Genomic DNA, 112,708 nt, shown 5'->3' on the forward strand with positions numbered 1-112,708 from the left:
CCTGCCGGGGCCCCGGGGGGGGGTTGTTGTGGGGGTTGGGGGGGGGGGGGGTGTGGGGGGGGGGGGGGGGGGGGGGGGGGGGGGGGGCCCGCCCCCCCCCCCCACCTCCAGGTCTCCGCCGCGCGCGGAAAGGTTGCCGCGCGTTGGCAGGTTCCGCCCATCGCGGGGAACGTGGGAAGGGGGAGGAGGAAGAGGGGGGAGTGGGGGAGGGGGACGCGGACGAGGACGAGGGACAGTACGAGGCTCAGGAGGAAGTGGATGTCCGAGACGAGCACGACCGTGAGCGACGCGGAGCTGGCGGGCCTGCTGGCCCACTGGCGCGCGGCCAATTACCTGGCGGCCGGACAGATCTACCTCCTGGACAACCCGCTCCTGACCGAGCCCCTGCGCCCGGAGCACATCAAGCCCCGGCTGCTCGGCCACTGGGGCACGTCGCCGGGGCTGAACCTCGTCCACACCCATCTCAACCGGGTGATCAAGGCGCGTGACCTGCCCGTTCTATGCGTCTGGGGCCCGGGCCACGGCGGCCCGGCGGTGCTGGCCAACTCCTGGCTGGAGGGCAGCTACTCCGAGACGTACCCGGACATCGGCCGGGACGCGGAGGGCATGGCCCGGCTCTTCCGGCAGTTCTCCTTCCCGGGCGGGGTGCCCAGCCATGTCGCCCCCGAGACGCCGGGCTCCATCCATGAGGGCGGCGAGCTGGGCTACTCCCTCGCGCACGCCTACGGGGCCGCCTTCGACCACCCCGAGCTGCTGGTCGCCTGTGTGATCGGCGACGGGGAGGCGGAGACCGGGCCGCTGGCGGCGTCCTGGCACTCGAACAAGTTCCTCGACCCGGTCCGTGACGGCGCGGTGCTGCCGATCCTCCACCTCAACGGCTACAAGATCGCCAACCCGGCCGTCCTCGCCCGGATCCCCGAGGCGGAGCTGGACGAGCTGCTGCGCGGCTACGGGCACGAGCCGCTGCACGTCGGCGGCGACGACCCGGAGACCGTCCACCGCGCCCTGGCGGAGGTCATGGACACCGCGCTGGACCGCATCGCGCTGATCCAGCACACCGCCCGTGAGGAGGGGGTCACGGAGCGTCCCCGCTGGCCGGTGATCGTGCTGCGGACGCCGAAGGGCTGGACCGGCCCCGCCACCGTCGACGGCCGGCCCGTCGAGGGGACCTGGCGCGCCCACCAGGTGCCGCTGTCCGGCGTACGCGACCACCCCGCGCATCTGCGGCAGCTGGAGCAGTGGCTGCGCTCGTACCGGCCCGAGGACCTCTTCGACCACCGGGGCCGTCCCCGCCCCGAGGTGCTCGCCGGTGTGCCCGGGGGCGACCGCCGCCTCGGCGCCACCCCGTACGCCAACGGCGGCCTCCTCCTGCGCGACCTGCCCCTCCCCCCGCTGGAGCGGTACGCCGTCGCGGTCGACCGGCCCGGGGTGACCCTGCACGAACCGACCCGGGTGCTCGGCGAGTTGCTGGCGGCGGTCATGGAAGCCACCGCCGATCGCCGCGACTTCCGCGTCATGGGCCCGGACGAGACCGCCTCCAACCGGCTCCAGGCCCTCTACCGGGCCACGGGCAAGGCGTGGCAGGCGGAGTCCGGGGCGGTGGACGAGGACCTCGACCGGCACGGCCGGGTGCTGGAGATCCTCTCCGAACACACCTGCCAGGGCTGGCTGGAGGGGTATCTCCTGACCGGCCGGCACGGCCTCTTCTCCTGCTACGAGGCCTTCGTCCACATCGTCGACTCCATGGTCAACCAGCACATCAAATGGCTGAAGGTCTCCCGCGCCCTGCCGTGGCGCCGCCCCATCGCCTCCCTCGACTACCTGCTCACCTCGCATGTGTGGCGCCAGGACCACAACGGCTTCTCCCACCAGGACCCCGGCTTCGTCGACCACGTGCTCAACAAGTCCCCCGAGGTCGTCCGCGTCTACCTGCCACCGGACACCAACACTCTGCTCTGCGTCGCCGAACACGTCCTGCGCAGCCGCGACCACGTCAATGTCGTCGTGGCCGGAAAACAGCCCTGCTACGACTGGCTCACCCTGGACGAGGCGCGCGCCCACTGCGCGCGCGGCGCCGGCGTCTGGGAGTGGGCGGGCACCGAACGCGAGGGCGCCGCGCCCGACGTGGTGCTCGCCTGCGCGGGCGACGTCCCGACCCAGGAGGTCCTGGCGGCGGCCCTGCTGATCCGCCGCCATCTGCCACGGCTCGCCGTCCGGGTCGTCAACGTCGTCGACCTGGCACGGCTGCTGCCGGACTCGGACCATCCGCACGGGCTCTCCGACCGCCAGTACGACGCGCTGTTCACCCCGGACAAACCCGTCGTCTTCGCGTACCACGGCTATCCGTGGCTGATCCACCGCCTCGCCTACCGCCGCACCGGCCACCCCAACCTGCACGTACGCGGCTACAAGGAGTCGGGCACCACCACGACCCCCTTCGACATGGTCGTCCGCAACGACCTCGACCGCTACCGGCTCGTCATGGACGTCATCGACCGCGTCCCGGGACTCGCGGTACGCGCCACGGGCGTACGCCAGACCATGGAGGACGCCCGCCTCAGGCACCACGCCTGGATCCGCGAGCACGGCACCGACCTGCCCGAGGTCGTGGAGTGGAGCTGGCAGCCCGTCCCGCTGCCCCCTGATCCCGACTGAGCCGGGCCTGCTGCCGGGGCCGTCAGCCCGGTACGAGCACGGGGCCAGGCCGGTACGAGTACGCCGTCAGTCCGGTACGAGTACGGCGGCGCCGCGCACCCGGTCGGCCGCGAGATCCGCGAGGGCCCGGTCCGCTTGGTCCAAGGGGTACGGGGTGACCGTCACGCGGATCCCGACGCGCTCGGCCACCGCGAGGAAGTCGCGGCCGTCCTGCCGGGTGTTGGAGGTGACGCTGCGCAGGTTCCGCTCCTGGAAGAGATGGCGCTGATAGTTCAGCACGGGGATGTCGGAGAGGTGGATCCCGGCGACGGCGAGCGTCCCCGACCGGTCCAGCGCCGCCAGCGCCACCGGCACCAGATCGCCCACCGGGGCGAAGAGGACCGCCGCGTCCAGCGGCTCCGGCGGCGGGTCGTCGGCACCGCCCGCGGAGGCGGCGCCCAGCTCCAGAGCGAGTGCGCGCGCCTCCGGAGACCGGGTCAGCACATGGACGGTGGCACCCTCCGCCAGCGCGACCTGGGCCGCCAGGTGCGCGGACGCGCCGAAGCCGTAGAGCCCCAGCCGCCCGCCCGGCGGGAGCGCGCTGCGGCGCAGCGCCCGGTAGCCGATGATCCCCGCGCAGAGCAGCGGCGCGAGCGTGGCGGCGTCGCGCTCCTCCGGCAGCCGGTACGCGAACGCCTCGGGCACGACCGTGAACTCCGCGAAGCCGCCGTCCGCGTCCCACCCGGTGTAGCGGGAGCGGGGGCAGAGGTTCTCCCGCCGGGACCGGCACCACCGGCACACCCCGCAGGTCGAGCGCAGCCACGCCCCGCCGGCCCGCTCCCCGGTACGGAACAGGCCGACCCCCTCGCCCACGGCGACCACCCGGCCGACGATCTCGTGTCCCGGCACGGTGGCCGGGCGGTGCGGGGCCAGATCGCCCTCGGCGAGGTGCAGATCCGTACGGCAGACACCGCACGCCTCCACGCGCAGCAGCAGCTCACCGGGGCCCGGCACCGGGACCGGGCGGCGGACCCGTACCAGCGGGCCGGTACGGACCGGGCCGGGGGTTCCGACGGCCCAGCCGCTCGGCGCCGCCCCGGAACCGGAAACCGGTTCCGGCGCGGGATCGGGAGGAGCCATGACTCCAGCGTGCGACGGGCGCGCGGCACCGGCAAGCGACGCCACCCAGGGTGTGCGCGGAGTGGCCGGAAGCGATCGTCCGGCCGGGTTCTTGGGAACCCCTTTACCTTCCACGGGCGTTCAGCCTGCGGTCGCACTCGCGGCCGCCCGCCGCAGTGGCGGGGCACACCGTACTCCAGGAGGCAGCAGTGGCCCAGATCGACCTCGACAAGGTGTTGGACAAGGCGTGGGCGGACAAGGACCTGCCCGCCGTGCTCGACGCGCCGGTCTCCGCGCTGAAGGGGGTCTCGGACCGCCAGGGCAAGCTTCTTGACGAGGCGTTCGGTGTCAAGACGGTGGCAGATCTGGCCAACCTGAAGTACGCCCGCTGGGCGCAGGCGCTGGCCACGCTCGACACCTCCGCCAAGTAGCACCCCCGCACCACCGGGGAGCACCGAAGAGGCCCGGGACGCGGCGCGGAAAATGCCTCGCGCCGCGTTCCGGGGGCCGGTTATGGTGGTGCGCGTCGGCCGTCGAGCGCGCGGAGCACGAGCTGCTGCGGACGCGCCGGGAGAGATAAAAGGGGTGAGGACATTGATGACTGTCACGGTGCTGGGCGGCGCCCAGGTTCAGAAGTTTCTCACGCTCACCCCTGTGGTCTCCGGCTGACTCTCCTCTCTCTTTCCACGCCCGTGCGGGCGTGCCGGGGCCACCCTTCGAAGGGTTTCCCTTGTCTTTCCCGCTTGCCTCATCCGCCTCTTTCTCCTTCGAGGTCTCCTCCGCCGCTCATCCGCTCGACCCTTACGGCTGGGACGAGGGCTGGGCCGCGGAGTTCGCCCTCCACGCCGAGCGGGGGCTGCTGCCCGGCCGGGTCGTCCGTGTCGACCGCGGCCAGTGCGACGTCGCCACCGCCGAGGGGGTCGTACGGGCCGACACGGCCTTCGTGACCCCGCACGACCCGCTGCGGGTCCTCTGCACCGGGGACTGGGCGGCCGTCGACCCGGTGGGCGGTGACCCCCGGTTCGTCCGGGAGTACCTGCCGCGCCGTACCGCCTTCGTGCGGTCCACCTCCTCCAAGCGGTCCGAGGGACAGATCCTCGCCGCCAACGTCGATCACGCGATCATCGCGATCTCCCTGGCGGTCGAACTCGACCTCGGCCGGGTCGAACGGTTCCTCGCCCTCGGCTGGGAGAGCGGCGCCCTCCCGCTCATCGTGCTCACCAAGGCCGACCTCGTGGCGGACCCCGCCGTACGGGCCCATCTCGTCGAGGACGTCCAGATCACCGCGCCCGGGGTGCAGGTGCTCGCCGTCAGTTCGGAGACGGGGGAGGGGATCGAGGTCCTGTCCGCCGTGCTCTCGGGCGGTACGAGCGTGCTGCTCGGCGTGTCGGGGGCGGGGAAGTCGACCCTCGCCAACACCCTGCTCGGGACCGACGCGATGGAGGTTCGGGCCACGCGCGACGTGGACGGCAAGGGTCGGCACACCACCACGACCCGCAACCTCCTCGTCCTGCCCGGCGGCGGCGTCCTCATCGACACTCCGGGGTTGCGCGGGGTCGGGCTCTGGGACGCGGTGACCGGGGTCGGCCAGGTGTTCTCGGAGATCGAGGGCCTGGCGGCGGAGTGCCGGTTCCAGGACTGCGCCCATACGGCGGAGCCCGGGTGCGCGGTGCTCGCCGCGGTCGAGGACGGCGCGCTGCCCGAACGGCGGCTGGACAGCTACCGCAAGCTGCTGCGGGAGAACCAGCGCATCGTCGCCAAGACCGACGCCCGGCTGCGCGGCGAGATCCGGCGCGAGTGGAAGCGCAAGGGCGCCGAGGGCCGCGCCGCGATGGAGGCCAAGCGCGGCCGCTTCCACTGACCGGGGGCGGGGCAGGGGGCCGACCGGGCGGTGACCGGTGGCGGGGCGGCGGGCGGGGCGGACACGGCGTCCGAAAACCGCGAGTGCGTCCCGCCCCGGGCGGCGCACACTGGACTCGTGATGGACGAAGAGACCAGGTACGAGGCGGTGGCCAGCCGTGACGCCCGGTTCGACGGCGCGTTCTTCTTCGCCGTCGAGACCACCGGCATCTACTGCCGGCCGAGCTGCCCCGCGGTCACCCCCAAACGTAAGAACGTCCGCTTCTACCCGACCGCTGCCGCCGCCCAGGGCAACGGCTTCCGCGCCTGCCGCCGATGCAGGCCGGACGCCGTGCCCGGGTCGGCGGAGTGGAACGTGCGCGCCGATGTCGTCGGCCGCGCCATGCGCATGATCGGCGACGGGATCGTGGACCGGGAGGGCGTGCCGGGGCTGGCCGGGCGGCTCGGCTACAGCACCCGGCAGATCCAGCGCCAGCTCACCGCCGAGCTGGGCGCCGGCCCCGTCGCCCTGGCCCGCGCCCAGCGCGCCCACACGGCCAGGGTCCTGCTCCAGACGACCGGCCTGCCGGTCACGGAGATCGCGTTCGCGGCCGGGTTCGCGAGCGTCCGCCAGTTCAACGACACGATCCGGCAGATCTACGCCCGTACGCCCAGCGCGCTGCGCGCCGAATCCGGTACAGGAACGGCCGCGGGAGCCCGGCGGAGCACCACCCGGGCCGTCGGTGCCGCCACGGCGGCCGGTGCCGCTACGGCGGCCGGTTCTGCCCGGGCCGCTGGTTCCGCCACGGCCGCTGGTTCCGCCACGGCCACCGGTGCCGCCACGGCGGCCGGTGCCGCGGACGGTCCCGTACCGGCCGCCGGTTCCGCCGGTCCGCCCGCTCTTGCCGGGATCCCGCTGCGGCTCGCCCACCGCGGCCCGTACGACGCCTCCGCCGTCTTCGACCTCCTCGCCCAGGAGGCCCTGCCCTCCGTCGAGGAGGTGACGGGCCCGCCCGGCGCCCGTACCTACCGCCGTACGCTGCGGCTGCCCCACGGCCCCGGCGCCGTCGCCGTGGACGAGGCCCGCCCGGCCGCCGGCGCCCCCGCGAGCCGGAGCGCCAACGGCTGGCTGGAGGCGCGGATCCACCTCACCGACCTGCGCGACCTCACCACCGCCGTCCAGCGGCTGCGCCGCCTCTTCGACCTCGACGCCGACCCGTACGCCGTGGACGAACGCCTCGGCGCCGACCCGCGCCTCGCGCCCCTCGTCGCGGCCCGCCCCGGGCTGCGCTCGCCCGGCGCGGCGGAGCCGGCCGAGTACGCGCTGCGCGCCCTGCTCGGGGCGGCGGCGGCCCGGCGGGCCGTGGCGACGTACGGTCAGCCGCTGGAGCAGGCACCCGGCGGGCTCACCCGGCTCTTCCCCGAGCCCGCCGCGCTGCGCGGCCACCCGGTGGCGGGGCCGCTCGCGACCGCGCTCGCCGACGGCACCGTACGGCTCGACGCGGGGGCCGACCGGGACGCGGCCGAACAGGCGCTCCTGGCCGTCCCCGGCGTGACGCCCCGCACCGCCGCGCTGATCCGCACGCGGGCCCTCGGCGACCCCGATGTGGCGCCCGAGGGCGAGCCGGACGAGGAGTCGTGGCGGCCCTGGCGCTCCTACGCAGGCAGCCACCTGCGCGCGGCCCGCGCCCACCGTGCCGGTCAGCCCCGGACCACCACGACCAGCCACGCGCCCACCACCAGCAGACACGCGAAGAGCTCCACCAGCAGCGACGTCCCCGCCGTCCGCATGACCGTACGGGTGGACGCCCAGCCGTCCCGGTGACTGCCCAGCCGCGCCCGTTCCGCACCGTAGATCCCCCCGACGAACCCCAGGATCCCGCCCACCACCGGCACCACGAAGAACCCCGCGATGCCCGCGACCCCGCCGGTCAGCAGCGTGCGGCGCGGCACCCCCGTCCGGCTGGTCCTGCGGGCCGGCAGCAGCGGCCGGAGCGCCTGGTTGAGCAGGAGCAGCGCCGTCGCGCCGATCAGCAGCGCCCAGGCGGCCCGGCCGGTGTCGGACAGCGCCCACCAGAGCACGGCGGCCCAGACGATCGCCTGTCCCGGCACGCCGGGGACGAGCACGCCGAACAGACCGAGCAGCATGACCAGGGCGACCAGCACGAGCTGCCACACTTCCATCCGCCAACTGTGCCGGACGGCGCCCGTTCCCGCAGGACGCGTTCGCGCCCTTGGCGGTGGTGTGTCAGACCCCGGGGCCGCGGGCCACCCAGCCCCGCTCGTACGCGTGCCAGCCGAGTTGCAGCCGGGTCGTCACCCCGCTCAGCTCCATCAGCCCCTTCACTCGGCGCTGAACGGTCCGCAGCCCCACGTCGAGCTGTTTCGCGACGCTCGCGTCGGTCATCCCGGCGAGCAGCAGCGACAGGATCTCCAGGTCGGTGGGGTCGGGGCCGGGCAGGCCGTCCTCCCGTACCGCCCCGTCCGTACCCAGCCGCAGCGGCAGCCCCTCGCGCCACACCGCCTCGAAGAGCCCCATCAGCGACTCCAGCAGCCCGCTGGCGTGCACGACCAGCGCCGCGGGCCCGGCGCCGCGGCCCGTCAGCGGCACCATCGCCAGCGCGCGGTCCGCGACCACCAGCTTCGTCGGCACCCGCTCGGTGACCCGGACCCGCTCCTGCCGGCCGAGCGCGGCGGCCAGTTCGGTGAGCCCGGTGGGCTGGGTCAGCACCTCACGCTCGATCACCACCCGGTAGGCGACGCCGCGGCTCGCCGCCCGGTCCTCGGCCTCGTTCTCCCGCCCCGTCACCGCCACGGGCTGCCCCGTGACCAGCGCGCAGACCTCCTCCGTGGCGCCGAGCTGGAGCTGGAGGAAGCGGTGGGCCACGGCGCTGGCGCCCGTCACCACCTCGATCAGGTCGTGCACGGCCGGTTCGGCCGCCTCCGCGCGGTACTCCTCGGCGAGCAGCACCGCGGCCAGCTCCGCCTGTTCGAGCTGATGGCGGTGCTGGGTCAGCAGCGCGCCCAGCGCGACGGCGGGCGGCGCGGCGACCCACCGGCCCGCCCGGGAGGAGGACTGGGCGGCGAGGCCCTGCCGCTCCAGCCTGCGCAACGCCCGTTCGGTGTCCGGCTCGGGGAGGGCGAGCCGGTGCGCCAGATCCGCCACCTCCGCGGCCCCGATCGACACCAGCGCCCGATACGCCGCCTCGTGTCTCTCGTCAAGGCCTATCGCTCCCAGCACCCTGTCCACCCCTCCCCGCTCACCCCGCGCGACCTCCTCGGACGCGTACGTACCCCGGCCCGCCGTGGCGGATACCGGCCACGGCGTAAACCCGCCGCGCTCATCATCCCCTGTAAGCCCCGGCACTCTGTCATGGTGGCGCCATCACAGCAGCAACAGTCCCGGTCATATGCCTCCGTGGAGGTTCCGGCCGGATTGTGCACGGGTGAACGACGCGTGCGGTCCGGCCGCCCGTGTCCGCGCCCGCGCTGGATCTGTGACCGTTCGCCGGGCGTCCTTCCCGTGGGGGGTGGGGTCGCCCGGCGGACTCATTTTCGGCGACGGCCGTTTTCGCCCCCCTGGAGCGGTCGACAATAAGGGACATGAGCGAGCAGGGGGAGCGACCGCCCGACGACGACTGGTGGAACCGCCTGTACGACGCGTCGGCGCCGGACACGGGGCCCGCGGCGAAGTCCGGGGACACGCTCGACGACCGCTTCGACTCGGCGGCGGACGCGGTGCGTGCGGGCACGCCGCCGGATCCGGGTCGGTTGGCGGAGCCAGGTCCGATGGCGGATCCAGGTCCGGCGGCGGGTCCGGCCGGAGGACCGACCGCGGCCCCCGCGGACCCGCCGCCGGCTCCCGCCGCGGAAGAGGCGGGCGACCGCGCCGGAGACTCGACGGGGCCCGCACGAGCCTGGTGGGAGCAGGCGCCGTCACCGGCCCCGTACGCGCCGAGCGACGCCCGGCCGCTGCCGAGGACGGATGCCCGGGACGCCGTACCTGCCGAGGCGCCGTGGGGGCCGGGCTTCGGCGGGGATGCCGTGCCTGCCGAGGCGCCGCCGGGGCCGGGCTTCGGTAGGGACGCCGCACCCCCCGAGGCGCCGCGCGGTTGGAGCTCCGGCATGGGCGCTGTACCGCCCGAGGCGCCGTCCCCTCCGGCTCCGAAGTCCCCGCCGCCCCCGCCGACGCAGGGCCCGCCTCCGGCTGCCCCGCCGACGCAGGGCCCGCCTTCGCCCGCCCCGCCCCCTCCTCCCGCGAACGCCCCGCCCCCTCCACCGCCGCCCCCGAACGCCCCCGGTGCGCGGGCCGTTCCCGATCCGCGGGCGGCGCCGGGGAGCGCACCCGTCCCCGCCCCGGAGCGCGCGCGGGGCGCCCCGCGCGGTGACCGGGCGCCCGGTCAGGACGCCGGGCCGGGCGCGCTGCCCGCCGCCCACCCCGACCGGCTGGCCGAACTCGTCGCGGACACCGTCCTCGACGGCGCCTCCTACGGGTCGTACACCCTGCGGGCCGTCTCCGTACGGGGCGACGCCGCGCGGTACCGCGGTGAGCCGCGCCGCGACGCGCTGCTCACCGCCCGGTTCGGGACGGGCCCCGGCGCGCTCGTCCTTGTCGCCGTCGCCGGCGGGGCCCGCGGGGCCGAGGACGCCCACCGGGCCGCCGCCGAGGTCTGCCACTGGATCGGCGGCGCCGTCGGACGCGACCACAGCAAGCTCTCCGAGGACATCAGGGCCGGTCGCAGGGGCGAACTGAAATCCGGTCTGCACCGGCTCACCGACCGGGGATTCGGCAGGCTCCGGGCCCGCGCCGCCGAACTGGAGCTGGCGCCCGGGGCGTACACCGCGAGTCTGCGCTGCCTGCTGCTCACCGCCGACCCCGACTGCCGGAACCGGGTGTTCTTCGGGGCCGGCGCCGGAGGTCTCTTCCGGCTCAGGGACGGTGGCTGGGAGGACCTGGAGCCCTCGGCCGGCGCCTCCGCCACGGCCGGCTCCCCGCCCGCCGAGACCCCCGAGGGCGACCGGCTCACCATGGACCTGGCGATCACGAACGACCGTGCCCCCTACATCGAGGGCCCGCCGCCCCCGCCGCCCGAGCCGTTCCTGTTCCGGGCGTCGGTCGCCCGGCCGGGCGACACCCTCCTGCTGTGCAGCGCGGGGCTGGCCGAGCCGCTGCGCGCGGAGCCCGCGCTCGCCGCCGAACTGGCCCGCCGCTGGGACGCGCCGGAACCGCCGGGGCCGGCCGGCTTCCTCACCGACACCACGCTCGGGGTGCGGGGCCACAGCGACGACCGTACGGCGGTCGCCGTCTGGGAGGCCTGACGCCGAACGACGGGCCCAGCAGGCGCGTCCGGGCCCGCCGTGGGTTGATGGGGAGTGCGGGGCGGGCCGGCCGTCCCGACCGTCACCGGAGAGGGCGCGGACCCATGGCCAAGCAGAACGTGGCGGAACAGTTCGTCGACATCCTCGTCAGAGCGGGCGTCCAGCGGCTGTACGGAGTCGTCGGCGACAGCCTCAACCCCGTCGTCGACGCCATCCGCCGCACCCCCGCCATCGACTGGGTCCAGGTCAGGCACGAGGAGACCGCCGCCTTCGCGGCCGGCGCCGAGGCCCAGATCACCGGCAGGCTCGCCGCCTGCGCGGGCTCCTGCGGACCCGGCAACCTGCATCTCATCAACGGCCTGTACGACGCCCACCGCTCCATGGCCCCCGTCCTCGCCCTCGCCTCCCACATCCCCTCCGCCGAGATCGGCCTCGGCTTCTTCCAGGAGACCCACCCGGAGCGGCTGTTCAACGAGTGCAGCCACTACAACGAGATGATCTCCAGCCCCCGGCAGATGCCCCGGCTGCTCCAGACCGCCATTCAGCACGCCATCGGCCTGAGCGGCGTCAGCGTGGTCACCCTGCCCGGCGACATCGCCTCCGCGCCCGCCCCGGAGAAGGCGGTGGAGCACGCCCTCGTCACCGCACGGCCCTCCGTACGCCCCGGTGACACGGAGATCGAGAAGCTCGCCCGCATGATCGACGAGGCGGACCGCGTCACGCTCTTCTGCGGCAGCGGCACCGCCGGCGCGCACGCCGAGGTGATGGAGTTCGCCGAACGGATCAAGTCCCCGGTCGGTCACGCGCTGCGCGGCAAGGAGTGGATCCAGTACGACAACCCGTACGACGTCGGCATGAGCGGACTGCTCGGCTACGGCGCCGCCTACGAGGCCACCCACGAGTGCGATCTGCTGCTCCTCCTCGGCACGGACTTCCCGTACAACGCCTTCCTCCCCGACGACGTCAAGATCGCCCAGGTCGACATCAGACCCGAACGCCTCGGCCGCCGCTCCAAGCTGGACCTCGCCGTGTGGGGCGACGTCCGCGAGACGCTGATCTCCCTGACGCCCCGCGTACGGGCCAAGGCGGACCGCCGCTTCCTCGACAGGATGCTGAAGAAGCACGCCGACGCGCTGGAGGGCGTGGTCAAGGCGTACACCCGCAAGGTCGAGAAGCACATCCCGATCCACCCCGAGTACGTCGCCTCCGTCCTGGACGAACTCGCCGACGGCGACGCCGTGTTCACCGTCGACACCGGGATGTGCAACGTATGGGCGGCCCGCTACCTCACCCCCAACGGGCGGCGCCGCGTCATCGGTTCGTTCAGCCACGGCTCGATGGCCAACGCCCTGCCGCAGGCCATCGGGGCGCAGTTCACCGACCGGAACCGGCAGGTCGTCTCGATGTCCGGCGACGGCGGATTCGCCATGCTGCTCGGCGACTTCCTCACACTCGTCCAGTACGACCTGCCGGTGAAGGTCGTCCTCTTCAACAACTCGGCTCTGGGCATGGTCGAGTTGGAGATGCTGGTGGGCGGGCTGCCCTCGTACGGCACGACCAACCACAACCCCGACTTCGCCGCGCTCGCCCGCGCCGCCGGTGCCTACGGCGTACGCGTGGAGAAGCCCCGGCAGCTCGCCGGCGCCCTCAAGGACGCCTTCAAGCACCGGGGTCCCGCGCTGGTGGACGTGGTCACCGACCCGAACGCGCTCTCCATCCCGCCGAGGATCAGCGCCGAGATGGTGACGGGATTCGCGCTCTCCGCGAGCAAGATCGTCCTGGACGGCGGGGTGGGCCGGATGGTGCAGATGGCCCGCTCCAACCTGCGGAACATGCCCCGGCCCTGACCTCGCCGTCCACCGCCGGACCGCTCCCGTCAGGCCGGCGGCCCGGATGTCGGCTCCCGTCAGGCCGACGGACCGGCGGCCCGTCCCGTCAGGTCGGCGGCCCGGATGCCCGCCCGGCCGGGGTGAGCCGCAGCGTCAGGATCTGGAACGGCCGCAGCCGCAGCCGCAGTCCCTCCTCGCCCGTCTCCGCGGCGTGCAGCGGCCGCTCCAGCAGATCCGTCACCCGCGCGTCGCGCACCGGGAAGCCGACGCGCAGCGTCGCCTCGGCCCGGCCGCCGGCCGACTCGTAGAGCCGTACGATCACATCGCCGCTCCGGTCCTCGGCGAGCTTGACCGCCTCCACGGTCACCGCAGCGTTGTCGATGTCGACCAGCGGCGCCAACTCGGGAGCCGTCGCCACCCGCAGCGGCAGATTGAGCGCCAGCCCCTCCTGCACGCTCTCCTCCACCGTGGCGCCGGGCAGCAGCGCGTAGCGGAACCGGTGCGTGCCCTGATCCGTCTCCGGGTCCGGGCTGTGCGGGGCGCGCAGCAGCGTCAGCCGTACGGTCGTGCCCAGGCCCTCCGCGTGGGGCGTCCGCGTCACGTCGTGCCCGTACGTCGAGTCGTTGAGCACCGCCACGCCGTACCCGGGCTCGGCGACCCGCAGCCAGCGGTGCGCGCAGATCTCGAACCGGGCGGCGTCCCAGCCGGTGTTGTCGTGCGTGGCCCGGTGCACATGGCCGAACTGGATCTCGGCGGTGGACCGTTCGGCGTGCACATCGAGTGGGAACGCCGCCTTGAGGACCTTCTCCGACTCGCGCCAGTCGATGTCGGTGACGACGTCGATCCGGTTGCTGCCCGCCGTGAGCCGGATCTCCTGGGTGATCCGGGACGCCCCGAACACCCGCACCACCCGCACCGACGCCCGCAGCGGACCCGCCTCGGTCAGCTCGACGGACTCGGCGACGGTGAGATCGGTGTGCCGGTGCCGGTAGTGCCGGTCGATGTCCCAGGCGTCCCACTGATTGGGGTGATCGGGGTGGAGCTGGAGCAGATTGCCCCGGCCACCGGGCGCCAGCACCTCGCGGCGCGCCACGAGGTCGCGTACGGAGGTGAGCAGCCCGTCCGCGTCGATCACCACCTCCACCAGCTGGTTCCGCAGCGTGATCGACCTGTCCCCGGCCACACCGGAGACCCCCGACCGGTCCAGGGCGCCGGTGAACGACCCCGTCGCCAGCGACCGGGTGAACGCGGCGGCCAGCACCCGGCCGCCCGCCAGCGGCTGAGCCCGTACGGACGAGGGCACGTCGGCCGCGTCGAACTCGACCGGCTCACGGCGCGCGAACGGCGCCGCGTTCAGCACGGCGGGCCGGCCCCCGCCCAGCACCGCCACCGCGTCCGCGACGATCCCCTCCAGCTCCTCCCGCACCGCCCGGTACGTGGCGCGCGCCTCCCGGTGCACCCAGGCGATCGACGAACCCGGCAGGATGTCGTGGAACTGGTGCAGCAGTACCGTCTTCCAGATCCGGTCCAGCGCCTCGTACGGATACGCGTACGGCCGCGCCCCCGGACCCGGGTGCACGCGCAGCGCCGCCACCGTCGCCCACAACTCCGCCTCCCGCAGCAGGTGTTCGCTGCGCCGGTTGCCCTGCTTGGTCTTGGCCTGGGTGGTGTACGTCGCCCGGTGCAGCTCCAGGTACAGCTCGCCCGACCAGACCGGCGCCCGCTCCCCGTACTCCTCCCGCGCCGCCGCGAAGAACGCCGCCGGGTGCTCGATCTCCACACGGGGCGAGCCCTCCAGGGACGCCAGCCGCCGTGCCTTCTCCAGCATCTCCCGGGTGGGGCCGCCCCCGCCGTCGCCCCAGCCGAACGGCACCAGGGAGCGGGACGAGCGCCCCTTGTCCCTGAAGTTCCGCTCCGCGTGGGCCAGTTCGGAGCCGTGGAACTGCGCGTTGTACGTGTCGACGGGCGGGAAGTGGGTGAAGACGCGGGTGCCGTCGATGCCCTCCCACCAGAAGGTGTGGTGCGGCATCCGGTTCGACTGGTTCCAGGACAGCTTCTGCGTGAGGAACCACTTCACCCCGGCCAACTTCGCCAACTGCGGGAACGCCGCCGTGTATCCGAAGGAGTCCGGCAGCCAGATCTCCTCCGTGTCCACGCCCAGCTCCTCCTGGAAGAAGCGCTTGCCGTGGACGATCTGCCGGGCCAGCGCCTCGCCGCCCGGCATGTTGGCGTCCGACTCCACCCACATCGAGCCCACCGGCGCCCAGGTCCCCTCCTTGACCGCCTGCTTGATGCGCCGCCAGATGTGCGGCTGGTGGTCCCGCACCCACGCGTACTGCTGTGCCTGCGAACAGGCGAAGACCAGCTCCGGGTAGTCGGCGGCGAGCGCCGTGACATTGGCGAACGTCCGCGACGCCTTCCGTACGGTCTCGCGCAGCGGCCACAGCCACGCCGAGTCGATATGGGCGTGGCCCGCCGCCGAGAGGCGGTGCGCGCTCGGCGACGCGGGGCGCGCCAGCGCGTCCGCCAGCTCCCGGCGGGCCCCGGCCGCCGTGCCCGCCACGTCGTGCAGGTCCAGCGCGTCCAGCGCGGACTCCAGGGCGCGCAGGATCTCATGGCGCCGCGACCGGTCGGTGGGCAGTTCGGCCATCAGCTCGGAGAGCACCTCGATGTCCAGGACGAGATGCCACACCTCCTCGTCCAGGACGGCGACCTCGGCCGAGGCGAACCGGTAGAGGGGACGGTCCCCGGCGGTCAGCACGTCCCCGAGGAGGGTGGGCTCGAAGTCGTGGAGCACGGCCGGGTTGGCCGCCGCCTCCAGCAGCAGCTCCACGGACTCGCCGCCCGCCGCCGGGGCGGCCACCGGGACGTGCCGGTTGCGCGGATGGATCCCCTTGACCGGCACCCCCGACGCGTCGTACACCATCCCCTCGGCCTGGAACCCGGGCCCCTCACCGGTGAATCCCGGGTCGATCACCACCTCCACGCGGCGCCCCGCCCAGCCGTCCGGCACGGTGCCCCTCAGCCGGAACCAGCTCGTCGACCACGGTGAACCCCACTCCGTACCGGCCGCGAAGGGCTCGTACGTGCCGCGCAACGCCTGCTCCACCGGCACCGGTTCGCCCGGCGCGTGCCAGACGGCGAGGTTGAGCGGCTGCCGCGCCGCGTACTGCGCGGGGCGGATGAACTGGCGCAGCGCGCGCTCCAGCCGCCCTTCCACCTGAGTGCGGTCGTCGTGCATCGGGGCTCCTCGCTTCTCGGAATCGCTCCCCCCAGAGCTTCCCCGGACCCGCTGCCCGCATCCGTCCGGCGGTGTCGCACGGCGCTCGGACGGGGGCCGGGCGCCGGCCGGACGGCGGCCGCACGGCGCGTCGTGCGGCGTGGAGACGACAGGTGACGCACACCATGAGTGGCCCATTCCGGCAAGGGGAATACACCTCTTGTACGCATGCGCCACGAGCCATTTCCGGCGGGGGACAGAGGTCGGAGGACAGAAGTGACGAGCGGGGGGACGAAAGTGATGAGCGGGTTACGGCGCAGAGTGGGGGGCGCCGATCTGGCGGCGGTCCCCGAAGTGCGGCACGCCTTACGGGAGATGCTCGTCCACTGGCGGGAGCGGGACTCCGCCGCGGTGGCCGAGCTGCTGATGAGTGAGCTGGTGACGAACGCGCTGGTGCACACGGAGACGGGCGCGGTGGTCACGGCGACGTTCGCGGACTCGCGACTGCGCGTGGAGGTACGGGACTTCGTCGCCGGCCTGGCCGCGCCGCCGGAGCCGGCCCGGCCGGTCCCCGACGACGCCACGAACGGCAGGGGCCTCGCGCTGGTCCGGAGTCTCGCGGACGACTGGGGGGTACGGACGAGGCCGCTGGGCAAGGTGGTCTGGTTCGAGCTGAACGGTGAGGCCGCGTAACGGATGGTTCCTGAACGGACGGTGTCACCAGGGGTGGTGCGGGGGAAACGGCAGCGGACCGGCGTGACGGTCGTCCGTCACGCCGGTCCGGAGCGGGGAGCCGCGACAGCTCCGCGCGGTCCCGCCTGTCGTGCTGGTGTCGCTGATTCCGCCGGTCGTGCTGATTCCGCCGGTCGTGCCGGTGGTGGCGGTCGTACTGGTGGTGCAGGTCGTGCTGGGGTTGCCTGCTCGTCGAGCCGCTCGGGCTCAGCCGAACTGCCGCTCCATCTCCTTGAGTTTGCGCTCCAGGGAGTCGAGCCTCGGCAGAGCCTGCGTGTCGTCCTCGGCAGTGAGGTCCACCGTACGGGCCTCAGTACCCTTCACGGCCTGAAGGGAGAGACGGGAACGCTGGGGAAGCTGCGGCTGTTCTCCTATGGCAGGCTCCGCTGCGGCCTCGACGGCCGGAGGCGAGCCCGCCCCCGGACCGGCCGAGGGCAGCGCGACCTGACGGCCGCCGCGGCCACGGCCCCAGGCGCGGTGCTGCCGGTTGAGCGCCTTGATCTGCGCCCGCTCCAGCTTCACCTGCTCGCGCCTGCGGAGACGTCCCTGTTCCTTCTGGCGCCGGTCCTCGCGCACCTCGTCGACGGCCTCGTCCAGGGTGCGCACGTTCTCCAGCAGCATCAGCGACCAGGCGGCGAACGTCTCGCGCGGTGCCCGGAGCCACCGTACGATCCGGATCTGCGGCAGCGGACGGGGGACGAGCCCCTGCTCGCGCAGCGCCGCCCGGCGGGTCTGCTTCAGCGCGCGGTCGAAGAGCACCGCCGCCGAGAGGGACATGCCGGCGAAGAAGTGCGGGGCGCCCTCGTGGCCGATACCCGTGGGCGCGTGCACCCAGTTGAACCAGGCGGCGGCACCGGCGAACGTCCACACGAGCAGGCGCGAGCCGAGGGCCGCGTCACCGTGGCTGGCCTCGCGCACGGCGAGGACCGAGCAGAACATCGCCGCGCCGTCGAGACCGAACGGCACCAGGTACTCCCAGCCGCCCGAGAGGCCCAGGTTCTCCTGGCCGAAGCCGACCAGGCCCTTGAACGAGAGGGCCGCGGCCACGGCGGCGCAGCAGAACAGCAGCGCGTAGGACGCCATCCCGTAGATGGCCTCCTTGCGTCTGCGGCGCTCCTCGCTGCGCTCCCAGGAGTCCTCGACAGCCGGCTTCTCCCTGGCGCGCTTGCCACCGGCGAGTACGGCCACCGTCACCAGGGCTCCGACGACCAGCACGACGATGGGGATCAGCCAGTTCAGCGATATGTCAGTCAGTCGCATGCGGTGTTCCTTGCATCGCAGTAGGGCGTTTGGGACGCCATCTTGACGGAAGTGCGGTGCCCCTCAGGGGGTTTTGGGACAAGAGAACACCAACGGGGCGGTGTGGCACACAAATATGCACGATCGCCTAGAGCTGCCGTTCGGCAGGTGGCTGTCATGTTCGATTAATATCACTACTGACGGTGGCGTGGAATCCACGGGTGACGGACCGTCAGACGCTCGCGGCGAGCTTCCTGACCCGGTCGTCGTCGCAGGTACGCGGGCAGGTGACGCAGGTGTCCTCGGGACGCAACGTGTAGAAAAGGCAGCAACTCGCTCGGTCACGGGTCGGCAAAGATTCGCCGCCGGGACCGGTCAGCTCGCGGAAGCCCGCGGCGCCGACGTACGGCTTGGTCGCCCCCGGCAGCAGCAGCTCCAGCTCCGCCATCGCGCGCCGCTCCTCGCCGAGCAGATGCGCGACGTACCAGAGCCCCTCGACGATCTCGTCGGTCGCCATGCCCCACAGGGCCCGCCTGCCGCGCCGCATCCGCGGGGCGAACCCCTCCAGGACCGGACCGAGGTGTTCGGCGACGGCCGTCCGCACCTCGTCGCGCAGCGCCTCCTCGTCCGGTACGACCCGGGCGCCGGGCAGCGCCGCGGCCGGGTCGTCCGGCAGACAGGCGAACTCGTGGACCCGGACCGTCATCCGGCCCAGCGCCCGCTGGAACGAGACGGACTCGACCGGGACCCGGACCACCCGGCGGTGCAGGAACCACGGCACGGTGATCAGCAGACAGGCCGGCCACGCGTAGCGGTGCAGCGCGAAGCTGGCGATCACATCGGGCCGGGCCCGCCGTCCGTGGTCGCGCAGTACCTGCGCCTCGTCCCAGGCGAGGAACGTGTCCAGGGCCGGGCCGCCCGCCGCCAGCTCCACCGCGCTCACCCAGCCGCCACCGACCGGCGGCTGCTTGCCGTCGGTGAGCTGATGGATGCTCAGCGCGGGAAACGCCTCGGTCAGCCGGGCGTAGGCGCCCGTCACGGGAGAGGCGAGAAGCCCGGGCAGAACACTGGGCACGGTCATGCGGGGACCACCGAATCGGGATCGTTTGCAGGTAAGCCTTACCTTACCCGATGTGATCGAGGTGTGAACTGCGCCCCGGTCGGCCTATCGTGCACGGGGAGGACCCGGACCTCCTGGTGAACGGACCGACCCGACGGCCGAGGAGGACCCGAGTGGAGCAGGGCGGAGCGCGTGAGTCCACCGCGCCGGTGCCGTACCCGTCCCGGGCTGCCGCGCCCGGTACGTCAGGGGGCCCCCGGGCGCCCGGAGCCGGGCCCGGCTCCGGGTCCGGAGGCGCTCGGCTGCCGGAGCAGGCGCGTACGGACGCGCGCGAGCCGGCGCGCGGGGAGCACACGCACAGTGACGGGTCCGTGCCGCCGCCCGCGCGCCGGGCGGAGACAGTGGCGGGGGCGGCAGCGGCGGGGGCGGCAGGCTCGGCGGCCGGCGCCGGGGACCGGTCCGGTGATCCTGGTCACTCCGTACGGCGCCATTCGGTACGCGGCCAGATCCTCGCCGCCCTGCGTGACGCGCTCGTCGGCGGCGAGCTGGTGCCGGGCGAGGTCTACTCGGCGCCCGTGCTCGCCGAGCGCTTCGGGGTCTCCGCCACCCCCGTGCGCGAGGCCATGCAGCAGCTCGCGCTGGAAGGGGCGGTGGAGACGGTCCCGAACCGGGGGTTCCGGGTGACCCGGCGCACCCCTGGGGAGATCGCCGAGCTGGCCGAGGTGCGGTCCCTGCTCGAAGTGCCGGTGATGCTCCGTCTCGCCCGGACCGTCCCGGCCGAGCGCTGGGCGGACATACGTCCGTTGGCGGAGGCGGCCGGTGTGTCCGCCGCCCTCGGTGACCACGCGGCCTACGCGGAGCGCGACCGCGCGTTCCACCGCGCGGTGCTCTCCCTCTCCGGCAACCGGCAGCTGGTCGCGATCGCCGACGACGTACACCGGCGCTCGCAGTGGCCGCCGGCCGGCGCCCCCGCCGTACGCCGCGCCGACCTGGTCGCGCACGCCGCCCAGCACCTGGCGCTGCTGGAGGCGTTGGCGGCGGGCGACCTGCCGCTGGTCCAGTCGCTGGTTCGGGCCCATGTCATGGAGGCCGCCCGCTGACGGGGCGCGGGGCCGTGCGGGACCCGCCCGTGTGTGCGCGGTACGCGGTACGAGGTACGAACGTCCGGCGCGCTCAGCGGGCCGCCCTGGCCGCCTCGGTGGAGGCGACGGCGTACGTCAGCAGCTCCGCGTCGAGCAGCGTGGCGTCGCCGAGCCGGTGGGCGCCGGCGTAGGAGTTCATCATGGCCTTCGCGGTGCGCAGGGCGGAGGGGGAGCGGCGGAGCAGGGGTCTGGTCCAGCGGGCGATCGTGGCGTCCAACTGGTCCTCGGGGACGACCTTGTGGAGGATGGACAGCTCGGCCGCCCTGGCGGCGTCGAAGTTGTCGGCGGTCAGGACCAGTTCGCGCAGGCGCGCGGCGCCCGACTCGTGGAACATGCGCGCCATGATCCCGCCCCAGGCCGGCGGGACGCCGAGCCCCAGCTCCGGCAGCCGGAACCGGCAGTTGTCGGCCCCGGCCCGCAGATCGCAGAGAACCGCGAGCCCCACGCCGGCCCCCACGACGGCGCCGTGCAGCCGCGCGATGGTCACCACCCCGGTGTTGGCCAACAGGTCGCACACCCGGCGGGCCTTGTTGCCGAGCGCCCGCATGGCCGCGTGCCCGTTCTCGTCGGAGAGCAGCGAGGGGAATTCGCGGCGGTCCCCGCCCAGGCAGAAGTCGTCGCCCGTCGCGGAGAGGATCAGCACCCGGATCTCGGGGTGGTCGTCCAGTGCGCCGAGAACGGAAAGGAGTTCGTCGAGAAGAAGTCCGGAAACAGCGTTGCCGGTTTCCGGACTGTCGAACCGAACCGTCAGCAGGGGGCCTTCATGTATGACCTGAAGAGCCTTGAGATCGTCGAACATGGCGTCCTTGTTTTTGTGGGAGCGGAGCGACTCTGGAGGGTCTGGAGGGGAAGAGCGCGCGCGGAGGGGCGGGTGGGAAGTGAGGGGCAGGAAGAAGGGGCGGGAAAGAAGAGACGGGGGAGAGGGGCGGCTGGGGCCGGGGAGGAATTGGCTGAAACGATTCGCCGGAGCGGGTGGTGGGGTGCCGCGCCGTTCTCAGGCGAGGGCCACCTTGAACTCGGTGATCCGCCGGAAGGTCACCTGGCCGGCCCAGGCGGGTGGTGCGGCGAGCCGCAGCCCCGGCAGCCGGTCGAGCAGCGCCGTGAGCAGGGACACGCCCTCCAGCCGCGCCAGCGGCGCGCCGAGGCAGTAGTGGATTCCGCTGCCGAAGCTGAGATGGGACGCGCCGCGTCGGACGTCGAAGACTTCGGGGTCCTTGTACTGCCGCGGGTCGTGGTGCGCGGCACCGACCATGAGCTGCACCATCTCCCCGCGGAGGACCTTCGCGTCGCCCAGCGCGGTGTCCTCGGGCGCCACCCGGCTGATCATGTGGATCGGCGGGTCGTAGCGGAGGGATTCCTCCACCGCGCCGGGTATGAGCTCGGGACGGGCACGGAGCTGGTCGAACCGGCCGGGGCGCCGCAGCAGCATCAGGGCCATGGTGTTGAGCAGGTGGGTCGTGGTCTCCAGCGCGGCCTCCAGGACGAAGAAGGCCAGGGAGTGGACCGCCGCGTCCGCCTGTTCCCGGTCGGGCTCCATGGCGTCCCACGTCCTGATCCAGGAGGAGATGGGATCGTCTCCGGGCGCCTTGCGCCGTTCCCGTATCACTTCGGCGAAGTAGTCCTGGAGCCGCTGCGTCGCGAGATCCGATCGCGTGAGTTTACTGGGGGGCGGAAACAATTCCTGAGTGAGCACTTGTTCATTGACGAGTGACCGGAGCAACGGGTAATCGTCGGCGGGCAGTTCGAGCCATCCGCCTATCGACATCACGGGCAATTGCTCGGCTATCAGTGAATTGAAGTCCGCCTCCCCCGACCTCAGTTCATCCTCAAGTATGTCGAGCAGTCCTGCCACTGCTCTGTCCATCGACATCTTGATCTGTTCCAGGAACCCCCTGTCGAAGAGGGTTCCCGTGGAACGGCGCATTTTCGTGTGCAGCGGCGGATTCAACATCGGGAGTGTTTTCGCCGCTTGCCGAGAGGCGGGTGAATGCCAGCGTGCGTCATTGCCCTGGCTGGTTCGCCACGTGTCGTCGGGGACCTTCCACTCCCTGCTGCGGAGCACCTGATCGCACAGGTTGTACGAGGTCACCAGGTGTCCGCCCCATGGGGCGGGGATGGTGTCGCCCAATTCCCTCAATTCTGCGTAGAGCGGTAGAGGATTTGACTGCCCCTTCGCGGAGCGCAGTCTGGAGAACAGAGAAACGATGGTCCGTCGGTCGACGGCGGCGGAAGTCAGGGAGGGATCCATGGGGACTCCTTGTCAAGAAATCACGCGGGATTCGCCAGCCCTGTCTACCCTTGTTCCGTAACGCTCATGCAGCAGTCAGTCACTCGGTGTTGTCGCCAATCTCACGCTTTCCACCACGTGAGGAAGCCGCTCCAGAAGCCGCCCTTCTGCGCACGCCCCCGATGTTCGGCGGGCTGTGCGGCAGCGCCCGGTGCACGAAGAGTGCCCGGGGCACGGGAAGGCGACGGCGCCTCTTGTTTCCGCACCGGTGTGAATCGCGCGGGGAGCGTATTGAGGGCGCGGTGGATCGGACCGGGCCGCCAGGTCAAGTTGTCGGCGGGAACGCTGAGTTCGACATCCGGCAGGCTGTTGAGCAGCTTCTCGATCGCCAGCACCGAGATGAGCATCCCGAGGTCCTTGGCCGGGCAGGCGTGCGGCCCCGCCCCCCACGCGAGGTGGGCGCGCTTGCTGAGCGTCTGACGGCTCGTCGACAGGCTCGGGTCGGTGTTGGCCGCCGCGAAGCTGATGACCACGGGGTCGCCCGCGTCCAGCTTGCTTCCGGACAGATCCACGTCGTACACCGGGTAGTGCACGGCGTAGTTGGCTATCGGCGGGCTGTTCCACAGCACGTCGTTGATGGCGTCCTCGACGAGGAGACCCGCGCCGTTCTGGTCACCGGCGTACTTCGAGTCGGAGAGCAGGAGGAGCAGGGCATTGCCGATCACGTTCTGCGTCGGCTCGTTGCCGGCGCCCACGAGGGTGATGAGCTGATGGATCATCTCCTCGTCGGTGAGCCGCGCCGGATGCTGCATCAGCCAGGAGGTGATGTCGTCGCCGGGCTGGGCGCGCTTGAGGGCGACCAGCTCCAGCAGAGCCTCCGTCGTCACCTCGTTCGCCTTCTCGACGTCGACGCCGTCCATGAGGCTGGCGATGCCGAAGACCAGCCGGTCGCCGATCTCCGCCGGGCAGCCGAAGAGGTCGTTGAAGACCAGCAGCGGGAGGAGTTGCGCGTAGTCGGTGACCAGGTCGACCCGGCCCCGGCTGGTGAACTGGCTGATGAGGTAGCGCGCGACACGGTCCACGTGCCGGCTGACCCGGTGGGTGTCGACCCGGCCGAGCGACTCCGTCACCGCCTGACGCACCCGCATGTGCTCCGCGCCGTCCGAGAAGAGACAGTTCGGACGGTAGGCCATCATCGGGACGATGGGGCTGTCCTGCGGAATCCGGCCCTCGTTGAGCGCACGCCAGCGGCGTGAGTCACGGACGAAGGTGTCGGGGTTCTGGAGTACGTGGAGCGCTGCGGCGTAGTCCGTGACGAGTGACGCATTCACCCCCGGGGCCAGTTCGACGGGCGCGGCGGGACCGAAGTGCCGCATGTAGGTGTAGAACGCGTCCGGGTCCCTGGCGAACTCCTGCGTGTACAGGGGGATCCCCTGCCCGCTGTTGTGCGCCGGGCAGCCCGGTGGCGGGGAGGGGAAATCCGAAGGGGATTGCATCTGCCGAAGCTCCTAGTTGAGGCGTGACTGAAGGTAACGGACGAGGGAGATGAGGGCGTTCGCCGAGGAACGCTCGTCCCGCGCGTCACAGCTGACGAGGGGTGTCTCGGGGAGCAGGTCGAGCGCTTCCCGTACCTCCTGGTCCGCGTGGTCCGGCCGGTCGTCGAACCGGTTCACGGCGATCGCGTAGGGGATGCCGTAGTGCTCGACGAGGTCCATCACGGGGAAGGACTCCTCCAGCCGTTCCGGATCGACCAGGACCAGGGCCCCGAGGGCGCCCCGGGTCATGTCCTCCCACACCTGGACGAAGCGCTGCTGGCCCGGTGTGCCGAACAGGTAGAGGACCAGTCGGTCGCTGAGGGTGAGGCGGCCGAAGTCCATCGCCACCGTCGTGGTGGTCTTGCCGGGCGTGCCCTTGAGGTCGTCGATGCCCTCGCCCGCCTGCGTCATCACCTCTTCGGTGCGCAGCGGAGGGATCTCGGACATGGTCCCGATGAATGTCGTCTTGCCGACGGCGAAATGCCCGACCACAAGAATCTTCGCGGCAGTCTGTACCGACTCACGCAAGTAGACGCCGTCATCCAAAACGGGCTTGAAGGCCATTCAGCACCTCCTCAAGTATGTGCCGCTCGACCAGCTTCGCGGGAGGTATGGGGGCACGGGTGACGAGGTGCCCCTCCTGCGTGAGATCGGACAGCAGAATTTTCACGACCCCGACCGGAAGCTGGGTGTGTCCGACTATTTCGGCGACGGAGAGATGGCCGCCCGCGCACAACTCCAGAAGATCGCGCTTCTCAGGGTCGAGATGTCCCGCTCTGGGGGTGTCCTGAGCCGTCGTGACCAGCGTGATCAGTGAGAACTCGTGGTCATCGAGCAGACTGCGGCCGTTGGTGATGACATACGGACGTACTAATTGCGGGGCGACTGGTTCCTGATCCGGCTCTTCTGGTGTGGTCATGCTTTCGTGTCAGCAATCTCGCGAGGGGGACTGGTCAAGGCCTTGCCGAGCTGGCCGACGAGCTGCTGCATACGGAAGGTGATCTCGGCCATGTCCACCTCCGGTGTTGCCGATACGCCGAGATAGGCGCCCTCGCCGGCCGAGATGAGGAATGCCCAGCCGTGGTCGAATTCGACCACCGTCTGCCGCCACTGGGCCCGGTTGTTCGGCGGAGTTCCGCAGAACTCGGCCAGGGTGCGGCTCAACGACTGCATTCCGCTCATCGCGGCGGCGACGGTGTCGGCGTGGTCCTTGCCGACTTCCTTGGAACGGGCCATGAGGAGGCCGTCGGCGGAGACGAGAATCGCGTGACGTGCTTCGGGCACTTCCAGAGCACTGTCAAGCATCCATGACAGATCGTAATTCACTGATTCTCATGCCCTTCACTGCTTGTGTTGTTGAAACGGCGGCCGGACTGCGTTCCGCGCTGGAACGCGCCCATCACGGAAGCGGCCTGCTCGTGGTCACGAGCCGGCGCCTCCGTGGTCTCGGCGGCCGGAACGATCGAGATCGCGCCTCGGCGACGGCGTTTGGGGAGCCCCCCGAAGGTGGTCGTGGGCGCCGCCGGAGTCTCTTCGGGCGGCATCGGGGAGGACGCGGCCACGGTGGGGAACTCCTTGGGCTCGGGCCGGTGCGCGGGCTTGAGCTCCGGCCGCTGCGAGGGCTTGGGCTCGGGCTGGGGAGCGGGCTTGGCCTCGGGCTCCGGCATGGCGGTGAGCAGCTCCTCGGGCAGCAGCACGACCGCGCGCACCCCGCCGTAGGGAGAGGTGGAATCCACGGACACGGTGAAGCCGTACCGCGCGGCCAGCACACCGATCACGGTGAAACCGAACTGCGGCGGATTGCCGAGACCCGATACACCGGGCGAACGCTCGCTCGACAGCAGCCCCGCCGCCCTGGCCTTCTCCTCCTCGTTCATGCCCACACCGGCGTCGTCGACAATGATGCAGACGCCCTTGGGCACCGGCCGGATGTTGATCTCGATGATCGTTTCCGGCGCGGAGTAACTGGTGGCGTTGTCGAGGAGTTCGGCGAGCGTGAGCGCGACGGGCTCCACCGCCCGGCTGACGATCGCGAAATTACTCTGGGCCCGGATTTCCACACGCGTGAAGTGGCGGATACGGCCCTTGGCGCTGCGCACCACGTCGTAGAGCGACGCGGCGGCGCGCTGCCGGCCCAGCCATCCGTCGCAGAGAACGGCGATGGACTGGGCGCGCCGCGCGAACTGCGAGTTCATGTGGTCGATGTCGAGGAGGTCCTGGAGAATCTGGAGTTCCCCGTACTTGTCCTGAAGCTTGGTGATCGCGAGCTGCTGCTCGCTCGCCAGACCCTGAAGCGTCCGCATCGCCGACTTCAGCGCGGTCTTGGTGGCTTCTTCCGCCCTGTCCTTGGCCTCTTCGACGGCCTCGGCGTAATGGTCCTCAAGATTCGCGTAATGCGCCTTGAGCTCTTGTTTCTCCTTTCTCAGCTCGGCAATTGACTTCCTACCGCGAATGATCGCGGTCGCGGCGAGAGGAGTACCAGCGATGAGACCCCAAAGCGCTGGATCCTGGAGGTATTGCGTCATAAGGCTCTCTTCGGGCGAGTAGGCCACCGGGTACTGAATGTCTGGAGAATGCGTTGAGAATGGCTCGCGGTCACAGACATACGGGATAGGCCGCGCACGCTCGCCTGCCGGACTGCCTTGAAAGGCCCGGCTAATGGCATAGTTCTCCCCGGGACGGCGGATTTCTGGGCCGATGCGCTGACTTTCCTTCTATGCCATAGCGGGTTTGGCACCACTTGGCAAGCTCGGCGATCTTATCACCACGGCATGTGCCTCCGGCCAGGTCGTTCTGTTCTCTTTCTGGCGTCTGACGTTAATTCAGCGGTGTTTCCCTTTTGGGGGCGTTGATGATCGTTGGGCGCCGGTCAGGGGCCCGTCCGGCCCCGTGTCGTTGCCTGCCCTTGCGGGCAAACCTCCCTTTTGCGCCATGGGCTGTCACATGCCGGAGGCACGCCCGTGATGAGGTGATGGGGAGGTCGTGGGGAGGTCGTGGTGATGTGTGGGGACGTGCGCGACCGTGAGCGATCGTGTGGAGAGGTGTGGAGGTCTGTGGGTCCCCCGAGACCGGTCCGTGCGCGGTCCGTGCCGCCGTCAATTCGGAGGAGCCCCGGCGGCGGTGTCGTTAGGGTGCGGGAATGGGTGACACATACAAGGATCCCGGCACGCCGGACCGGCGGAGCGCCGCGCGCTACCTGTGGTGGCTGGTGACCAGTCAGCGGGGACGGGTGGCGGCCGGCGCGCTGTGGGGCAGTGTCTGGATGGCCGGCCTCACGCTCCCGCCGTACCTGCTGTCCCGGGCGATCGACGACGGCCTCGCACCGGGCGACGGACCGGCCCTGTGGGGCTGGAGCGGCGCGCTGCTCGCGGTCGGTGTGGCCAACGCGCTGGTGGGCCTGGCGCGGCACCGCACCATGACCCGGGTCCGGATGGACGCCACCTTCCGTACCGTACGTGTCGTGGTCCGCCAGGCGACCACGCTCGGCGCCACACTGCCGCACCGGATCACGGCCGGAGAAGTCGTCACCATCGGCATATCCGACGTCATCGCGATGAGCCAGGCCCTGACCGTCACCGGCCCCGGCGTCGGCGCGGCCCTCGCCTATGTCGTGGTCGCCGGGCTCCTGATGTCCGTGTCACCGGTCCTCGCCGCCGTCGTGCTGCTCGGCGTACCGCTGCTCGCGGTCGTACTCGGCCCGCTGCTGGGGCGGTTGCAGGGCAGGGAGGCGGCGTACCGCGAGCGGCAGGGCGCCCTCGCCGCGCGCTTCGTCGACATCGTCGGCGGGCTGCGCGTGCTCGGCGGACTCGGCGGCAAGGACGTGTACGCGGCGCGCTACCGGCGCGACTCGGGGCGCCTCAGGGACGAGGGGTACCGGGTCGGGGCCGTGACCAGCTGGATCGCCGCGTTCGGCGTCGGCCTGCCCGCGCTCTTCCTGGCCGTCGTGACCTGGCTGGCGGCGCGGCTGGCCGCCCGGGGAGAGATCTCCCTCGGTGAACTCGTCGCGGTGTACGGCTACACGGCCGTTCTCGTCGTCCCCGTCTGGTTCTTCATCGAGGGCGGCTACGACGTGAGCCGCGGCCTGGTCTGCGCGCGGCGGGTCGTACGGTTCCTGGCGCTGGAGCCCGAACACGCCGACGCGGACGCGCCTTCCGGAGCCGACGCGGACGCGCGTTCCGGAGCCGGCGCGGATCCGGCCGACGGGGACAACGGCGGTGCGCCGGGGCGGGCACCCGCGTCCCCGGCCCCCTTGCGCGATCCCGCCTCCGGCGTCGAGGTGGTGCCCGGGAGCCTCACGGCGCTCGTCGGCGCCCGCCCCTCGGACGCCGTGGAAGTGGCCGACCGGCTGGGCCGGTTCACCGCCTCGGGCGCCACCTGGGGCGGGGCCCGGCTCGACACGATCCCCCTCCGCGACATCCGCGACCGCGTCCTCGTCGCCGACAACGAGGCCGACCTCTTCGCCGGCACCCTCCGCGATGCCGTCGAGGGCCGCCGACGCCGCGAGGACGAGGCCGTCGAAGCGGCGATCGCCGCCGCCGCGGCCCAGGACATCGTCCTCGGCCTGCCGGACGGCCTCGACTCCGACCTCCTCGGCCAGGGCCGTAACCTCTCCGGCGGTCAGCGCCAACGGGTGCGGCTGGCACGGGCGCTGCTCGCCGACCCCGAGATCCTGATCGCCGTCGAACCCACCTCGGCCGTCGACGCCCACACGGAAGCCGCGCTCGCCGCCGGGCTGCGCACCGCCGGGCGGGCCGCACCACCCTCGTCACCACCACCTCCCCGCTGATGCTGGAGCACGCGGACACGGTCCACTACCTGGTCGACGGACGTACGGAGGCGGTCGGCACCCACCGGGAACTGCTCGCGGAACAGGCGGGCTACCGCGCCCTCGTGGCACGCGGTACGGAGGACGACGAGCCGGACCGGTACGAGGAGGCCGTGCGATGACCGTGGCCGAGAAGAACGAGAAGAACGAGAAGAACGAGAAGAACGACAAGAGCGAGAAGAACTCGGCGAACACGTCGAGCACGTCGAACACGGAGAGCGCCCTGAGGACGTCGGCCGGACTGCCCGTGGCCGATCCCTCGCGGGTACGCCGTGCCGCGCTCGCGCTGGTGCGCCAGGACGGACGCGCCTTCGCCGCCGCGATCGGCCTCAACGCCCTCGCGGCGATGGCCGGTCTCGCCGGCCCCTGGCTGCTCGGCCGCATCGTCAACACCGTCCGGGACGGTGGCGGCGTGGCCGCCGTCGACCGGTACGCGCTGATCATCCTGGTGTGCGCGCTCGTCCAGCTCCTGCTGACCCGGTACGCCCGCTACGTCGGACACCGCTTCGGCGAACGGACCTCGGCCCGGATCCGCGAACAGTTCGTCGACCGGGCGCTCGGGCTGCCCGCCCCGGTGGTGGAGCGGGCCGGCGCCGGCGATCTGACGGCGCGCGGCACCACCGATGTCACCGCCGTCGGCACCACACTGCGCGACGCGGGCCCGGACGTCTTCATCGCCGGGATCCAGGTGCTGTTCATCCTGGGCGCGGTCGTCGTCCTCGCCCCGCCGCTCGGCGCCTGCGGGCTGATCGGCCTGGTCGGCATCTGGTTCGCGACGCGCTGGTACCTGCGCCGGGCGCACACCGCGTATGTGGCGGAGGGTGCGGCCAACTCGGCGCTGGCGGAGATCCTTTCGTCGACGGCGGCGGGCGCGCGCACCGTCGAGGCGTTCGGGCTCCAGCAGCGCCGCCTCGACGCCTGCGAGGAGGCGGTGAAGCGGTGCGAACGCACCCGTACCAGGACCCTGTTCCTGCGCAGCGTCCTCTTCCCCGCGGTCGACGCCTCGTACATCGTCCCGGTCGTGGCCGTCCTGCTGGCCGGAGGCGCGCTGCACGACCAGGGCCTGGTGAGTCTCGGGGCCGTCGTCGCCTGCGCGCTGTACATGCGCCAGCTCGACCAGCCGCTCGACGAGATCCTGCGGTGGGTGGAGCAGGTGCAGAGCAGCGGGGCGTCGTTCGCCAGGGTCGAAGGGCTGGGGGAGACGCAGGGCGGCCACCGGCCGGGGAGCCCGGATCGGCGGCGCCTCGTTCCGGACGGCGACCGGATCGAGGTCACGGGGGTGCGGTACGCGTACGACGGCGGGCGCGACGTGCTGCGCGGTGTCGACCTGACCGTACGGCCCGGCGAACGGCTCGCCGTCGTCGGACCGTCCGGCGCCGGGAAGTCCACGCTCGGCCGGCTGCTGGCGGGCATCGAGAAGCCGGGGGAGGGCTCGGTCACGGTGGGACGGGTGCCGATCGCCGCGCTCGACCCCGAGGACCTGCGCCGCCAGGTGGTCCTGGTCACCCAGGAACACCATGTCTTCCTCGACAGCGTCCGGGACAACCTCCTGATCGCCGCGCCCGGCGCCACGGACCCGGAGCTGCGCGCGGCCCTCGCCACCGTCGGCGCGGACTGGGCCGACGAGCTGCCGGACGGCCTCGACACCGTGCTGGGCGCGGGCGCGGGCGGGGTCGAACTGGACGGCGCCCGCTCGCAGCAACTGGCCCTGGCCCGCGTGGTGCTGGCCGACCCGCACACGCTGATCCTCGACGAGGCGACCGCCCTGCTCGACCCGGCGACCGCGCGCCACGCGGAACGGGCACTGGCGGCGGTCCTCGACGGCCGTACGGTCATCGCCATCGCCCACCGCCTCCAGACGGCGCGCGACGCGGACCGGGTGGCCGTGATGGACGACGGCCGGCTCACCGAACTGGGCACGCACGACGCGCTGGTGGCCGAGGGCGGCGCGTACGCGAAGCTGTGGGGCTCATGGCACGGGGACGCGTCGCGGTAGCCGGCCCCCGGCTACGTCAGCCCCCGGCTACGCCAGCCCCCCCGGCTACGCCAGTCCCCCGGCCCCCGTCAGGCCACCGGCGCCGGGGGCGACGGCGTGAGCTGCTCCGCGAGCCAGGTGGGGACGCCGCCCAGGAGGCGGAAGAGCCGGGCCGCCTCGGCGCGCAGCCGGGAGGCCTCCGGTTCGGGTTCCGCGTCCGCCAGCGCCGCCAGCGCCGGGGCCGTACCGACCAGGTACCCCAACTCCTCCCGGATCCGCAGGGATTCGCCGAAACCGTGTCGCGCCTCGGCCAACTCCCCTTCTCTCAGGGCCAGTCCGGCGAGATGGCGCCAGGTGAAGGAGAGCAGCAGTGTCTGGCCGTGCGCCGTCGCCGCGGCGTGCGCCCTGCGGTACGCGGCGCGGGCCGACTGAGGGGAGTCCGAAAGGTGTTCGGCGACCAGCCCGCGCCGGAAGTCGAGCAGGGCGCGGCCCGGCGCGGTCGGGTCCAGCAGCGCCGCGGCCCGTCCCAGGGCCGAGCGCGCCTCGTCCGCGCGGTCCCGGACGCCGAGGACGGTCGAGGCGTAGGCGAGATGCCCCCGTTCGCACGCCGCGGCGCCCCGCTCGCGGTCCTCGCGGGCCGCGGCCTCCGCCGAGCGCAGCGCGTCCTCGGCCTCCGGCCAGCCGTCGCCGGTGAACAGGCAGCGCTCCACGAGCAGCGAGGCCCGCTGGAGCGCCGGGTCGGGGGAGTTGGCGTGCGGCGCCAGCAACGCGGCCGCGTCGGTCCAGCAACCGCGTGAGCGCAGCCGCCATACCGCGGTCTGGAGCGGGTCGTCACCAGCGGTGGTTCCGGAACCGGACATGGCGGTATACGCCACATTGCCCTCCCCAAGCGCGCCATTGTGCTGTTGAGTGTGGACGCATCTCAGCATGGATCAGCACGCCGGGCCAATAGGTCAGGTGAAAAAATTCACAATCACTTGGGCGCCGGGGGTGGTATTGGGGGCGCGCGGCCCGGGTGCCCACCGTGGTTCCGATCCCGCCGTACGGGGCAGGGCCGACGGCCGTCACCTCTGCCACCTGGGGTGATCGCCCCGCCCCGGGACGAGGTCGGGCGGCCGCCGCCGGTCACCGCCCGCCCGCGGCCCGGCGTGGCTCCCGCGGGACCGTGCCGCCGAACTCCCCGTGGCCGGTTCGGGTGACGGCGGTCAACGGGACGCGACAGCGCGCGCGGCGGTCCGCGGGGTGGGTCCGTGAGGCAGTCCGTGGGACGGTTCGAGTGGCGCGGACGTGGCCGTCCGAACGGCAGACCTAGCTCATGCGCAGTGCCAGGAAGAAGTCCAACTTGTCCTCCAGGCGCGACAGGTCGCGCCCCGTCAGCTGTTCGATCCGGCCCACCCGGTACCGCAGCGTGTTCACATGCAGATGCAGTCGCGCCGCGCAGCGGGTCCAGGAGCCGTCGCAGTCGAGGAACGCCTCCAGCGTGGCCATCAGTTCGGCCCGGTGGCGGCGGTCGTAGTCGCGCAGCGGGTCCAGCAGCCGCGCCGTGAACGCCCGGCGTACGTCGTCGGGGACGAACGGCAGCAGCAGGACGTGCGAGGCCAGTTCGTGGTGGCCCGCCGCGCAGACACGGCCCGGTCGGGCCGCCGCCACACGGCGGGCGTGCCGGGCCTCCTCCAGGGCGCCCCTGAGCCCCTCGGCGGAGTGCACCGCGGCGCTCACGCCGAGCGTCAGCCGGCCGTCGTCCCCGAGTCCCGCGGCGAGCGGCGCCCGTACGGCGGCCAGCAGCGCGTCCGCGTGCAGCCGGGGATCCGCCGGCCCCGTACCGCCCGCCGCCTCCGCCGCCCGCGCCGAAGCCGCCCCGGATTCCCGCGCCGAGGCCGCCCCCGACAGCGTGGCCGGAGCCGCCCCCGCCCCCGGCGCCGAAGTGGCCGGAACCGCCCCCGGCGCCGTCGGCCGGACGGGATCCGGCGCCGGTGTCCCCGGGCTCTCCTCCGCCGCCGTCAGCGGTACCAGCGCGATCGCCTCATCACCCATGTGGGCTACCGCGATCCGGTCCCCCGAGTCGGCCCCCGCCGATCCCGCCGGTCCCGCCGCCCCCACCAGGATCTCCTCCAGCAGCGCCCGCACCACCGGGGCGCCGTCGCCGCCCCCTCCGGCGGGATCCGGCTCCGCCGCCCACTCGATCCGCGCCACGACGACCTGCCAGTGCGGCACGGCGCCGCCGAGCCCCGGCAGCAGGACCGGGGCCGCCACCCGCAGCCGGGCGGCCGTCTCCGCGGGGGCCGCGCCCGCCTGGACCAGCTCCAGGACCTCCTGGGCGAGCCGGCGCCGTACCGTACGGGCCGCGTCCCGCCGGTCCCGCTCCACCGCGATGAGCTGGGTGACGCCCTGGAGCAGGTCGAGCCGCTCCTCCGGCCAGTCGCCCGCGTCCGCCTCGACCGCCAGCAGCCAGCCGGCCAGCGCCGCCCCGCGCTCCCCGGCCGCGTCACCGCCCTGCGCACGGACCGGGAAGAGGGAGTACACCGTGCCGTCGACGGCCGTACGGTACGGGCTCCGCAGGCCCGCGCGCGCGGCAGAGAGATGGTCGCCCGCGAGCGCGGCGGCCCGCGCCGCGGGCAGCGGCGCGCCGGACCCCGCGATCTGCCGCCCGGTGGGGGAGAGCACCCAGGCCCGCAGGTCGAGATCGGAGTCGAGGAGGTCGAGTATCCCCTCGGGACCACCGCCCGCCGGACCCGAGGTCATCAGCCGGCGGTGCCGGTCGACCACGGCCGCCAGATCCCCGGCGCGCACCCCGGAGACCTGGCGGACCACGTGCTCGGTGATCGTGGCGAACGCGACCTTCTCGTGCACCGCGAAGAGCGGCAGCCGGTGGCGGGCGCACGCCGCGACCAGGTCGGCGGGGATGTCGCCCAGCTCCGCCTCGCCCGCCGCGAGCCCGGCGACCCCGGCATCCGCGAGGATCCGTACGAACGGTTCCGAGTCCTCGGCCCCCCGGCGCCAGGCGAGGCCGCTGAGGACCAGCTCGCCGCCCGAGAGATAGCGGCTCGGGTCCCGCAGGTCGGTGGTCATCACCCCGCGCACGGTCCGGTCCAGCTCGTCCTCGCCGCCGAGCAGCCGCAGCCCCAGCGCGTCGGTCTCCAGCAGTGCGCGCAGCCGCATCGTGTCGCCGCCGATCTCTTTCATCGTCCGTCGTCCGGGGGGCCGCTCGCGCGGAGCTGCCACCCCACCGGAAGTGCCTTACGTTGCGATGGGAAGACCTCTCGGTTTCCGCAACCCCATCATTCGTTCGAATCTACAAGACTGAGTGGCGGACCAGCCAACTCCTTCATGGTTTCGGTGACTGCACCGGGCGCGTCGGCGGCTTGTGTACTGGTGGGCAGCCGCGCCGCGGCCGACCGCCGTCCACGCGCCGCTCCAGCCGTTCGGGAAGCGCGCCGCTCCAGCCGTTCGAGAAGAGAGCCACTCATGGACTTCCTTCGTCCCGGAAGCTGGGAGGAGGCGCTCGCCGCCAAGGCCGAGCACCCCACCGCCGTGCCCCTCGCGGGCGGCACGGACATCATGGTCGAGATCAACTTCGACCACCGGCGGCCGGACCGGCTCCTGGACCTGAGCCGCATCCGCGAACTGGGCGACTGGGAGGTCGGCGAGGCGGAGGTAGCGCTGGGCGCGTCCGTCCCGTACACCCGCATCATGGAGCACCTGCGCGCCGAACTGCCCGGTCTCGCCCTCGCCTCGCACACCGTCGCCTCCCCGCAGATCCGCAACCGCGGCGGCGTCGGCGGCAACCTCGGCACCGCCTCCCCGGCGGGCGACGCGCACCCGGCGCTGCTCGCCGCGGGCGCCGAGGTGGAGGTCGCGTCCGTACGCGGCTCCCGGCGGATCCCGATCGACGCGTTCTACACCGGTGTGAAGCGCAACGCGCTCGCGCCCGACGAACTCATCAGGGCCGTCCACATCAGGAAGGCGGACGGGCCGCAGCAGTACTCCAAGGTCGGCACGCGCAACGCGATGGTCATCGCCGTCTGCGCCTTCGGGTTCGCGCTGCACCCCCGTACCCGTACGGTCGGCACGGGCATCGGCTCCGCCGCCCCCACCCCCGTCAGGGCGCGCGACGCCGAGCTGTTCCTGAACGCGGCGCTCGACGAGGGCGGCTTCTGGGACAGCGGAAAGGTCATCACACCGTCGATCGTGAAGCAGTTCGCGGACCTCGCCGCGGCCGCCTGCAACCCCATCGACGACGTCCGCGGCACCGCCTCGTACCGGCGGCGCGCGGTCGGCATCATGGCCCGCCGCCAGCTCGGCTGGGCCTGGGAGCGGTACCGGGCCTCCGGCCACGGGCCCGGCGGACTCGAAGGAGCTGCGTAACCATGCGTGTCCATTTCACGGTCAACGGGCGCGAGCAGGAGGCCGACGACGTCTGGGAGGGCGAGAGCCTGCTCTACGTGCTGCGCGAGCGGCTGGGTCTGCCGGGCGCCAAGAACGCCTGTGAACAGGGCGAATGCGGTTCTTGTACGGTACGGCTCGACGGCGTCCCGGTGTGCGCCTGCCTGGTCGCGGCCGGGCAGGCCGAGGGGCGGGACATCCTCACCGTCGAGGGCCTGGCCGACCACGCCAGAAGGCGCGCCGCCGCCGCAGACGGGATCGCGGGGCGCGACGGGACCACCACCCTCGACGGGACCACCGCCGCCCACGGGAGGGCCGCCGAAGAGGCCGCCGACGGCGACGAACTCGCCCCGATCCAGCGGGCGTTCGTCGACGCCGGCGCCGTCCAGTGCGGCTTCTGCACCCCCGGGCTGCTGGTCGCCGCCGACGAGATGCTGGAGCGCCACCCCTCCCCGAGCGACGGCGACATCCGCGAGGCCCTCTCCGGCAACCTCTGCCGCTGCACGGGCTACGAGAAGATCCTGGACGCGGTCCGCCTCGCGGCCGCCCGGCAGGCCGCCGGCCAGGAAAGGGCGGTGTGACCGCCATGGCCACCACCGGCATCCCCACCAGTCTCACCCAGGGCTCCGGCACCCGCGGCGGCATAGGCGAGTCGACCCTCCGCCCCGACGGCACCCTCAAGGTCACCGGCGAGTTCGCGTACGCCTCCGACCTGTGGCACGAGGACATGCTCTGGGGCCACACCCTGCGCTCCACCGTGGCCCACGCCGAGATCCGCTCCATCGACACCGCCGAGGCACTGGCCACCCCCGGCGTATATGCCGTGCTGACGTACGAGGACCTCCCCGCCGCTGTCACCCACTACGGCCTGGAGATCAAGGACACCCCCGTCCTCGCCCACGGCAAGGTCCGGCACCACGGCGAGCCGGTCGCCCTCGTCGCCGCCGACCACCCGGAGACCGCCCGCCGCGCCGCCGCGAAGATCCGGATCGACTACGCGGACCTGCCGGTCGTCACCGACGAGGCGTCCGCGACCGCCCCCGGCGCCCCGCTGGTCCACGAACACCGCACCGACCACTACGCGGGCCATGTCCCGCACCCCAATGTGCTGCACCGCCAGCCGGTGATCCGCGGCGACGCCGCCCGGGCCGCCGAGCGCGCCGATGTGATCATCACCGGCGACTACGTCTTCGGCATGCAGGACCAGGCGTTCCTCGGACCCGAGTCCGGCCTCGCCGTGCCCGCCGAGGACGGCGGCGTCGACCTCTACGTCGCCACCCAGTGGCTGCACGCCGACCTCGCCCAGATGGCGCCCGTCCTCGGCCTCCCCGAGGAGAAGGTCCGGATGACGCTCTCCGGCGTCGGCGGGGCCTTCGGCGGCCGCGAGGACATCTCCATGCAGATCCACGCCTGTCTGCTCGCGCTGCGCACCGGCAGGCCGGTCAAAATCGTCTACAACCGCTTCGAGTCCTTCTTCGGCCATGTCCACCGCCATCCGGCCAGGCTCCACTACGAGCACGGCGCGACGCGCGACGGCAAGCTCACCCACATGAAGTGCCGGATCGTCCTCGACGGCGGCGCCTACGCCTCGTCCTCCCCGGCCGTCGTCGGCAACGCGGCCTCCCTCTCGGCGGGACCGTACGCCGTGGAGGACGTCGACATCGAGGCCCTCGCCCTCTACACCAACAACCCGCCCTGCGGCGCGATGCGCGGCTTCGGCGCCGTCCAGGCGTGCTTCGCGTACGAGGCCCAGATGGACAAGGTGGCCGCCGCGCTCGGCATGGACCCGGTGGAGTTCCGCCGGATCAACGCCATGGAGCAGGGCACCCTGCTGCCGACCGGCCAGCGCGTCGACTCCCCGGCGCCCGTCGCCGAACTGCTGCGCCGCGTCAAGGCCCGGCCCCTCCCGCCCGAGCGGCAGTGGCTGGTGGCGGGCGAGGAGGCGGACGTACGGGCGCTGCCCGGCGGCCTCTCCAACACCACGCACGGCGAGGGCGTGGTCCGCGGCGTCGGCTACGCGGTCGGCATCAAGAACGTCGGTTTCTCCGAGGGCTTCGACGACTACTCCACGGCACGGGTACGGCTCGAAGTGGTGGGCGGGGTGGCCGTCGCCGTCGTGCACACCGCGATGGCCGAGGTCGGCCAGGGCGGGGTCACCGTCCACGCGCAGATCGCCCGTACCGAACTCGGCGTCACCCAGGTCACCATCGTCCCGGCGGACACCCGGGTCGGTTCGGCGGGCTCCACCTCCGCCTCCCGGCAGACCTATGTCACCGGCGGCGCCGTCAAGAACTCCTGCGAGCACGTCAGGGAGCGGGTCCTGGAGATCGGCCGGCGCAAGTTCGGCACGTACCACCCGGCCTGGGCCACGGCCGAACTGCTGCTGGAGGACGGCAAGGTCGTCACCGACGGCGGCGAGGTGCTGGCCGCTCTGGTGGACGTCCTGGAGGACGAGGCGGTCGAGGTGGAACGGGAGTGGCGGCACCGCCCGACCGAGGCGTTCGACCTCCGTACCGGACAGGGGAACGGCCATGTCCAGTACTCGTTCGCCGCGCACCGCGCGGTCGTGGAGGTCGACACGGAGCTGGGGCTGGTCAAGGTGGTCGAACTGGCCGTCGCGCAGGACGTCGGCAAGGCGCTCAACCCGCTCTCCGTCCTCGGCCAGATCCACGGCGGCTCCACGCAGGGGCTGGGTGTCGCGGTGATGGAGGAGATCATCGTGGACCCCGTCACGGCGAAGGTGCGCAATCCGTCCTTCACCGACTATCTGATCCCGACGATCCTCGACACGCCGACCATGCCCGTCGACATCCTGGAACTGGCCGACGACCACGCGCCGTACGGGCTGCGCGGCGTCGGCGAGGCGCCGACCCTCTCGTCCACCCCGGCGGTCCTCGCGGCGATCCGCGCGGCGACGGGCCTGGAGCTGAACCGGACGCCCGTACGCCCGGAACACCTCACCGGCACCTGACAACCGGCACCCGTCCCGCCCCGAGGAGACCGACCGACATGCTGGACATCGCCGAAGAGCTGCACCGCTGGGCCGGGGAGGGCCGCGACATCGCCATCGCCACCGTCGTGGCCGTCAGCGGCAGCGCGCCCCGGCAGCCGGGCGCCGCCCTCGCCGTCGACGGCGAGGGCGCGGTGATCGGCTCGGTCTCCGGCGGCTGTGTGGAGGCCGCCGTGTACGAGCTGTGCCGGCAGGCGCTCCGCGACGGGAACACGGCCCTGGAGCGCTTCGGATACAGCGACGACGACGCGTTCGCCGCCGGACTCACCTGCGGCGGTGTCATCGACGTCCTCATCACCCCGCTCCGGCCCCGCACCCCCGCCGGGGCGGTGCTCGTGGCGGCCCTCGGCGCCGCCGCGCGCGGGGAGCCCGCGGCGCTCGCGCGGATCACCGAAGGACCGGCCGGACTCCTCGGCCGCGCCCTGCTCGTACGCCCCGACGGCTCGTACGAGGGCGGCCTCGGCGGCAGTCCGGAACTGGACCGTACGGCGGCGGACGAGGCACGCGCCCTGCTGGACACCGGCGCCACGGGCCAGGTCCTGATCGGCGAGCGGGGCGCGCGCTGCGGGCGGCCCCTGACACTGCTGGTCGAGACGAGCACCCGCCCCCCGCGCATGATCGTCTTCGGCGCGGTCGACTTCGCCGCCGCGCTGGCCGGAGCGGGGAAGTTCCTCGGCTACCACGTGACGGTCTGCGACGCGCGGCCCGTCTTCGCCACACGCGACCGGTTCCCAGCCGCCGACGAGGTCGTGGTGGACTGGCCGCACCGCTACCTCGCCCGGACCGCCGTCGACGCCCGTACGGTGCTCTGCGTGCTCACGCACGACGCGAAGTTCGATGTGCCGCTGCTGGAGCTGGCGTTGAGACTGCCCGTCGCCTTCGTCGGCGCGATGGGGTCACGGCGGACCCACGCCGACCGCGACCGGCGCCTGCGCGAGGCCGGCCTCACCCCCGCCGAACTCGCCGCGCTGCACTCGCCGATCGGCCTGGACCTCGGCGCCCGTACCCCCGAGGAGACCGCCCTCTCCATCGCGGCGGAAATCGTCGCCACCCGCCGAGGCGGCACAGGCACCCCCCTGACGGGCGTCCGTACGCCGATCCACCACGACGGTGCGCGTACGGGGCGGCGCCGGCTCGGGTCCGCCGCCTGACCGGCCGGTCCGCCGGGCACCGGTACCTGACGGGGAGCGGGAGGGAAACGGCGCAAGGCGTCCTCTCCGAATGTCGGATTCAGATTCACTCCGAAGTGGATCGACTGGCGATAGTGGACAGCCTTTTCCCTTAGACTGTGCTGCGTCTCAGGAACCCCGAGAATGGATTAATCGCATGGCTCAGATCGCTCAAAAGGGTGCGAGGAAGGCGAGAGTCAAGAACCCCGCAGCGCCCAAGCTTTCGGCGAATCCACGATTGGCGGAGATGCCCCGTGACAAATTCGAACACGATGCAGTCATCAGGGGGGTGAGGTACGACGGGACCAGCTTCGTCGGTCTCTCGGTCGAAGCCCTCGAAGCCGAGGGATGCAGCTTCGAAAACGTGCGCTTCACTGGCACTGACCTGCGGCAAACCCAGTTCAGCGACTCGCGGTTCGAGACCTGCGACTTTGCTCAACTGGTCACGCAGGACGTCTCGCTCATCCGCTGTCACGTCACCGGCAGCCGCATCACCGGGGCATCATGGAAGTCTGGAACATTCCGTGACGTGCGCATCGAAGGGTGTCAAATCAGCCCTGCAATGTACCGGCATATGAAGCTCTACAGCGTCGTATTTAGCGATTGCAAAATGATCGGAGCTGACTTTCAGGCAGCCGAAATGCACAACGTGCGCTTCGAAAACTGCGACCTCACCGGAGCGCAGTTCGCAAACGCAAAAATGGGCGTCGTCCGCTTCGAGAATTGCACCCTCATCGACGTAGGCGGCGGCGCCAGTCTCAAGGGGGCGACGGTGCAAGGCCCAGGGGCGATGGAGCTGGCTCTGAGCCTTGCCCGCGAAGCGGGAATCCTGTTCGAGCCGTAGACCGTCAGGCAGTGATCGGCAGGTAGCCCGCGTACTCCGGACTGGAGATCGCGCGGGCTACCACCTCGAAGTCGATGCTCTCGCCGAAGGCGCACAGCTCGTCGAGCAACATCCGCCCGTACGCGGTGAAGTGCTCGCGCTGCCGATTCAGGTCCACGCACGCGTCCCGGAGCGAGGCCGTGTAGAGGTCAACGAGGGTCGTCCTGCCCTGGTGATGTTCCATGAACATCAGGGGCACGGTCACGATGGCGGCGTGGAACGCCTTGTCGAGTGGCCGACGCCGGCCGATCTTCACCGCCGACAGGGCGCGGTACTGGTCCGCATCGAGTTCACGCGAGGACAGGGTGAAGGTCCCGTAGACCATGTCGCCCACGAAGAGGTTCAGGTGCATCGCCTCGTGGACGAGACACATGGCGTAGTCGAGGACACCCCACTTCTCGCCAGGGCTCATGATCACGACGCCTGGGAGCCGTGAGGCAGAGCCGCCACCGTCCGCCCCGCTGTTGAGGATGACGAGGTCCGTGACGAGGAGGTCGACCATCAGGTGGAGACCGGGGTCGATCTCCTGGATCAGCGCGAGGGCTTCGGCGACGTTGTCGTCCCACGCTTCACGGGCCGGCCCGTCTGTGGGGCCGGCCCCCTTGAAGATGTGCTCGAAGATGCGGTTGGCGGTGCAGAACTCCGCCCAGGCCCCGCCCTCGTACGTGATGTCGAGACCTGCGGGGGCGGCTGCCATGGGACGCATGGTCGGGTTGGAGATGGCTGCGCGATAGGCCCCGGACATGCCCTCGGTGGTGGGGTACTCGCCCGTGTGCGCGTGGACGAGCCGAGCCATGCTCTCGTAGATGTGGCCGATGTTCATGAAGTGCACGAGGATCGCTCCTTCTTTGCATCCAGGCGTGGGCCCGGAACCGGACTGCTCCGGGCCCACTGAGGGGAAACCGTGTCAGCGCTTGAGCGCTTGAGGAGTGGTCAGGAGGTCCAGCCGCCCATCATGCAGCTGTTCTCGTCCTCGTGGGCGCGCTGGACGTTCGCGGCCACGGTGGCGACGACGGTCGGCGAGTCCTGGGCGACCGCCGAGACCAATTCCTTGAGTACGCTCAGGATGGCGATCTGGTCATCCGACTTGATCATGGTGTTCCTCCATCTCATGGGTGGGTGGTGCACTTGCTGACCCGTCCGGCTGCCGACCGTGCCAGGCTGGGCAGGCGGACGGGGACTGAGGGGCGCAGCATCCTCCGTGTCGAAGGCGATAGCCGACTGAGGAGCGCCGTGTGCTTCCGAGAGGCCGCTGATCGTGGCGGCGGGGACACCGATCCCCAGGAATGCCAGGGCTGTGATGGGCCGCCGAACATCCAGGCGGATCGGGGTGTCGCGAGGCTTTGCGCGGGCGCCGCTCGTCTGACGTTCCCGGCCTCGGGCAAGTTGGCACCCCTTACACCGCCTCGATCTCGTCGGGGTGCGTGGTCCACGCCACCCCACCGCCGAGGGGAGCAAGCCACGCCACCGGGTCCCCCTTCGGGACGAAAGGAACGAGGGTTGCCTTGTCCACGGCCGGCGCGAAGGCCCGCAGGACGCCAATCACGTCGTCGTGGCCGTGGTCAACGACCTGGTGGCCGAGCAGCGGGTGATCGAAGTGCGCCAGCCCTAGGCTCTTCGAGCCCTTGGTGTCCATGCTGCCGTCAGCCATCGGTGGCTCCTCGCCAGTTCTCGCCGTCTCACGTGGATGCGAAGACGAACGTAGAACTGTGCTTCCCCACCCTCCAAGGAGATTGCGCCAGTTTGCAGGAAGGCGATTGACCTCAGCTGGACAGGAGGTCGACCATCGATGCGTCGGGCAAACCTAAGCAAGGCAGCGGACGGGAGAACGACCATGAAGTTAAGGTTCCTTGGTAAGAACTCCACTCCCGGAGACAGCCCCACTCTGTACGCCAGCGACCAGGGCAGCTATGTCGTCCAGGGGTGGAAGGTTCTGGCGAACGATCTGCTCATGCAGCTCAATGTCCCCGTCGGCCACACGGTCGTCGAGGTTCCGATCGAGCTCTTCGAGCACCTGACCAAAGACGGCTTGCCGTCCGGCGAGATCAAGAGGTTCGAGGCTCCGATCATGCTCGTCACGGAACAGGGTACGTGCATCGTGCAGGGTCCGGAGATGCGTGACGCCGAGGCCCTGAGCCAGATGCGCTTGCCCGACTATGAGGACTGCATCGAGGTACCAATGTCCTCGATCACGGCCCTACTGGAGGAGAACAGTGGACCTGATCACCAGCGCCCAGCGTGACGAGCTGTTCAACAGCTTCGAGCGCAGTGCCTTCCATCTTGAGCTGAGGGACGACTACGGGTCGCCTGTCGAGGACACGCCGTACGCCCGGTGGCAGAGGGGCGAGCCTGACGATTACGCGTGGCTCGACCCGTGGATGACGCTCATGAAGCGGGTGACCGGCGAGGGCAAGACGGTGCGGCGGGTCCGCGTGGTCACTGAGCCGCACTCTCAGTACGTGGGGTGGGAGAACTCGCTCACTCACCTCAACCTGGCGGCCGGCGAGGACATCAGGTGGTTCCCGCGACAGCAGCTCCCGGGCGGGATCACCTTTCCCGTATCCGGCAACGACTGGTGGCTCTTCGATGACTGCCTCCTGGCCGTGGGCCACTTCGACGAGGTAGGGCGCGTCCTCGGGTCGGAGCTGATCGAAGATCCCAAGATCGTGGCCGAGTGCATCCGAGTCCGGGACCTGCTCTGGGCCTCCGCCATCCAGCACACCGAGTACAAGCCCTGACCCACCAGTGAGCAACCAAGCACAGGAAGCCCGGGCAGCGTTGGGTGCCCGGTTGAGGGGATTCCGCAAGAATGCGGGGTTCTCCAGCGGCCGGGCATTCGCTGCTGCCACCGGGTGGCAGGAGTCGAAGGTCTCCCGAATCGAGAACGGCAAGCAGGCTGCCAGCGAAGCTGACATACGCACCTGGTGTGAGAGGACGAACGCACAGGAGCAGGTTGCCGACCTGATTGCCACGGTCCGTCACATCGACGAACTGTGGCTGGAGTGGCGCCGACAGTTCCAGGACGGTGCTGAGAAGCGCCAGGCCAAGGCTCTGCCGGTCTACTCCAAGACCAAGGTCTTCCGGATCTGGCACCCCACCCTCATCTGGGGGACTCTCCAGACCGCGGAGTACGCCGCGGAGACGTTCAAGCAGGTCATCGAGTTCTTCGAGATCCCCGACGATGCCGAAGTGGCCACGGCCAAGCGGCTCGAACGACAGAGGTACCTGACCCAGGGCAACCGCATTTTCAACGTCCTGCTCGCCGAGCAGGCCCTGTACTCCAACTTCGGCGGTCCGGAGGTGATGAGAGGACAGCTGGACCGCCTGCTAGCGGTCATAGGGCTACCACGGCTCAGCCTGGGCTTCATCCCTCGGTCCGCTCCACTGAGCATCTGGCCCGGCAACTCCTTTTCCATGTTCGACGACAAGCTTGTCCTCGTCGAGACCTACTCTGCCGAGTTCTCCGTGACTCAACCTCGGGAGATCGAGCTATACGGGAAGGCTTTCGCCACCCTGAAGCGATCAGCGGTGTACGGAAAGGCCGCGAGAGACCTGATCGTGAACGCCAGCCACCACTTTGAGCAGATGAAATCCGTTTAGAGAGGGAAATTCATGGCGGAAATTCCGAACTGGCGCACGAGCACGTACACGAAGAGTGATTCTTGCGTGGAAATCGCGGATAACGACCCTACCGTGGTCAAGGTCCGGGACACGAAGGGCCGGAACCTGGGAACGCTCTATGTTCCGCCCACTGCCTGGGCAGAGTTCGTGGAATTCAGCAAGGCCGTCAAGCTCTAACTATTCCTCCGTCGGATCCTCTCTCGGGACGGAGCGGCATGGGTGCGCTCCGGGCCACACCACGTATTGGCATCGATTTTTTCCCAAGTGCAGAGTCGTGCGGAGCCGGACCGATCGGATTGGCACGCAGCCGGTCGGTGCAGTGTCGGATCAGGATATTTTCTGTCCCGGAGCGCAGTGCGACGGGCGTGTTTCCCGGACTGTCGGCGGACCTCTTCGCCTACCTTCGGTCGGGCGGTGCATGGGAAAGGGAATTTTCCTCCTGGGAAGAAGTCTGGCGTCGCGTATGCGGCGCCAGAAAGCTGGCGGTGCGGAACCAGCCGAGTGAGCCGTGTCCCGTGTGTGCGGGACCAGCACGCAGCCGAGCGGCCTGACACATCTCGGCCCAGGTCGAGGGCGGTTGGCGAGTTCACGACTCCCTACGGTGATTGTCCCGTCACGCGGATAGCGTGACGGGGCGGACGCACGTACCTGTACGAGGTGTACGGGGCGGGTGCGCCGTTGTACGGGTCGCGGGGCGTGACCCGGCCCGGTGTCCCACGTTGGGAACGTGAACACCATTCGCACATCGATACGTTGGGGTGTGAGGGCGCATGAGGAGCAACGGCAGCCGCCAGAAGAAGCAACGACCGCAGGCCGACGACCGGCCCGGCATCCGGGTCGGCTACGGCAAGTTGGTCAAGCTCTTCCGCGGGCGGGCGGGGCTGACACAGCAGGAACTCGCGGACGCGGTCGGGTACTCGTACGAGCAGGTGGCGTCGATCGAGCAGGGGCGGCGGCCTGCGAAGTCGGCGTTCACCGGCGCTGCGGACGAGGAACTGAACACCGGTGGCGCGCTGACCGTGTTGCAGGACGAGGTCGATCTGGCGCGACTGCCCGCGTTCTTCCAGAACTTTGCGTTGATCGAGTTGGAGGCCGTCAGCCTCTTCTGGTACGGCGGATACGTCATGCCTGAGCGGCGGGACGGGGCACGTTCGTCGGGTTCGCGAGCGGTCGGGAAGGCATAGGCGCCTGACATCGCCGCGGGCGTACCGAGGCGCGCCCTCCCGGTACGGCTCGCGCCGGCCCGTCGGGCGCCGTTCCGTTCCGCGTCCCCCACGGATGCGGGACGGAACGGCGCCGGGCCCCGCCTGGTGGGCAGGGACGCGCCCCCGCGCCGGGTTACGGCAGTCCGAGCGGGGCGGCGATGGAAGGAACCGCCTCTTCCAGTTTGGGAGCGCTCCCATGAGCCTTGTCGAGGCGTCGGCCGTTGTCAAGACCGTTGCTGGGACGCGGGGTTGGGTCCTGGCCGCTGCCGGCCGGTGCGCGGGGCGGCGGATTGCCGGGGTGCCGCCGCCCGGCGGGTCACCCCGAGGTCCGCCGCACCAGTTCGGTGCGGAGCACCACGTGCTGCCAGGCGGCCGAGGAGTCGTTGATCATCTCCAGCAGCACCCGGGCCATCGTGCGGCCCATCTCCTCCACCGGCTGCCGTACGGAGGTCAGTTGGGGGTCGGTGTGGCGGGCGATGGGGGAGTCGTCGAACCCCACCACGGCCACGTCCTCGGGGACTCTGCGGCCCACCGCGCGCAGCGCGTGCAGGGCGCCCACCGCCATCACGTCGGAGGCCGCGAAGACCGCGTCGATGCCGGGGTTCCTGGCCAGCAGCTCGGTCATCGCGCGGCGTCCGCTCTCCTCCGTGAAGTCGCCGTGCGCGATCCACGTGGGACCGGGGCCGCCGCCCGACGTGTCCCGTACGGCCTCCTCGTACCCCCGGAGCCGGCACTGTGCCACGTACATGTCCAACGGCCCGGTGATCGTGCCGATCGCGCGCCGTCCGGACTCCCAGAGGTGGCGCACGGCGGCGCGGGCGCCGCCCACGTTGTCCGAGTCGACGTACGACACGGACTCCTCGCCGGAGCGCCGGCCGCTCAGGACCGTCGGCATCTCCATCTCCGCGAGGAGGTCGGGCAGCGGGTCGTCGCCGTGCACGGAGACCAGCAGGACGCCGTCGATCCGGCGGGCCCGCGCGTACTGGAGGAAGCGCTGCCGCTCGCTCTCGGTGCGGACGAGCGTGAGCAGCAGCTGGAGATCGGTGTCGGCCAGTCCGTCGCCCACGCCGTGCACGATGTCGGAGAAGTACGGCTCGGCGAAGAACCGCTTCTCCGTCTCCGGTATGACCAGCGCGACCGCGTCCGTACGGCTGCCCGCGAGCGCGCGGGCGGCGCGGTTGGGTATGTAGCCCAGCTGGGCGATCGCCTGCTCGACGAGGTGCCGGGTGGTGTCCTTCACGCGGGGTGAGTTGTTGATGACGCGGGAGACCGTGCCCCGGCCGACGCCGGCGAGCGCGGCGACCTCCTCCAGGGTGGGCTGGCCCGTGCGTGCCTTCGTCACCATCGTGCGACCTCCAGTCAGCCTGAACCCGGCCTGATCGGTGCGCAGGGCACGGGCTTCGGCCATCCAATCACTGGGAGCGCTCCCATGCACGAAATCACCCTGAGGGGTATACCCCGTGGCCCGAGAGACACCGGTCCGTCATCTCCCGGAAAACGGCTGACGGTCCGTCAGTTTCCGTTTGTCCCCCCGGGTGCACTATCACTATCATCCGGCGATGATCATAAGTAAACGGTCGGCAGCCGCCGTGTGCGGTCTGGTGGCCACCCTGGCCGTAGGACTCTTTCCTCCCGCCGCTGCCGCCGCCGATGAACCCACCGGCCAGCCGGCGCCGAAGGTCGATCTCGTCCTCGACGTCAGCGGCTCGATGCGGACCCGTGACATCGACGGCCAGTCCCGGATGGCGGCTGCGAAACAAGCGTTCAACGAGGTGCTCGACGCCGTTCCGCAGGAGGTGGAGCTGGGCATCCGGACGCTCGGCGCCAACTACCCCGGGAAGGACACCAAGGTCGGCTGCAAGGACACCGAGCAGCTCTACCCCGTGGGGCCGCTGGACCGTACGGAGGCGAAGACCGCGGTCGCCACCCTCGCCCCCACCGGCTGGACGCCCATCGGCCCGGCCCTCCTCGGCGCCGCCCAGGACCTCGAAGGGGACGACGAGGCCACCCGCCGTATCGTTCTGATCACCGACGGCGAGGACACCTGCGCGCCGCTCGACCCCTGCGAGGTCGCGCGCGAGATCGCCGCAAAGGGCATCCACCTCACCATCGACACCCTGGGGCTGGTCCCCGACGACAAGACCCGCCGCCAGCTCACCTGCATCGCCGAGGCCACCGGCGGCACCTTCACTTCCGTCCAGCACACCGACGAACTCTCGCGCCGCGTCACGCAGTTGGTCGACCGCGCCGCCGACCCGGTCGTCACACCCGTCGAGACCGAGGGCGCCGCGCGCTGCGCCGACGCCCCGACGATCAAGCCCGGCCTCTACAGCGACCGCGAGACGTTCTCCGAGCACCGCTGGTACCGGGTGGACGTCCTCCCCGGCCAGGAGCTGCGCGCCTCGGTGAGCATCGCCGCCGACCGCGCCGTCAACCAGGACTACGGCGTGCTGCTGCGCGCGGTCACCGTCCACGGCCGGGAGATCGTCCGCGGCTCGGAAGCGGGCGACGGACGTACGGACGTGATCTCGGCCGGGCTGCGCTACCCGAAGCCTGAGACCGACGACGACGCCGACGACGAGAAGCCGGCCGCCGAGGCGGTCTGCCTCCAGGTCAGCAACGCGTTCTCCGCGCCCGCCTCCGTCAAGACCACCCCGGGCCTGCCCGTCGAGCTGACCGTCGACCTCGTCGACGCGCCCGACGCCGCGTCCGACGTCGCCTCCTTCGGCCTCGGCCACGGCTGGTGGCTGCTCGGAGTCCTGGCGCTCACCGGTCTGCTCGCCGGACTGCTCTGGGGCTGGATCTCGCGCCTTCGTATCGTCTGGAGCAACTGATGCGTATCGCCGGTCTGTTCACACACGCCAAGGCCGTACGGTCCGTGGTCGCCGGGTCCGTGCTCGCGGGCACGCTGCTCCTCGGCACGGCGGGCGCCGCCGTCGCCGAGGACAGCCCCACGCCCTCCGCCGAGGCCACCGACTCCGACGACTCCGAGGGCGGGCAGGCACCCACCGAGGCCGGTACGTCGTTCCGTACGGCCACCGCCTTCCGCCCGGGACAGACGGCGACGGCGGACGGCTCCTCGGGTGACTACCTCTACTGGGTCTTCCCCGTGGACACCGGCCAGCGCGCCACCGTCACCGCCAAGGTCACGCTCCCCGAGTCCGCCGCCGCGCGGAAGGGCGCGGCCACCTGGCAGGTGGACGTCTACGACGGTCTGCGCCGCCGCCAGCCGTGCATGTACGGCGCCCAGACGAAGGCGCTCGCGGCCGCCGCGGACACGGTCGAGCTGCGCTGCGTGCTCCGTACCGTACGGGCGTGGGCCGAGCCGTGGTCCAACGATCCGCTGCCCGGCAGCTACTACGTACGGCTCACCGTCCGGAACGCCGACGAGAAGGACCTCGGGCTGCCGGTACGGGCCGAGATCAAGGCCGAGACCCCCGACCAGGGCGGCGCCCACGCGGTCGACGGCAAGCTCGCCGTACCGTTGACGCCCGGCCGCACCACCGTCTCGCAGGCGGGCGGCGGCGCCTCGGCCGAGGGCGCGCAGCTCGCCGCCTCGGGCGTCGAGCCGGAGGACGGCTGGTCCTCCGGCCGGTGGTCGAACCGCTGGCTGTGGACGGTCGCCGGAGGCGTGCTCGGCGCGCTCGCGGGCATCGCCGGCTACACCCTGGCGCGCCCCGCGCGCCGTCCGGCCGCGTAGCGCGCGCGGCGCCGGACGAGTACCGGGCGGGCAGACTCCGGCGACATCGGAGTCTGCCCGCGCACGTCGTCCCCGCCGCCCCTCGGTCGGCTCAGACGGTGCCCCCGCCGTCGACCGTGAGTACCGTGCCGGTGATGAAGTCCGCCTCCGGGCCCGCCAGGAAGGCGACGGCGGCGGCGATGTCCTCGGGGGTGCCGATCCTGCCCAGGGGCCGGTCGGCGGCCTCCGCGAGGAAGTCCGCCTCGGATTGGCCGAGTTGCTGTGCCTCGCGGGCGAGCATGGGGGTGCGGGTGTCTCCGGGGGCGACGCAGTTGACCCGGATCCCCGCGGGGCTGTGGTCCAGGGCCATGGCCTGGGTCAGCATGACGACACCGGCCTTGGCCGTGCAGTACGCGGCGGCCTTCTCGCCCGCGCGCAGGCCCCAGCCGGAGGCGACGGTGACGATACGGCCGCGCCCGGCCTGTTCCATACGGGGAATGACGGCGCGGCAGACCAGGAACACGGAGTCCACGTTGTCCGCCAGCGTGCCGCGCCAGGAGTCGAGGGACAGGTCGGTGACGGTGCCGCGCCGAATGCTGCCGGCGACGCAGCACACATCGGTGATGTCGCCCAGGGTGCCCGTGACCTCCTTCACCATGTCCGTGACGGCGCTCTCGTCCGAGAGGTCGCACAGGAACGGGGCGGCGTGCCCGCCCGTCGCGCGGATCCCCGCGGACACCGCCTCGGCCGTGGCGTCCCGGTCGACGACGGCCACGGCCGCGCCTTCCTCCGCCAGCCGCCGGGCGACGGCCGAGCCGATTCCGCCGCCGCCCCCGGTGACCAGGGCCACGCGCCCGGCCGTCCGCCCGGCGGTCATCGCCGGTCTCCCGTGAGCGTGCCGTCGAACAACTGGGTGAGCAGGGCCTTCTGCGTGTGCAGCCGGTTCTCGGCCTGCTGGAAGATCCTGGACCTCGGACCGTCCTTGACCTCGGCGTCCACCTCCTCGCCCCGCGTGGTGGGCATGCAGTCGAGGAACACCGCCTCGCGCCCCGCCCGTTCCATCAGCGGGGCGGTGACGCGCCACCGGTCGGCGAGGCGGGTCCTGGCCCGGAGTTCGTCCTGGCCGGTGAGGGTCGGTGACTTCCAGCTCAGCGTGTAGACGGCCGCCGCGCCCCGGACGGCCTCTTCGAGGTCCTCGGTCAGCGTGATGTCGGCGCCGGTACGGGCGGCGATGGCGCGGGCGGACCGGGTCACCCGCTCGGCGGGCGCGAAGCCGGGTGGGTGCGCGACGGTCACGCGGTGTCCCAGCAGCGCCGCGGCCATCAGGGAGGAGTGCAGGACCCCCGGCGTCTTCTGCCGGGGGGAGTAGGACCAGACGTACACGACCCGCCGGGCCGGTGCCTCCGCTCCGAACAGCTCCCGCAGGGTCAGCAGGTCGGCGAGGACCTGGCAGGGGTGTTCCTCGTCGTCCAGGGCGTTGATGACGGGAATCGTCGCGAGGCCGGCCATCGTGCGCAGGCGCTCGTGTCCCGCGCCGGGCTCGTTCATGTCGTACCAGCGCACCACGAGCGCGTCGAGGTAGCGGTTCAGTACGCCGATGGTGTCCTCGACGGACTCCCGGTTGGCCAGGCGCAGTTCCTCCACCCCGTACGGAAAACTGTCGGCGCCGAGCTGGGCGGCGGCGACCTGGAAGGAGACCCTCGTCCGGGTCGAAGGCACGTTGAAGAGGAGTCCGACGCAGCGTCCGGCCAGCGGGGCGCCCGTGTCCTCCCCTCGCTTCATCGCCTCGGCGAGGTCGAGGAGCGAGCGCATCTCCCCGGCGGAGAGATCCTGCATACGTAGGAGATGTCGCGCGACGGTCATGTGCGTGTCCCTCTCTCTGCGGATGGGCCGGACGGCGTGCGCATCAGGCTTTCGACGGCGAGCGCGACGAGCAGCATCGCCAGGGCGACGGCGAGGCTGAACCCGAAGAACGGCAACATGGCGAGGGTGGCCACGATGAGGGTCACGTTCAGCCGGGCGACACCGCCGCGTGGCAGCAGCCGCGTCGCGGCGAAGAAGGCCATGAGGAAGATGAGCAGATACGTCGCCGACGACGCCTTGATCAGGGTCGCCTCGCCGGCGTCGGCGAGCAGCAGGAGCACCACCGGCACGGCGTAGCCGGGTACCAGCGCGAGGACGGCGCGCGCCGGGACGCCCTGGTGGGCGGAGAGCCGGCTGAGGCCGGCCGGCAGGAGGCCGTCCCGGGCGAGCGCGAAGACGACCCGTGAGGTGCCGAGACACCAGGCGTTCATCGTCAGGAACAGCAGCACTCCGGCGATGAGGCATCCGACGTGGCGCAGGCCGGGGCCGGCGCCGGTGGCGGCTTGGAGGAGCTGCACGAACGCCATCAGGTCCGAGCGGTCGCCGCCGGTGTCGGGAAGGGCCACGGCGACGGTGAGCGCCATGGCGAAATAGAGGAGACCGACGCAGCTGACGGCGACGAGGATGCCGCGCGGGAAGCTGCGCGCCGGGTCGATGACCTCCTCTGCCACGGGGGCGGCGTTCTCCCATCCGATGAACCCGAAGAAGCAGATGAGCAGAGCGGTGCCGAGCGAGCCCCAGCCGTGCGGCGCGAACGGCGCGAGGCGGGTGAACTCACCCTGGGGGAGGGCCAGGCATATCACCACGACGAGCAGCAGGGTCACGGCACCCAGCACCACCAGTTGGAGCCGCGTGCTCACCCTGATGCCCAGCAGGTTGACCGCGACGCAGCAGGCGATGACCGCGGCGCCCGCGAGCAGGGCCATCCGGTTGGACGCGGCGGGGTCCACCGCCGCCAGCAGGTACCGGCCGGCCGCGAGGCCCAGTACGGGGTTGCCGGCGAGCAGAGTGATGAGGAGGAAGACGGCGGCGACGCGGCCCGCGCGGGGACCGAAGGCCGCCTCCACGAACTGGGCGACGCCTTTGCTGGTGGGGTGGCGTACGGAGAGCTTCGCGAAGATCAGCGCGAAGGGGTAGCTGTAGAGGATCAGAAAGCCCCAGGCGACGAGGGACAGCGGGCCCGCGGCGCTCCAGGCGAGAGCGGGGATGAGTAGCACGCCGGCGCCCATCACCGAGGTGACGTAGTGGACGACGAGCCCTGAGGTGCCGATCCGGCGCCGTAGTCGAGGCGGCCGGGACGCGTCCGGCCGGGCCCCCTTGACTGCCGTCACGCGGTCTGTCCTTCGGGCGCCTTCCAGAGGCTGTCCATGGTCTCGTGGCTGATCGTCCGGCACAGATCGGCCCGGGACGCGTACCCCATGTTGATGATCAGCCGTCGGCCCTGGGTCAGCGGGTAGACGCGGTGCAGTGTGGTGTCGGTGCGCAACACGTACAGGTCTCCGGGGCGCAGTGCGAAGGAGTGGATGGGCTGCTCGATGAACTGCCGGTGGAGTTGCGGGTCGTCCTTGTTCCAGTGGGTGCGGGGCACGCACTGGACGAATCCGCCGTGCTCCACGGGCGGACAGGCCACGACCCAGACGACCGCGAAGCTGTAGTCGTCCCAGTGCCACCCGTGGGTGTCACCGGACTGCCGCAGTTCGGTGATGACGTACTGCTCGGGTTCGTACGGGCACTCGAACACCGGCTCGCCCGCGATTCTGCTCAACGCCTCCCGGAAATCGGTGGATCGGTACACCGCCGGGATGACGGATCCGTGCTCGCTTATTTCCCGATGGCGGACATTGCGCATCAGCCGGGGCGTGCCCCCGGTCTCCTTGAAGCTCATTTCGCGCCGCACGCCGTGAGTGGCGATGAGCGTCTCGATTTCTCCGGCGATCGCGTTCTTCGTGTCTTCGGGTGCGAGGAAAGGAACCTTGGCGAATCCGTGCGTGAGGAAATCGCGACGCGACCGCGCCCACTGCTCTTCCTCGATACCGTTGATCAGATGTTCCGACAGGGACCGGATGAGGCCCCGGGCCCGCTCGTCCGGTCCCATGGCGGCTCCCCGTAAAGGTCGTTGGCGGGAGAATGGCTGACCTTGTTGCTTGAAGCGGCTCGAAGTAGCTCGAATACAAGAGCTTACAAGGGGCGGGCTCGGTGGCCAAGACGGTTCTTTGTGTGACGGGGTGAATCAAGCCAGCCGACGGTGCGCGTCGAATGCATTTTAATCGAACAATCTTTTCTCATTCGGAATTCTGTTTAGGAGAGGTGGTATGCCTGGGAAATTGGCCTGGGGGAGCCGCCCGTGCGGGAGAGGGGGCACAGGTCACCTTCGGTCATGTCACAACCTGCGAGGGCCGTCCCGTCCACGTAGGCGTAACCGCCTGACAACTCCGAAGGAGTGCACCGTGGAAGCCTGGGAACGTCGTGGCCGCCCGAACCGCGGGCCGTGTGGTCGAGCCCCGCACGAGAGGGGGCGGCGGTGATCGAGACGGTGTTCCGGACCGAGGGCGTGCCTGCGGGGGAACGGTTCGGGTACTGGCGTGAGTGCATGACCCGGCTGCTGTGCCCCATGGACATGGACACGGACGCGGACGCGGACAGCGACGACGTCATGCCGTTCCACGCGGAGACGCGCCTCCTCCAGCTCGGCTCCCTCTCGATCTGGCCGGGAGCCATGCGGCAGCCGATGCGCTGCCGGCGGACTCCCTGGCTGATCCGGCAGTCCGATCCGGAGAACTACCACCTCTCCCTGCCGATGAACGGTTCGATGGCCGTCTCACAAGCCGGGCGCGAGGCCGTGCACGGCGCCAACGAGATGTATGTCGTCGACACCTCACAACCCTATGAATGCCGTGTGTTCGACGGACCCCTTCGCGGCGTGGGGCTCGAAGTGCCCAAGTCGCTCGTGCCGCTGCCCGCGGGCGCCGTCGGCCGACTGCTGACCCGGCGGCTGTCGGCCCAGGACGGGATGGGTGCGCTGCTCGGCGGATTCCTGACCCGACTGGCCGAGGACAGTGACGCGTACAAGGCCGCCGATGAACAGCGGCTGGAGACGATCCTGATCGATCTGTTCACCGCCACGCTGGCGTCTCACCTCGACGCGGACGACGACCTGCCGCCCGAGACCCACCACCGGAGCCTGCCACTGCGCATCCGGACCTTCATCCAGCACCATCTGCACGACCCGGATCTCACCCCCGGCGCGATCGCCGCCGCGCACCACATCTCGACCAGCCACCTGCACGCCCTCTTCCGCGACCAGGACCTCACCGTCTCGGCCTGGATCCGCCACCAGCGACTGGAACACGCCCGCCGCGACCTGGCCGACCGCGTCCAGTACGCGGCCCCGGTCCACCGCATCGCCGCCCGCTGGGGCTTCACCCACCACGCGGCCTTCACCCGCGCCTTCACCGCCGCATACGGCCTCTCACCCCGCGACTACCGTCACCAGGCCCACGGGACACGCTCCTCGGCGACGGGCCCGGCGGAGCTGCGACTGCTCGGGACCGCGATATAGACGCATCGTCAAGCAGTGTGGTCCCTACGCCAAAGACGCTCCGGCGACACCCCGGCACGATCGATCCCGTCACCATCACACGCCTCCGGGGAAACGCCCGGAGCACACAAGGGGGAAGCATGAAGATGAAACGAGCGCTGGTCGCTCTGGCGATGACCGTGGGAGCCGTGGGAGTGCCCATGGCGACGGCCACCTTGGCACACGCCACGCAGAGCCAGTGCACGAACTACCTCACGAGCAAGGGCTACTTGGTCGGACCCAAGCTTCGGCAGGCATGCGGCTACGGCACGGTGCTCGGTGGTCCCAGCCCCAGCTGTATCGCGATTCTGCTGAACACCAGGGTAGTGGCCCCTTCCCATGCTCAGGCCGCCTGCAGCCGCGCGTAAGGGGTTTCGTCCCAGGCGCGCTGTCGCGGACAACGCTCACGGCTGGTCGCTCCGCCGTCAGGTCACGCAGGTCGCGCAACGAGCCCCCGGGGACACACCCCCCGGGGGCTCGTCCCGGCGGACGCGGTCCCGCGGCCCCGCCGCCGCTACGGCAGCAGCCCCGCCCGGCGCGCCGCCACCACCGCCTCCAGCCGGGTGTGTGTGCCCAGCTTGCGCATCGCCGAGCGCAGATAGCCCTTCACCGTCTCCGGGCGCAGGCCCAGCAGTTCGGCCGCCTTCGCGTTCGTCGAGCCCGCCGCGACACACGCCAGCACGTCCACCTCGCGCGGCGCCAGCGCCGGCGGTTGCCCGGACCGCGTGTCGGCCGGGCCGGCCGCGCCCGCCAGGCGGCCGCAGACGGTGAGTAGTTCCTCGCGCAGCTCCGTGTCGACTATCCGGGGCGCCAGCGCGCGCAGCTCGCTGTGGGCCGCGCGGACCTCCTCCCACGCGTCCGGGCCCGCCGCCGGCTCCCGGGTCACCGCGAGCAGCCGCCGCACCTCGTCCCGTACGACCAGCGCCTGTTCGACGTCGCGGGCGGCGGCCACCGCCGCGTCGAAGGTGCGCTCGCCGATCGGCAGGGCGCTGCGCAGGGCGCCGTACAGGACACCGCGCACCTTCCGGCGTACGACCACGGGTACCGCGAGCACCGAGCGCAGGCCCTCCGCCGCCACCGCCGCGTCGTACTCGTGGCTGATGTGCCGGGCCACCGCGTAGTCCGTCACCGCGCACGGCCGCGACAGCGCGATCGACTTGCCGCCCAGGCCGTTGCCCGAGGAGATCGCCAGGGTGCGCAGCGCGCCCGTCGCCGCGCCGTTCAGCTCGGCGATCCGCAGATGTCCCGACTCGGGCAGGAGCCCGCCGAAGGCGATGGGCAGCCCGGTCGTCCTGCGCAGCCACCCCAGGGCGGCCCGCATCTCCACCGCCTCGGTCACCTCGGGCGTGCCCTCTTCGGCCATGCCTTTTCCTTCCGCCCGCGCCACCACCCCCGTCCGGGGGTGGTGAGACCTGCGTCACTGATTACACGATGTTAGTGAACGGTCCCGCAATGAGGAGGACACATGACGGCACGGACACCGACCAGTCCGAACGGTCCGGGCGGTCCGGCCGGGCACGAGGGCGCCACCGGCGACGAGGCCACCACCGGGCGCGGTGACCCGTCGGCCACCACCGGGACCGAGCGGTTCCGGGCCGCCCGGGACTTCCTCCTCGCCCACCGCGAGGACTACACGGCGGCGTACGAGGGGTTCACCTGGCCGCGCCTCGAACGCTTCAACTGGGCGCTCGACTGGTTCGACCGGATCGCCGAGGGCCCCGACGGGCAGGGCAACGACCGGCTCGCCCTGCACATCGTCGAGGAGGACGGGCGCCGCACCCGCGTGACGTACGCCGAGATGGCGGCCCGTTCCAGCCGCGCCGCGAACTGGCTGCGTGAGCGCGGGGTACGGGCCGGCGACCGTATCGTCGTGATGCTCGGGAACCAGGCCGAGCTGTGGGAGACCGCCCTCGCCGCGATGAAGCTGCGGGCCGTCGTCATCCCCGCCACGCCCCTCCTGGGCACCGTCGACCTGCGGGACCGGATCGAGCGCGGCCGGGCCGCCCATGTGATCGCCCGCACGGAGGACACCGGAAAGTTCGCCGGCATCCCGGGCGACTTCACCCGTATCGCCGTGGGCGGCGCCCCGGCCGGCTGGCACGCGTACGAGGACGCCCGCGACCGGTCCGCCGACTTCGAGCCGGACGGTGTCACCCGTGCGGATGACCCGCTGATGCTCTACTTCACCTCGGGGACCACCGCCCGCCCCAAGCTGGTCGAGCACACCCATGTCTCGTACCCGGTCGGCCATCTCGCGACGATGTACTGGATCGGGCTGCGGCCGGGCGACGTCCACCTCAACATCGCCTCACCGGGCTGGGCGAAGCACGCCTGGTCGAACCTCTTCGCGCCGTGGAACGCCGAGGCGACCGTCTTCGTCCACCACTACACCCGCTTCGACCCGGCGCGGCTGATGGCGGAGATGGACGAGGCGGGCGTGACCAGTTTCTGCGCTCCGCCCACCGTCTGGCGGATGCTGATCCAGGCCGATCTCTCCCTGCTGCGCACCGCGCCGCGCGAGGCCGTCGCGGCGGGCGAACCGCTCAACCCCGAGGTGATCGAGACCGTACGCCGCGAGTGGGGCGTGACGATCAGGGACGGCTTCGGCCAGACCGAGACGGCCGTCCAGGTCGCCAACTCGCCCGGCCAACTGCTCAAGGCGGGCTCCATGGGGCGGCCGACCCCCGGCTTCAAGGTCGAGCTGCTGGACCCGGTCACCGGCGAACCGGGCGTCACCGAGGGCGAGATCTGCCTCGACCTCGCCGCCCGCCCGGTCGGCCTGATGACCGGGTACCACGGCGATCCCGGCCGTACGGCCGAGGCGATGGCGGGCGGCTACTACCGGACCGGCGACATCGGCGCCCGCGACGCCGACGGGTACATCACCTACGTCGGCCGTTCCGACGACGTCTTCAAGTCGTCCGACTACAAGATCTCGCCCTTCGAGCTGGAGAGCGTGCTCCTGGAGCACGAAGCGGTCGCGGAGGCCGCCGTCGTCCCCGCGCCCGACCCGCTGCGGCTGGCCGTGCCCAAGGCGTACGTCGTCCTCGCCGAGGGGTGGCAGCCGGGTCCCGACACGGCCAAGGTGCTCTTCGCCCACTCGCGGGGGCTCCTCGCGCCGTACAAGCGGATCCGCAGGCTGGAGTTCGCAGAGCTGCCCAAGACCGTGTCGGGGAAGATCCGCCGCATCGAGCTGCGCGAGCGGACGGCCGAGGGCTCCGGGGCCGAGTACGACGAGGGGGACCTGAGGTGACCGCGACAACGGGGAGACCGGCGACGACGGAGCCGGTAGCGCTGTCGTACGCGCACGGTACGGGCACGACGGAGCTGCTGGGCGACACCGTCGGCGCCAACCTGGACCGGGCGGTCGCCGCCTTCCCCGACCGCGAGGCGCTGGTCGACGTGGCGTCGGGGCGGCGCTGGACGTACCGGGAGTTCGGCGCCGCGGTCGGAACGCTGGCCAGGGCGCTGCTCGCGCGCGGGGTGGCCAAGGGCGACCGGGTCGGGATCTGGGCCGTCAACTGCCCCGAGTGGGTGTTCGTGCAGTACGCCACGGCGCGGATCGGCGCGATCATGGTCAACATCAACCCGGCCTACCGCGCGCACGAGGTGGAGTTCGTCCTCGGCCAGTCGGGGATCTCGGTGCTGTTCGCGTCCCTCGCCCACCGGGGCAGCGACTACCGCGCCCTGGTCGAGCGGGTACGCGGACGCTGCCCCGGACTGCGTTCCGTGCACTACATCGGGGATCCGACCTGGGACGAACTCCTGCTCCATGCAGGTGAGGTGACGGCGCAGCAACTTGCGGAGCGGGAGGCCGGGCTCTCCTGCGACGACCCGATCAACATCCAGTACACCTCGGGCACCACCGGCTTCCCGAAGGGAGCCACGCTCTCCCACCACAACATCCTCAACAACGGCTATTTCGTGGGGGAGGCGATCGGCTGCACCGAGCGCGACCGGATCTGTCTGCCCGTGCCGTTCTACCACTGCTTCGGCATGGTGATGGGCAATCTCGCCGCCACCTCGCACGGCGCGTGCGTCGTCATCCCCGCGCCGTCGTTCGAGGCCACCGCCACCCTGGACGCGGTCACGCGGGAGCGCTGCACCGCGCTCTACGGCGTGCCCACGATGTTCATAGCCGAGCTGGACCTGCCCGGCTTCGCCGCGTACGACCTCTCCTCCCTGCGCACCGGGATCATGGCGGGGTCGCCCTGCCCGGTCGAGGTGATGAAGCGGGTCGTCGCCGAGATGAACATGCGGGAGGTGGCCATCTGTTACGGCATGACCGAGACCTCACCGGTCTCCCTGGCGACCCGGCGCGACGACGACCTGGAGCGCCGTACGGGCACGGTCGGGCGGGCCCTGCCGCACATCGAGGTGAAGGTGGTCGACCCGGCGACCGGGGTGACACTGCCGCGCGGCGAGCCGGGCGAGCTGTGCACCCGCGGATACAGCGTGATGCTCGGCTACTGGAACGAGCCGGAGCGCACGGCCGAGGTGATCGACGCCGGGCGCTGGATGCACACCGGCGATCTCGCGGTGATCAGGGAGGACGGTTACGCGCAGATCGTCGGCCGGATCAAGGACCTGATCATCAGGGGCGGCGAGAACGTCTACCCCCGCGAGATCGAGGAGTTCCTGTACGGCCACCCCAAGGTCAGCGACATACAGGTGGTCGGGGTCCCCGACGAGAAGTACGGCGAGGAGATCGTGGCCTGCGTGATCCCGCGCGACCCGGCGGACCCGCCGACGCCGGACGAGATCACGGCGTACTGCCGGGAACGGCTCGCGCACTACAAGATCCCGCGCCGGGTGGAGATCGTGGACAGCTTCCCCATGACGGTCAGCGGCAAGGTCAGGAAGGTCGAGCTGCGGGAACGCTTCTCGCCCGGAGCAGGGCGAACCGGGAGGAACCGGGACGACGTGGGGTGAACCGATACGGGCCGGCCGGGTTTCCCCGGTCACGCCCCGGAGGAGACCAGCTCGTCCGCCGGGCCGTTGACCGGTTTCGGGGAGCCCGAGAGGTCCATGACGAAGAGCGGCAGCCCGAGGTCGTCGGCGCGGGCCCGGGCGTCGTCCGCGTACCCCGCCAGGGAGAAGTAGACGCTCACCGCGGACGCGTTGAGTCCGTTGAGCCAGAGGCATTCGACGGAGCGCACGGACGCCGGGCTCATGGTCGGGTCGACCTGGGCGATCACATCGGGGCCGCGCAGATCGATGCCGGAGGCGGACCGCTCGTCCGTCTGGACGACGCTCTTGAACCCCAGCCAGCGCAGGTAGAGCCCGGCCGCGGTCACCGCGTCGTGCGAGGTACGGATCGTCAGCGGGCGGAACGCGGGGCGGGGCGAGGCGGCGGTCCTGGGCAGCGGGATGTGCGCGGGCCGCTCAGGATGTTCGAACCGCTCGGGCCGCCGGGGGAGTTCGGGGCGTTCGGACCGTTCGGGGAGTTCGGGGCGTTCGACCGGAGCGGTCGGCTCGCTCTGTTCACTCCGCTCGGCCGACGGCTCGTCGGCGTACTCGAACCGTACGGGGATCCGCAGCACCGCCCCGCACGCACAGCCCAGTTCGGGCCGTGGCTGGTCGCACGCGCTACCGCACTCCGCGCAGCGGACCGTCACCCACTCGTCCTCCCACGTGCGGCGCGTGACGGGCTCCACCGGTGCGCCCGCGGCGAGCGGCGGGGCCACCGGGGCCCCGCACACGCAGGGGTAGACCGGCGCCGTGAAGGTGTGACCGCCGCCGCAGGACGGACAGCTCACCGGAACGCTCTCACCCATCACGGCCCCCTCTGTTCGATTGCTCTCAGTGTTCCATCGTCCACCAAGAGCGAGGCGACGGGGAGTGGTTCGGCCATCGGATGACGGTTGCCCGGGAGGGTGTCCGGGGTCCGTCGGAGGTGTGCACCGGGCGGCGGCGGTGCCGGGGCGCGACCGTACAGGTGTCGGCGCCGCCGCCGCCCGGCGTTCGAGGGGCCCTTCCGCGGGGCCCTGGGTCAGGCCTGCCGGCCCGCGAGGCGCTCCACTCCGCGCAGCAGCGCGGAGTGGTCGAGCCCCCCGTCGCCCTGCGCGCGCAGCGACGCGACGAGCTGGGCGACGGCGGCCCCCACGGGCAGCGGCGCGCCGACGGCCCGGGCGGCGTCCGTGACGATGCCCATGTCCTTGTGGTGCAGATCGATCCGGAAGCCGGGGGTGAAGTCGCGGTTCAGGAACGCGTTCCGCTTACGGGCCAGCACGGTCGAGCCGGCCAGTCCGCCGCCGAGGACGTCCAGCGCCGCCGGGAGGTCCACGCCGGACTTCTCCAGGAAGACCACCGCCTCGGCGCACGCCTGGATGTTGACCGCCACGATGAGCTGGTTGGCGGCCTTCACCGTCTGGCCCGCGCCGTGCGGCCCGCACAGCACGACGGTCTTTCCCAGTGTCTCCAACAGCGGCCTCGCCTCGTCGAAGACGGCCTGCTCGCCGCCGACCATGATGGACAGGACGGCCTCGACCGCCCCGGCCTCACCGCCGGAGACCGGCGCGTCCAGCACCCGGACGCCCTTGGCCGCCGCGTTCCGCGCCAGCTCCACGGAGGTCCCGGGGGTGATCGAGGACATGTCGATCAGCAGGGCCCCGGGCGCCGCGTGGGCGAGGATGCCGTCGTAACCGTACGCGACCGCCTCGACCTGCGGCGAGGCGGGCACCATCGTGATGATCACGTCGGCGCCCGTCACCGCCTCGGCGACCGATCCGGCCGCGGTGCCGCCGGCCGCGGCCAGCCGGTCCAGCTTCTCCGGCTCCAGGGTGTAGCCGGTCACGGCGTAACCGGCCTTGATCAGATGCTCGGACATGGGGGAGCCCATGATGCCGAGTCCTATCCAGGCGACACGGGGAAGTCCGCTCATGAGGATGCTCCTCTGCTCAGGGGGCTGCTCAAGGGGCTGCTCAAGGGGCTGCTCAGGGGGTGCGCCAGCCGAAGGACTCGGCGCTGGGACGGTCGCCCGGCTTGTACTCCAGGCCGATCCAGCCGGCGTAACCGGCCTTGCGGAGCCGGTCGACCAGCTCCTCCAGCGGCAGCTCCCCGGTGCCCGGCGCGCCGCGCCCGGGGTTGTCCGCGATCTGTACGTGGCCGGTCCGGCCCGCGTACCGGTCGATCGCCGCGGCGAGGTCCTCGCCGTTCATCGACAGGTGGTAGAGGTCCAGCAGGAACGCGGCGTTGCCGAGCCCCGTGGCCTCGTTGACCCGGTCCGCGACCTCCACGGCGGAGGCGGCGCTGACCAGCGGATAGTCCGGGGACTCCGGCCGGTTGAGCGCCTCGATCAGAAGGAGCGCCCCGATGTCGTCGGCGGCGCGGGCGGCCAGGGAGAGGTTCTCCAGGGCCAGGGCGTCCTGGCGGGCCGGGTCCACGCCGGGGACGCGGTTCCCGTACAGCGCGTTGAGCGCCGTGCAGCCGGTGGCGGCGGCGAATTCGGCCGCGACCGCAATATTGGCGCGGAACCGGTCGGACTCCTCGCCGGGTACGGAGAGCGCGCCCCGGTCGGGGCCCGGCAGCAGGCCCGCGTAGAAGTTCAGCCCGACCAGCCGGGTGCCCGCGTCGTCCAGGGCCGTGCGCAGGTCGTCGAGGGCGGCGCGCGGCGGGGTCGGGGTGTCGGTCCACGGCCACCACAGCTCCACCGCGGTGAAACCCGCGGCCGCGGCGGCCGCGGGGCGCTCCAGCAGGGGCAGTTCGGTGAAGAGGATGGACAGATTCACATCGAAGCGCTGCTCTGTGCCGCGCCAGGACGGGGAGACATAGGCCATGGGGAGTCCGACTCTCCTTCCGTATGGTGAAAGTATTTTTCTGCTTGATGGAATGCTGCCCGCTGGGCTTCCGCGCTGTCAAGGAAACCCGCACAGCGAGGGAACCGGTACGGCAAGGACGGAGATCTGGGTGACCTATCAGCAGCCGGTCCTGGACGACCTCGACCGGCAGATCCTCGCCGCGCTCGTCGCCAACGCGCGCACCAGTTTCACGGAGATCGGCCAGTCGGTCGGGCTCTCGGCGCCGGCGGTGAAGCGGCGGGTCGACCGGATGCGCGAGACCGAGGTGATCACCGGCTTCACCACGATCGTGCGCCCGGCCGCCCTCGGCTGGCGCACGGAGGCGTACGTCGAGGTGTTCTGCGACGCCGCGGGCCCGCCCCGGCGCCTCGCCGAGGTCGCGCGCACCTACCCCGAGGTGGTGGCCGCGGTGACCGTGACCGGCGGGGCGGACGCCCTGCTGCACATCAGAGCCGCCGACATCGACCACTTCGAGGAGGTGCTGGAGAGGATCAGGGCCGAGCCGTTCGTCACCCGCACCAACAGCTTCATAGCCCTCACCCATCTGCTCCCCAACAGCCCGGAGGCCGGCAGCCCCGCCACACCGCCCGACGAGACGAACAGCCGCTGAGGACGCCTCATACCCAGCCGGCGCCACCCGCATGGGCGCGGAGCGCGCACGCCACGGGGCCCGGGCGTTCGGCGGGCGCGAGATGTGAGGCACCCGGCAGTTCGAGAAGGGTGGCGCCGGGCACCGCGTCCGTGATCTCCCGGGAGTGCGCGGGCGGGGCCGCCGGGTCCTCGCGGCCCGCGACGACCAGGGTCGGCGCCGTGATGGTGGGCAGGAGGTCGCGGATGTCGTACGCGGCCAGCGCGTCGCAGCAGGCCGCGTACCCGGCGGGGTCGGCCTTCCGCACGTCGTCGACCAGGGCCGGAACGGTGAACCCCGGGGTGAACCAGCGTCCGGGCGCGCTCTCCGCGATCCCGGCCAGCCCCTCCCTGCGCACCAGGGCCGCGCGCTCCCGCCACGCCTCCGGGCCGCCGAAGTGCGCGGAGGAGCAGACCACGGCCAGGCTCGCCAGCCGCTCCGGGGCGTGCGTCGCGAGGTGCAGCCCGACGGCGCCGCCGAGGGAGACCCCGGCGTACGCGAAGCGGTCGAGGCGGAGCGAGTCGGCGAGCGCCAGCACCAGCTCCGCGAGATCGGCGACCGTCGCCCCCGGGCCGATCAGAGACGCCGCGGAACCGCCGTGTCCCGGCAGGTCCCACCGTACGACCCGGTGCGCGACGGTGAGTTCGGGCACGACCGCGTCCCAGAGTGCCAGCGAGGTGCCGAGGGAGGGGCCGAGCAGCAGCGGGGGAGCCGAGGCGGGCCCCTCGGCGCGATGGTGCAGTCCTCCGGCGGCCGCCGCGCCGGTTCCGGTGGTCTCCGAGGTGGTCAACGTCGCTCCAGTGCACGGTCGGTGAGGGCACCGGCGCCGCCGGTGTAACGGGTGGGATCGGTGAGTTCGGTGAGTACGGCCGGATCGAGTCCCCCGAGGGCCGGCTCGTCGGCGAGAACGGTGGCGAGGACCTCGGCGAGGGTGGTGCCCTCGGTATGGGTCCGCCGCGCGGCATCGGTGAGCAGCGCCTTCGCGCGGGACCGGCCCACGAGCGGGGCGAGTTCGGCCGACAGCCGCTCCGAGACGATCAACCCGTGCGTGAGATACAGGTGTTCACGCATCGTTCCGGCGTGGACCCGCAGCCCTTCCGCGAGTTCCGCCGCGTCCCGGGCCGCGCCGCCGGCCAGCCGGAGCAGATCGCGCAGCGGCTCCCACTCGGCGTGCCAGGCGCCGGCGGGCCGTTCGTCCTCGGCGGTCATCGAGCCGAGGAGCGTGGCGGCGAGGGCGGGGGCGCGCCGGGCGGCGGCGGCGATCAGCGTGGCGCGTACGGGGTTCGCCTTGTGCGGCATGGCGGAGGAACCGCCGCCCGCCCCCTCGGACAGCTCACCGATCTCGGTACGGGAGAGCGTGAGCACATCGGCCGCGGGTTTGCCGAGCGCGCCCGCCGTGAAGGCGAGGGCGGCGGCCAGATCCGCGACGGGGGTACGGAGGGTGTGCCAGGGCAACGCCGGTTCCGCCAGGCCGAGTTCACCGGCGAAGACGGCGGGCAACCGCAACGCGGCCTCGGCGGCCCCGGCCGTCCCGGCTCCGGCGGTCCCGGCGGTCCCGGCTCCGGCGGTCCCGGCCCCTGTGGTCCCGATCCCGGCCTCGGCTCCGGCCTCCGTGGCCTCGTCCGCGGCCGGGCCGTACGCCTCGAAGGCGGCCAGCGTGCCCGCCGCGCCGCCGAGTTGGGCGGGGAGCGTGGCGCGCACCGAGCGCAGCCGGTCGCGGGCGTCCAGCACCAGGCTCCGCCAGCCCGCCGCCTTCAGCCCGAAGGTCGTCGGGACCGCGTGCTGGGTCAGCGTGCGGCCCGGCATCACGGTGTCGCGGTGCGTGGCCGCCAGCCGCGCCAGCGCCCGTTCCGTACGGTCCAGATCGGCCAGGACCGGTTCCAGGGTCCGCGCGGCCACCAGCATCGCCGCCGTGTCCAGGATGTCCTGGCTGGTCGCGCCCCGGTGGACGTACGGCGCGAGCGTGGCCGGCAGCGCGGCGGTGAGCCGCGCCACCAGCGGGATCACCGGATTGCCGCCGTCCCGGGCGCGCAGCGCGAGTTCCCGGGCGTCGAAGCGGGCCGCGTCGCACGCCGCGCCGATCGCCCGCGCCGCCTCGGCCGGGGCCAGGCCCAGCGCCGCCTGGGCCCGGGTGAGCGCGGCCTCCGCGTCCAGCATCGCCTGGAGGAACGCGGTGTCACCGGTGGTGGACTCGGCGCGGCAGCCGGCCCGCCCCGGCGCGAGCAGCCCGGCGTCGAGCGGAACGCATTCGGGCGGGCCGGATCCGGGCGGGCCGACGCCGGGCGGGTCGGCGGGGGATGTGTCGTGCTCGCTCACCGGAACTCCAGAAAGACCGTTTCCCCTTCGCCCTGAAGGCGGATGTCGAAACGGTACGCGCGCGGCCCGCCCGGCTCGGGAACGGCGATCAGCGTGGCGCGCCGTCCGCCGTCCAGGGAGCTGAGCAGGGCGTCGCCGGTGTCCGCCAGATAGGCGCGGGTGTACAGGTGGTGGAGCAGTCCCCGGGCGAAGACGGCGACGCTGATGTACGGGACGCCGCCCGGCGGCAGCGTACGGACCGACCAGTGCCCGTCGGCGTCCGTCGGGACGCGTCCGAAGCCGGTGAAGTCGACCCCGTTGCGGCCGATGACCCGGCCGGTGACCGGGTCCCGGCGCAGCGATCCCGGCCGGCCGGCGCGTGAGCCGTCGGGCGCGGGCTGCCAGGTCTCGACGATCGCGTCGGGGACCGGGTGACCGGCGCCGTCGTACACGTATCCGTGCAGGGTGAGCGTGTCGGGATGACCGGCGGGGGCGATGTCGCCGCCGCCCTCGAAGGGCAGGGCGTACCCGTAGAACGGGCCGACGGTCTGCGAGGGCGTCGGCCCGAAGGCCGCGCCCTCGCCCCCGTCCTCCGGTGCGGGTGTGTACGCGGACGTCATCAGTGGTCGCCGTCTTCCTCGAAGAGTGTGGCGGACGGCCCGTCGAGGACGATGTCCCAGCGGTAGCCGAGGGACCACTCGGGAACGGACAGATCATGGTCGTAGGCCGCCACCAGCCGCGCCCGCGCCGATGCGTCGGTCACCGACTGGAGGACCGGGTCGTACGGGAAGACCGGATCGCCCGGGAAGTACATCTGTGTGACGAGGCGCTGGCTGAACGCCGTGCCGAAGAGGGAGAAGTGGAGGTGCGCGGGGCGCCAGGCGTTGACGTGGTTGCGCCACGGATAGGCGCCGGGCTTGATCGTCGTGAACGCGTAATGGCCCTGATCGTCCGTCAGGCAGCGCCCGAAACCGGTGAAGTTGGGGTCGAGGGGCGCCGGGTGCTGGTCGAGCTGGTGCGCGTACCGGCCGGAGGCGTTGGCCTGCCACAGCTCCACGAGCTGACCGCGCACGGGCCGCCCCGCCCGGTCGAGCAGCCGTCCGGAGACGGTGATCCGCTCGCCGAGCGGCTCGCCCTGGTGCTGCCGGGTGAGATCGCGGTCGAGCGCGGTGACATCGGTGACACCGAACGCCGGTCCCGTCAGCTCCACGGCCTCGGGGTCCCGCAGCGGGATCAGCGGCTGCTTCGGGTGCCGGAAATGGCTGCTGCGGTACGGCGGGTAGTCGCGCGGCGGATGGCTCCCCGCGGCGGACACCGCGCGCGCCGCGGCGACCTCGGCGTCGATCTCGTGCTGGCTCAGCCCGTCGGGCAGCGGAGACGTGGTCACAGGGCGGCTCCCTGGGTACGGGGTGCGGCGGCCGGCGGTGCGCCGGGGTCCGGCACGGCGGTACGGAGCTGCGCGGCGGTCTTCCCGGCGATCTCGGCGGCGGTCACGCCCGGCGCGCACTCCACCAGCGCCAGTCCGTCCGCCGTGACGTCGAGCACCCCGAGGTCGGTGATGATCCGGTTCACACATCCCCGGCCGGTCAGCGGCAGGGTGCACTCCTCCAGGATCTTCGGGGAGCCGTCCTTGGCGGTGTGGGTCATCACGACGATGACCGTGCGCGCGCCGTGGACCAGGTCCATCGCCCCGCCGATGCCGGTGATCAGCTTGCCGGGGACGGCCCAGTTGGCGAGGTCGCCCCGGGCGGAGACCTGCATCGCGCCCAGCACGGCGACGTCGATGTGGCCGCCGCGGATCATGCCGAAGGAGAGCGCGGAGTCGAAGTACGAGGCGCCGGGCAGGACGGTGACGGTCTCCTTGCCCGCGTTGATCAGATCCGGGTCGACGGCGTCCTCCGTGGGGTACGGGCCGACACCGAGAATGCCGTTCTCCGACTCCAGGACCACCTCCACGCCGTCCGGGAGATGGTTGGGGATCAGCGTCGGCAGCCCGATGCCGAGGTTGACGTACGCGCCGTCCGGAAGCTCGCGCGCCGCCCGCGCGGCCATCTGCTCCCTCGTCCAGGCCATCAGCGACGCACCGTCCTCTTCTCGATTCCCTTGTCGGCGGCCTGTTCCGGGGTGAGCGCCACGACCCGCTGGACGAAGATCCCCGGCAGGTGCACCGCGTCCGGCGGGATCTCGCCGGGCTCGACCAGCTCCTCCACCTCGGCGATCGTCACCCGGCCCGCCATGGCCGCGAGCGGGTTGAAGTTGCGGCTCGACTTGCCGAAGACCAGGTTCCCGTGCCGGTCGCCCCGCGCGGCGCGGACCAGCGCGAAGTCGGTCCGGATGCCGCGCTCCAGCACGTACTCCGTACCGTCGAAGTCGCGCACCTCCTTGGCCGGTGAGGCCAGCGCCACCCCGCCCTCGCCGTCGTACCGCCAGGGCAGTCCGCCCTCGGCGACCTGGGTGCCGACACCGGCGGGGGTGTAGAAGGCGGGGATGCCGCAGCCGCCGGCCCGCAGCCGTTCGGCGAGGGTGCCCTGCGGGATCATCTCGACCTCGATCTCACCGGCGAGATACTGCCGGGCGAACTCCTGGTTCGCCCCGATGTACGAACCGGTCACCCGGGAGATACGGCCAGCGGCCAGCAGGACCGCGAGTCCCGAGTCGAGCGCGCCGCAGTTGTTGGAGACCACGGCGAGATCGCGGGCGCCGAGCGCGTACACCGCCTTGATCAGCTCGTTCGGGACACCGCTCAGGCCGAAGCCGCCCACGGCGAGCGACACCCCGTCCCGGGTGTCGGCCACGGCCTCCGCGGCGGTGGCGACCACCTTGTCCATACGTGAAGTCCCCCTCTCTTCCTTCCTCTTCCGGCGCCCCGCGCCCCGCGTACTCAGGCGCACACACCCCGCTCGAATACTCAGGGCACTGACTATCCCTCCGGTTGTTTCCCGGAGGGTTCACACAAGCTGCCACCCGGCTCCATGTACGTCAAGGGTGGTGAGCGGGACCTGAGGGGGCGCGTATCGTTCAGTGCACCAACGAAATGAAGGCCGGGGAGTACCCGGCTCCCGGCGTCGCGGAGTCCGAGGAGCGCACATGGCCGCGGTGGATCTGACCACACACCCCGGGCATCTCGCCCGCCGTCTCCAGCAGGCGCACTACCTGCTGTGGACCACGATGGTCTCCGAGGAGATCACCTCGCCCCAGTTCGCCGTGCTCAACGCCCTCGTCGCCGAACCGGGGCTCGACCAGCGCACCGCCGGTGAGCGGGTGGGGCTGGACCGCTCCACCACCGCCGAGGTGGTCACCCGGCTGAGCCGCCGGGGCCTGGTCGACAAGGTGCGCGACCCGCAGGACGGCCGCCGCTTCATGCTGCGCCCCACCGACGACGGGGCGCGGACCCACCGCAAGCTCGCGCTCCGCGCGGCCCGGATGAACCAGGTCTTCCTGGGCCCGCTCACCGCCGCCGAGCAGGCGGTCTTCCTCGATCTGCTCCAGCGCGTCTCCGAGGCCGCGGAGAGCCTGCGCAATCCGGCGGAACCGGTGGCGCACTGAGCGCGCGCCGCTCACGCTCCGCCGCGCGGCGGAGCCCCTCGGGCCGCGGGGGAACGCTCCTGACAGAATGTCCCTCATGACTACCGCGAACGTATTCTTCGACATCACGATCAACGGCGAGCCGGCCGGCCGGATCACCTTCCGCCTCTTCGACGACGTCGTCCCCAAGACCGCCCAGAACTTCCGCGAGCTGGCCACCGGCGAGCAGGGCTTCGGCTACGCCGGGTCGAGCTTCCACCGGGTCATCCCGGACTTCATGCTCCAGGGCGGCGACTTCACCGCCGGCAACGGCACCGGCGGCAAGAGCATCTACGGCAACAAGTTCGACGACGAGAACTTCAAGCTCAAGCACGACCGTCCGTTCCTGCTCTCCATGGCGAACGCGGGCCCGAACTCCAACGGCTCGCAGTTCTTCATCACCACCGTGGTGACGTCGTGGCTGGACGGCAAGCACGTCGTCTTCGGCGAGGTCGTCGAGGGCCAGGACCTGGTCAGGAAGATCGAGTCCCTGGGCTCCCGCTCCGGCTCGACCTCCGCGAAGATCACCATTTCCGCTTCCGGTGCCGTGCAGGGCGCGTAACGACTAAGGTCGTGTCCCACGTGCCTGGGGCACCCGAACGGCCGCAGTGACCCTCCAGGCTTTCGGCGGTGGAGGCACAGTGCGCTTGAGAGCGGAGTTCACGACCGAGCCCTTCGACCTCGACGAGGCGCCCGCCCACGCGGTGGTGGCCCGCGAGGTCGTCCAGGGGGCACAGCTCGACGCGGTCGACGTCGGGCCGTTCGGCAACACCGTGGAGGGCGGCGCCGACGCCGTACTGGCGGCGCTGGAGACCGTCCTGCGCGAGTCCCTGGCCGCCGGTGCGACCCGGGTCTCGCTCCAGGTCAACGTGATCGGGAGCGGACCCGGGACGGCCGGTACCGGCAGCACGGGACCCGGCCCGGAAACCGGCCCCGCCGGGGAGGGCGACCGGTGAGCGAGCCGCTCGACCATCCCTTCGCCGCGGCGGTCAGACCGCTGGTCGACGCCATGGGCGGACAGCTGCTGACGCCCGAGGAGGCCCGGCCCGACGATGTCGTCCTGGCCTGGGAGGGCACGGACGTGCTGGCCGTACGGCTGCCCCAGCTCTCGGACTCCCTCGACCACATCCTGGCCTCACTGGAGCGCGGCCACGGCAGGCCGCTCGCGGAGCTGGACCGCAAGGCCAAGCAGTCCGTCGTACGGACCCTGGAGGCGCGCGGCGCCTTTGTCGTACGGCACGGGGTGGAGAAGGTGGCGACCGCGCTCGGGGTCAGCCGCTTCACCGTCTACAACTACCTCAACTACGCCGACGAGCAGCGCGCCAGGGCGCGGGAGCAGGACGGCTGACGCGCGGCCGGCCGGGCCGGGCCCCTCAGTGGCCGACGCGGAAGGTCGCGTCCTGCCGCTCGGTGGTGGTCGAGACCGGGTCGATGCGCAGGACGTAGTCCGCGTGACGGATGTAGCGGGTGGGGTTGTTGTACGACCGGAAGGACGACCAGCCGGCGTCCGCGAGGCCCGCCGTACGGTGGAAGGTCGCGTCCCCGGCGAAGGTCGACGTGCCGTCGTCGGCGTCCAGTCGGAGCTGGTAGTTGTAGTGCCGCAGGTAGCGGGTCGGGTAGTTGACCGACTGGAAGGAGACCGCGGAGCCGTCGGCGAGACCCGGGACCAGCTTCCACTGGGAGTCGGCGTACGGGTCGAAGGGGTAGGGGTCGATCCGGCCCACGTTGTTGGCGTGGCGGATGTAACGGGCCGGAAAGTTGTAGGACTTGAGCCGGTTCCAGGCCGGGGCGCCCCACCGGGAGAGCAGGTTGGCGTACTCGGTCGCCGTGATCGTCGCGATGCCGCAGTGCTTGGAGTTGAGCGGCTGTGTGTAGCTCCTCTGGTCGAGCGGGGTCCAGGTGCCGGCCGACAGACTGGACGACTGCCAGGCGTAGAAGACGCCGTTGGGGGTGTACGTGTCCCCCCAGAGGTACCAGGTGTTCGACGTCAGGGACTTGACGAGGGTCGGCGCCTCGGTGCCGCCCTGGGCGACGCCGGTGCTGAACTCGGTGAAGCTGCCCGGGGCGAGGGACGTGGAGCGGGCCCCGACCAGCGTCTGGTTCTTCTTGAAGTAGAGGTAGTTGACGCCGCCCACGCCGACGGCCATGTTTCCGTCGATCACGTCGTACCCCGGGTCGAAGAAGACCTGCGGGGCGGAGGCCGTCAGGAAGTCGGTGGTGTAGTTCACCATGATCACGTTGTGGCCGCTGCCGTTGACGGCGGAGTAGATGAGCGCGTACTGGCCGCGCCCCGCGTCCCAGAACGCCTCCGGCGCCCAGGAGTGGGTGTTCATGTCATGCAGCTTGAGGCGGTGGTAGCCGGTGAAGGTGCGCAGGTCGGTGGAGTTCCACACGTGGACGTACTGGCTGACGTAGCTCCAGTCGGTGCCCTTGAGGTCGGTGGCGAGGACGACGAAGGTGCCGTCCTGCTTGCGGAGGATGAACGGGTCGCGCAGGCCGAGCGCGCCCGCCGTCGGTGTGACCAGGGGATTGTTCTGGTTGAGCGGCGTCCAGTCGAGCGAGTCCGGGCTGACGGCGAGGTGGAGCCCGTAGTCGGTGCCGTTGCCGCTCGGCGACTCGGTGAAGTAGCACATCACGTACGCCGAGTCGGCCGCGTGGGCCGTCCCGGCGCCGAGGGTCAGCGCGCCCGTCACGGCCAGCGGGGTGGCGGCGGCCATGCCGAGGAAGAGGCGGCGGGACGGCTGGGGGCTTGCACTCATCGTGGTCTCCAAGTGGCGTGCGGGAGCGAAGGGGTGGCCGCGGTGCGTGGGGCGCCGGGGGCGTGACGGGTGCGCGGCCGGGCGCCTGGCCGGTCGGTATATCGAACGTGGTTCGGAAAATCGATCAGAAGGTAGAGCGTGGCCGTGTTCACGTCAATCGTTCCGGGCGACGGGACGCGCCACGCGCCGTATTTCAACAAACTGTTGACGTTCGGTGGATGAGGGCGTTAGCTGGGCGCAGCCCGCCCCCGCCCCGCCCTGCCACGGAGGCTTCCCGTGACATCGACACCGCCCCCCGCGCCGGGCCTCACCCGGTTCAACACCTCGCCGGACGGCGTGGCCCTGGCCGCGCTGCGCGAGGTGTGCGCCGGCCCCGCGTGGGGGAGGGCGCTGCTCGCCCGGCGCCCGTACGCCACCGAGGAGGAACTGCTCGCCGCCGGGGACGCGGCGACGGCGGAGCTGACCGACGCGGAGCTGGCCGAGGCCATGGACGGGCATCCGCCGATCGGCCGGCCGGAGCCGGGGGACCCCGCCTCCGCCCGGGAGCAGCGCGGCATGGCCGGTGCCTCCGGAGCGCTTCGGGACGAGATGGCCGAGCTGAACCTGGCCTACCAGGAGCGGTTCGGCCATGTCTTCCTGATCTGCGCCACCGGCGCCACCGCTGAGGAGATGCGGGACGCGCTGCGGACCAGGCTCGGCCACACGCCGGAACGGGAGCGGGAGATCGCGCGCCGCGAACTGGGCAGGATCAACCGCGTCCGGCTCTCCCGGCTGGTCACCGAGGGGTTCGACGCGGCCCCGGTGACCGGCCCCGGCCCGGCCCCTGCATCCGTCCCGGCCGCTGCCCCCGCCTCCGTCTCCACGCACATCCTGGACACCAGCGCCGGGCGCCCCGCCGCAGGCGTCGCCGTCGGCCTGGCGGCGCGTACGGAGCACGGGGCCGGTCCCGACGGCGTCTGGGCGGCGCTCGGCACCGCGGTGACCGGCCCCGACGGCCGCTGCGAGGACCTTCCGGCGCCGCCGCCGGGCACCACCCACGTACGGCTCACCTTCGAGACCGGGCCGTACCTCGACCGTGCCGAACCGTTCTTCCCGGAGGTGACCGTCGCCTTCGCCGTCACCCCGGGCGAGCACTATCACGTCCCCCTGCTGCTCAACCCGTTCGGCTACTCCGTCTACCGAGGAAGCTAGGGCTGCCATGACCGACCTTTCCCGTCCGGAGAGCCAGGCCTCTCCGGAGAGTCAGGCCCCTCCGGAGAGCCGGGCGCGACCGGTGATGCTCGGCCAGAACCAGTACGGCAAGGCGGAGAACCGCGTCGTCCGGATCACCCGGGACGGCGCCACCCACCACATCAAGGACCTGAACGTCTCCGTCGCGCTCGAAGGCGACATGGACGACGTCCACCACTCGGGCGACAACACGCATGTCCTGCCGACCGACACCACCAAGAACACGGTGTACGCGTTCGCCAAGGAGTACGGCATCGACTCGGCCGAGCAGTTCGGCATCCACCTCGCCCGGCACTTCGTGACCAGCCAGGAGCCGATCCACCGGGCGCGCATCCGCGTCGAGGAGTACGCCTGGGAGCGCATCGGGACCGCGTCCCCCGAACTCCGGCACTCGTTCGTCCGCAGGGGCCAGGAGACGCGCGTCGCCCAGATCACCTTCGACGGCGAGAGCTGGCAGGTCGTCTCCGGCCTCAAGGACCTGACCGTACTGAACTCGACCAACTCCGAGTTCTGGGGTTACGCCAAGGATCGGTACACCACGCTCAAGGAGGCGTACGACCGCATCCTCGCCACCGATGTCTCCGCGCGGTGGCGCTACGGCTGGACGGGCGGCGAGGACTCCATGCCGGAGTGGGACACCTCGTACGCGCGGACGAAGGAACACATCCTGCGGGCCTTCGCCGAGACGTACTCCCTCTCCCTCCAGCAGACCCTGTACCAGATGGGCTCGCGGGTCATCGACCACCGTGCCGAGATCGACGAGATCCGCTTCTCCCTGCCGAACAAGCACCACTTCCCGGCCGATCTGACACCCTTCGGGCTGACGAACGAAACCGCCGACGGGGCGGTCTACTTCGCGGCCGACCGCCCGTACGGCCTGATCGAGGCCACCGTCCTGCGGGACGGGGCGGAGCAGCGCATACCGGCAGACCTGACCAACCTGTGAGCCCGTGAGCCTGCGAGCCAGTGAGCCCGTGAGAGGAATCGCCGTGGCGACGTCACGCATCGTCATCGAGAACTGCGCCATCGCGACCGTGGACGCGCACGACACCGAGTACGCCTCGGGCCATGTCGTCGTCGCGGACCACCGCGTCGAGTCCGTCGGCGCGGGCCCCGCGCCCGCGGGGCTGGAGGGAGTGGTCCGCCGGGTCGACGGCGCCGGCCATCTCCTCACCCCCGGTCTGGTCAACACCCACCACCACTTCTACCAGTGGATCACCCGGGGCCTCGCCACCGACCACAACCTCTTCGACTGGCTGGTCGCCCTCTACCCGACCTGGGCGCGCATCGACGAGCCGATGGTCCGCGCGGCGGCGGGCGGCTCCCTCGCGATGATGGCGCGCGGCGGCGTCACCACCGCGATGGACCACCACTACGTCTTCCCGCGCGGCTCCGGCGATCTGTCCGGCGCGATCATCGGCGCGGCGGCACGCACGGGCGTACGGTTCACCCTCGCCCGGGGCTCCATGGACCGCGGGGCGTCGGACGGCGGGCTGCCCCCGGACTTCGCGGTCGAGTCGCTGGACGAGGCGCTCGCCGCGACCGAGGAGACCATCGACGCCCACCACGACGCGTCCTTCGGCGCGATGACCCAGATCGCTGTCGCGCCGTGCTCACCGTTCTCCGTCTCCACCGAACTGCTCCGTCAGGGGGCGGAGTTGGCCCGCCGGAAGGGGGTGCGGCTGCACACCCACGGCAGTGAGACGGTCGAGGAGGAGAAGTTCTGCAAGGAACTGTTCGGGATGGGGCCGACCGACTACTTCGAGTCGACCGGCTGGCTCGGCCCCGACGTGTGGATGGCCCACTGCGTCCACATGAACGACTCCGACGTCGCCGCCTTCGCCCGGACGGGCACCGGCGTCGCCCACTGCCCGTCCTCCAACGCCCGTCTGGGGGCCGGGATCGCGCGCGTCCCCGATCTGCTCGCCGCCGGAGTCCCGGTCGGCCTCGGGGTCGACGGCACCGCCTCCAACGAGGCGGGCGAGCTGCACACCGAGCTGCGCAACACCCTGCTCGTCAACCGCCTCGGCGCACACGGCGAACGGGCCATGACGGCCCGTCAGGCGCTGCGCCTCGGCACGTACGGCGGCGCCCAGGTGCTGGGCCGCGCCGAGGAGATCGGCTCGATCGAGCCCGGCAAGCTCGCCGACCTCGTGCTCTGGCGGATGGACACCCTCGCCCACGCCTCCATCGCCGACCCGGTGACCGCGCTGGTCCTCGGGGCCGCGGCGCCCGTCACGCTCTCCCTGGTCAACGGCCGGGCCGTGGTCGAGGACAACCGCCTGATCACCGTGGACGAGGACGAACTCGCCCGCTCCACCCGGGACGAGGCCCGCCGCCTCGCCAGGATCGCCGCGGACGGCTGATCCCGACACGGGTGCGGCGGCTATCCGTCGATGCGGTACGCGTCGCCGTACACCTTCCAGGCGAGCGGGGTGCGCAGACCGAGGTTGCCGTCGTCCAGGAAGACGCGCTGCGCCGTGTCGATCCGGCTGGTGTTGCCGTGGCCCCGCTCGCTGCGCATCGCGGTGACCCGCGCGTCCAGGAACGCGTCGAGATACGCGCGCTCGTCGCCGCCGCGGGCCGGGCTGTCGGCCTCGGCGAGCGCGTTCGCGCGGATCGTACGGAACCCGACGGTGCCCTTCGCGTCGGCGTAACCGTGCATCACATAGGCGTCGTAGTAGATGAACTGGCCCAGTGCGCCCAGCCCGTCGGCCTTGGCCCGCCGCACGGCCGGGTCGAAGTAGATCCGGTCGCGCTCCTCGTCCTGGGCCGTCCGCATCCGGGGATCGCCGGCCGCCTCCCGCCACGCGGTGGTGAACGCGGTGCCGAGCCCGTCGTGGGAGTCGCTGCCCTTCACCTCGCGGAGCGCGGGCAGGAACGGAGCCAGCGGATTGTCCGGCCGCGCCCGGGTGTAGCGCTCGACGACCCGCAGCAGATCGCCGCAGCCGGTGCAGAACCCGACGAGGCCGGCGGTGTAGCCCCGGCCGTCGTCGATGTCCTCGATGTAGCCGTACTGGTCCTTCCACTTCAGCGAGGAGTTCTCCGCGCTGGAGACCAGCCGCATGGCGATCTCCTTCTTCGCGGGATCGTCCAGCCCCGCCGGGGCCCCTTCGGCGGGGGTGCACGCGACACAGACGGCGAGGACCGGCGGCAGCAGGGCGAGCAGCATGCGGCGGAACGCGTGGATCACGTAAACGGACCTTTCCCCCTGGTGTGCCCTGCGCGCACCGGCCTGCCTCCGAGATTACGTGAGGGTCCCGGATGTTCCGGTATGGGTGGTGGTCGGCGTACGCACCGTGCTGTACGGGATGCCGTACGGGGAGGTCAGCTTCCCGGCAGCCAGTCGGGACGCCGCCCGCTGAGGCCGATCACCCGGTCCAGCAGCGGGGCGTCCGCGGCCGTCGCCACCGGCGGGCCGAACACGTCGGACGCCCCGGGCCCGGCCGCCGACAGCATCCCGTACGACGCCCGGAGCCCCGCCTCGGCCGGGGCGTACGGCTGTCCGGTGGAGCGCGCCAGGTCCCAGCCGTGGATCAGCACCTCGTTGAGCGCCACCAGCCCGGTCACCGCGCCCGGCAGGTCGACCCCGCCGACCCGGGTGTTCCCCTCCCACGCCCCGGGCGAGCGCCACGCGGCGGCCAGCGCGTCGAGCCGCCGGGGCAGCTCCTCCCGCCAGCCCTCCGCCAGTACGGGCGGGGCGTCACCGGGGGCGGTGTCGGTCGTCGGCCCCAGCTCCTTCCGCGCGGCGTCCCGGAACGCCACCGTCAGCCCCATGAGATGCGCGAGTACCTCCCGTACCGCGTACGCGGGGCACGGCGTGGGCCCCGGCAACTGCTGCTCCGTGACACCGTCCACGACCCGGGCGGTCTCCCGGCAGACGGGGCCGAGGTCGAGCGGTTCCTGTTCTCTTTCTCTGTCCATACCGTATGAGACCGCGAGAGTCGCCCGAACTCATCGCGGGAAACGCCGTGCGTACGCGGCTGCGTGCGTACGCAGGGCGTTTCCCGGGTCAGCCCCGGAGCTGTTCGTAGGCCGGGAGGGTGAGGAAGTCCGCGTAGTCGTCGTCGAGCGCGACCGTCAGCAGCAGGTCATGGGCCTGCTGCCAGCGGCCGGCCGCGAAGGCCTCCTCGCCGATCTCGCCACGGATCGCCGCCAGCTCGTCCGCGGCGAGATCGCGGGCCAGGTCCGCGGTGGCGCGGAGCGTCTCGCCCTCGTGGTCGAACTCCACGCCCGCGTTGATCCACTGCCAGATCTGCGAGCGGGAGATCTCGGCCGTGGCCGCGTCCTCCATCAGGTTGAAGATCGCGACCGCCCCCATGCCGCGCAGCCACGCCTCGATGTAGCGGATGCCGACCTGGACCGCGTTGCGCAGGCCCTCGTACGTGGGGCGGGCGTCCAGCGAGTCGACGGCGATCAGGTCCCCGGCGGCGACGGAGACGTCCTCGCGCAGGCGGTCCTTCTGGTTCGGGCGGTCGCCCAGGACCGCGTCGAAGGAGGCCATGGCGATCGGCACCAGGTCCGGGTGGGCGACCCACGAACCGTCGAAGCCGTCGGCCGCCTCGCGGTCCTTGTCGGCCCTGACCTTCTCGAAGGCGACCTTGTTGACCTCGGCGTCGTGCCGGGACGGGATGAAGGCGGCCATGCCGCCGATGGCGTGCGCGCCCCGCTTGTGGCAGGTGCGGACGAGGAGTTCGGTGTAGGCGCGCATGAACGGCGCCGTCATCGTGACCGCGTTGCGGTCCGGCAGGACGAACTTCGCGCCGCCGTCCCGGAAGTTCTTGACGATCGAGAAGAGGTAGTCCCAGCGGCCCGCGTTGAGCCCGGAGGCGTGGTCGCGCAGCTCGTAGAGGATCTCCTCCATCTCGTACGCCGCGGTGATCGTCTCGATCAGCACCGTCGCCCGGACGGTGCCCTGCGGAACGCCCACGTACTCCTGGGCGAAGACGAAGACGTCGTTCCAGAGGCGCGCCTCCAGGTGCGACTCCGTCTTCGGGAGGTAGAAGTACGGGCCCTTGCCCAGCTCGATCAGGCGGGCGGCGTTGTGGAAGAAGTACAGCCCGAAGTCGACCAGCGCGCCCGGCACCGGCTCGCCGTCCAGCACGAGATGGCGCTCCGCGAGATGCCAGCCGCGCGGGCGCATCACGACCGTGGCGAGCTCCGCCGCGTCCTTGAGGGCGTACGACTTGCCCGTGCGCGGGTCGGTGAAGTCGATGCTCCGCCGGTAGGCGTCGATCAGGTTGAGCTGGCCGAGGACGACGTTCTCCCAGGTGGGCGCGGAGGCGTCCTCGAAGTCCGCGAGCCAGACCTTCGCGCCGGAGTTCAGCGCGTTGATCGTCATCTTGCGGTCGGTCGGGCCGGTGATCTCCACCCGGCGGTCGTTCAGTGCCTCGGGCGCCGGCGCGACCCGCCAGCTCTCGTCCTCGCGCACGGACGCCGTCCCGGGCAGGAAGTCCAGGCTGGAGGTACGGGCGATCTCGGAGCGGCGCTCGGCGCGGCGGGCGAGCAGCTCGTCACGGCGGGGCGTGAACCGCCGGTGCAGCTCCGCCACGAACGCGAGGGCCGCATCGGTGAGTACCTCGTCCTGACGGGGCAGGGGGTCGGCGTCGACGATGGCCAGCGGGGAAGGCGCTGGTGCGGACATGAGCTGTCACTCCTTCACGAGCGGCGCCGGCGGAGCGGGGGCGCCGTGGCGGCCGGCGTACGAGCGCACCGTTCGAAGTTCCGGGCGCTTCTGACCTGTGGATACTAGTTTCCTCATAGTGGAAGTTCAATGCTCTGTCGAGGTTGCCCACCAGGTTGCCCGCCGAGGTTGCCCGCCCAGGTTCCCTGTCCGGGCCGGGGCTCCTATGCGAGGTGCGAGAGATCCTCCTCCGTGTCGATGTCGTAGGGGCGCGCGACATCCCCGCACTCCACCAGGACGATCTCGGGTTCGTGCGCCTTCAGATAGGCGCGCGCCCCGCGGTCGCCCGTCGCGTCCGCCGCGATCTCCGCCCAGCGGTCCGCGCCGAGGAGCACGGGGTGGCCGCGCCGCCCGCCGTACGCCGCGGACACCAGCGACCCGGGACCCCGGTACGCCGCGACGATCCGGGCCACCGCCGCGGCGCCGATCCCCGGCTGGTCCACCAGCAGCACCAGCGCCGCCCGCGCCCCCGCGCCCGCCAGCGAGGCCAGCCCCGCGCGCAGCGAGGACCCCATGCCGTCGGCCCACCCGGGGTTGTCGACCAGGACGGCATCCGGGAGCACGGCCCGCTCCCGTACCTCCGGTGCGGCCGCCCCCAGCACCACGTGCACCGGCGTGCACCCCCCGTCGCGCAGGGCCCGCGCCGCGTGCTCCACCAGCGGGCGGCCGTGGTGTGTCAGCAGCGCCTTCGGCCGCCCGCCGAGCCGCCGCCCGCCGCCCGCGGCGAGCAGCAGACCGGCGACCGGCGGATCCGGGTCCGGGGCCCGGTGCGGAGCCTTGTCCTGGGCGGTGTCCGGGGCCGCGGTGTCGTGTGTTTCGCGCATGGGGTCTGCTTACCGCACCGCGCGCCCGGGCGCCCCCTCGCACCCCTCCGCGCGGTGAATATTTCGCGTGCGCCGGCGATCACCGGGAATTCCTTCCGTATTCCGGCCCTCTTCCCGCCGTATTCGGTCCGTGGAGTGGCGCCTACCCTGCGCGATGGCGTTAACTTGCGGACGAACCCAGGCGATTGACCACCGTCAGGGGGGAATCGTCCTGTCGGTACGGAGTCGCGCCCGGCATGCGGGAGCACCGTGGGACGCGGGGGCGTAAGAGCGAGGGGGAGCTTTGTTGCGGAGCGTGGGGAAGTCGCCGGTGGCGGAGCAGGGCGAGGACCCGAGGGTCGCGGAGCTGGGTACCGCCGTGGCCCGGCTGCGGCGCGAACTGGCCGTCTATCGCTCGGAGTTCCGGGACCGCGCCATCGCCGAGGACGAACTGGCGGCGCTCGCCGCGATGGTGGCGAGCGGCAGCCCCGAGACCGCGCGGATGCGCCGCTCCCTGCTGCTGATCGTCGGCTCGATCGGCTCGGTCAGTGCGCTGCGGCCGGCGCTGATGGGCGTACGGAGCGCCGTCGACCTCTTCGGCGACGTCCCGCGCCGGCCCCTCTGAGGCCTCCGGACCTCTCCCGGCCCCGGGATCAGCCCTGGGCCTGCTGCGCCGCCGTGTTCGCCAGTGCCGCCGAGAGATCGCGCGCGACCTCCTGGAGGACGGGCACGATCCGCTCCGTGGCCTCCTCCGTCACCCGGCCCGCCGGGCCGGAGATGGAGATCGCCGCGGCGGTGGGGGAGTCGGGCACCGGGACCGCCAGACAGCGCACCCCGATCTCCTGCTCGTTGTCGTCGATCGCGTACCCCGCGCCGCGCACCGTCTCCAGGGCCGCGAGGAAGGCGTCCGGCGTGGTGATCGTCTTCTCGGTGGTGGCAGGCATGCCCGTACGGGCCAGCAGGGCGCGGACCTCCGCGGGCGGGATGTCGGCGAGCAGCGCCTTGCCCACGCCGGTGGAGTGCGGCAGCACCCGGCGGCCCACCTCGGTGAACATCCGCATCGAGTGCTTCGACGGCACCTGGGCGACGTACACGATCTCGTCGCCGTCGAGCAGCGCCATGTTCGCGGTCTCGCCGGTCTCCTCGACCAGCCGCGCCAGATAGGGCCTGGCCCAGGTGCCGAGCAGCCGCGACGCCGACTCGCCGAGCCGGATCAGCCGCGGCCCCAGCGCGTACCGCCGGTTCGTCTGCTGGCGTACGTAGCCGCACGCCACCAGGGTGCGCATCAGCCGGTGGATGGTGGGCAGCGGCAGGCCGCTGGCCGCGGAGAGCTCGCTGAGCCCGACCTCGCCGCCCGCGTCCGCCATCCGTTCGAGCAGGTCGAAGGCGCGCTCAAGGGACTGGACGCCACCGCTGCCGGGGGCGGATCTGGCGGCGTCGGTGCTGCGGACGCTGGACGACGGCACAACGGTCCTTTCGGGACGGGTGGACAAGCAAGCAGCCTATACCGGTCCCGGCCGTCCGGCGGGTGGCCGGGGATGGGCTGTCTCTGCCGGTCAGGGGGTGTTTGTCCGGGGTGTGCAGGGGCGCGTCGAGTGGGTAAGGTGTTCTGGCAGACGAAATTTGAATTTCACATCACGGAAATATTTGCCTCTGAGGGACCTTGACGGAGGAGCGATCCGAAGGGAAGACTTCTTCAACAGTTCGTTGAATCACGCCTGATGAGGCCGGTGAGGAGTACGGGTGCCCGAGGTGAATCTGCTGCTGCGCTCGACACGCGTCATCACGCCCGAGGGGACACGGCCCGCCACCGTCGCCGTCGCCGACGGCCGGATCTCGGCGGTGCTGCCGTACGACGCGGTCCCCCCGCACCCGACCGCGTACGGGGACCCGCGCGGCGACCGGGACGGTACGGCGGTGGTCGAGGACGTCGGGGACGATGTGGTGCTCCCCGGCCTCGTCGACACCCACGTCCATGTGAACGACCCGGGCCGCACCGCGTGGGAAGGGTTCTGGACCGCGACCCGCGCCGCCGCGGCGGGCGGCGTCACCACGCTGCTCGACATGCCGCTCAACTCCCTGCCGCCCACCACGACCGCCGCGCACCTGCGCGTCAAGCGCGACGTGGCCCGCCCCAAGGCCCATGTCGACGTGGGCTTCTGGGGCGGCGCCGTACCGGACAACGTCAAGGACCTGCGCCCGCTCCACGACGCAGGGGTCTTCGGCTTCAAGTGCTTCCTGTCGCCCTCCGGCGTCGAGGAGTTCCCCGAGCTGGACCGGGAGCGCCTGGGGCACGCCCTCACCGAGATCGCGGGCTTCGGCGGGCTGCTGATCGTGCACGCCGAGGACCCCCACGAGCTGGCCGCGGCGCCCGCGCGCGGCGGCCCCGCCTACGCCGACTTCCTCGCCTCCCGCCCGCGCGCCGCCGAGAACGCCGCCATCACCGGCCTGATCGCCGAGGCGAAGCGGCTCGACGCCCGGGTGCACGTACTGCACCTCTCGTCCTCCGACGCCCTGCCGCTGATCGCCGCCGCCAAACGCGAGGGCGTCCGGATCACCGTCGAGTCCTGCCCGCACTTCCTCACCCTCACCGCGGAGGAGGTCCCCGACGGCGCCACCGAGTTCAAGTGCTGCCCGCCGATCCGCGAGGCCGCCAACCAGGACGCGCTCTGGCAGGGGCTCGCCGACGGCACGATCGACTGCGTCGTCTCCGACCACTCACCCTGCACCACCGACCTCAAGACCCCCGACTTCGCCTCCGCGTGGGGCGGCATCTCCTCGCTCCAGCTCGGCCTCCCGGCGATCTGGACCGAGGCCCGCCGGCGCGGCCACACCCTGGAGGACGTCGCGCGCTGGATGTCGACGGCCCCCGCCGCGCTCGCCGGACTGGCCGGCAAGGGCGCCATCGAGGCGGGCCGCGACGCCGACTTCACCGTCCTCGCGCCGGACCGGACCTTCACCGTCGACCCGGCCGGGCTGCACCACCGCAACCAGGTCACGGCGTACGCGGGCCGGACCCTGTACGGCGTCGTCACCTCGACCTGGCTGCGCGGCACCCGGATCCTCCGGGACGGCGTCCTCGCCGAACCCTCAGGCCGACTGCTCGAAAGGAACAACTGACCGTGTCCGACGCTCCGCTCCCCACCCTGCCGCAAGCCCGCTTCACCGGTGACGCCCGCCCGTACGGCGGCGGCGACCCGTACGCCGACCACCGCACCGAGGTCCTCCCCTTCACCCACCTCACCGACCTCGCCGACCGGCGGCTCGGCGCCGGGGTGCTCGCCGCCAACGACGAGTTCTTCGCCGAGCGCGAGAACATGCTGAAGCCGGGGCCCGCCGAGTTCGACCCGGAGCACTTCGGCCACAAGGGCAAGATCATGGACGGCTGGGAGACCCGGCGCCGCCGCGGCACCGACGCCGGCCGGCCGCATCCCGCCCCCGAGGACCACGACTGGGCGCTGGTCCGGCTCGGCGCGCCCGGGGTGATCCGGGGGATCGTCGTCGACACGGCGCACTTCCGGGGCAACTACCCGCAGTCCGTCTCCGTCGAGGCGGTCTCGCTGCCCGGCTCCCCGTCCCCCGAGGAACTGCTCGACCCCGGGGTGAAGTGGACGGTGCTCGTGCCCCGTACCGCCGTCGGCGGCCACGCCGCCAACGGCTTCGCGGTCGACGCGGAGCGGCGCTTCACCCACCTGCGCGTCAACCAGCACCCCGACGGCGGGATCGCCCGGCTGCGGGTGTACGGAGAGGTCGCACCCGATCCGGCGTGGCTCGCGGCGCTCGGCACGTTCGACCTGCTCGCGCTGGAGAACGGCGGCACCGTCGAGGACGCCTCCGACCGCTTCTACTCGTCCCCGGCCAACACCGTCGCGCCGGGCCGCTCCCGGAAGATGGACGACGGCTGGGAGACCCGGCGCCGCCGCGACCTGGGCAACGACTGGATCCGCTACCGGCTCGCCGGGCAGGGCGAGATCCGCGCCGTCGAGATCGACACGGCGTACCTCAAGGGCAACGCGGCGGGATGGGCCGCCCTCTCCGTACGCGACGCCGGTACGGACGTGGACGGTGCCACCGGTTCCGGCAGCGGAGGGGACGGCGCCACGGACACCGGCGGCTGGACGGAGATCCTGCCCAGGACCCGGCTCCAGCCCGACACCAACCACCGCTTCGTGCTCCCGGACCCCGCCGTCGCGACCGACGTACGGATCGACATCTACCCCGACGGCGGGATCTCCCGGCTCCGGCTGTTCGGCTCCCTCACCGAACGCGGCGCGGCCCGGCTCGCCGCCCGCCACCGCGAACTCGGCGGCTGACCGCCCGTCCCGGTGAGAGCCGGATCGGCGAAAGTCGAACCCGCGGCAGTCCTCGGCGCGACCAAAGCCGGGAGTCGCGCGACTTTGGTAGCCGCCGCCGCACAGCGGCGGCGGCACCGCCGTCCACCTGCGTAACTTGTTGGTCATGACACGTACGGACTACCCCTGGCTGCTTCCCTCGGAGATGATCGACCCCCGAGGCCCCGAGCTGCCCGGCGACCGCGGCCGGGCCCGGCCGCGCCGTACCGTGCGCGACTGGATCATCGACACGCTGATGTTCGTCATCGCCTCGGGCGTCGGTCTGCTCGCCGTCGAGACGCTTCAGAAGGCCGACAACTCCGAACTGGTCGACGCCTTCGACCTGACCGCGGGCATCGTGGCCTGCTGCGCCCTCTGGCTGCGGCGGCGCCGGCCGGTGGAAGTCGCCATCGCGCTCGCGGTCCTGTGCATGGTGGCCCCGCTCGCCGGGGGCGCCTCGCTCGTCGCGCTGTTCTGCGTCGCCGTGCACCGGACCTTCCGCCCCGTGCTGATCGTCAGCCTGGTGTCCCTGGTGACCGGATTCGCCGCGGCGTGCCTCCGCCCGGACCCGACCATCTCCTTCACCACCGCGCTCCTCGCCACCGTGGTCCTGCTCCTGCTGGTGGTGGGCTGGGGCATGCTCGTACGGGCCCGGCGCCAGCTCGTCGTCACGCTGCGCGAGCGGGCGTTCCGCGCCGAGGCCGAGGCGGAACTCCGCGCCGAGCAGGCACAGCGGCTCGCCCGCGAGGCCATCGCCCGCGAGATGCACGACGTGCTCGCGCACCGGCTGACGCTGCTCAGCGTCCACGCGGGCGCCCTGGAGTTCCGGCCGGACGCCCCGCCGCCCGAGATCGCCCGCGCGGCCGGGGTGATCAGGGACAGCTCCCACGAGGCCCTCCAGGACCTGCGCATGATCATCGGTGTACTGCGGACCCCGGACGGCGAGGAGGGCGAGCGCCCCCAGCCCACCCTGGTCACCCTCGACGAGCTGGTCGCCGAGTCCCGCAGGGCCGGTATGGAGGTCGACCTCGACAACCGGGTCGCCGATCCCGCCACCGTGCCCGCCGCCGTGGGCCGTACCGCGTACCGCATCGCGCAGGAGGCGCTCACCAACGCCCGTAAACACGCGCCCGGCACCGGCTCCACCGTCGAGGTCAGCGGCGCCCCGGGCGACGGACTCACCCTCGAAGTGCGCAACGCCGCGCCCACCGGCGAGGTGCCGAAGGTCCCGGGCTCGGGGCAGGGGCTGATCGGGCTGACGGAGCGGGCCGCGCTGGCGGGCGGCCGGTTCGAGCACGGACCGACGGGGGACGGCGGATTCGCCGTCCGCGCTTGGCTACCGTGGGCCGCATGACCATCAGGCTGATCATCGTCGACGACGACCCTCTGGTCCGCGCCGGACTGACCTTCATGCTCGGCGGCGCCGAGGACATCGAGATCGTGGGGGAGGGGGCCGACGGCACCGAGGTCGCCGCGCTGGTCGAACGGACCGCGCCCGACGTCGTGCTCATGGACATCCGGATGCCGGTCATGGACGGGCTGACCGCCACGGAGGCCCTGCGGCGGATCCCGGGCGCCCCCGAGGTCCTGGTCCTGACCACCTTCCACGCCGACGAACAGGTGCTGCGCGCGCTGCGCGCCGGGGCCGCCGGTTTCGTCCTCAAGGACACCCCGCCCACCGAGATCATCACCGCCGTACGGCGGGTGGCCGCCGGTGACCCGGTGCTCTCGCCCGCCGTCACCCGCCAGCTGATGACCCATGTGGCGGGCCCCGGCGGGGGCGCGGGGCCGGGGGCGGAGCACTCCGCCAAGGGCCGCCGGGCGAGCGCGGCGGAGCGGCTGGCCGCCCTCGGGGAACGGGAGCGGGAGGTCGCGCTCGCCATCGGCCAGGGCCGGTCCAACGCGGAGATCGCCGCCGGTCTCTACATGAGCGTCCCCACCGTCAAGGCCCATGTCTCGCGCATCCTGGCCAAGCTCGACCTCAACAACCGGGTCCAGATCGCCCTCCTGGTGCACGACGCGGATCCGGACGGGTGAGCGCGCCGCCCCGGCCACCGTGGCAGCACGGTCACACGGTGGCGGCCCGGTCGCCGTGTCAGCGCGGCTTTGTCCTGACAACCGGACCTCTCTACTTCCCGTCAACAGAGCATGCGACTACGCTCGCCCCGTGCCCCGTCAGCCGAGAACAGTCCGAGCCGGACAGGAGCCGACCGCCCGCGCCGGCCCCGCCGGCCCGGAGCCGGACCAGGCCCCGCCGCTCCGCCTCGCCGTGGACCGCACCAGCCCCGTCCCCCTCTACTTCCAGCTCGCACAGCAGCTGGAAGGGGCCATCGAGCGCGGCAGGCTGGCCCCCGGCAGCCTGCTCGGCAACGAGATCGAACTCGCGGGCCGGCTCGGACTCTCCCGCCCGACCGTCCGCCAGGCCATCCAGTCCCTCGTCGACAAGGGGCTGCTGGTGCGCCGCCGGGGCGTCGGCACCCAGGTCGTGCACAGCCAGGTCAAGCGCCCGCTGGAGCTGAGCAGCCTCTACGACGACCTGGAGGCGGCCGGCCAGCGCCCCGCCACCCGCGTCCTGCGCAACACCCTGCGCCCCGCCACGGCCGAGGTCGCCGCCGCCCTCGGGGTCCCGGAGGGCGCGGAGGTGCGGCTCGTGGAGCGGCTGCGGTACGCGCACGACGAGCCGATGGCGTATCTGCGCAACCATCTGCCCGCCGCCCTCCTCGACTGCGACACCCCCCGCCTCGAAGCCACCGGCCTCTACCGGATGCTGCGCGCCACCGGGATCACCCTGCACAGCGCGCGCCAGACGGTCGGGGCGCGGGCCGCCACCGCCGAGGAGGCGGAGCTGCTGACCGAGCCGGCCGGGGCGCCGCTGCTCACCATGGAGCGGACCGCCTTCGACGACACGGGGCGGGCGGTGGAGTTCGGCTCGCACATCTACCGGGCCTCGCGGTACGCCTTCGAGTTCCAGCTCCTCGTCCGTACGTGACGCCGGCGGCCGGTGGCGCCGTCCCGTGACGCCGACCGCCGCACGCCCCCGTACGGGCCGCGGGGCACCCGCCGATCACCCCCCGACCGGCCATGACCGATACTTGGGCGGCCGGGTTCCGTACGGACGAGCCCCGGCCGCACCGAGGAGCACAGCGAGAAGGGCACGGGGTCGTGGCAAGGGTTCGGACAGGGGTACGCGCGCTGAGCGCCGTACTGGCGGCGGTGCTCGGGGCCTCGGCCCTCGCCGGATGCAGCAGTACGGGCGGCAAGCGCGCCGAGGAACGGGCCCGGCAGGCCGCCGCCCAGGGCCGGGCCGCGGTGGACACACCCCGGTGGACCGTGGCCATGGTCACCCACTCGGGCAGCGGTGACACCTTCTGGGACATCGTGCAGAACGGCGCCAAGCAGGCCGCCGCCAAGGACAACATCAAGTTCCTCTACGCCAACAGCGACGAGGGCCAGCAGCAGGCGCAGCTCGTCCAGTCCTACATCGACAAGAAGGTCGACGGGCTGATCGTCACGCTCGCCAAGCCCGACGCGATGAAGGCCGTCGTCGCCCAGGCCGTCAAGGCCGGCATCCCGGTGATCACGGTGAACTCCGGCGCCGCCGAGTCCAAGAAGTTCGGCGCGCTCACCCACATCGGCCAGGACGAGACGATCGCCGGCGAGGCCGTCGGCGAGGAGCTGGACCGGCGCGGCAGGAAGAAGGCCCTCTGCGTCATCCACGAACAGGGCAACGTCGGCCACGAGCAGCGCTGCGCCGGGGCGAAGAAGACCTTCGACGGGGAGATGCAGAACCTGTACGTGGACGGCACGAACATGCCCGACGTACAGGCGTCCGTCGAGGCCAAGCTCCAGACCGACCGGTCCATCGACGCCGTCGTCACCCTGGGTGCGCCGTTCGCGGACGCCGCCGTCAAGGCCAAGGAGACCGCGGGCAGCAAGGCCGAGATCGACACCTTCGACCTCAACGCCAAGGTCGCCACCTCGCTCAGCTCCGGCACCCTCGGCTTCGCCGTCGACCAGCAGCCGTACCTCCAGGGGTACGAGGCGGTCGACCTGCTCTGGCTCCACCGCTACAACGCCGATGTCCTCGGCGGCGGACGCCCGGTGCTCACCGGACCGCAGATCATCACGGAGAAGGACGCGGGCGCGCTGGAGGAGTACACGAAGCGGGGGACCCGGTGAGCGCCTCCGCACCTCCCGCCGACAGCCGTCCCGGCGGCAACAGTGCCGATAAGGGACCTGGCGGTCCCGGCGGTTTTGGCGGCGGCGCGGACGAACGCCTGCTGCACACCTCCGTGCTCCGCAAGCTCCTCGGCCGGCCCGAACTGGGCTCGGTCGTCGGCGCGGCGGCCGTCTTCCTCTTCTTCGCGTTCGTCGCGGACTCGTTCCTCCAGCTCTCCAGCTTCGGCACGGTCCTGTACGCGGCGTCCACGATCGGCATCATGGCCGTCCCGGTGGCGCTGCTGATGATCGGCGGCGAGTTCGACCTCTCCGCCGGAGTCATGGTGACCAGCTCCGCCCTGGTCTCCTCGATGTTCAGTTACCAGATGACGGCGAACGTCTGGGTCGGCGTTCTGGTGTCGCTGCTGGTCACGCTGGCCTTCGGGGTCTTCAACGGGGTCATGCTGACCCGTACGAAACTCCCCAGCTTCATCATCACGCTCGGTACGTTCCTGATGCTCACCGGTCTCAACCTCGGTGTGACGAAGCTGGTCAGCGGCACCGTCTCGACCAAGACGATCAGCGACATGGAGGGCTTCCCCTCCGCCCGCAAGCTCTTCGCCTCCCAGCTCACCGTCGGCGGCGTCGACCTGAAGGTCACCATCCTGTGGTGGGCCGGGCTCGTCGCGCTCGCCACCTGGATCCTGCTGCGTACCCGCTTCGGGAACTGGATCTTCGCGGTGGGCGGCAACGCGGACGCCGCCCGCGCCGTCGGCGTACCCGTGCAGCGGACCAGGATCCTGCTCTACATGGGCGTGGCGTTCTGCGCCTGGATCTCGGGGCAGCACCTGCTCTTCTCGTTCGACGTCGTCCAGTCCGGCGAGGGCGTCGGCAACGAGCTGATCTACATCATCGCGGCCGTCATCGGCGGCTGCCTGATCACCGGCGGCTACGGCTCGGCGATCGGCTCGGCCGTCGGCGCGTTCATCTTCGGCATGACGAGCAAGGGCATCGTGTACGCCGAGTGGAACCCGGACTGGTTCAAGTTCTTCCTCGGAGCGATGCTCCTTCTGGCCACCCTGCTCAACGCGTGGGTGCGCAAGCGCGCGGAGGCGTCACGATGACCGCACTCGTCGAACTGGACGACGTCAGCAAGTACTACGGCAACATCCGCGCCCTGGAGGGCGTCTCGCTGGAGGTCCACGCGGGGGAGATCACCTGTGTGCTGGGCGACAACGGGGCCGGCAAGTCCACCCTCATCAAGATCATCGCCGGGCTCCACGGCCATGACGCGGGCGACTTCCTGATCGACGGCGCGCCGGCGGACCTCTCCTCCCCGCGCGACGCGCTGGACCGGGGCATCGCCACCGTCTACCAGGACCTCGCCGTCGTCCCCCTGATGCCGGTCTGGCGGAACTTCTTCCTCGGCTCCGAGCCGCGGAAGGGGTACGGGCCCTTCAAACGGCTCGACGTGGCGCGGATGCGCGAGACCACCCGCGCCGAGCTGCTGCGGATGGGCATCGACCTGCGCGACGTCGACCAGCCGATCGGCACCCTCTCCGGCGGCGAGCGCCAGTGTGTGGCCATCGCCCGCGCCGTCCACTTCGGTGCCAAGGTCCTCGTCCTGGACGAGCCGACGGCGGCCCTCGGGGTCAAGCAGTCCGGCGTGGTCCTCAAGTACGTGGCCGCCGCGCGGGACGCGGGGCTCGGCGTGGTCCTCATCACGCACAACCCGCACCACGCGTATCTGGTCGGTGACCGTTTCGTCCTGCTCAAGCGCGGCACCATGGCGGGCAGCCACACCCGGGACTCGATCACGCTGGACGAGCTGACCCGGCAGATGGCGGGCGGCTCCGAGCTGGCCGAACTGAGCCATGAACTGGAGCGGGCCCCCGCTCCGGAGCGCCCGGGCTCCCCGGCGGAGGAAACGGACTGACCCGGTGACGCGCCGGGGACCGCGTCGTCCCCGCGCCGGGCACCGGCCCGCATACGCGCCGGGCACCGGCCCGCATACGAGCCGTGCGACGGCCCACGTACGCACCGGGCGCCGGGGGCGCGGACGGCGCGCGGCGGCGCCGTCCGGGCCGCACGGCGACCCCACGCGCCCCGGATGGCACAATCTGGCAGGGCGGACACCCGTCCGCCGCCGCTGCCCGCCCGGGCCTGGCGGTCCCCGACCCCGCAGGGACGACACGACTCGTGCGAGCACCCAGCCGCCGCCCCACTCGGTACGGCACGACCGATCCGACGGACGACACACGAGGAGCGGGCCGATGAGTACGTACCGTGACTTCACCCACCGCGGCACCGCCCGCGCCACCGTCCTGCGGACCGTCGGCACCCGGGAGCGCCGCTCCCTGCTGACCGCGCCCCGCGTCCCGACCGTCGGCATCGACATCGGCGGTACGAAGGTGATGGCCGGGGTCGTCGACCCGGACGGCAACATCCTGGAGAAGATCAGGACCGAGACGCCGGACAAGTCCAAGAGCCCCCGCGTCGTCGAGGACACCATCGTCGAGCTGGTCCTCGACCTCTCCGACCGCCACGACGTGCACGCCGTCGGCATCGGCGCGGCCGGCTGGGTCGACGCCGACCGCTCCAAGGTGCTCTTCGCCCCCCACCTCGCCTGGCGCGACGAGCCCCTCAGGGACGCGCTCTCCTCCCGGCTCGCCGTCCCGGTCATGGTCGACAACGACGCCAACACCGCCGCCTGGGCCGAGTGGCGCTTCGGCGCCGGCCGCGGCGAGGACCACCTCGTCATGATCACCCTGGGCACCGGCATCGGCGGCGCCATCCTGGAGGACGGCCGGGTCAAGCGCGGCAAGTTCGGGGTCGCGGGCGAGTTCGGCCACATGCAGGTCGTGCCCGGCGGCCACCGCTGCGCCTGCGGCAACCGCGGCTGCTGGGAGCAGTACAGCTCCGGCAACGCCCTCGTACGGGAGGCCAGGGAGCTGGCCGCCGCCGACTCACCGGTCGCGTACGACATCATCGAACGCGTCAAGGGCAACGTCCAGGAGATCACCGGACCGCTCATCACCGAACTGGCCCGCGAGGGCGACGCCATGTGCGTCGAACTGTTCCAGGACATAGGGCAGTGGCTCGGCGTCGGCATCGCCAACCTCGCCGCGGCCCTCGACCCGTCCTGCTTCGTCATCGGCGGCGGGGTCAGCGCCGCCGACGACCTGCTCATCAACCCGGCGCGGGACGCCTTCCGCCGTCACCTCACCGGCCGCGGCTACCGCCCCGAGGCCCGGATCGCCAAGGCGGAGCTCGGACCCGAGGCGGGCATGGTCGGCGCCGCCGATCTCTCCCGCTTGGTCGCCCGGCGCTTCCGCCGCGCCAACCGCCGCCGCGTGGAGCGCCATGAGCGGTACGAACGGTACGCGCAGGTGATCCGCACCGCCCGGCCCGGTCAGGAGCCGCCGTCATGAGCGCGGACCTGCCGGGCACGGCCGCCGCGACGGCCCCCGCGCCGGCCCCCCAGGAGCCGGCGGAGGCGCCGGGACCGAAGCCGCCCGAGGACCGCCGCCACCGCAACCGCCGGCGCTGGCTGACGGCGATCGTCATCGTGCTGCTCATCGGGATCCCGGCCGGATACCTCGCGATCTCGGCCGGGCAGAGCCGGGACAGCGGCCGGAACAAGGAGATCGAGTCCGCCGCCACCGGCCTCCAGGACCTGCGCCCCTCCAAGATGAAGCGGCGCGTCTTCGAGGTGCCGATCCCGTCGGGCGCCTCCCGCGTGCGCTACTTCGAGACGAGCAACTGGAAGACGAGCAGGTTCTACGTCCAGTTCGACGTGACCTCCGGACGGCTCGACACCTTCCTCACCGAGATGGGGACGAGCCGCTCGGCGCTCCGGGACGGTGTCGTCACGATCACCCCCCGGGACCGGCGCACCGTCGGCTGGAACTTCGACCTCCCCGGCCACCACCTGGCGGGCACCCACCACCGGCAGCAGAGCCCGCGCCCCAGCCAGGACGTGGTGGTGGACCTCACCGACCCCGGATTCCCCCGGGTGTACGTGGTGTCCACCACCACCCCGTGAGGGCCGGGCTCACCCCAGGCTCACCCAGGCCCCCCGCTCGGCCGACCGGGCCATCGCGTCCAGCGCGACGGCGCTCGCCACCGCGTCGTCCAGGGTCGCCCCGCGCGGGGTGCCGTCGGCGATGGAACGGAGGAAGGCGTGGGCCTCGATGACCTTGAGGTCGTCGTAGCCCATGCTCGATGCCGCACCGGGCTGGAAGGCCTCGTACGCGCCGTGGCCGGGGCCCACGTACACGGTGCTGACGGGCTGGTCCTGGTACGAGTCGCCCCGGCTGACGCCGAGTTCGCCCATCCGGCGGAAGTCCCAGCTGACCGCGCCCCTGGTCCCGTGCACCTCGAAGCCGTAGTTGTTCTGCTCGCCGACCGAGACCCGGCAGGCTTCCAGGACACCGCGGGCGCCGGAGGCGAAGCGCAGCAGGCAGCTGACGTGGTCCTCGTTCTCCACCGGGCCCAACTCGCCCCCGGCCGCCCGGACATGACCGGCCGTGGCGCCGGTGGGGCGGGCCCGTTCCGGGATGAAGACCGCGGTGTCGGCGACCAGGGAGTCGATGTCGCCCAGCAGATGGCGCGCGAGGTCCACACCGTGCGAGGCCAGGTCGCCCAGCACCCCGCTGCCGCCCCGCTCGCGCTCGTACCGCCAGGTCAGGGCGGAGTCCGGATGGGCGGCGTAGTCGCTGAAGAGCCGGACGCGCGCATGGGTGACCGTACCGATCGCGCCCGAGGCGATCAGCTCACGGGCGTACGCGACGGCCGGGGCGTTGCGGTAGTTGAAGCCGACGGTGCCCTGCACCCCGGAGCCGGCCACGGCGTCGGCCACCGCGCGGGCGTCGTCGGCGGTCAGGCCCACCGGCTTCTCGATCCAGATGTGCTTGCCCGCCCCGGCCATCGCGACGCCGATCTCGCGGTGCAGGAAGTTCGGGGCGGTGATGCTGACGGCGTGTACGCGCGGGTCGGCGGCCACCTCGCGCCAGTCCCGGGCCGTCGAGGCGAACCCGTACCGCGCGGCGGCCTCCTCGGCCCGGCCCGGCACCTCCTCGGCGACGGTCACCAGCTCGGGACGGAGCGGCAGCTCCGGAAAGTGGTGGAGGACCCGTGTGTACGCCCGGGTGTGCACCCGTCCCATCCAGCCGAATCCGACGACGGCGACACCGAGCGTACGCACCATTGGACTGCCCCTCTTTGGACCGTTCCAGAACCCTGGCAGCCCACGATGGAGTCCCTTCATACTGGTGTCAAGGTCTTCACGGAGGAGGTACGGGTGTGGAACGGTCCAGACGATGAGGACGCCGACCATCCGTGACGTCGCCGTGCGGGCGGGCGTGTCGAAGTCCCTGGTCTCCCTGGTACTGCGCGGGGCGGACGGCGTACGGCCGGACAAGCGGCGGGCGGTCCTCGACGCGGCCGAGGAGCTCGGCTACCGGCCCAACGCGGCGGCCCGGAGCCTGAGCGAGCGCCGCACCCGCACGGTGGGCGTGCTCCTGAACGACGTGCGCAACCCCTGGTTCGTGGAACTGCTCGACGGGGTGAACGCACGGCTGGACGACAGCGGTCTGCGCATGCTGCTGGCCGACGGCCACCTCAACCGGCGGCTGGGGGAGGACCTCACCCGTACCTTCACCGAACTGCGGGTGGACGGCCTGATCGCCGTCGGCACCCTGCCCGACCCCGGGGTGCTGCTCACCGCGGCGGACCGGGTGCCCACCGTCGTCGCGGGCGCGCGGGAGCCGGTGCTGCCCGCCGTGGACATCGTCGCCAACGACGACGTACACGGTGCCCGGCTGGCCACGGAACACCTCATCGGCCTCGGACACCGGGACATCGCCCACATCGCCGGGCGGGGCGCGGTGGGCGAGCTGCGCCGTCGCGGCTTCGAGACCACCATGCGGGAGCACGGCCTGGCCAGCTCGGCCGTGGTGGAACAGGGCGACCTCACCGAGGAGGGCGGCTACCGGGCCGCCGTGCGGCTCCTGAGCCGTCCCCGCCGGCCGACCGCGGTCTTCGCGGCCAACGACATGACCTGCGTGGGAGCCCTTTCGGCCGCGGAGGAGAGCGGGCTGCGCGTCCCCCGGGACCTGTCCCTGGTGGGGTACGACAACACGTACCTCTCCCAACTGCGCCATCTCTGGCTCACCACCGTGGACCACGCGGGCCGTGACGTGGGCCGCCGCGCCGCCGCACGGCTGCTCGACCGCATCGCGGAGCCGGGCCGCCCCGCCCGGGTCGACCTGGCGGCCCCCGCCCTCGAAGTGCGAGGCACGACGGCGCCCCCGCCTGCGGGAATCCACCCCAGGTCTGCCGTACGGACGTAACGGCCTCGTCCCGTGCGTTCAGCTCGGAGGCGGGACCGAGACGGCCATCACCATCGTCGTCACGGCGTCGCCGGTATTGCCGTACGTGTGGGGGGTGCCGGCCTCGAAGCAGGCGCTGGAGCCGGCCGGGACGCGGTACTCGGTGCCGTCGACCGTGAGCGTCAGCTCCCCGGCCGTGACATGGACGAGTTCGGTGGTGCCCTTGGGATGCGGGTCGGAGGCGCTGCTCTCGCCGGGCTCCAGGCGCCAGTCCCACATCTCCAGCGGACCCGGCGCCTCGGTGCCCGCGAGGAGACGGTTGTAGCTGCCCGCGGGGGTGTGCCACAGCCGTACGGCCTGCTCGGCGGGGACGACGCGGACGGCGGGCCCGGCCTGCTCGTGGTCGAGCAGGGTGGTGACACTGACCCCGAGGGCGTCACCGACCTTGACGACGGTGCCGATGCTGGGGTTGGTGCGGGCCTGCTCGATCTGGATGAGCATGCCGCGGCTGACACCGGCCCGGGCGGCGAGCGCGTCCAGGGTCAGGCCGCGTTCGGTGCGCCAGCGGCGGACGTTGCGCGCCAGGCACTGGGTCAGCAGTTCGAGGTCCGCCACGTTCCACCCACCGGATAGTTCACTGCCGCAAGGGAAAAGCACAAGGTAATGGACTCACCTGCGCTGCACTTTGTTGTTCATTGAAGTGTACTGCGACCGGGAAGTGCTCCCGGGGACCGATCCGCGGAGGGGTGTCTCCAGGCCGGCGTCCGCAAGCTGGCAGAGCGTCCGCCCGGGTGTGGTGAGAGGGTCGGGCTATGCGGGTGTTCCATGGCTCGGCATCCGGAACGAGCCGGATCAGTTCCAGCAGGACCCTCTTCGCTCTCGCGCGGGCCCTGCCCTTCGCGGTGCTCGTGTCGGTGCTCGGCATCGAACTCTCCCCCGCGCACTTCCTCTACACGGGCCCCCTGCTGTCGCCGGCCCCGGCGCTGGCCGCCATCACGATGGGCCCCGTGGGAACCGGTTCGGTGATCCTCATGGCGGGGGTGGTGAGCGCCATCACCGCGACGTACAACCATGCCTGGGGCACCCAGTTGGTCTACGCCAATCTGCTGGCGCTGCTCGTGGTCTCCGTGGCCAGTCTCGCGACCAGTACCGCGCGCGTACACAGGGAACGGGAACTGGCGACGGTCCGCCGGATCGCCCAGGTCTCCCAGGACGTGGTGCTGCGCCCCGTCCCCGCCCGCCTGGACGGCGTGCGGGCCGCGGGCGTGTACCTGGCCGCCGAGGCGGGCGCCCGTATCGGCGGCGACCTCTACGAGGTGCTGGCCACCCCCTTCGGGATCCGGATCATCGTGGGAGACGTACGGGGCAAAGGACTGCCCGCGGTCCGCGCGGCCGCCGCGGTACTGGGCGCGTTCCGCGAGGCGGCCTACTACGAGCCAGGGCTGCCCGACGTGATACGGCGCTGCGAGGCCGCACTGCGACGGGAGCTGTCCCGCGCGAGCCCCGCGCGGACGGGCGGGCCGGAGGACCCCGACGCCCCTGAGGGGGACCCGGCGGAACAGTTCGTCACCGCGGTCCTCGCCCAGGTACCGGACGCCCCCGTCGTCGAACTGGTCAGCCGCGGCCATCCCGCGCCGCTGCTGCTCCACAGGGGTGAGGTCGGCGCCCTGGAGATCGCGTGCCCGCTGCCGCCGCTCGGTCTGGAGGAATTCCTCGGCACGCCTCCCATGCCGGTCGAGAAGTACGTGTTCGAACAGGGCGATCAGCTGCTGCTGTACACCGACGGAGTACTGGAGGCCCGCGACACCGGCGGGAACTTCTTCGATCTGCCCGCGCACCTGGCGCGGCTGCGCGGCCGTCCCCCGCAAGAGCTGCTGGACCGTCTCCGCCTCTTCCTGGTCGACCACACCAAGGGACACCTGGCGGACGACGCGGCAATGATCATCATCGAGCGGACCGCGTGCCGCGGGTCCGCGCGGGTCACATCGTGACGTGATGACCTTCAAGCTGCCGTTCAGATCCCCATGACGACCATGACGAGCAGGACGATCACCAGCAGGGCGAGGTAGGCGACGGAGTGCACGCGGTCCGGGACGCGGGCCGCGGCGCGGCGGGCCAGGGCGATGGTGGGCAGCGAGCCGCCGAGCAGCGCGGCGCAGGCGAGCAGGTCGATGTAGCCGATCCGTCCGGCCTGGGGGTGCAGGGCGGGGGCGGCGAGGGCGTAGACGGCGGTGCCGACCACGGCGACGGGCACGCTGAGCGGGTTGGCCATCGCCGTTGCCTCGGCCATCGGCAGGCCTCGGCGGCGCAGCAGCGGCACGGTCATGACGCTGCCGCCCACGCCCAGACAGGCGGCGATCGAGCCGATCCCGGCCCCGCCCAGAGTCCGGGCCGACCGGCTCAGCGGGCGCGGCTTCCGGGCCCGCGGGACGGACAGGAAGCCCTTGCGCAGCACGCTGTCGGCGATCGTCGCCAGCAGATACGCGACGAACAGCACCCGCAGTGCGGTGTCGCCGATCCGTGTCGCCGCGAACGACCCGGCCACCGCGCCGACCAGGACGAATGCGGCCATCGGCCAGATGTACTCCCGGCGCAGCCGACCCTGGCGCCACTGCGCCAGGGTGGCGAAGACCGAGTTGACGACCATGACCGCCGTCGACGTCGCCACCGCCACGTGCATCGCGTCGGCGCCGGAGTGCGCCGTGACGCTCCAGAGGCCGTAGACGACGGGGACGGTGACGAAGCCGCCGCCGAACCCGAAGAGCACCGTGGTGATCCCGGTCAGGCAGCCGAACAGGAGAAGCGTGAGGTAGGAGGTCAGCACTGCCACGACGCTACGGACCTGCCCGTATGGCGGGCAATCGAATGAACGCCAAGTACCTTTGCCGATCCGACAGCGGAGCGGGGTCCTGGTCCCTTGAAACCCTGCTCGGCAACGCGACCTGAGAGCACAGATCCGGGCAGACGGCGCCGTTTCGGCCGCTGGTGACGGAGACCGAGGCGAAGTGGACCAGCCCTTCCGCCCCGGCGGCATCAGGAACGACTCGTCTAGTCTGGCGGTGTGCGCAACGTCCGCATCGACGAGGTCGACGCCTTCGACCGTGCCGTCCTGGCCATCGGTACCGACTACCCACCCGGCCACCTGCTGCCGTACCACGAGCACCGCCGGGCCCAGCTGCTGTACGCCGCGACCGGCGTCATGGAGCTGGCGACGGCGGAGGGCAGGTGGACCGTGCCCTCCGATCGCGCGGTGCTGATCCCGGCCGGGACCCGGCACCAGGTCTCCATGCCCGGGGTCAGCACCCGCAGCCTCTACATCGAGCCCGCCGCCGTGCCGTGGTTCCCCACCCGCTGCCGGGTCGTCGAGGTCTCCGCACTGCTGCGCGAACTCCTCCTGGCAGCCGTCGACATGAAGCCGCGCTACCCGGAACACGGCCGCGACGCGGCCTTGGTCGGCCTGCTCCTGCACGAACTGGCAGGCCTGGCGCCGCTGCCCCTGGACATCCCGTTGCCCGCCGACCCGGCACTGCGGCACCTGTGCGACGCGTTCCTGCGCCACCCCGACGTCCACGACCCACCCGCCCGCTGGGCCGCCGCCCTGGGCATCAGCGAACGCACCCTGGGCCGGCGGTTCCACGGCGCCACCGGGCTCAACTTCGCGCAGTGGCGGCAACGGGCCTGCGTCGTGCACTCCCTGCGCCACCTGGCCGCCGGCGTGCCGGTCACCCGGATCGCGGCCGACCTCGGCTACGACAGCCCGGCGGCGTTCACCACCGCATTCCGCAGCCTGCTGGGCCGCCCGCCGAGCGCCTACCGGGCCGTCGGACAGGCCTCGGGTACTCGGCGGGTCGACAGCGCATGAGACTGGCGGGTGATGCGACCCTAGACCCTGGTCTAAGGCGGTTTCGCCCGCCAGGCCGATGCACAGGCTGCGCCGCACCCACAGACTTGCCCAGGTGCCGAGCCGATGGGACGCAAGCAGGACGAGCAGGGCGTGGGTGTGCGGCAGCCCCTCGTCGCGCTTCTTGAGCTGGTAATCCCGCGACGGAGCCGACCGTCTCCACCCTGTCGTACGCGCTTGTGCGGCGCGAAATGGTGCGCAGGTTTTTCCGGCATATTTCGGTGTCGGGATCGAAATCGTTTAATCTGAGAGGGTGTGGAAATATTTCCTGAGCGCCGGTGTTGAGCGGCGTGCCCATGGAGAGAAAAAGTAAGGGGGCTGCGATGAGGTTCGGTGTTCTGGGACCGTTGGAAGTGGTTTCGGACGGCGGAGTTCCTGTGAAACTCGGCGGTTCTCGACAGCGCGTCGTGCTGGCCACGCTTCTGATGAATGCGAATCATCTGGTGGCGGTGTCCCGCTTATTGGAAGCTGTGTGGTCCGAAGAGCCTCCGCCCTCGGCGTCTGCCAATGTCCGAGGATATATCAGTGCGTTACGCCGATTCCTCCGGGCCGGCGACGACGACAGGGGCCGTGCACAGCATGGTGAGCGACTGACCACACTCACCGGCGGATATCTGCTGCGCGCTGGGACGTCCGAGCTGGATCTCTCTTTGTTCATGGGCCGATTACGGCAGAGCGAGCGGGAGATGGCGACGGGGCAGACCGAACAGGCCGCCCGGAACCTCCAGTCCGCCTTGGGACTCTGGCGCGGGAATCCGCTCGACGGGCTCCCCATGACGCTGTCCCTCCGCGCAGAGGTGGAACGCATGAAGGAACTGAGGCTGCTCGCCGTGGAACGCGCCGCTCAGGCGCGGCTCGACCTGGGGCAGGCGGACGCTCTCGTGCCGGAGCTGGCCACTCTCACCACCCAGCACCCATTCCGTGAACGGCTGTGGGAGCTGCGGATCATCGCTCTGCACCGGACGGGACGCCAGGCGGACGCCCTCGCCGCGTACGCACGGGTGCGGCGGATGCTCGTCAAGGAGCTGGGGATCTACCCGAGCGACCGGCTGAAACGGCTGGAGCAGCAGATACTGCGCGGCGACCGCAGACTGGACGCCCTCACGACGTGACCGGACCGCCAGGCGCGTCCGGACCGTACCGGCGCGATGCCCGCCACCGTACGGTCCGCCGCGTCGAGGTGGTGTCCGGTCCCCCGGCTGCCCGACTGCGGGGCGATTCCCCGCGGTTCGCGCCGGTCCTGGAGACGAACCGGGTGCTCAACGAGCCGGTCCACAGCTCCTTCCGGAGCAGCAGGGTGGTTACGTCCTGTGGGCGCGCGGAGTTGGTGCCACCGTTGCCGGACCGGCGGCCCGGCCGTATCACACCTCGCCGTCACCGGGCCCGTCCCCGACGCGCCCCAGGTGCCGCCGCCGGTGGAGCGCTCGCACCGGGTCGACCAGTTCCGGCGCGGGGCCCTCGGCCACGGCACCGGGCACGACGTCGGTGATGGGGAGCGTGGCGACCGGGGCCGGGGTGGCGCCCCAATCGGCGAGCCAGCCGGACAACTGGGCCGAGGACGCGGCGTAGACGATGCGGCCGAGGCCGACCCAGCCGTGCGCGGCGGCGCACATGGGGCAGTGCTCGCCGGACGTGTAGACGGTGGACCGGGCGCGCTCGTCAGAAGAGAGGTGGTCGGCCGCCCAGCGAGCGAGGGCGAACTCGGGGTGCCGGGTGTGGTCGCCGGAGGAGATCCGGTTCCGCTCCTCCTTGAGCACCGTGCCCTCGGGCCCGACGAGCAGCGAGCCGAAGGGGTCGTCCCGCGCGTCGAGGGCTTCGGCCGCCAGTTCCACACAGCGACGCAGGTGCCGCAGATCCGTCTCTGTCGTCATCGCGGCAGCCTATCTGTCGCCCCGAGCGCCCCGGTTCGCCCATCGCGCGACGCCGTTGCACCGGGTCCGTGCGCTCCGGCGGCCTTGTCCTCCCGTCCTTCCCGTCCTCCCCGCCGTCTCACGCGACATCCTCCTGCTGTGCCGACAGCACCATCGACAGCAGGTCGGCCACCCCCTCCTGCTCGTTGCTGGGGAGGATCAGGTCGGCGTACCGGCGTACGGACGGGTGGGCGTTGGCGACCGCGGCGGCGAGGCCGGCCGCGCGCAGCATCGGCAGATCGTTGAGCATGTCGCCGACGGCGGCGACGGCGGTGACCCGTATCGCGTGGTGGTCGGCCAGCCAGCGTAGGGCCGCCCCCTTGTCGACGCCGGTCGGCGCGATTTCCAGGAAGTACGGCGTGGAGCAGGTCGCGAGGACGCCGTCGCCGGGGCGGACCAGCGGACGCGCGAGCGAGGGTCCCGGCCGGTCGGGGTGCACGGCCAGGATCTTGACCACGCCGTCGCCCAGGATCAGTACCTCGGCGGCGTCCGGGACACAGGTGTGCTGCCAGCAGTCCGGGACCAGTTCCTCGAACCCGGGTTCGAGGAACAGTCCGCGTAGGGTGTCCACGCCGAGGACCACCCCGGGCAGCCGGGCGCGCAGCCGGGCGAGGACCGTGCGGGCCTGGTGACGGGAGAAGCCCTGGCGCCGGAGCGGCTTGCCGGTCGCGACCTCCGCCACGACGGCCCCGTTGCTGCACACCACCAGTCCTTCCGTGCCGATGTCGCGGCAGACGGACAGCGCGTCGTGCAGCGGACGGCCGGTCACGCATACCACCGGGACGTTGCCGCGGGCCGCTTCGGTGAGCGCGCCATGAGTCAGCGGTCCGATGGCGCCGCGCTCGTTGAGCAGGGTGCCGTCGAGATCGGTGCAGACCAGACGGATGCGGTCCGGCGCGCTCACGGCGTGGACCGCCTGGCCCGGGTGGGCGCCCCGGCGACCGGCGCCCGCACCTTGAGGCGCACCGGCCGGTCCTGGTCCAGCCATACCTCGACCCAGCCCTCGCGGACGAGACGTTGGTGCTCGGGCGCTGCGATCAGCGCGATCCACAGCCAGTTGCTGTCCGTGTCGAGGAGCCAGGGGATGGTGCCCGGCGGTGCGGCGGACGCGCTCTCCTCGCCGCGCCGGGCCGACGGGATGATGCCCACCAGCACCGGGGGGACGTCGAAGACGTCAAGGGCCACCGGGCGTCCGCTGGTGTCCAGGGAGATCCACAGGCGGGAGGCGAAGCGGATCTGTACTCCGCCGCCCGCCGGGAACGGCGTTTCGGGCAGGTCGCCCACGACGGAGACGAGCCCCACTCCCAGGTCCCAGCTCACGTTGACGGTGCCCGCCGCGCTGACCGTTTCCAACTGTTCCGACTGCCCGGTCATGCCTCTCCTTCGCCACCTCGGTGTGCGGACGTCCCAGGACGGACGACAAGGCCGTGCGCCGTGCAGCCGTGCGCCTGGTCCGTGGTGCGCCTGGTACGTGGTGCGATGCGGTGCGGCGTCGCACGATGTGCCGTGCCGTGTGACGGGGTGCCGTGCGCCGTCACACGGCCTGGAGCCGGTCCAGACCTGATACCGGCGGGTGGGCGGGGAGGCGGGCGGGGCGGAGTTCGAGCTCGCCGACGGTGGTGTCGTCCGGAGCCTCCAGCGCCCAGCGCACGGCCTGCGCCACCGACGAGGTGGCCATCTTCGTCGGCGAGTTGTCACCGGGCAGATTGGCAATGGCCCCAGGGCTGAGCAGAGTGGTGCAGACCCCGTGCCCCCGTTCCTCCAGCAGCAGCACCTCGGCGAGCGCCTTCAGCGCCGCCTTCGTCATGCAGTAGGCGGCCCCGCCCTCGAAGAAGCGGCTGCCCGCATGGCTGCCCATCAGGACGATTCGGCCCCCGCCGCGGCGCAGGTGCGGCAAAGCCGACTGCACCAGTGCCAGAACCGAGGTGAGATTGACGTCGACCGCCTCCCGCCAGTCGTCGAGGGGGAGCGAGGCGACGTCCCCGAGGGCGCGTACGACTCCGCCGGTCACCACCGCGTCCAGGCCGCCGGCGGCCGTGGCGACCCGGTCGACGGCGGGGCCGACCTGCTCGGGGTGACGCAGGTCGCAGGCGACCTCGTGCAGCCAGGGCAGTCGCGTGGGTGTCCGGGAGAGGGCGTGGACCCGCCAGCCGGCGGCATGCAATCCCTCGGCCACCGCCCGGCCGGTACCGCGGTTGGCCCCGGTCAGCAGCACGACGGGACCGTCGGTGCGGAGCGCGTGGGCGCCCTTCCCCGTCGCGCGGGTGTCGTCCGCGGCCGAGCTCATCCCCGCATCCTGCGTACGAGGTCCGTCCAGGCCCGCACCACGGTGGCCTCGTCGGCGCCCTGCCGGAACAGGTCCTTGTCCAGCGGATTGCCGGCCTCGTCGCGCAGCCGCATGCAGTCCGGCGACACCTCGGAATTGACGACGGGCTCACCGTCCGCGCCGACCCCCACCACCAGACAGAAGTCCCACAGGTCCAGCGGCGCCAACCAGGACCGCAGCGCGTCGTTGCACCGGAGCGCGCAGTCGCGGAAGGACGTGACGTCCACGCCCGCCGCGCGGAGGTAGTCCTCGCCGATCGGCTGGTCCTCGGGATCGATCCGGTAGTCGAACTTCACCACCGGGGGCCGGAATCGGTGGCCCTCGGGGAAGAGCTGCGGGTACTTGCGCACGGTGGACCCGGTGGCGACGTTCTTCACGATGACCTCGAACGGCGGCGCCGGCACGTAGTCCGCCCGGTAGGAGATGGCGTCGAGCCGTTCCCTGAAGACCGTACGTACTCCCTTGCCGGCGAGGCGTTCGGCCGCCGCCTCGTAGAAGTCGAGGCGAAGCGCCGCGGTCCGTGGCATCAGGGCGTCCCGGTCGTACGTGAAGCTGCGCAGGCTCGGTATCAGTTCGATATCGCAGGTACCGTCGTCGTTCATCCAGAGTTTCTTGCTCCTGCCCTCGATATCGGGCTGCCGGGTGAGCCTCGTCATCTCCGTGTCTCCTCTTCCGGGGTCTGCCGACGTCGGATTGCTCGGTTGGAGTATCGCCCGGAGCTACCTACCCGGAAACCCCGCTTCCCATAGTCCCCGCGTAAATATACGCAGCCTGTACGGGGTTTATGCATGGGTGGGGCAACCTGTCGGCAGCACATCGGAATGCCGTCTTCCCCGGGGAGGGAAAACCCGAATGGCGCACGACCGGAGCACGCAGCACGGCAACACGGAAATACCTGATGAGCTACGAGGTAAGACGCCCGGCCGGCATTATGGAACGGCCGGGACGAAGCTTCTGTTCGAGGACGAGAGTACCCGGGTGTGGCTGCTGGAACTGCAACCGGGCGACGCCAGCGAATGGCACGAGCATCCCTGGGACTATGTATTCGTGGTCGACCATCCCGGTCAGGTGCGACTGGAGTACGAGGACGGCGAAATAGAGGACCAGGACGACTTCATCGGCGATGTGGTGCACCGTCGGCGTGGAAAGCCGCACCGACTCGTGAACCGCAGCGACCATTTCTACCGGAACGTGGTCATCGAATTCCTCGGCCAGGCTCCGCCGAAGAAGTGGCCGCCCGTCGACCCGAGGTGACCGCGCCGCCGGCCGGCGCGCGTCCCATGAACCGCCCGAACCAGCCTGAGAAACCGACAGCCGAGTCGATCCCCAGCAGGAGGCCAGCATGACCACCAGCATCGCCCAGTGGCTCGAAGAGAACGTGACGACCGACAAGCGAGCCCTGGACTGGTACCAGGAGGAGGAGTGCGAGCCCCGCATCGTCCGCGCCTACCGTGAGTTGCTCAGCGGCTACGACATCGACACGTCGAAGATCCTCAAGACGACCGTCGAAATAGATGGCGAACACGCCGGTGTGGTCCGCGTGCACGACATCAACTACTTCTCCATCTGCGCCCACCACTTCCTGCCGTTCTTCGGGAAGATCGCCATCTCGTACGTCCCCGGCGACCGCATTCTCGGCCTCGGAAAATTCCCGAGGCTGGTGCAGGCGTACAGCAAGCGGTTCCAGATCCAGGAGTACCTGGTGAAGGACATCGCCGAGGAGATCATGAGCTCCGGGGGAGCCCGCGCCGCGAGGGTCGTCTCCAACGGGCGGCACATGTGCATGTGCAGCCGCGGCCCGTCCGACCAGACCGCGATCACCGACACCTCCTACGTCACCGGTGAGAAGGAACTGTTCACCCGCTTCGGCCTGGACATCTGACCACCTCTTCCCGCCATGGGCGCCGCGCGGTGGACACGCCATGGGGCTGTCCGCCGCGCGGCCGGTGGTGGCGTCCGTCCCCGCCGGCATCCGCGTGAGGAGAAACGATGCGGCTCGACTTCCTGCCCCCGCGGGCACTGACCGACGGTGCCGTGCACCATTACTGCCTTCGGTGCCACGAGGACGGGGTGAAGTGGCGCACCGAAGACGGCCGGCGGCACTGTGTGTGCGGTGCGTGCGGAGCGGTGCGTGACCGGGCGTTGGTGCTCGACCCGGCGGTTAACTGGTGGACGGACGAGAACGGCGAGTACTGGCACGAGACGGCGGGCGTCTTCGCGCGGGACGCGCGCGGACGCTTCCTCTTCTTCGACCGGACGGCGTTCCCTTTCGGACTGACGATCCCGGCCGGACACGTGGAACGGGACGAGGAGCCGCACCTGGCCGCGGCGCGTGAGCTGGAGGAGGAAACCGGACTGGCCGCGCGCGGGCTGGCGTTCCTCGGCCGGACCCCCGTCCCGGGTGATGGGTGCCGCCGGGGCGCCGACGCCCATGTGTGGCAGGTCTACCACTGCGAGGCGGGCGACGGTGGCGAGGCCGCGGTGCGCCTCGGCCCGGAGGGTGTCACCGCCGTCTGGCTCACCCCGGAGGAAGCACTGAAGCGCCCGCTCACCCTCGCTGTGCGTACGGTTCTCGGCACCTACCGACAGGCACTCGCCACGTTCTGAAGGGGGGGCGGGTGTCCAACCCCGCGACCGGCCACTTCCGTGGCCGGGAGCGATGGCGACCGGTGGCCGGTTCCTCAGGTTTTGTGCCGTCGGCGGGCCAACACACCTACAATCGCCGGGATTTCGATCAAGCTGCGAGGCTGCCGGGCTGAGAGACTTCGAGGCGGCCGAGTGAGCGAGGAAGGGCTTGTTCTGTGCGTACCGACGAACCAGCGCGAGCGGGGCGACGGGAATGGATGGGGCTGGCCGTCCTGGCGCTGCCGACCATCCTGATCGGTCTCGACATGACCGTGCTGCACCTGGCCGCCCCCGAACTCGGCGAGAGTCTGGGGCCGAGCGGTGCGCAGTTGCTCTGGATCGTCGACATCTACGGGTTTCTGGTCGCTTCGTTCCTCGCCACCATGGGGACCCTCGGGGACCGGATCGGCCGGCGGAAACTGCTGCTCATCGGCGCCGCGGCGTTCGCCGTCGCGTCGCTGCTCGCCGCGTACGCGACCGGGGTGGCGATGCTCATCGCGGCGCGCGCCCTCCTGGGCATCGCCGGCGCGACCCTCATGCCGTCCACCCTGTCGCTGATCAGCAATATGTTTCGTGACCCGGGCCAGCGACGATTCGCCATCGCGGTGTGGATGACCAACTTCAGCGTGGGCGGAATGATCGGCCCGTTGGTCGGCGGCGTGCTGCTGGAGCACTTCTGGTGGGGTTCGGTGTTCCTGGTCGGTGTGCCGGTGGGAGTGGTCCTGCTGCTCGTCGGCCCGGTGCTGCTCCCCGAGTACCGCGACCCGCGGCCGGGCCGGCTCGACCCGCTCAGCGTCGTCCTGTCCATCGTGACGGTGATGCCGGTGGTCTACGGCTTCAAGCAGGTGGCGCAGGACGGCGTCCGCACTACCTCGTTGCTGGCCGTCGTCCTCGGACTCGGCTTCGCGGTCGCCTTCGTACGCCGCCAGTTGAGGATCACCAGCCCCATGCTCGACCTGAGGCTCTTCAGCCGTCCCGGGTTCTCGGTGGCGCTGGGCGGCCAGACGATGGGCCTCTTCGTCGTGACCGGGACGCAGTTCCTGGTCCTCCAGTACTTCCAACTCGTCCTGGGGCTCACTCCGCTCACCGCCGGTCTGTGGGCGCTGCCCGCGATGGTGGCGGGGGTGGTGGGCACACTGCTCGCACCGGCGGCCGCCGCCAGACTGCATCCCGGTCGCGTCATGGCGGGCGGCTTCGCGCTCGCCGTGCCGGGGCTCGTGCTGATCAGTCTGGCGGACGCCACCTCCGGCCTCGCGCTCACCGCCACCGGCTTCGCCGTCCTGTCTTTCGGGGTCCAGGCGGCGCTCGCCCTCACCAACGACGTGATCATCAGCAGCGCTCCGCCGGAGCGCGCGGGCAACGCCGCGGGAGTCGGGGAGACGGGCGCCGAACTGGGCAACGCACTGGGTGTGGCGGCGTTCGGCTCGGTGGCGACCGCGTTCTACGGGGCGCGGATGGCCGGCGACGCCCTGCCCGATGGCGTCCGGCCGGAGCTGGCCGATCTCGCCCGGTCCACACTGACGGGCGCCATCGGGGCAGCAGACCGGTTGCCGGGAGCGGTCGGCGACGAGCTGCTCGCGACCGCCCGGTCCGCCTTCACCACCGGCATGCACGCAGCGGCGCTGTGCGGCGTCGGCATCCTGGTGCTGCTGACGGTGGCCAGCCTGAACCTGGCGCGCCGGTCCACCGCGGGCGCTGCGGGAACGGCGGAGGACTTCGCGGCGACGGAGCCGGACGGGACGGCGGAGCGTGACGAGGTGAAGGGGGACCCGACGAGGGAGTCCGGGAGCGCCGGACGGGCCCCGTCCGGCCGCCGGTCCCCGTACTGACCGCCCGAGCCCGGCACACTCATCCACCACGCCGACCACGGGCCGTGTTCAGGTGTCGGTTTCGTGGGTGGGGGTCGGCCAGGGGAGTTGTGCGGTGAGGGTGTATCCGTTGTCGGGTGTGGGGTGGTGGTCGAGTGTGCCGCCGGCGAGTTCGACGCGTTCGGCGAGGCCGAGCAGTCCGTATCCGGATGATGGTGGTGGGTGGGTCTTCGCCGGGTTGTCGGTGTGGGCGGGGGTGTTGGTGACGGTGACGTGGAGTTGGTCGCCGGGTGTTCCTTCGAGGGTGATGTGGATGTGTGCGCCGGGGGCGTGTTTGGTGGCGTTGGTCAGTCCTTCCTGCACGATGCGGTAGGCGGTCCGTCCGAGGGTGTCGGGTGGTGTTCCGGTCACGGTGGTGGTGAGGGTGGCGTGGAGTCCTGAGGTGCGGGCGTCGGCGACCAGGTCGGGGATCCTGTGCAGGGAGGGCTGGGCGGGTTCGGAGTGGGGTGGGCCGGAGCGGAGGACGCCGAGGACGTCGCGTAGTTCTTCGAGGGCCTGGTGGGAGCCGTCGGCGATGCCGTGGATGAGTGTCCGGTTCTCGTGGGCGGGGAGGTTGGTGCGGTGGTTGAGTGCTCCGGCCTGCATGGCGATCAGGGAGATGCGGTGGGCGAGGACGTCGTGCATCTCGCGGGCGATGCGGTTGCGTTCCTGGGCTCGGGCCTGGGCCGCGCGTGCCTTCTGTTCCCGTTCTGTGCTCCGTGCCCGCTCCCGCAGGGTCCGTACCTCGACGCGTCGCGTACCGACGGCCACACCCGCGGCCACCACGATGCCGGCGATCAGGGTCGGGACAGCGAGCCGGAGCCCTGTCTCACCGGTCGAACCGGGGACCGGGTAGACCACGATGGATATCTGTGACGCGGTCAGGTAGGCGAGCGTGACGGCCCCGATCTCCATCGGGCGCCGGCGGGTGGAGACCGAGGCCAGCGCCAGCAGTCCGGCGCCGGCGGCCAGCGAGGAGGCGGCCGAGGCGATCACGACGGTCAGAGCGACAGCCAGCGGGTACCGCCTGCGCCACACCAAGGCCGTCAGGCAACCGAGAGCCACCAATGGATCACCGACAACGAACCAGGACAACGACCCGGTCGCCTCTCCCGGGGGCAGCAGGACACCGGTGACCAGCCAGGCCGGTACACCCAGTGCTCCTGCTGCCCCCAGGCGCCGTATCTGCTGCCACCCCCCGAGCTGTGGCGTGGCCTTCATATACGCATGGCCGATTATCCGGCGCTCGGACACGGAGAGGTCGGACCGGCGGCGTGACCGGCGTCGGCTGGTCCGGCATGCCGGGGTTGGACGAGAGGCCGGAGCAGGTCGGCGAGGTGGGTGCTCAGCGCGGAGGGTTCCATCGAGGCAAGGGCGCCTTCGCGGACGATGTACCGGCTGAACGTCACGCCCAGGAGTACCGCCGCGAGCAGGTCGACGCGCGCGTCCACGTCGGGGCCGTCCAGCACGGCGCGGTAGGCCGCGGTGCTGTACTCCTGCATCGCGGAGTACAGCCGGTTGGCGGTCGGGTCGTTGGCCGCGGCGCTACGGATCAGGGCTACGAAGGGATCATCGGAGTCTGCGGCTTCCATGCGTTCCACATAGGCCTGGGCGATCCGTTCGGCCAGCGTGGCGGAGTCACCGGCGAGAGCCGTGTCGAGTTGCTGCGGCCCCGGGATGGCGGCCAGGAACAGCCTTTCCTTCGTACCGAAATGACGCATCACCAGGCCGTGTGTCACCCCGGCTCGGGCTGCGACGCTCCTGATGGTCATGCGGCCGTAACCGTGCTCGTTCAACTCCGCGCGCGCTGCGTTGAGGATCGCCTCTCGGCTTGCCTGCGGGTCGCGTCGGCGGCGCTTGCCGGTGTGCCCTTCGCTGTGCTCGGGTTCTGCGTCCACGAGCTCAGTATACATCTGGTCATTATCGAGGAGCGGTGCTAGCGTCCCTAATGACCAATCGGTTACTTAGGTGCGAGTACACCAGGAGGAAGGGCAGACTCATGGCTCAGTTGCAGGCTTCGGAAATGCGGCGCCTGAAGGGAATGACGCGCCACGGCGTCACCGTTGACGGGCATCGCGTCAACGTTTTCGAAGCGGGTACGGGTCCGGAGGCCATCATGCTGGTACCCGGTATTCCGGACTCGTCCGCCGTGTACCGCGGTCAGATCCCCGGCCTTCTCCGGGCGGGTATCCGGGTGATCGCACCGGATCTGCTCGGACAAGGCGACTCGGACATGCCCGACGGGGTGGAGAACTACACCGTGGCGAAGGACGAGGAACGGCTCTGGGCTGTCGCCGACGCACTCGGAGCTGACACCTTCCATCTCGTCGGGCACGACCGCGGAGCGGCCTCGACCTGGTCGATGGCCGCCCGTCGACCGGACCGGGTGAAGTCCTACGTGGCGTTGTCCGTCGGCCATCCCAGCGCCCGAAAGGCAGCGGGCTACGAGCAGAAGCAGCTCTCGTGGTACATGCTTCGCCTGCTCTTTCCCGACGCCGAGGACTGGCTTCGCAGTGAGGCCGAGGGCGAGGGTGGGGAATGGTCCACCTTCCGTTGGTGGGTGGGCAACCATCCGGAGAGCGACGCCTGGATCCGCGATCTGGAACGCCCCGGCGCGGTCAAGGCCATGCTGAACTTCTACCACGCGAACGTGCACCCGGTGCACGGCCGGATGGCCCCTGTCCCACGTGTATCGGTTCCCGTTCTCGGAATCTGGCCGACGGGTGACATCTACAGCAGTCTGGAGCAGATGGCGCGCTCGGGGGAATGGATCGACGGACCGTGGCGCTTCGAGCGCCTTCAGGGAGCCGGACATTTCCTTCAACTCGATCGGCCGGACGAAGTCACTCGTCTCATCCTGGAACACATCGGAACGTACCGATAGGCAAAGCGTCGAGGCTGTCGTCCCGGGTCCAGGCCGTGCAGGACCTGCCGTAGCGAGGTGAACATACCGCCTTGACGGGCCGGCCGAGGCCCCTGTACTGGTCGTCGGCCCCTCACTGGGCACCACCTGGCACAGGTGGTAAAGACTGTCCAGGGGTGTCCAATGATTGCCTGGGTGAACACTGTCGACCTCTCCGTCAACTTGTTCGGTGATACTCCCGGCCTGCCTCATCGTCGCGCTGCGACCTGGACCCATGCCTCCTCTCTCGGGATCGTGGATGCGATCAAGTCGCGTGGAGATCTGCGGCAGGGCCGGCATGGGAAGCGACGCGAAAGCCAAGCAGGGGAACTTCAGCGTCGGGCAGACCGACGCTGAATCGAGACCGGAAGCTGGAGGAGACGGGGATGCTTGCAGCAAGCTTGAGGGCCTGATCGGGTTCCCTGGAAGCGGGTAATGCTAGCTATGCCGGAATCTGGTGAAGTAAGTAAAAGCAGGTGCTCGTCCAAATAGACGCGCAGGTCGGCGACTGGTGGTCCCCGCGCCCGCGGGGTTGGTCCCCTCTCGCGCAGGATGGATCGTGCCCCTTGTCGTGGTGTAGCCGATCAAGGTTCGGGAGTGCGCGGGCGTCTGCCCGGGGCGCACACCTGATGCAGGTGGCCGCTCCCTGACCAAAGGCGGGCCACCGCGCAACTCTCCTTGCTGGAACGCCAGTTCAAGCCATGGGAGTGCGCGATGGCCCTGTCTCAGTCTGACCTGGTACGGCTGCTGGAGTCACTACGCTCGTCGGACGGAATCGAGCTCGTCCGCAGCGTGGCCGAGAGGATGCTGCAAGAGCTGATCGAGGCCGAGGCAACCGCGCACATCGGCGCCGAGTGGAACGAGCACACCGCCTCACGGACGGCCCTGCGCAACGGGCACCGCGACAAGGTGCTGACCACCCTGGCCGGCGACCTGGACCTGGCGATCCCCAAGGTCCGCACCGGCAGTTTCTTCCCGTCCCTGCTCGAACGCCGTCGCCGCATCGACCAGGCTCTCTACGCCGTCATCATGGACGCGTACGAACCGCTGACCGCCTTCCGCGCTTGCCCCCTGGACCACACCCGCTTCCCCTACGTCTACCTGGACGCGACCTACTGCAAGGTGCGGGTGAACCACCAGATCGTCTTCCAGGCCGTGGTCATCGCCACCGGCATCACCGAGGACGGCGGACGCGAGGCCCTCGGGCTGATGGTCGGCGACAACGAGACCGCAGCGTTCTGGAGGGAGTTCCTGCGCTCCCTGCGCGAACGCGGCCTGACCGGCGTCCGCCTCGTCATCACCGACAACCACTCCGGCCTGGTCGCCGCGGTCCGCAAGGTGATGCTCGGGGCCGCCTGGCAAAGGTACAGGGTTCATTTCCCGCGCAACGTCTTCGGCGTGATCGACAAGGAGTCCGGCGAGATGGTCGCCGCGACGATCCGCACGGTCTTCGGCCAGCCCACCGCCGACCTTGTGCGCACCCAGCCGGACACCGTCGCCGACATGCTCGGCGGCCAGTTCCCCAAGGTCAGGGCCATGCTCCTGGACGCGAAAGAGGACCTGACCGCCTTCGCGGACTTCCCACCACGGCACTGGAAGAAGATCCAGTCCACCAACCCTCTGGAACGGATCAACCGGGAGATCAAGCGTCGCACCGGCGTCGTCCAGGTCTTCCCCAACCCGCCCGCCCTGGAACGGCTGACGACTGCCGTGCTCTGCGAGATGCACGACGAATGGATCGCCTTCCCCCGCCGCTATCTCCCCGAAGGGAGCATGGACAAGCTCTATCCCGAGCTCCCCGAAAGCGCCCCCGCGCTCCCCAACACGCGCTCCCCAACACCACGGACAAGCACGCCAGTTGATCGCCCACACCACGACAAGGGCACGATCGGACAACCTGTCCAAGCCCGTCCCGCGCATGCCGCCCTACCGCTACACTCCCCACCGCCAGGACGTTGACCAGGAGAAATGCAGAAGTCCGGCTGGAGTGCTACCCCTTCGTCTTGAAGATCTCATGGGCCCGAGCAACGACCAGCGGGCCTGCCTTCTCGACCGAGCCCGCGTCGAACGGCGGCTGCGGGTCGTACTCCATGATCAGCTGCATGGCCTCCGCCGTCTCCCGATCGGTGAGCAGCTCGGCCAGGCGGAGCGCCATGTCGATTCCGGATGAGACCCCGGCGGCAGTGATGATCCGCTCGTCGAGATGCTCGATCACCCGTTCCGACGTCGGAACGGCGCCGAGCTCGGTCAGCTTGTCCATGAAGGCCCAGTAGGTGGTGGCCTCAAGGCCAGGGAGCATGCCTGCCGCCGCCAGGATCAGGGACCCTGAGCAGACCGATGTGGTGAAGCGGCTGGTGGTGTGGACCTCGCGCAGCCACTCCAGCAGCACTTCGTCTTCCAGGAAGGAGAGAGCGCCAACCCCTCCAGGCACGATGACCACATCGGGAGTGAGGACCTCGTCGAAGGACCTGTCGGCGGTCATGCCGAGATATCCGTTCTCGGTGCGGACCTCTCCTCGACGGTGCCCCACGAACGTCACGTCAGTGTCGGGAAGCCTCTGCAGCGTCTCGTACGGGCCCACCGCGTCGAGGGCGGTGAAGCGGTCGAAGAGCGCGATGGCAATGTTCATGGGCATTCCTCACATTCGGTTGGGTCGACACTCCGGCAACTCCGGCCATTCCCTCTAAAACCGAGCAGACCTGGATCGGCCGTGGTGACGCACACCATGCTGTACGAAGCACTTCGTAGTACGACGCACCTCGTAGTACGACGCACACCGTACCACTTGGGCGGTGGTTAGGCTTACAGGCATGCGTAGGTTGCCGCACCCCGGGACGGAAGCCGTCCACATCGACACGGTCCTCACCGCGTTGGCCGACCCCCTGCGGCGTCGGATCGTTCGCCAGCTTGCCGCCGGGGACGAAGCGCAGGCATGCGGCGCATTCGACCTACCGGTCACCAAGTCGACCTCGACGCATCACTTCCGCGTACTCCGCGAGGCGGGCATCATCACTCAGCGCTATCACGGCAACAAGATCCTCAATCGGTTGCGCGCTGACGACCTGGAGGACCGCTTTCCCGGCCTGCTGAGGGCCATCTTGCTGGCCGACGGCACGAACCGGCAGGATCCTCCCCAGCTTTGAAGTGAAGCCGAGTGGTGCGGGGCATCACCTCGGTACCGTGAGCGGCGCGAGGTCGGCAGTGCCAGTCGTGGCCGACTGACGCCCCGGCCCGGCCCGGAGGGGCGCTATGCGCCGTTGGGTGCTGCGGTAACCAACCCGGCGATCAGAAGGTCCAGCGCGCGCTCGAAGTCCTCCGCCGGGTCGCTGTCGCCGAGCGCCGTCAGCCGGGCGAAGTGCGGCAGCCAGGCCGGATCCACCACGGGACGGAAGGCTTCCAGCCCGTTGGCGGCGGGTCTTGGCGGGGTGGTGTATTCGGAGGTGGCCAGAGCCAGGGTGCCGAACACCAGACCGTGGACCGCGATGAGTGCCTGCCGAGCCGCCTTGCCGTCGAAGCCGGCCTCGAACAGC

At 71.5% G+C, this 112,708-nt stretch carries 103 protein-coding genes and 3 pseudogenes (1 of these 106 only partly in view); 55 read left to right on the forward strand and 51 right to left on the reverse strand.

From position 1 onward, the window contains the following. Window positions 1-258: 258 nt before the first annotated feature. Window positions 259-2,655 (forward strand): phosphoketolase, encoded by a 2,397-nt coding sequence (locus ACFTZC_RS00675; RefSeq protein ID WP_382885460.1) that lies wholly within the window; start codon window positions 259-261, stop codon window positions 2,653-2,655. A 66-nt stretch (window positions 2,656-2,721) separates the two neighbouring features. Here ACFTZC_RS00675 and ACFTZC_RS00680 read toward each other — a convergent pair whose 3' ends face one another. Continuing rightward, window positions 2,722-3,774 (reverse strand): zinc-dependent alcohol dehydrogenase family protein, encoded by a 1,053-nt coding sequence (locus tag ACFTZC_RS00680; RefSeq protein WP_382885462.1) that lies wholly within the window; start codon window positions 3,772-3,774, stop codon window positions 2,722-2,724. Window positions 3,775-3,962: 188 nt separating this feature from the next. Here ACFTZC_RS00680 and ACFTZC_RS00685 point away from each other — a divergent pair, with 188 nt between their 5' ends. The 3 genes from ACFTZC_RS00685 to ACFTZC_RS00695 all read left to right on the forward strand — a co-directional run bounded on the left by ACFTZC_RS00685 (window position 3,963) and on the right by ACFTZC_RS00695 (window position 7,417). Beyond that, window positions 3,963-4,184 carry a hypothetical protein gene (locus tag ACFTZC_RS00685; RefSeq protein WP_382885464.1) on the forward strand — a complete coding sequence of 74 codons (222 nt, stop codon included), beginning with the start codon at window positions 3,963-3,965 and terminating at the stop codon, window positions 4,182-4,184. A 299-nt stretch (window positions 4,185-4,483) separates the two neighbouring features. Next, the gene (gene rsgA, locus ACFTZC_RS00690) at window positions 4,484-5,614 is read left to right on the forward strand and encodes a ribosome small subunit-dependent GTPase A (protein ID WP_382885466.1); all 1,131 of its coding nucleotides are present in this window, start codon (window positions 4,484-4,486) and stop codon (window positions 5,612-5,614) included. A 120-nt stretch (window positions 5,615-5,734) separates the two neighbouring features. Beyond that, window positions 5,735-7,417, forward strand: a complete 1,683-nt coding sequence (locus ACFTZC_RS00695) for an AlkA N-terminal domain-containing protein (RefSeq protein ID WP_382885987.1) — start codon at window positions 5,735-5,737, stop codon at window positions 7,415-7,417. On the opposite strand, the pseudogene ACFTZC_RS00700 reads toward ACFTZC_RS00695, so the two are convergent. Together ACFTZC_RS00700 and ACFTZC_RS00705 are read right to left on the reverse strand one after the other, a co-directional pair. Continuing rightward, window positions 7,369-7,776, reverse strand: a pseudogene (locus ACFTZC_RS00700) (DUF456 domain-containing protein); the annotation flags it as partial. The gene ACFTZC_RS00695 and the pseudogene ACFTZC_RS00700 overlap by 49 nt on opposite strands. A gap of 64 nt (window positions 7,777-7,840) precedes the next feature. Continuing rightward, entirely contained in the window at window positions 7,841-8,833 is a 993-nt protein-coding gene (locus ACFTZC_RS00705; protein ID WP_382885467.1) for a helix-turn-helix domain-containing protein, read from the reverse strand. A gap of 362 nt (window positions 8,834-9,195) precedes the next feature. Here ACFTZC_RS00705 and ACFTZC_RS00710 point away from each other — a divergent pair, with 362 nt between their 5' ends. Further along, a complete protein-coding gene (locus ACFTZC_RS00710) occupies window positions 9,196-10,911 on the forward strand; it encodes a protein phosphatase 2C domain-containing protein (RefSeq protein ID WP_382885469.1) in 1,716 nt (571 codons plus the stop codon). 104 nt (window positions 10,912-11,015) lie between these two features. After that, the gene (locus ACFTZC_RS00715; RefSeq protein WP_382885471.1) at window positions 11,016-12,758 is read left to right on the forward strand and encodes a pyruvate dehydrogenase; all 1,743 of its coding nucleotides are present in this window, start codon (window positions 11,016-11,018) and stop codon (window positions 12,756-12,758) included. A gap of 88 nt (window positions 12,759-12,846) precedes the next feature. On the opposite strand, the gene ACFTZC_RS00720 is transcribed toward ACFTZC_RS00715, so the two are convergent. Beyond that, the gene (locus ACFTZC_RS00720) at window positions 12,847-15,981 is read right to left on the reverse strand and encodes an alpha-mannosidase (RefSeq protein WP_382885473.1); all 3,135 of its coding nucleotides are present in this window, start codon (window positions 15,979-15,981) and stop codon (window positions 12,847-12,849) included. 279 nt (window positions 15,982-16,260) lie between these two features. On the opposite strand from ACFTZC_RS00720, the gene ACFTZC_RS00725 reads away from it, so the two are divergent. Continuing rightward, entirely contained in the window at window positions 16,261-16,653 is a 393-nt protein-coding gene (locus ACFTZC_RS00725) for an ATP-binding protein (protein WP_382885475.1), read from the forward strand. 246 nt (window positions 16,654-16,899) lie between these two features. Here ACFTZC_RS00725 and ACFTZC_RS00730 read toward each other — a convergent pair whose 3' ends face one another. Together ACFTZC_RS00730 and ACFTZC_RS00735 are read right to left on the reverse strand one after the other, a co-directional pair. Further along, window positions 16,900-17,952, reverse strand: a complete 1,053-nt coding sequence (locus ACFTZC_RS00730; RefSeq protein WP_382885477.1) for a DUF2637 domain-containing protein — start codon at window positions 17,950-17,952, stop codon at window positions 16,900-16,902. A gap of 211 nt (window positions 17,953-18,163) precedes the next feature. After that, the gene (locus tag ACFTZC_RS00735) at window positions 18,164-19,012 is read right to left on the reverse strand and encodes a (2Fe-2S)-binding protein (RefSeq protein WP_382885479.1); all 849 of its coding nucleotides are present in this window, start codon (window positions 19,010-19,012) and stop codon (window positions 18,164-18,166) included. Window positions 19,013-19,164: 152 nt separating this feature from the next. On the opposite strand from ACFTZC_RS00735, the gene ACFTZC_RS00740 reads away from it, so the two are divergent. Beyond that, window positions 19,165-20,091 (forward strand): GntR family transcriptional regulator, encoded by a 927-nt coding sequence (locus ACFTZC_RS00740; RefSeq protein WP_382885480.1) that lies wholly within the window; start codon window positions 19,165-19,167, stop codon window positions 20,089-20,091. A 73-nt stretch (window positions 20,092-20,164) separates the two neighbouring features. Here the strand turns inward: ACFTZC_RS00740 and ACFTZC_RS00745 are convergent, their stop codons facing one another. The 7 genes from ACFTZC_RS00745 to ACFTZC_RS00775 form a co-directional block, all read right to left on the reverse strand. Beyond that, the gene (locus ACFTZC_RS00745; protein ID WP_382885482.1) at window positions 20,165-20,932 is read right to left on the reverse strand and encodes an enoyl-CoA hydratase/isomerase family protein; all 768 of its coding nucleotides are present in this window, start codon (window positions 20,930-20,932) and stop codon (window positions 20,165-20,167) included. 195 nt (window positions 20,933-21,127) lie between these two features. Further along, the gene (locus ACFTZC_RS00750; protein ID WP_382885484.1) at window positions 21,128-22,084 is read right to left on the reverse strand and encodes a cytochrome P450; all 957 of its coding nucleotides are present in this window, start codon (window positions 22,082-22,084) and stop codon (window positions 21,128-21,130) included. A 398-nt stretch (window positions 22,085-22,482) separates the two neighbouring features. Next, on the reverse strand, window positions 22,483-23,856 hold the full coding sequence (locus tag ACFTZC_RS00755) for a cytochrome P450 (RefSeq protein ID WP_382885486.1): 1,374 nt from the start codon (window positions 23,854-23,856) through the stop codon (window positions 22,483-22,485). Between the two features lie 12 nt (window positions 23,857-23,868). Then, entirely contained in the window at window positions 23,869-24,459 is a 591-nt protein-coding gene (locus ACFTZC_RS00760; protein ID WP_382885488.1) for an ATP/GTP-binding protein, read from the reverse strand. After that, window positions 24,434-24,814, reverse strand: coding sequence for a DUF742 domain-containing protein (locus ACFTZC_RS00765; RefSeq protein WP_382885490.1), 381 nt, complete (start codon window positions 24,812-24,814; stop codon window positions 24,434-24,436). The genes ACFTZC_RS00760 and ACFTZC_RS00765 overlap by 26 nt, the downstream gene beginning before the upstream one ends. Continuing rightward, window positions 24,811-25,221 carry a roadblock/LC7 domain-containing protein gene (locus ACFTZC_RS00770; RefSeq protein WP_329828071.1) on the reverse strand — a complete coding sequence of 137 codons (411 nt, stop codon included), beginning with the start codon at window positions 25,219-25,221 and terminating at the stop codon, window positions 24,811-24,813. The genes ACFTZC_RS00765 and ACFTZC_RS00770 overlap by 4 nt, the downstream gene beginning before the upstream one ends. Further along, window positions 25,218-26,420 carry an ATP-binding protein gene (locus ACFTZC_RS00775; protein ID WP_382885492.1) on the reverse strand — a complete coding sequence of 401 codons (1,203 nt, stop codon included), beginning with the start codon at window positions 26,418-26,420 and terminating at the stop codon, window positions 25,218-25,220. Before ACFTZC_RS00775 ends, ACFTZC_RS00770 begins: the two co-directional genes overlap by 4 nt. A gap of 614 nt (window positions 26,421-27,034) precedes the next feature. On the opposite strand from ACFTZC_RS00775, the pseudogene ACFTZC_RS00780 reads away from it, so the two are divergent. Both ACFTZC_RS00780 and ACFTZC_RS00785 read left to right on the forward strand, forming a co-directional pair. After that, a pseudogene (locus tag ACFTZC_RS00780) lies at window positions 27,035-28,842 on the forward strand (ABC transporter transmembrane domain-containing protein). After that, on the forward strand, window positions 28,839-30,716 hold the full coding sequence (locus ACFTZC_RS00785) for an ABC transporter ATP-binding protein (protein WP_382885494.1): 1,878 nt from the start codon (window positions 28,839-28,841) through the stop codon (window positions 30,714-30,716). The pseudogene ACFTZC_RS00780 and the gene ACFTZC_RS00785 overlap by 4 nt, the downstream one beginning before the upstream one ends. Before the next feature lie 68 nt (window positions 30,717-30,784). Here the strand turns inward: ACFTZC_RS00785 and ACFTZC_RS00790 are convergent, their stop codons facing one another. Together ACFTZC_RS00790 and ACFTZC_RS00795 are read right to left on the reverse strand one after the other, a co-directional pair. Continuing rightward, window positions 30,785-31,555: a hypothetical protein gene (locus tag ACFTZC_RS00790; protein WP_382885496.1), complete on the reverse strand. Its 771-nt coding sequence runs from the start codon at window positions 31,553-31,555 to the stop codon at window positions 30,785-30,787. Between the two features lie 448 nt (window positions 31,556-32,003). Next, window positions 32,004-33,854, reverse strand: coding sequence for a PucR family transcriptional regulator (locus ACFTZC_RS00795; RefSeq protein ID WP_382885989.1), 1,851 nt, complete (start codon window positions 33,852-33,854; stop codon window positions 32,004-32,006). A 306-nt stretch (window positions 33,855-34,160) separates the two neighbouring features. On the opposite strand from ACFTZC_RS00795, the gene ACFTZC_RS00800 reads away from it, so the two are divergent. The 5 genes from ACFTZC_RS00800 (at window position 34,161) to ACFTZC_RS00820 (ending at window position 40,101) form a co-directional block, all read left to right on the forward strand. Then, window positions 34,161-35,060 (forward strand): FAD binding domain-containing protein, encoded by a 900-nt coding sequence (locus tag ACFTZC_RS00800; RefSeq protein ID WP_382885497.1) that lies wholly within the window; start codon window positions 34,161-34,163, stop codon window positions 35,058-35,060. A 2-nt stretch (window positions 35,061-35,062) separates the two neighbouring features. Then, window positions 35,063-35,659 (forward strand): (2Fe-2S)-binding protein, encoded by a 597-nt coding sequence (locus ACFTZC_RS00805; protein ID WP_382885499.1) that lies wholly within the window; start codon window positions 35,063-35,065, stop codon window positions 35,657-35,659. Window positions 35,660-35,664: 5 nt separating this feature from the next. Continuing rightward, on the forward strand, window positions 35,665-38,049 hold the full coding sequence (locus tag ACFTZC_RS00810) for a xanthine dehydrogenase family protein molybdopterin-binding subunit (protein WP_382885990.1): 2,385 nt from the start codon (window positions 35,665-35,667) through the stop codon (window positions 38,047-38,049). Between the two features lie 38 nt (window positions 38,050-38,087). After that, window positions 38,088-39,239: an XdhC family protein gene (locus ACFTZC_RS00815; RefSeq protein ID WP_382885500.1), complete on the forward strand. Its 1,152-nt coding sequence runs from the start codon at window positions 38,088-38,090 to the stop codon at window positions 39,237-39,239. Window positions 39,240-39,414: 175 nt separating this feature from the next. Next, window positions 39,415-40,101: a pentapeptide repeat-containing protein gene (locus ACFTZC_RS00820; RefSeq protein WP_382885502.1), complete on the forward strand. Its 687-nt coding sequence runs from the start codon at window positions 39,415-39,417 to the stop codon at window positions 40,099-40,101. A gap of 4 nt (window positions 40,102-40,105) precedes the next feature. On the opposite strand, the gene ACFTZC_RS00825 is transcribed toward ACFTZC_RS00820, so the two are convergent. From ACFTZC_RS00825 to ACFTZC_RS00835, 3 genes are all read right to left on the reverse strand, one after another. After that, window positions 40,106-40,963 carry an aKG-HExxH-type peptide beta-hydroxylase gene (locus tag ACFTZC_RS00825; protein ID WP_382885991.1) on the reverse strand — a complete coding sequence of 286 codons (858 nt, stop codon included), beginning with the start codon at window positions 40,961-40,963 and terminating at the stop codon, window positions 40,106-40,108. Window positions 40,964-41,073: 110 nt separating this feature from the next. Then, on the reverse strand, window positions 41,074-41,235 hold the full coding sequence (locus ACFTZC_RS00830) for a hypothetical protein (RefSeq protein WP_382885504.1): 162 nt from the start codon (window positions 41,233-41,235) through the stop codon (window positions 41,074-41,076). Between the two features lie 301 nt (window positions 41,236-41,536). Then, complete coding sequence (locus ACFTZC_RS00835; protein ID WP_382885506.1) at window positions 41,537-41,791, reverse strand: hypothetical protein; 255 nt, start codon at window positions 41,789-41,791, stop codon at window positions 41,537-41,539. Window positions 41,792-41,974: 183 nt separating this feature from the next. Here ACFTZC_RS00835 and ACFTZC_RS00840 point away from each other — a divergent pair, with 183 nt between their 5' ends. The 5 genes from ACFTZC_RS00840 (at window position 41,975) to ACFTZC_RS00860 (ending at window position 44,945) form a co-directional block, all read left to right on the forward strand. After that, the gene (locus tag ACFTZC_RS00840) at window positions 41,975-42,382 is read left to right on the forward strand and encodes a hypothetical protein (RefSeq protein ID WP_382885508.1); all 408 of its coding nucleotides are present in this window, start codon (window positions 41,975-41,977) and stop codon (window positions 42,380-42,382) included. Further along, complete coding sequence (locus ACFTZC_RS00845) at window positions 42,354-42,878, forward strand: DUF6879 family protein (protein WP_382885510.1); 525 nt, start codon at window positions 42,354-42,356, stop codon at window positions 42,876-42,878. Before ACFTZC_RS00840 ends, ACFTZC_RS00845 begins: the two co-directional genes overlap by 29 nt. Before the next feature lie 7 nt (window positions 42,879-42,885). Then, window positions 42,886-43,740, forward strand: a complete 855-nt coding sequence (locus ACFTZC_RS00850; RefSeq protein ID WP_382885512.1) for a helix-turn-helix domain-containing protein — start codon at window positions 42,886-42,888, stop codon at window positions 43,738-43,740. A gap of 12 nt (window positions 43,741-43,752) precedes the next feature. Then, window positions 43,753-43,938 carry a DUF397 domain-containing protein gene (locus ACFTZC_RS00855; RefSeq protein WP_382885513.1) on the forward strand — a complete coding sequence of 62 codons (186 nt, stop codon included), beginning with the start codon at window positions 43,753-43,755 and terminating at the stop codon, window positions 43,936-43,938. A 593-nt stretch (window positions 43,939-44,531) separates the two neighbouring features. Then, window positions 44,532-44,945, forward strand: a complete 414-nt coding sequence (locus ACFTZC_RS00860; RefSeq protein ID WP_382885514.1) for a helix-turn-helix transcriptional regulator — start codon at window positions 44,532-44,534, stop codon at window positions 44,943-44,945. 337 nt (window positions 44,946-45,282) lie between these two features. Here ACFTZC_RS00860 and ACFTZC_RS00865 read toward each other — a convergent pair whose 3' ends face one another. Then, on the reverse strand, window positions 45,283-46,311 hold the full coding sequence (locus ACFTZC_RS00865; RefSeq protein ID WP_382885516.1) for a LacI family DNA-binding transcriptional regulator: 1,029 nt from the start codon (window positions 46,309-46,311) through the stop codon (window positions 45,283-45,285). Between the two features lie 214 nt (window positions 46,312-46,525). Between ACFTZC_RS00865 and ACFTZC_RS00870 the strand changes: the two genes are divergently transcribed. Next, window positions 46,526-47,800 (forward strand): VWA domain-containing protein, encoded by a 1,275-nt coding sequence (locus ACFTZC_RS00870; protein ID WP_382885517.1) that lies wholly within the window; start codon window positions 46,526-46,528, stop codon window positions 47,798-47,800. Continuing rightward, window positions 47,800-48,666, forward strand: a complete 867-nt coding sequence (locus ACFTZC_RS00875) for a hypothetical protein (protein WP_382885519.1) — start codon at window positions 47,800-47,802, stop codon at window positions 48,664-48,666. Before ACFTZC_RS00870 ends, ACFTZC_RS00875 begins: the two co-directional genes overlap by 1 nt. 91 nt (window positions 48,667-48,757) lie before the next feature. Here ACFTZC_RS00875 and ACFTZC_RS00880 read toward each other — a convergent pair whose 3' ends face one another. Genes ACFTZC_RS00880 through ACFTZC_RS00895 form a run of 4 tightly spaced genes read right to left on the reverse strand, consistent with a single transcriptional unit; the run spans window position 48,758 to window position 52,603 of the window. After that, the gene (locus ACFTZC_RS00880; RefSeq protein ID WP_382885520.1) at window positions 48,758-49,522 is read right to left on the reverse strand and encodes an SDR family NAD(P)-dependent oxidoreductase; all 765 of its coding nucleotides are present in this window, start codon (window positions 49,520-49,522) and stop codon (window positions 48,758-48,760) included. After that, on the reverse strand, window positions 49,519-50,508 hold the full coding sequence (locus ACFTZC_RS00885; RefSeq protein ID WP_382885521.1) for an ornithine carbamoyltransferase: 990 nt from the start codon (window positions 50,506-50,508) through the stop codon (window positions 49,519-49,521). The genes ACFTZC_RS00880 and ACFTZC_RS00885 overlap by 4 nt, the downstream gene beginning before the upstream one ends. Continuing rightward, entirely contained in the window at window positions 50,505-51,839 is a 1,335-nt protein-coding gene (locus ACFTZC_RS00890) for an APC family permease (protein ID WP_382885523.1), read from the reverse strand. Before ACFTZC_RS00890 ends, ACFTZC_RS00885 begins: the two co-directional genes overlap by 4 nt. Beyond that, window positions 51,836-52,603 carry an ArpA protein gene (locus tag ACFTZC_RS00895; RefSeq protein WP_382885525.1) on the reverse strand — a complete coding sequence of 256 codons (768 nt, stop codon included), beginning with the start codon at window positions 52,601-52,603 and terminating at the stop codon, window positions 51,836-51,838. The genes ACFTZC_RS00890 and ACFTZC_RS00895 overlap by 4 nt, the downstream gene beginning before the upstream one ends. A 426-nt stretch (window positions 52,604-53,029) precedes the next feature. On the opposite strand from ACFTZC_RS00895, the gene ACFTZC_RS00900 reads away from it, so the two are divergent. Further along, window positions 53,030-54,067, forward strand: a complete 1,038-nt coding sequence (locus tag ACFTZC_RS00900) for a helix-turn-helix domain-containing protein (protein WP_382885527.1) — start codon at window positions 53,030-53,032, stop codon at window positions 54,065-54,067. Window positions 54,068-54,599: 532 nt separating this feature from the next. On the opposite strand, the gene ACFTZC_RS00905 is transcribed toward ACFTZC_RS00900, so the two are convergent. Then, complete coding sequence (locus tag ACFTZC_RS00905) at window positions 54,600-55,448, reverse strand: response regulator transcription factor (RefSeq protein WP_382885528.1); 849 nt, start codon at window positions 55,446-55,448, stop codon at window positions 54,600-54,602. A gap of 102 nt (window positions 55,449-55,550) precedes the next feature. Between ACFTZC_RS00905 and ACFTZC_RS00910 the strand changes: the two genes are divergently transcribed. Next, the gene (locus ACFTZC_RS00910; RefSeq protein WP_382885530.1) at window positions 55,551-57,338 is read left to right on the forward strand and encodes an AMP-binding protein; all 1,788 of its coding nucleotides are present in this window, start codon (window positions 55,551-55,553) and stop codon (window positions 57,336-57,338) included. Beyond that, window positions 57,335-59,017, forward strand: coding sequence for an AMP-binding protein (locus ACFTZC_RS00915; RefSeq protein WP_382885532.1), 1,683 nt, complete (start codon window positions 57,335-57,337; stop codon window positions 59,015-59,017). Before ACFTZC_RS00910 ends, ACFTZC_RS00915 begins: the two co-directional genes overlap by 4 nt. A 29-nt stretch (window positions 59,018-59,046) precedes the next feature. Here ACFTZC_RS00915 and ACFTZC_RS00920 read toward each other — a convergent pair whose 3' ends face one another. The 3 genes from ACFTZC_RS00920 to ACFTZC_RS00930 form a co-directional block, all read right to left on the reverse strand. Then, entirely contained in the window at window positions 59,047-59,862 is an 816-nt protein-coding gene (locus tag ACFTZC_RS00920; protein WP_382885534.1) for a hypothetical protein, read from the reverse strand. Window positions 59,863-60,077: 215 nt separating this feature from the next. Then, complete coding sequence (locus tag ACFTZC_RS00925) at window positions 60,078-60,968, reverse strand: 2-hydroxy-3-oxopropionate reductase (RefSeq protein ID WP_382885536.1); 891 nt, start codon at window positions 60,966-60,968, stop codon at window positions 60,078-60,080. Window positions 60,969-61,020: 52 nt separating this feature from the next. Next, window positions 61,021-61,863, reverse strand: coding sequence for a TIM barrel protein (locus ACFTZC_RS00930; protein ID WP_382885538.1), 843 nt, complete (start codon window positions 61,861-61,863; stop codon window positions 61,021-61,023). A 130-nt stretch (window positions 61,864-61,993) separates the two neighbouring features. Between ACFTZC_RS00930 and ACFTZC_RS00935 the strand changes: the two genes are divergently transcribed. Then, window positions 61,994-62,494, forward strand: coding sequence for an Lrp/AsnC family transcriptional regulator (locus ACFTZC_RS00935; protein ID WP_382885540.1), 501 nt, complete (start codon window positions 61,994-61,996; stop codon window positions 62,492-62,494). 22 nt (window positions 62,495-62,516) lie between these two features. On the opposite strand, the pseudogene pcaD reads toward ACFTZC_RS00935, so the two are convergent. The 6 genes and pseudogenes from pcaD to ACFTZC_RS00965 all read right to left on the reverse strand — a co-directional run. Then, window positions 62,517-63,254 (reverse strand): annotated as a pseudogene (gene pcaD / locus ACFTZC_RS00940) (3-oxoadipate enol-lactonase); the annotation flags it as partial. Window positions 63,255-63,298: 44 nt separating this feature from the next. Further along, window positions 63,299-64,738 carry a lyase family protein gene (locus ACFTZC_RS00945; RefSeq protein ID WP_382885992.1) on the reverse strand — a complete coding sequence of 480 codons (1,440 nt, stop codon included), beginning with the start codon at window positions 64,736-64,738 and terminating at the stop codon, window positions 63,299-63,301. An 86-nt stretch (window positions 64,739-64,824) separates the two neighbouring features. Further along, on the reverse strand, window positions 64,825-65,427 hold the full coding sequence (gene pcaG / locus ACFTZC_RS00950; RefSeq protein ID WP_382885542.1) for a protocatechuate 3,4-dioxygenase subunit alpha: 603 nt from the start codon (window positions 65,425-65,427) through the stop codon (window positions 64,825-64,827). After that, entirely contained in the window at window positions 65,427-66,194 is a 768-nt protein-coding gene (pcaH, locus tag ACFTZC_RS00955; RefSeq protein ID WP_382885544.1) for a protocatechuate 3,4-dioxygenase subunit beta, read from the reverse strand. Before pcaH ends, pcaG begins: the two co-directional genes overlap by 1 nt. After that, window positions 66,191-66,880 carry a CoA transferase subunit B gene (locus tag ACFTZC_RS00960; protein WP_382885546.1) on the reverse strand — a complete coding sequence of 230 codons (690 nt, stop codon included), beginning with the start codon at window positions 66,878-66,880 and terminating at the stop codon, window positions 66,191-66,193. The genes pcaH and ACFTZC_RS00960 overlap by 4 nt, the downstream gene beginning before the upstream one ends. Beyond that, a complete protein-coding gene (locus ACFTZC_RS00965) occupies window positions 66,880-67,635 on the reverse strand; it encodes a CoA transferase subunit A (RefSeq protein WP_382885548.1) in 756 nt (251 codons plus the stop codon). The genes ACFTZC_RS00960 and ACFTZC_RS00965 overlap by 1 nt, the downstream gene beginning before the upstream one ends. 259 nt (window positions 67,636-67,894) lie before the next feature. Here ACFTZC_RS00965 and ACFTZC_RS00970 point away from each other — a divergent pair, with 259 nt between their 5' ends. From ACFTZC_RS00970 to ACFTZC_RS00985, 4 genes are all read left to right on the forward strand, one after another. Beyond that, window positions 67,895-68,353 carry a MarR family winged helix-turn-helix transcriptional regulator gene (locus ACFTZC_RS00970; protein ID WP_382885550.1) on the forward strand — a complete coding sequence of 153 codons (459 nt, stop codon included), beginning with the start codon at window positions 67,895-67,897 and terminating at the stop codon, window positions 68,351-68,353. Window positions 68,354-68,429: 76 nt separating this feature from the next. After that, window positions 68,430-68,933, forward strand: a complete 504-nt coding sequence (locus ACFTZC_RS00975; protein ID WP_382885552.1) for a peptidylprolyl isomerase — start codon at window positions 68,430-68,432, stop codon at window positions 68,931-68,933. Between the two features lie 79 nt (window positions 68,934-69,012). After that, window positions 69,013-69,327: a hypothetical protein gene (locus ACFTZC_RS00980; protein ID WP_382885554.1), complete on the forward strand. Its 315-nt coding sequence runs from the start codon at window positions 69,013-69,015 to the stop codon at window positions 69,325-69,327. 53 nt (window positions 69,328-69,380) lie between these two features. Beyond that, window positions 69,381-69,719 (forward strand): helix-turn-helix domain-containing protein, encoded by a 339-nt coding sequence (locus tag ACFTZC_RS00985; protein WP_382885994.1) that lies wholly within the window; start codon window positions 69,381-69,383, stop codon window positions 69,717-69,719. A gap of 25 nt (window positions 69,720-69,744) precedes the next feature. Here ACFTZC_RS00985 and ACFTZC_RS00990 read toward each other — a convergent pair whose 3' ends face one another. After that, complete coding sequence (locus ACFTZC_RS00990; RefSeq protein ID WP_382885556.1) at window positions 69,745-71,130, reverse strand: glycoside hydrolase family 43 protein; 1,386 nt, start codon at window positions 71,128-71,130, stop codon at window positions 69,745-69,747. A 276-nt stretch (window positions 71,131-71,406) separates the two neighbouring features. On the opposite strand from ACFTZC_RS00990, the gene uraD reads away from it, so the two are divergent. The 3 genes from uraD (at window position 71,407) to ACFTZC_RS01005 (ending at window position 74,726) form a co-directional block, all read left to right on the forward strand. Further along, complete coding sequence (gene uraD / locus ACFTZC_RS00995; RefSeq protein WP_382885558.1) at window positions 71,407-72,321, forward strand: 2-oxo-4-hydroxy-4-carboxy-5-ureidoimidazoline decarboxylase; 915 nt, start codon at window positions 71,407-71,409, stop codon at window positions 72,319-72,321. An 85-nt stretch (window positions 72,322-72,406) separates the two neighbouring features. Then, complete coding sequence (gene pucL, locus ACFTZC_RS01000; RefSeq protein ID WP_382885995.1) at window positions 72,407-73,306, forward strand: factor-independent urate hydroxylase; 900 nt, start codon at window positions 72,407-72,409, stop codon at window positions 73,304-73,306. 43 nt (window positions 73,307-73,349) lie between these two features. After that, window positions 73,350-74,726, forward strand: a complete 1,377-nt coding sequence (locus ACFTZC_RS01005; RefSeq protein ID WP_382885559.1) for an 8-oxoguanine deaminase — start codon at window positions 73,350-73,352, stop codon at window positions 74,724-74,726. Between the two features lie 20 nt (window positions 74,727-74,746). On the opposite strand, the gene ACFTZC_RS01010 is transcribed toward ACFTZC_RS01005, so the two are convergent. The 4 genes from ACFTZC_RS01010 to ACFTZC_RS01025 form a co-directional block, all read right to left on the reverse strand. Next, entirely contained in the window at window positions 74,747-75,532 is a 786-nt protein-coding gene (locus tag ACFTZC_RS01010; RefSeq protein WP_382885997.1) for a chitosanase, read from the reverse strand. A gap of 155 nt (window positions 75,533-75,687) precedes the next feature. After that, complete coding sequence (locus ACFTZC_RS01015) at window positions 75,688-76,284, reverse strand: TIGR03086 family metal-binding protein (RefSeq protein ID WP_382885561.1); 597 nt, start codon at window positions 76,282-76,284, stop codon at window positions 75,688-75,690. 88 nt (window positions 76,285-76,372) lie between these two features. Next, window positions 76,373-78,004: a malate synthase A gene (gene aceB / locus ACFTZC_RS01020; protein ID WP_382885563.1), complete on the reverse strand. Its 1,632-nt coding sequence runs from the start codon at window positions 78,002-78,004 to the stop codon at window positions 76,373-76,375. A 203-nt stretch (window positions 78,005-78,207) separates the two neighbouring features. After that, entirely contained in the window at window positions 78,208-78,867 is a 660-nt protein-coding gene (locus ACFTZC_RS01025; RefSeq protein WP_382885564.1) for an NTP transferase domain-containing protein, read from the reverse strand. A 283-nt stretch (window positions 78,868-79,150) separates the two neighbouring features. Here ACFTZC_RS01025 and ACFTZC_RS01030 point away from each other — a divergent pair, with 283 nt between their 5' ends. After that, complete coding sequence (locus ACFTZC_RS01030; RefSeq protein ID WP_382885567.1) at window positions 79,151-79,471, forward strand: DUF5955 family protein; 321 nt, start codon at window positions 79,151-79,153, stop codon at window positions 79,469-79,471. 28 nt (window positions 79,472-79,499) lie between these two features. Here the strand turns inward: ACFTZC_RS01030 and ACFTZC_RS01035 are convergent, their stop codons facing one another. Further along, window positions 79,500-80,312, reverse strand: a complete 813-nt coding sequence (locus ACFTZC_RS01035; protein ID WP_382885569.1) for an IclR family transcriptional regulator — start codon at window positions 80,310-80,312, stop codon at window positions 79,500-79,502. Window positions 80,313-80,589: 277 nt separating this feature from the next. On the opposite strand from ACFTZC_RS01035, the gene allB reads away from it, so the two are divergent. The 10 genes from allB (at window position 80,590) to ACFTZC_RS01085 (ending at window position 91,380) form a co-directional block, all read left to right on the forward strand. Then, complete coding sequence (gene allB, locus ACFTZC_RS01040; protein WP_382885570.1) at window positions 80,590-81,966, forward strand: allantoinase AllB; 1,377 nt, start codon at window positions 80,590-80,592, stop codon at window positions 81,964-81,966. Further along, window positions 81,963-83,159: an allantoicase gene (alc, locus tag ACFTZC_RS01045; protein WP_382885998.1), complete on the forward strand. Its 1,197-nt coding sequence runs from the start codon at window positions 81,963-81,965 to the stop codon at window positions 83,157-83,159. Before allB ends, alc begins: the two co-directional genes overlap by 4 nt. 145 nt (window positions 83,160-83,304) lie before the next feature. Further along, entirely contained in the window at window positions 83,305-84,531 is a 1,227-nt protein-coding gene (locus ACFTZC_RS01050; protein WP_382885572.1) for a sensor histidine kinase, read from the forward strand. Beyond that, the gene (locus ACFTZC_RS01055) at window positions 84,528-85,214 is read left to right on the forward strand and encodes a response regulator (protein WP_382885574.1); all 687 of its coding nucleotides are present in this window, start codon (window positions 84,528-84,530) and stop codon (window positions 85,212-85,214) included. The genes ACFTZC_RS01050 and ACFTZC_RS01055 overlap by 4 nt, the downstream gene beginning before the upstream one ends. Before the next feature lie 232 nt (window positions 85,215-85,446). Then, the gene (locus tag ACFTZC_RS01060; RefSeq protein ID WP_382885999.1) at window positions 85,447-86,166 is read left to right on the forward strand and encodes a GntR family transcriptional regulator; all 720 of its coding nucleotides are present in this window, start codon (window positions 85,447-85,449) and stop codon (window positions 86,164-86,166) included. Between the two features lie 173 nt (window positions 86,167-86,339). Beyond that, window positions 86,340-87,356, forward strand: a complete 1,017-nt coding sequence (locus ACFTZC_RS01065) for a sugar ABC transporter substrate-binding protein (RefSeq protein ID WP_382885575.1) — start codon at window positions 86,340-86,342, stop codon at window positions 87,354-87,356. 98 nt (window positions 87,357-87,454) lie between these two features. Beyond that, window positions 87,455-88,459 (forward strand): ABC transporter permease, encoded by a 1,005-nt coding sequence (locus ACFTZC_RS01070; RefSeq protein WP_382886001.1) that lies wholly within the window; start codon window positions 87,455-87,457, stop codon window positions 88,457-88,459. Continuing rightward, window positions 88,456-89,271 carry an ATP-binding cassette domain-containing protein gene (locus ACFTZC_RS01075; RefSeq protein ID WP_382885577.1) on the forward strand — a complete coding sequence of 272 codons (816 nt, stop codon included), beginning with the start codon at window positions 88,456-88,458 and terminating at the stop codon, window positions 89,269-89,271. Before ACFTZC_RS01070 ends, ACFTZC_RS01075 begins: the two co-directional genes overlap by 4 nt. Window positions 89,272-89,608: 337 nt before the next feature. Then, window positions 89,609-90,766 (forward strand): ROK family glucokinase, encoded by a 1,158-nt coding sequence (locus tag ACFTZC_RS01080; protein ID WP_382885580.1) that lies wholly within the window; start codon window positions 89,609-89,611, stop codon window positions 90,764-90,766. Next, complete coding sequence (locus tag ACFTZC_RS01085; RefSeq protein WP_382885582.1) at window positions 90,763-91,380, forward strand: hypothetical protein; 618 nt, start codon at window positions 90,763-90,765, stop codon at window positions 91,378-91,380. Before ACFTZC_RS01080 ends, ACFTZC_RS01085 begins: the two co-directional genes overlap by 4 nt. A gap of 9 nt (window positions 91,381-91,389) precedes the next feature. On the opposite strand, the gene ACFTZC_RS01090 is transcribed toward ACFTZC_RS01085, so the two are convergent. Further along, window positions 91,390-92,544, reverse strand: a complete 1,155-nt coding sequence (locus ACFTZC_RS01090) for a Gfo/Idh/MocA family protein (protein ID WP_382885584.1) — start codon at window positions 92,542-92,544, stop codon at window positions 91,390-91,392. 112 nt (window positions 92,545-92,656) lie between these two features. Between ACFTZC_RS01090 and ACFTZC_RS01095 the strand changes: the two genes are divergently transcribed. Continuing rightward, window positions 92,657-93,688 carry a LacI family DNA-binding transcriptional regulator gene (locus tag ACFTZC_RS01095; RefSeq protein ID WP_382885586.1) on the forward strand — a complete coding sequence of 344 codons (1,032 nt, stop codon included), beginning with the start codon at window positions 92,657-92,659 and terminating at the stop codon, window positions 93,686-93,688. 18 nt (window positions 93,689-93,706) lie between these two features. On the opposite strand, the gene ACFTZC_RS01100 is transcribed toward ACFTZC_RS01095, so the two are convergent. Beyond that, window positions 93,707-94,282, reverse strand: a complete 576-nt coding sequence (locus tag ACFTZC_RS01100) for a helix-turn-helix domain-containing protein (RefSeq protein WP_382885588.1) — start codon at window positions 94,280-94,282, stop codon at window positions 93,707-93,709. A gap of 197 nt (window positions 94,283-94,479) precedes the next feature. Here ACFTZC_RS01100 and ACFTZC_RS01105 point away from each other — a divergent pair, with 197 nt between their 5' ends. Further along, the gene (locus ACFTZC_RS01105) at window positions 94,480-95,658 is read left to right on the forward strand and encodes a PP2C family protein-serine/threonine phosphatase (protein WP_382885589.1); all 1,179 of its coding nucleotides are present in this window, start codon (window positions 94,480-94,482) and stop codon (window positions 95,656-95,658) included. Between the two features lie 23 nt (window positions 95,659-95,681). Here ACFTZC_RS01105 and ACFTZC_RS01110 read toward each other — a convergent pair whose 3' ends face one another. Next, a complete protein-coding gene (locus ACFTZC_RS01110) occupies window positions 95,682-96,497 on the reverse strand; it encodes a sulfite exporter TauE/SafE family protein (protein ID WP_382885590.1) in 816 nt (271 codons plus the stop codon). A 231-nt stretch (window positions 96,498-96,728) separates the two neighbouring features. Here ACFTZC_RS01110 and ACFTZC_RS01115 point away from each other — a divergent pair, with 231 nt between their 5' ends. Together ACFTZC_RS01115 and ACFTZC_RS01120 are read left to right on the forward strand one after the other, a co-directional pair. Continuing rightward, the gene (locus tag ACFTZC_RS01115) at window positions 96,729-97,529 is read left to right on the forward strand and encodes an AraC family transcriptional regulator (RefSeq protein ID WP_382885592.1); all 801 of its coding nucleotides are present in this window, start codon (window positions 96,729-96,731) and stop codon (window positions 97,527-97,529) included. A 362-nt stretch (window positions 97,530-97,891) separates the two neighbouring features. Then, on the forward strand, window positions 97,892-98,680 hold the full coding sequence (locus ACFTZC_RS01120; RefSeq protein WP_382885594.1) for a BTAD domain-containing putative transcriptional regulator: 789 nt from the start codon (window positions 97,892-97,894) through the stop codon (window positions 98,678-98,680). 249 nt (window positions 98,681-98,929) lie between these two features. Here the strand turns inward: ACFTZC_RS01120 and ACFTZC_RS01125 are convergent, their stop codons facing one another. From ACFTZC_RS01125 to ACFTZC_RS01145, 5 genes are all read right to left on the reverse strand, one after another. Then, window positions 98,930-99,439 (reverse strand): nucleoside deaminase, encoded by a 510-nt coding sequence (locus tag ACFTZC_RS01125; RefSeq protein WP_382885595.1) that lies wholly within the window; start codon window positions 99,437-99,439, stop codon window positions 98,930-98,932. A gap of 118 nt (window positions 99,440-99,557) precedes the next feature. Continuing rightward, complete coding sequence (locus ACFTZC_RS01130; RefSeq protein WP_382885597.1) at window positions 99,558-100,382, reverse strand: HAD family hydrolase; 825 nt, start codon at window positions 100,380-100,382, stop codon at window positions 99,558-99,560. Next, the gene (locus ACFTZC_RS01135; protein WP_382885599.1) at window positions 100,379-100,852 is read right to left on the reverse strand and encodes a hypothetical protein; all 474 of its coding nucleotides are present in this window, start codon (window positions 100,850-100,852) and stop codon (window positions 100,379-100,381) included. The genes ACFTZC_RS01130 and ACFTZC_RS01135 overlap by 4 nt, the downstream gene beginning before the upstream one ends. A gap of 160 nt (window positions 100,853-101,012) precedes the next feature. Continuing rightward, window positions 101,013-101,765: an SDR family oxidoreductase gene (locus ACFTZC_RS01140; protein WP_382885600.1), complete on the reverse strand. Its 753-nt coding sequence runs from the start codon at window positions 101,763-101,765 to the stop codon at window positions 101,013-101,015. After that, window positions 101,762-102,460 carry a phosphoribosylaminoimidazolesuccinocarboxamide synthase gene (locus ACFTZC_RS01145; RefSeq protein ID WP_382885602.1) on the reverse strand — a complete coding sequence of 233 codons (699 nt, stop codon included), beginning with the start codon at window positions 102,458-102,460 and terminating at the stop codon, window positions 101,762-101,764. The genes ACFTZC_RS01140 and ACFTZC_RS01145 overlap by 4 nt, the downstream gene beginning before the upstream one ends. A 196-nt stretch (window positions 102,461-102,656) precedes the next feature. On the opposite strand from ACFTZC_RS01145, the gene ACFTZC_RS01150 reads away from it, so the two are divergent. The 4 genes from ACFTZC_RS01150 (at window position 102,657) to ACFTZC_RS01165 (ending at window position 106,258) form a co-directional block, all read left to right on the forward strand. After that, window positions 102,657-103,058, forward strand: a complete 402-nt coding sequence (locus ACFTZC_RS01150; protein WP_382885603.1) for a cupin domain-containing protein — start codon at window positions 102,657-102,659, stop codon at window positions 103,056-103,058. Between the two features lie 88 nt (window positions 103,059-103,146). After that, on the forward strand, window positions 103,147-103,686 hold the full coding sequence (folE, locus tag ACFTZC_RS01155) for a GTP cyclohydrolase I (RefSeq protein ID WP_382885605.1): 540 nt from the start codon (window positions 103,147-103,149) through the stop codon (window positions 103,684-103,686). Window positions 103,687-103,793: 107 nt separating this feature from the next. Then, window positions 103,794-104,411: an NUDIX hydrolase gene (locus tag ACFTZC_RS01160; protein ID WP_382885607.1), complete on the forward strand. Its 618-nt coding sequence runs from the start codon at window positions 103,794-103,796 to the stop codon at window positions 104,409-104,411. A gap of 236 nt (window positions 104,412-104,647) precedes the next feature. Further along, window positions 104,648-106,258, forward strand: coding sequence for an MFS transporter (locus ACFTZC_RS01165; RefSeq protein ID WP_382885608.1), 1,611 nt, complete (start codon window positions 104,648-104,650; stop codon window positions 106,256-106,258). Between the two features lie 48 nt (window positions 106,259-106,306). Here the strand turns inward: ACFTZC_RS01165 and ACFTZC_RS01170 are convergent, their stop codons facing one another. Both ACFTZC_RS01170 and ACFTZC_RS01175 read right to left on the reverse strand, forming a co-directional pair. Continuing rightward, entirely contained in the window at window positions 106,307-107,497 is a 1,191-nt protein-coding gene (locus tag ACFTZC_RS01170; protein ID WP_382885610.1) for a sensor histidine kinase, read from the reverse strand. 14 nt (window positions 107,498-107,511) lie between these two features. Then, entirely contained in the window at window positions 107,512-108,174 is a 663-nt protein-coding gene (locus ACFTZC_RS01175; protein WP_382885612.1) for a TetR family transcriptional regulator, read from the reverse strand. 101 nt (window positions 108,175-108,275) lie between these two features. Between ACFTZC_RS01175 and ACFTZC_RS01180 the strand changes: the two genes are divergently transcribed. Together ACFTZC_RS01180 and ACFTZC_RS01185 are read left to right on the forward strand one after the other, a co-directional pair. Continuing rightward, window positions 108,276-109,160: an alpha/beta fold hydrolase gene (locus ACFTZC_RS01180; RefSeq protein ID WP_382885613.1), complete on the forward strand. Its 885-nt coding sequence runs from the start codon at window positions 108,276-108,278 to the stop codon at window positions 109,158-109,160. A 732-nt stretch (window positions 109,161-109,892) separates the two neighbouring features. Next, entirely contained in the window at window positions 109,893-111,137 is a 1,245-nt protein-coding gene (locus ACFTZC_RS01185; RefSeq protein ID WP_382885615.1) for an IS256 family transposase, read from the forward strand. A 31-nt stretch (window positions 111,138-111,168) separates the two neighbouring features. On the opposite strand, the gene ACFTZC_RS01190 is transcribed toward ACFTZC_RS01185, so the two are convergent. Further along, window positions 111,169-111,807, reverse strand: coding sequence for a DJ-1/PfpI family protein (locus tag ACFTZC_RS01190; RefSeq protein ID WP_382885617.1), 639 nt, complete (start codon window positions 111,805-111,807; stop codon window positions 111,169-111,171). 181 nt (window positions 111,808-111,988) lie between these two features. Between ACFTZC_RS01190 and ACFTZC_RS01195 the strand changes: the two genes are divergently transcribed. After that, window positions 111,989-112,321: an ArsR/SmtB family transcription factor gene (locus ACFTZC_RS01195; RefSeq protein ID WP_382885619.1), complete on the forward strand. Its 333-nt coding sequence runs from the start codon at window positions 111,989-111,991 to the stop codon at window positions 112,319-112,321. Window positions 112,322-112,425: 104 nt separating this feature from the next. Here the strand turns inward: ACFTZC_RS01195 and ACFTZC_RS01200 are convergent, their stop codons facing one another. After that, window positions 112,426-112,708: the 3' end of a TetR/AcrR family transcriptional regulator C-terminal domain-containing protein gene (locus ACFTZC_RS01200; RefSeq protein WP_382885620.1), read on the reverse strand. It continues 365 nt past the right edge of the window; only the last 283 of its 648 coding nucleotides appear in the window; the start codon falls outside the window, past its right edge — the gene reads right to left on this strand; it ends in the stop codon at window positions 112,426-112,428.

The sequence above is a fragment of the Streptomyces sp. NPDC056987 genome, assembly GCF_042673865.1.
In the GTDB taxonomy this organism is placed as follows: domain Bacteria; phylum Actinomycetota; class Actinomycetes; order Streptomycetales; family Streptomycetaceae; genus Streptomyces.

Coding starts and splice junctions, on each gene's coding strand:
- ACFTZC_RS01195 (WP_382885619.1), top strand. CDS start 111,989: ATGCGTAGGTTGCCGCACCCCGGGACGGAAGCCGTCCACATCGACACG.
- ACFTZC_RS00880 (WP_382885520.1), bottom strand. CDS start 49,522: ATGACCGCCGGGCGGACGGCCGGGCGCGTGGCCCTGGTCACCGGGGGC.
- ACFTZC_RS00790 (WP_382885496.1), bottom strand. CDS start 31,555: ATGTCCGGTTCCGGAACCACCGCTGGTGACGACCCGCTCCAGACCGCG.
- ACFTZC_RS00800 (WP_382885497.1), top strand. CDS start 34,161: ATGGACTTCCTTCGTCCCGGAAGCTGGGAGGAGGCGCTCGCCGCCAAG.
- ACFTZC_RS01105 (WP_382885589.1), top strand. CDS start 94,480: ATGCGGGTGTTCCATGGCTCGGCATCCGGAACGAGCCGGATCAGTTCC.
- aceB (WP_382885563.1), bottom strand. CDS start 78,004: ATGTCCGCACCAGCGCCTTCCCCGCTGGCCATCGTCGACGCCGACCCC.
- ACFTZC_RS00905 (WP_382885528.1), bottom strand. CDS start 55,448: ATGGCCGAAGAGGGCACGCCCGAGGTGACCGAGGCGGTGGAGATGCGG.
- ACFTZC_RS00870 (WP_382885517.1), top strand. CDS start 46,526: ATGATCATAAGTAAACGGTCGGCAGCCGCCGTGTGCGGTCTGGTGGCC.
- ACFTZC_RS00825 (WP_382885991.1), bottom strand. CDS start 40,963: ATGAACATCGGCCACATCTACGAGAGCATGGCTCGGCTCGTCCACGCG.
- ACFTZC_RS01010 (WP_382885997.1), bottom strand. CDS start 75,532: ATGCTGCTCGCCCTGCTGCCGCCGGTCCTCGCCGTCTGTGTCGCGTGC.
- ACFTZC_RS01075 (WP_382885577.1), top strand. CDS start 88,456: ATGACCGCACTCGTCGAACTGGACGACGTCAGCAAGTACTACGGCAAC.
- ACFTZC_RS01085 (WP_382885582.1), top strand. CDS start 90,763: ATGAGCGCGGACCTGCCGGGCACGGCCGCCGCGACGGCCCCCGCGCCG.
- ACFTZC_RS00960 (WP_382885546.1), bottom strand. CDS start 66,880: ATGGCCTGGACGAGGGAGCAGATGGCCGCGCGGGCGGCGCGCGAGCTT.
- ACFTZC_RS01120 (WP_382885594.1), top strand. CDS start 97,892: ATGAGGTTCGGTGTTCTGGGACCGTTGGAAGTGGTTTCGGACGGCGGA.
- ACFTZC_RS00675 (WP_382885460.1), top strand. CDS start 259: ATGTCCGAGACGAGCACGACCGTGAGCGACGCGGAGCTGGCGGGCCTG.
- ACFTZC_RS00895 (WP_382885525.1), bottom strand. CDS start 52,603: ATGGGACCGGACGAGCGGGCCCGGGGCCTCATCCGGTCCCTGTCGGAA.
- ACFTZC_RS00720 (WP_382885473.1), bottom strand. CDS start 15,981: ATGCACGACGACCGCACTCAGGTGGAAGGGCGGCTGGAGCGCGCGCTG.
- ACFTZC_RS00885 (WP_382885521.1), bottom strand. CDS start 50,508: ATGACCGTCGCGCGACATCTCCTACGTATGCAGGATCTCTCCGCCGGG.
- ACFTZC_RS01140 (WP_382885600.1), bottom strand. CDS start 101,765: ATGAGCTCGGCCGCGGACGACACCCGCGCGACGGGGAAGGGCGCCCAC.
- ACFTZC_RS00715 (WP_382885471.1), top strand. CDS start 11,016: ATGGCCAAGCAGAACGTGGCGGAACAGTTCGTCGACATCCTCGTCAGA.
- ACFTZC_RS00985 (WP_382885994.1), top strand. CDS start 69,381: ATGGGCGGACAGCTGCTGACGCCCGAGGAGGCCCGGCCCGACGATGTC.
- ACFTZC_RS00965 (WP_382885548.1), bottom strand. CDS start 67,635: ATGGACAAGGTGGTCGCCACCGCCGCGGAGGCCGTGGCCGACACCCGG.
- ACFTZC_RS01180 (WP_382885613.1), top strand. CDS start 108,276: ATGGCTCAGTTGCAGGCTTCGGAAATGCGGCGCCTGAAGGGAATGACG.
- ACFTZC_RS00745 (WP_382885482.1), bottom strand. CDS start 20,932: ATGTTCGACGATCTCAAGGCTCTTCAGGTCATACATGAAGGCCCCCTG.
- pcaG (WP_382885542.1), bottom strand. CDS start 65,427: ATGACGTCCGCGTACACACCCGCACCGGAGGACGGGGGCGAGGGCGCG.
- ACFTZC_RS00855 (WP_382885513.1), top strand. CDS start 43,753: ATGGCGGAAATTCCGAACTGGCGCACGAGCACGTACACGAAGAGTGAT.
- ACFTZC_RS00760 (WP_382885488.1), bottom strand. CDS start 24,459: ATGGCCTTCAAGCCCGTTTTGGATGACGGCGTCTACTTGCGTGAGTCG.
- ACFTZC_RS01025 (WP_382885564.1), bottom strand. CDS start 78,867: ATGCGCGAAACACACGACACCGCGGCCCCGGACACCGCCCAGGACAAG.
- ACFTZC_RS00975 (WP_382885552.1), top strand. CDS start 68,430: ATGACTACCGCGAACGTATTCTTCGACATCACGATCAACGGCGAGCCG.
- ACFTZC_RS00910 (WP_382885530.1), top strand. CDS start 55,551: ATGACGGCACGGACACCGACCAGTCCGAACGGTCCGGGCGGTCCGGCC.
- ACFTZC_RS01125 (WP_382885595.1), bottom strand. CDS start 99,439: ATGACGACAGAGACGGATCTGCGGCACCTGCGTCGCTGTGTGGAACTG.
- ACFTZC_RS00970 (WP_382885550.1), top strand. CDS start 67,895: ATGGCCGCGGTGGATCTGACCACACACCCCGGGCATCTCGCCCGCCGT.
- ACFTZC_RS00725 (WP_382885475.1), top strand. CDS start 16,261: ATGAGCGGGTTACGGCGCAGAGTGGGGGGCGCCGATCTGGCGGCGGTC.
- ACFTZC_RS01135 (WP_382885599.1), bottom strand. CDS start 100,852: ATGACCGGGCAGTCGGAACAGTTGGAAACGGTCAGCGCGGCGGGCACC.
- ACFTZC_RS00730 (WP_382885477.1), bottom strand. CDS start 17,952: ATGCGACTGACTGACATATCGCTGAACTGGCTGATCCCCATCGTCGTG.
- ACFTZC_RS00695 (WP_382885987.1), top strand. CDS start 5,735: ATGGACGAAGAGACCAGGTACGAGGCGGTGGCCAGCCGTGACGCCCGG.
- ACFTZC_RS01095 (WP_382885586.1), top strand. CDS start 92,657: ATGAGGACGCCGACCATCCGTGACGTCGCCGTGCGGGCGGGCGTGTCG.
- ACFTZC_RS00865 (WP_382885516.1), bottom strand. CDS start 46,311: ATGGTGACGAAGGCACGCACGGGCCAGCCCACCCTGGAGGAGGTCGCC.
- ACFTZC_RS00930 (WP_382885538.1), bottom strand. CDS start 61,863: ATGGCCTATGTCTCCCCGTCCTGGCGCGGCACAGAGCAGCGCTTCGAT.
- ACFTZC_RS00680 (WP_382885462.1), bottom strand. CDS start 3,774: ATGGCTCCTCCCGATCCCGCGCCGGAACCGGTTTCCGGTTCCGGGGCG.
- ACFTZC_RS00815 (WP_382885500.1), top strand. CDS start 38,088: ATGCTGGACATCGCCGAAGAGCTGCACCGCTGGGCCGGGGAGGGCCGC.
- ACFTZC_RS00750 (WP_382885484.1), bottom strand. CDS start 22,084: ATGTTGAATCCGCCGCTGCACACGAAAATGCGCCGTTCCACGGGAACC.
- ACFTZC_RS00990 (WP_382885556.1), bottom strand. CDS start 71,130: ATGAGTGCAAGCCCCCAGCCGTCCCGCCGCCTCTTCCTCGGCATGGCC.
- ACFTZC_RS00805 (WP_382885499.1), top strand. CDS start 35,063: ATGCGTGTCCATTTCACGGTCAACGGGCGCGAGCAGGAGGCCGACGAC.
- ACFTZC_RS01150 (WP_382885603.1), top strand. CDS start 102,657: ATGGCGCACGACCGGAGCACGCAGCACGGCAACACGGAAATACCTGAT.
- ACFTZC_RS00775 (WP_382885492.1), bottom strand. CDS start 26,420: ATGACGCAATACCTCCAGGATCCAGCGCTTTGGGGTCTCATCGCTGGT.
- ACFTZC_RS00925 (WP_382885536.1), bottom strand. CDS start 60,968: ATGAGCGGACTTCCCCGTGTCGCCTGGATAGGACTCGGCATCATGGGC.
- folE (WP_382885605.1), top strand. CDS start 103,147: ATGACCACCAGCATCGCCCAGTGGCTCGAAGAGAACGTGACGACCGAC.
- ACFTZC_RS00795 (WP_382885989.1), bottom strand. CDS start 33,854: ATGCGGCTGCGCGCACTGCTGGAGACCGACGCGCTGGGGCTGCGGCTG.
- ACFTZC_RS01090 (WP_382885584.1), bottom strand. CDS start 92,544: ATGGTGCGTACGCTCGGTGTCGCCGTCGTCGGATTCGGCTGGATGGGA.
- ACFTZC_RS00765 (WP_382885490.1), bottom strand. CDS start 24,814: ATGACCACACCAGAAGAGCCGGATCAGGAACCAGTCGCCCCGCAATTA.
- ACFTZC_RS00830 (WP_382885504.1), bottom strand. CDS start 41,235: ATGATCAAGTCGGATGACCAGATCGCCATCCTGAGCGTACTCAAGGAA.
- ACFTZC_RS01170 (WP_382885610.1), bottom strand. CDS start 107,497: ATGAAGGCCACGCCACAGCTCGGGGGGTGGCAGCAGATACGGCGCCTG.
- ACFTZC_RS00820 (WP_382885502.1), top strand. CDS start 39,415: ATGGCTCAGATCGCTCAAAAGGGTGCGAGGAAGGCGAGAGTCAAGAAC.
- ACFTZC_RS00710 (WP_382885469.1), top strand. CDS start 9,196: ATGAGCGAGCAGGGGGAGCGACCGCCCGACGACGACTGGTGGAACCGC.
- ACFTZC_RS01190 (WP_382885617.1), bottom strand. CDS start 111,807: ATGAACATTGCCATCGCGCTCTTCGACCGCTTCACCGCCCTCGACGCG.
- ACFTZC_RS00875 (WP_382885519.1), top strand. CDS start 47,800: ATGCGTATCGCCGGTCTGTTCACACACGCCAAGGCCGTACGGTCCGTG.
- ACFTZC_RS01015 (WP_382885561.1), bottom strand. CDS start 76,284: ATGGACAGAGAAAGAGAACAGGAACCGCTCGACCTCGGCCCCGTCTGC.
- ACFTZC_RS00860 (WP_382885514.1), top strand. CDS start 44,532: ATGAGGAGCAACGGCAGCCGCCAGAAGAAGCAACGACCGCAGGCCGAC.
- ACFTZC_RS01160 (WP_382885607.1), top strand. CDS start 103,794: ATGCGGCTCGACTTCCTGCCCCCGCGGGCACTGACCGACGGTGCCGTG.
- ACFTZC_RS01050 (WP_382885572.1), top strand. CDS start 83,305: ATGACACGTACGGACTACCCCTGGCTGCTTCCCTCGGAGATGATCGAC.
- ACFTZC_RS00835 (WP_382885506.1), bottom strand. CDS start 41,791: ATGGCTGACGGCAGCATGGACACCAAGGGCTCGAAGAGCCTAGGGCTG.
- ACFTZC_RS00920 (WP_382885534.1), bottom strand. CDS start 59,862: ATGGGTGAGAGCGTTCCGGTGAGCTGTCCGTCCTGCGGCGGCGGTCAC.
- ACFTZC_RS00755 (WP_382885486.1), bottom strand. CDS start 23,856: ATGCAATCCCCTTCGGATTTCCCCTCCCCGCCACCGGGCTGCCCGGCG.
- ACFTZC_RS01080 (WP_382885580.1), top strand. CDS start 89,609: ATGAGTACGTACCGTGACTTCACCCACCGCGGCACCGCCCGCGCCACC.
- ACFTZC_RS00840 (WP_382885508.1), top strand. CDS start 41,975: ATGAAGTTAAGGTTCCTTGGTAAGAACTCCACTCCCGGAGACAGCCCC.
- ACFTZC_RS01165 (WP_382885608.1), top strand. CDS start 104,648: ATGGGGCTGGCCGTCCTGGCGCTGCCGACCATCCTGATCGGTCTCGAC.
- ACFTZC_RS01145 (WP_382885602.1), bottom strand. CDS start 102,460: ATGACGAGGCTCACCCGGCAGCCCGATATCGAGGGCAGGAGCAAGAAA.
- ACFTZC_RS01185 (WP_382885615.1), top strand. CDS start 109,893: ATGGCCCTGTCTCAGTCTGACCTGGTACGGCTGCTGGAGTCACTACGC.
- ACFTZC_RS00785 (WP_382885494.1), top strand. CDS start 28,839: ATGACCGTGGCCGAGAAGAACGAGAAGAACGAGAAGAACGAGAAGAAC.
- ACFTZC_RS01055 (WP_382885574.1), top strand. CDS start 84,528: ATGACCATCAGGCTGATCATCGTCGACGACGACCCTCTGGTCCGCGCC.
- pucL (WP_382885995.1), top strand. CDS start 72,407: ATGCTCGGCCAGAACCAGTACGGCAAGGCGGAGAACCGCGTCGTCCGG.
- ACFTZC_RS00810 (WP_382885990.1), top strand. CDS start 35,665: ATGGCCACCACCGGCATCCCCACCAGTCTCACCCAGGGCTCCGGCACC.
- ACFTZC_RS00735 (WP_382885479.1), bottom strand. CDS start 19,012: ATGACCGTGCCCAGTGTTCTGCCCGGGCTTCTCGCCTCTCCCGTGACG.